112 protein-coding genes and 2 tRNA genes (2 of these 114 running past the window's edge) are annotated in these 115,343 nt (G+C 44.3%); 39 read left to right on the top strand and 75 right to left on the bottom strand.

Annotation, left to right across the window (positions count from 1 at the left end; genetic code table 11):
• Positions 1 to 25, top strand: the 3' end of a protein-coding gene (locus ON006_RS22860; RefSeq protein ID WP_244822351.1) for an AAA family ATPase. It extends 3,074 nt beyond the left edge of the window; 25 of the gene's 3,099 nt are visible here — the last part of the coding sequence; its start codon lies off the left edge, out of view; its stop codon occupies positions 23 to 25.
• 46 nt (positions 26 to 71) lie between these two features.
• Here ON006_RS22860 and ON006_RS22855 read toward each other — a convergent pair whose 3' ends face one another.
• Together ON006_RS22855 and ON006_RS22850 are read right to left on the bottom strand one after the other, a co-directional pair.
• Entirely contained in the window at positions 72 to 1,190 is a 1,119-nt protein-coding gene (locus ON006_RS22855) for a hypothetical protein (RefSeq protein ID WP_244822350.1), read from the bottom strand.
• 91 nt (positions 1,191 to 1,281) lie between these two features.
• Positions 1,282 to 1,827 (bottom strand): hypothetical protein, encoded by a 546-nt coding sequence (locus ON006_RS22850; protein WP_244822349.1) that lies wholly within the window; start codon positions 1,825 to 1,827, stop codon positions 1,282 to 1,284.
• A gap of 148 nt (positions 1,828 to 1,975) precedes the next feature.
• Here ON006_RS22850 and ON006_RS22845 point away from each other — a divergent pair, with 148 nt between their 5' ends.
• The 5 genes from ON006_RS22845 (at position 1,976) to ON006_RS22825 (ending at position 6,543) form a co-directional block, all read left to right on the top strand.
• Positions 1,976 to 3,175, top strand: a complete 1,200-nt coding sequence (locus tag ON006_RS22845) for a hypothetical protein (protein ID WP_244822348.1) — start codon at positions 1,976 to 1,978, stop codon at positions 3,173 to 3,175.
• Between the two features lie 206 nt (positions 3,176 to 3,381).
• Positions 3,382 to 3,768 carry a sugar 3,4-ketoisomerase gene (locus ON006_RS22840; protein ID WP_244822347.1) on the top strand — a complete coding sequence of 129 codons (387 nt, stop codon included), beginning with the start codon at positions 3,382 to 3,384 and terminating at the stop codon, positions 3,766 to 3,768.
• Complete coding sequence (locus tag ON006_RS22835) at positions 3,765 to 4,862, top strand: DegT/DnrJ/EryC1/StrS family aminotransferase (RefSeq protein ID WP_244822346.1); 1,098 nt, start codon at positions 3,765 to 3,767, stop codon at positions 4,860 to 4,862. The genes ON006_RS22840 and ON006_RS22835 overlap by 4 nt, the downstream gene beginning before the upstream one ends.
• The gene (locus tag ON006_RS22830; protein ID WP_244822345.1) at positions 4,859 to 5,779 is read left to right on the top strand and encodes a glycosyltransferase family 2 protein; all 921 of its coding nucleotides are present in this window, start codon (positions 4,859 to 4,861) and stop codon (positions 5,777 to 5,779) included. Before ON006_RS22835 ends, ON006_RS22830 begins: the two co-directional genes overlap by 4 nt.
• Positions 5,776 to 6,543 carry a class I SAM-dependent methyltransferase gene (locus tag ON006_RS22825; protein WP_244822344.1) on the top strand — a complete coding sequence of 256 codons (768 nt, stop codon included), beginning with the start codon at positions 5,776 to 5,778 and terminating at the stop codon, positions 6,541 to 6,543. Before ON006_RS22830 ends, ON006_RS22825 begins: the two co-directional genes overlap by 4 nt.
• 24 nt (positions 6,544 to 6,567) lie before the next feature.
• Here the strand turns inward: ON006_RS22825 and ON006_RS22820 are convergent, their stop codons facing one another.
• A complete protein-coding gene (locus ON006_RS22820; protein WP_244822343.1) occupies positions 6,568 to 7,446 on the bottom strand; it encodes a PIG-L family deacetylase in 879 nt (292 codons plus the stop codon).
• A 114-nt stretch (positions 7,447 to 7,560) separates the two neighbouring features.
• Here ON006_RS22820 and ON006_RS22815 point away from each other — a divergent pair, with 114 nt between their 5' ends.
• From ON006_RS22815 to ON006_RS22795, 5 genes are all read left to right on the top strand, one after another.
• Positions 7,561 to 8,355 carry an SDR family NAD(P)-dependent oxidoreductase gene (locus ON006_RS22815; RefSeq protein ID WP_244822342.1) on the top strand — a complete coding sequence of 265 codons (795 nt, stop codon included), beginning with the start codon at positions 7,561 to 7,563 and terminating at the stop codon, positions 8,353 to 8,355.
• Between the two features lie 78 nt (positions 8,356 to 8,433).
• Positions 8,434 to 9,012 carry a TetR/AcrR family transcriptional regulator gene (locus ON006_RS22810; RefSeq protein ID WP_244822341.1) on the top strand — a complete coding sequence of 193 codons (579 nt, stop codon included), beginning with the start codon at positions 8,434 to 8,436 and terminating at the stop codon, positions 9,010 to 9,012.
• Positions 9,013 to 9,062: 50 nt separating this feature from the next.
• The gene (locus tag ON006_RS22805) at positions 9,063 to 10,064 is read left to right on the top strand and encodes a quinone oxidoreductase family protein (RefSeq protein ID WP_244822340.1); all 1,002 of its coding nucleotides are present in this window, start codon (positions 9,063 to 9,065) and stop codon (positions 10,062 to 10,064) included.
• Between the two features lie 26 nt (positions 10,065 to 10,090).
• Complete coding sequence (locus ON006_RS22800) at positions 10,091 to 10,678, top strand: NAD(P)H-dependent oxidoreductase (RefSeq protein WP_244822339.1); 588 nt, start codon at positions 10,091 to 10,093, stop codon at positions 10,676 to 10,678.
• A 15-nt stretch (positions 10,679 to 10,693) separates the two neighbouring features.
• The gene (locus ON006_RS22795; protein WP_244822338.1) at positions 10,694 to 12,571 is read left to right on the top strand and encodes a monovalent cation:proton antiporter-2 (CPA2) family protein; all 1,878 of its coding nucleotides are present in this window, start codon (positions 10,694 to 10,696) and stop codon (positions 12,569 to 12,571) included.
• Here ON006_RS22795 and ON006_RS22790 read toward each other — a convergent pair.
• The 11 genes from ON006_RS22790 to ON006_RS22740 form a co-directional block, all read right to left on the bottom strand.
• The gene (locus tag ON006_RS22790; protein WP_244822337.1) at positions 12,512 to 13,894 is read right to left on the bottom strand and encodes a high affinity choline transporter 1; all 1,383 of its coding nucleotides are present in this window, start codon (positions 13,892 to 13,894) and stop codon (positions 12,512 to 12,514) included. The two genes, ON006_RS22795 and ON006_RS22790, sit on opposite strands and share 60 nt — an antisense overlap.
• A gap of 12 nt (positions 13,895 to 13,906) precedes the next feature.
• A complete protein-coding gene (locus ON006_RS22785; RefSeq protein ID WP_244822336.1) occupies positions 13,907 to 14,878 on the bottom strand; it encodes a hypothetical protein in 972 nt (323 codons plus the stop codon).
• Positions 14,879 to 14,887: 9 nt separating this feature from the next.
• The gene (locus ON006_RS22780) at positions 14,888 to 16,300 is read right to left on the bottom strand and encodes an MBOAT family O-acyltransferase (RefSeq protein ID WP_244822335.1); all 1,413 of its coding nucleotides are present in this window, start codon (positions 16,298 to 16,300) and stop codon (positions 14,888 to 14,890) included.
• A gap of 3 nt (positions 16,301 to 16,303) precedes the next feature.
• The gene (locus ON006_RS22775; RefSeq protein ID WP_244822334.1) at positions 16,304 to 17,497 is read right to left on the bottom strand and encodes a cytochrome P450; all 1,194 of its coding nucleotides are present in this window, start codon (positions 17,495 to 17,497) and stop codon (positions 16,304 to 16,306) included.
• 50 nt (positions 17,498 to 17,547) lie between these two features.
• Complete coding sequence (locus ON006_RS22770) at positions 17,548 to 17,796, bottom strand: acyl carrier protein (protein WP_244822333.1); 249 nt, start codon at positions 17,794 to 17,796, stop codon at positions 17,548 to 17,550.
• A 110-nt stretch (positions 17,797 to 17,906) separates the two neighbouring features.
• Positions 17,907 to 19,550: a fatty acyl-AMP ligase gene (locus ON006_RS22765; protein WP_244822332.1), complete on the bottom strand. Its 1,644-nt coding sequence runs from the start codon at positions 19,548 to 19,550 to the stop codon at positions 17,907 to 17,909.
• Between the two features lie 607 nt (positions 19,551 to 20,157).
• Positions 20,158 to 20,457: a Dabb family protein gene (locus ON006_RS22760; RefSeq protein ID WP_244822331.1), complete on the bottom strand. Its 300-nt coding sequence runs from the start codon at positions 20,455 to 20,457 to the stop codon at positions 20,158 to 20,160.
• A gap of 29 nt (positions 20,458 to 20,486) precedes the next feature.
• Positions 20,487 to 21,578, bottom strand: coding sequence for a sensor histidine kinase (locus ON006_RS22755; protein WP_244822330.1), 1,092 nt, complete (start codon positions 21,576 to 21,578; stop codon positions 20,487 to 20,489).
• A 241-nt stretch (positions 21,579 to 21,819) separates the two neighbouring features.
• The gene (locus ON006_RS22750) at positions 21,820 to 23,094 is read right to left on the bottom strand and encodes a Glu/Leu/Phe/Val family dehydrogenase (protein ID WP_244822329.1); all 1,275 of its coding nucleotides are present in this window, start codon (positions 23,092 to 23,094) and stop codon (positions 21,820 to 21,822) included.
• Between the two features lie 290 nt (positions 23,095 to 23,384).
• Complete coding sequence (typA, locus tag ON006_RS22745; RefSeq protein WP_244822328.1) at positions 23,385 to 25,199, bottom strand: translational GTPase TypA; 1,815 nt, start codon at positions 25,197 to 25,199, stop codon at positions 23,385 to 23,387.
• A gap of 208 nt (positions 25,200 to 25,407) precedes the next feature.
• A complete protein-coding gene (locus ON006_RS22740) occupies positions 25,408 to 25,701 on the bottom strand; it encodes a DUF2442 domain-containing protein (protein WP_244822327.1) in 294 nt (97 codons plus the stop codon).
• 109 nt (positions 25,702 to 25,810) lie between these two features.
• Here ON006_RS22740 and ON006_RS22735 point away from each other — a divergent pair, with 109 nt between their 5' ends.
• The 3 genes from ON006_RS22735 (at position 25,811) to ON006_RS22725 (ending at position 28,509) form a co-directional block, all read left to right on the top strand.
• On the top strand, positions 25,811 to 27,403 hold the full coding sequence (locus ON006_RS22735) for a M28 family peptidase (RefSeq protein WP_244822326.1): 1,593 nt from the start codon (positions 25,811 to 25,813) through the stop codon (positions 27,401 to 27,403).
• 21 nt (positions 27,404 to 27,424) lie between these two features.
• On the top strand, positions 27,425 to 28,285 hold the full coding sequence (locus ON006_RS22730) for a TraB/GumN family protein (RefSeq protein ID WP_244822325.1): 861 nt from the start codon (positions 27,425 to 27,427) through the stop codon (positions 28,283 to 28,285).
• A gap of 62 nt (positions 28,286 to 28,347) precedes the next feature.
• Positions 28,348 to 28,509: a hypothetical protein gene (locus ON006_RS22725; RefSeq protein WP_244822324.1), complete on the top strand. Its 162-nt coding sequence runs from the start codon at positions 28,348 to 28,350 to the stop codon at positions 28,507 to 28,509.
• Between the two features lie 13 nt (positions 28,510 to 28,522).
• Here the strand turns inward: ON006_RS22725 and ON006_RS22720 are convergent, their stop codons facing one another.
• Complete coding sequence (locus ON006_RS22720; protein ID WP_244822323.1) at positions 28,523 to 29,980, bottom strand: NADH-quinone oxidoreductase subunit N; 1,458 nt, start codon at positions 29,978 to 29,980, stop codon at positions 28,523 to 28,525.
• A 103-nt stretch (positions 29,981 to 30,083) separates the two neighbouring features.
• Here ON006_RS22720 and ON006_RS22715 point away from each other — a divergent pair, with 103 nt between their 5' ends.
• Positions 30,084 to 30,749: a hypothetical protein gene (locus ON006_RS22715; RefSeq protein WP_244822322.1), complete on the top strand. Its 666-nt coding sequence runs from the start codon at positions 30,084 to 30,086 to the stop codon at positions 30,747 to 30,749.
• On the opposite strand, the gene ON006_RS22710 is transcribed toward ON006_RS22715, so the two are convergent.
• The 11 genes from ON006_RS22710 to ON006_RS22660 form a co-directional block, all read right to left on the bottom strand.
• A complete protein-coding gene (locus ON006_RS22710) occupies positions 30,750 to 31,991 on the bottom strand; it encodes an alkaline phosphatase family protein (RefSeq protein ID WP_244822321.1) in 1,242 nt (413 codons plus the stop codon).
• Positions 31,992 to 32,087: 96 nt separating this feature from the next.
• The gene (locus ON006_RS22705; protein ID WP_244822320.1) at positions 32,088 to 32,588 is read right to left on the bottom strand and encodes a hypothetical protein; all 501 of its coding nucleotides are present in this window, start codon (positions 32,586 to 32,588) and stop codon (positions 32,088 to 32,090) included.
• 11 nt (positions 32,589 to 32,599) lie between these two features.
• Positions 32,600 to 33,922 (bottom strand): signal recognition particle protein, encoded by a 1,323-nt coding sequence (ffh, locus tag ON006_RS22700; RefSeq protein WP_244822319.1) that lies wholly within the window; start codon positions 33,920 to 33,922, stop codon positions 32,600 to 32,602.
• A 45-nt stretch (positions 33,923 to 33,967) separates the two neighbouring features.
• Entirely contained in the window at positions 33,968 to 34,780 is an 813-nt protein-coding gene (locus tag ON006_RS22695) for a mechanosensitive ion channel family protein (RefSeq protein ID WP_244822318.1), read from the bottom strand.
• Between the two features lie 206 nt (positions 34,781 to 34,986).
• Positions 34,987 to 35,316, bottom strand: coding sequence for a DUF6787 family protein (locus ON006_RS22690; protein ID WP_244822317.1), 330 nt, complete (start codon positions 35,314 to 35,316; stop codon positions 34,987 to 34,989).
• A gap of 106 nt (positions 35,317 to 35,422) precedes the next feature.
• The gene (locus ON006_RS22685; RefSeq protein WP_244822316.1) at positions 35,423 to 36,955 is read right to left on the bottom strand and encodes a PepSY-associated TM helix domain-containing protein; all 1,533 of its coding nucleotides are present in this window, start codon (positions 36,953 to 36,955) and stop codon (positions 35,423 to 35,425) included.
• Entirely contained in the window at positions 36,952 to 39,306 is a 2,355-nt protein-coding gene (locus ON006_RS22680) for a TonB-dependent receptor (protein WP_244822315.1), read from the bottom strand. The genes ON006_RS22685 and ON006_RS22680 overlap by 4 nt, the downstream gene beginning before the upstream one ends.
• Before the next feature lie 52 nt (positions 39,307 to 39,358).
• On the bottom strand, positions 39,359 to 39,736 hold the full coding sequence (locus ON006_RS22675; RefSeq protein WP_244822314.1) for a hypothetical protein: 378 nt from the start codon (positions 39,734 to 39,736) through the stop codon (positions 39,359 to 39,361).
• A 68-nt stretch (positions 39,737 to 39,804) separates the two neighbouring features.
• Complete coding sequence (locus ON006_RS22670; protein ID WP_244822313.1) at positions 39,805 to 40,935, bottom strand: cytochrome-c peroxidase; 1,131 nt, start codon at positions 40,933 to 40,935, stop codon at positions 39,805 to 39,807.
• 9 nt (positions 40,936 to 40,944) lie between these two features.
• Positions 40,945 to 41,769, bottom strand: a complete 825-nt coding sequence (locus ON006_RS22665) for an MbnP family protein (RefSeq protein WP_244822312.1) — start codon at positions 41,767 to 41,769, stop codon at positions 40,945 to 40,947.
• Between the two features lie 82 nt (positions 41,770 to 41,851).
• Positions 41,852 to 42,247 (bottom strand): hypothetical protein, encoded by a 396-nt coding sequence (locus ON006_RS22660; RefSeq protein WP_244822311.1) that lies wholly within the window; start codon positions 42,245 to 42,247, stop codon positions 41,852 to 41,854.
• Between the two features lie 326 nt (positions 42,248 to 42,573).
• Between ON006_RS22660 and ON006_RS22655 the strand changes: the two genes are divergently transcribed.
• Together ON006_RS22655 and ON006_RS22650 are read left to right on the top strand one after the other, a co-directional pair.
• Complete coding sequence (locus ON006_RS22655; RefSeq protein WP_244822310.1) at positions 42,574 to 43,254, top strand: MotA/TolQ/ExbB proton channel family protein; 681 nt, start codon at positions 42,574 to 42,576, stop codon at positions 43,252 to 43,254.
• Positions 43,255 to 43,319: 65 nt separating this feature from the next.
• On the top strand, positions 43,320 to 43,712 hold the full coding sequence (locus ON006_RS22650) for an ExbD/TolR family protein (RefSeq protein WP_244822309.1): 393 nt from the start codon (positions 43,320 to 43,322) through the stop codon (positions 43,710 to 43,712).
• A gap of 72 nt (positions 43,713 to 43,784) precedes the next feature.
• On the opposite strand, the gene ON006_RS22645 is transcribed toward ON006_RS22650, so the two are convergent.
• The 10 genes from ON006_RS22645 to ON006_RS22600 all read right to left on the bottom strand — a co-directional run bounded on the left by ON006_RS22645 (position 43,785) and on the right by ON006_RS22600 (position 53,932).
• Positions 43,785 to 44,810, bottom strand: a complete 1,026-nt coding sequence (locus tag ON006_RS22645; protein WP_244822308.1) for a Gfo/Idh/MocA family protein — start codon at positions 44,808 to 44,810, stop codon at positions 43,785 to 43,787.
• Positions 44,811 to 44,923: 113 nt separating this feature from the next.
• Positions 44,924 to 46,420: a M56 family metallopeptidase gene (locus tag ON006_RS22640; RefSeq protein WP_244822307.1), complete on the bottom strand. Its 1,497-nt coding sequence runs from the start codon at positions 46,418 to 46,420 to the stop codon at positions 44,924 to 44,926.
• A 15-nt stretch (positions 46,421 to 46,435) separates the two neighbouring features.
• Positions 46,436 to 46,810, bottom strand: coding sequence for a BlaI/MecI/CopY family transcriptional regulator (locus ON006_RS22635; protein WP_244822749.1), 375 nt, complete (start codon positions 46,808 to 46,810; stop codon positions 46,436 to 46,438).
• A gap of 150 nt (positions 46,811 to 46,960) precedes the next feature.
• Entirely contained in the window at positions 46,961 to 47,584 is a 624-nt protein-coding gene (locus tag ON006_RS22630) for a Uma2 family endonuclease (protein WP_244822306.1), read from the bottom strand.
• Between the two features lie 156 nt (positions 47,585 to 47,740).
• Positions 47,741 to 49,180: a pyruvate kinase gene (pyk, locus tag ON006_RS22625; RefSeq protein ID WP_244822305.1), complete on the bottom strand. Its 1,440-nt coding sequence runs from the start codon at positions 49,178 to 49,180 to the stop codon at positions 47,741 to 47,743.
• A gap of 27 nt (positions 49,181 to 49,207) precedes the next feature.
• A complete protein-coding gene (gene priA / locus ON006_RS22620; protein WP_244822304.1) occupies positions 49,208 to 51,703 on the bottom strand; it encodes a replication restart helicase PriA in 2,496 nt (831 codons plus the stop codon).
• Between the two features lie 80 nt (positions 51,704 to 51,783).
• Complete coding sequence (locus ON006_RS22615) at positions 51,784 to 52,083, bottom strand: type II toxin-antitoxin system RelE/ParE family toxin (RefSeq protein WP_244822303.1); 300 nt, start codon at positions 52,081 to 52,083, stop codon at positions 51,784 to 51,786.
• Positions 52,074 to 52,304, bottom strand: coding sequence for a hypothetical protein (locus ON006_RS22610; RefSeq protein ID WP_244822302.1), 231 nt, complete (start codon positions 52,302 to 52,304; stop codon positions 52,074 to 52,076). The genes ON006_RS22615 and ON006_RS22610 overlap by 10 nt, the downstream gene beginning before the upstream one ends.
• 43 nt (positions 52,305 to 52,347) lie before the next feature.
• Positions 52,348 to 52,950, bottom strand: coding sequence for an aminotransferase class IV (locus ON006_RS22605; RefSeq protein WP_244822301.1), 603 nt, complete (start codon positions 52,948 to 52,950; stop codon positions 52,348 to 52,350).
• Positions 52,928 to 53,932 carry an aminodeoxychorismate synthase component I gene (locus ON006_RS22600; protein ID WP_244822300.1) on the bottom strand — a complete coding sequence of 335 codons (1,005 nt, stop codon included), beginning with the start codon at positions 53,930 to 53,932 and terminating at the stop codon, positions 52,928 to 52,930. The genes ON006_RS22605 and ON006_RS22600 overlap by 23 nt, the downstream gene beginning before the upstream one ends.
• A 140-nt stretch (positions 53,933 to 54,072) precedes the next feature.
• Here ON006_RS22600 and ON006_RS22595 point away from each other — a divergent pair, with 140 nt between their 5' ends.
• Positions 54,073 to 55,080 (top strand): YpdA family putative bacillithiol disulfide reductase, encoded by a 1,008-nt coding sequence (locus tag ON006_RS22595; protein WP_244822299.1) that lies wholly within the window; start codon positions 54,073 to 54,075, stop codon positions 55,078 to 55,080.
• A gap of 31 nt (positions 55,081 to 55,111) precedes the next feature.
• On the opposite strand, the gene ON006_RS22590 is transcribed toward ON006_RS22595, so the two are convergent.
• Positions 55,112 to 56,263 (bottom strand): WD40/YVTN/BNR-like repeat-containing protein, encoded by a 1,152-nt coding sequence (locus ON006_RS22590; protein WP_244822298.1) that lies wholly within the window; start codon positions 56,261 to 56,263, stop codon positions 55,112 to 55,114.
• Between the two features lie 57 nt (positions 56,264 to 56,320).
• Between ON006_RS22590 and ON006_RS22585 the strand changes: the two genes are divergently transcribed.
• On the top strand, positions 56,321 to 56,623 hold the full coding sequence (locus tag ON006_RS22585) for a YtxH domain-containing protein (RefSeq protein WP_244822297.1): 303 nt from the start codon (positions 56,321 to 56,323) through the stop codon (positions 56,621 to 56,623).
• A 65-nt stretch (positions 56,624 to 56,688) separates the two neighbouring features.
• Here ON006_RS22585 and ON006_RS22580 read toward each other — a convergent pair whose 3' ends face one another.
• The 13 genes from ON006_RS22580 to tgt all read right to left on the bottom strand — a co-directional run bounded on the left by ON006_RS22580 (position 56,689) and on the right by tgt (position 73,510).
• A complete protein-coding gene (locus ON006_RS22580; protein ID WP_244822296.1) occupies positions 56,689 to 57,237 on the bottom strand; it encodes a DUF4136 domain-containing protein in 549 nt (182 codons plus the stop codon).
• Between the two features lie 24 nt (positions 57,238 to 57,261).
• Positions 57,262 to 59,274, bottom strand: coding sequence for a DNA primase (gene dnaG, locus ON006_RS22575; protein ID WP_244822295.1), 2,013 nt, complete (start codon positions 59,272 to 59,274; stop codon positions 57,262 to 57,264).
• An 18-nt stretch (positions 59,275 to 59,292) separates the two neighbouring features.
• Positions 59,293 to 60,045 (bottom strand): TerC family protein, encoded by a 753-nt coding sequence (locus ON006_RS22570; RefSeq protein WP_244822294.1) that lies wholly within the window; start codon positions 60,043 to 60,045, stop codon positions 59,293 to 59,295.
• A gap of 344 nt (positions 60,046 to 60,389) precedes the next feature.
• On the bottom strand, positions 60,390 to 61,364 hold the full coding sequence (locus tag ON006_RS22565; protein WP_244822293.1) for a glycosyltransferase family protein: 975 nt from the start codon (positions 61,362 to 61,364) through the stop codon (positions 60,390 to 60,392).
• Positions 61,357 to 62,763, bottom strand: a complete 1,407-nt coding sequence (locus tag ON006_RS22560; RefSeq protein ID WP_244822292.1) for an O-antigen ligase family protein — start codon at positions 62,761 to 62,763, stop codon at positions 61,357 to 61,359. Before ON006_RS22560 ends, ON006_RS22565 begins: the two co-directional genes overlap by 8 nt.
• Positions 62,751 to 63,812, bottom strand: a complete 1,062-nt coding sequence (locus ON006_RS22555) for a CDP-glycerol glycerophosphotransferase family protein (RefSeq protein WP_244822291.1) — start codon at positions 63,810 to 63,812, stop codon at positions 62,751 to 62,753. Before ON006_RS22555 ends, ON006_RS22560 begins: the two co-directional genes overlap by 13 nt.
• Before the next feature lie 307 nt (positions 63,813 to 64,119).
• Complete coding sequence (locus ON006_RS22550) at positions 64,120 to 64,833, bottom strand: acylneuraminate cytidylyltransferase family protein (protein ID WP_244822290.1); 714 nt, start codon at positions 64,831 to 64,833, stop codon at positions 64,120 to 64,122.
• A complete protein-coding gene (neuC, locus tag ON006_RS22545) occupies positions 64,833 to 65,987 on the bottom strand; it encodes a UDP-N-acetylglucosamine 2-epimerase (protein WP_244822289.1) in 1,155 nt (384 codons plus the stop codon). The genes ON006_RS22550 and neuC overlap by 1 nt, the downstream gene beginning before the upstream one ends.
• The gene (locus ON006_RS22540; RefSeq protein ID WP_244822288.1) at positions 65,984 to 66,991 is read right to left on the bottom strand and encodes an N-acetylneuraminate synthase family protein; all 1,008 of its coding nucleotides are present in this window, start codon (positions 66,989 to 66,991) and stop codon (positions 65,984 to 65,986) included. Before ON006_RS22540 ends, neuC begins: the two co-directional genes overlap by 4 nt.
• 12 nt (positions 66,992 to 67,003) lie before the next feature.
• A complete protein-coding gene (locus ON006_RS22535) occupies positions 67,004 to 69,325 on the bottom strand; it encodes a GumC family protein (RefSeq protein ID WP_244822287.1) in 2,322 nt (773 codons plus the stop codon).
• Positions 69,326 to 69,474: 149 nt separating this feature from the next.
• Entirely contained in the window at positions 69,475 to 70,578 is a 1,104-nt protein-coding gene (gene glf, locus ON006_RS22530; protein ID WP_244822286.1) for a UDP-galactopyranose mutase, read from the bottom strand.
• 117 nt (positions 70,579 to 70,695) lie between these two features.
• A complete protein-coding gene (locus tag ON006_RS22525; RefSeq protein WP_244822285.1) occupies positions 70,696 to 72,153 on the bottom strand; it encodes an OmpA family protein in 1,458 nt (485 codons plus the stop codon).
• A 223-nt stretch (positions 72,154 to 72,376) separates the two neighbouring features.
• A complete protein-coding gene (tgt, locus tag ON006_RS22520) occupies positions 72,377 to 73,510 on the bottom strand; it encodes a tRNA guanosine(34) transglycosylase Tgt (RefSeq protein WP_244822284.1) in 1,134 nt (377 codons plus the stop codon).
• A gap of 112 nt (positions 73,511 to 73,622) precedes the next feature.
• Here tgt and ON006_RS22515 point away from each other — a divergent pair, with 112 nt between their 5' ends.
• From ON006_RS22515 to ON006_RS22490, 6 genes are all read left to right on the top strand, one after another.
• Positions 73,623 to 74,753: a glycosyltransferase gene (locus ON006_RS22515; RefSeq protein ID WP_244822283.1), complete on the top strand. Its 1,131-nt coding sequence runs from the start codon at positions 73,623 to 73,625 to the stop codon at positions 74,751 to 74,753.
• A complete protein-coding gene (gene rsmG / locus ON006_RS22510) occupies positions 74,744 to 75,364 on the top strand; it encodes a 16S rRNA (guanine(527)-N(7))-methyltransferase RsmG (protein WP_244822282.1) in 621 nt (206 codons plus the stop codon). The genes ON006_RS22515 and rsmG overlap by 10 nt, the downstream gene beginning before the upstream one ends.
• Before the next feature lie 30 nt (positions 75,365 to 75,394).
• On the top strand, positions 75,395 to 75,676 hold the full coding sequence (locus ON006_RS22505; protein ID WP_244822281.1) for a hypothetical protein: 282 nt from the start codon (positions 75,395 to 75,397) through the stop codon (positions 75,674 to 75,676).
• Between the two features lie 85 nt (positions 75,677 to 75,761).
• Positions 75,762 to 75,835: transfer RNA gene (locus ON006_RS22500), tRNA-Asn, on the top strand.
• Between the two features lie 166 nt (positions 75,836 to 76,001).
• On the top strand, positions 76,002 to 76,352 hold the full coding sequence (locus tag ON006_RS22495) for an ISAon1 family transposase N-terminal region protein (protein ID WP_267609907.1): 351 nt from the start codon (positions 76,002 to 76,004) through the stop codon (positions 76,350 to 76,352).
• The gene (locus tag ON006_RS22490; protein ID WP_445440921.1) at positions 76,348 to 77,331 is read left to right on the top strand and encodes an ISAon1 family transposase; all 984 of its coding nucleotides are present in this window, start codon (positions 76,348 to 76,350) and stop codon (positions 77,329 to 77,331) included. Before ON006_RS22495 ends, ON006_RS22490 begins: the two co-directional genes overlap by 5 nt.
• A 135-nt stretch (positions 77,332 to 77,466) precedes the next feature.
• Here the strand turns inward: ON006_RS22490 and ON006_RS22485 are convergent.
• The 10 genes from ON006_RS22485 to ON006_RS22440 all read right to left on the bottom strand — a co-directional run bounded on the left by ON006_RS22485 (position 77,467) and on the right by ON006_RS22440 (position 87,321).
• Positions 77,467 to 77,540, bottom strand: a tRNA-Asp gene (locus ON006_RS22485).
• Positions 77,541 to 77,788: 248 nt separating this feature from the next.
• Positions 77,789 to 79,219, bottom strand: coding sequence for a T9SS type A sorting domain-containing protein (locus ON006_RS22480; protein ID WP_244824466.1), 1,431 nt, complete (start codon positions 79,217 to 79,219; stop codon positions 77,789 to 77,791).
• Between the two features lie 413 nt (positions 79,220 to 79,632).
• The gene (locus ON006_RS22475) at positions 79,633 to 80,535 is read right to left on the bottom strand and encodes a carbon-nitrogen hydrolase family protein (protein WP_244824467.1); all 903 of its coding nucleotides are present in this window, start codon (positions 80,533 to 80,535) and stop codon (positions 79,633 to 79,635) included.
• A gap of 14 nt (positions 80,536 to 80,549) precedes the next feature.
• Positions 80,550 to 81,146: a GNAT family N-acetyltransferase gene (locus tag ON006_RS22470; RefSeq protein ID WP_244824468.1), complete on the bottom strand. Its 597-nt coding sequence runs from the start codon at positions 81,144 to 81,146 to the stop codon at positions 80,550 to 80,552.
• Positions 81,139 to 81,552, bottom strand: coding sequence for a nuclear transport factor 2 family protein (locus ON006_RS22465; RefSeq protein WP_244824469.1), 414 nt, complete (start codon positions 81,550 to 81,552; stop codon positions 81,139 to 81,141). The genes ON006_RS22470 and ON006_RS22465 overlap by 8 nt, the downstream gene beginning before the upstream one ends.
• Positions 81,553 to 81,599: 47 nt before the next feature.
• Positions 81,600 to 83,585, bottom strand: a complete 1,986-nt coding sequence (locus ON006_RS22460) for an ArnT family glycosyltransferase (RefSeq protein ID WP_244824470.1) — start codon at positions 83,583 to 83,585, stop codon at positions 81,600 to 81,602.
• Positions 83,582 to 84,619 (bottom strand): ABC transporter ATP-binding protein, encoded by a 1,038-nt coding sequence (locus ON006_RS22455; RefSeq protein ID WP_244824471.1) that lies wholly within the window; start codon positions 84,617 to 84,619, stop codon positions 83,582 to 83,584. Before ON006_RS22455 ends, ON006_RS22460 begins: the two co-directional genes overlap by 4 nt.
• Complete coding sequence (locus tag ON006_RS22450; RefSeq protein ID WP_244824472.1) at positions 84,616 to 85,710, bottom strand: FecCD family ABC transporter permease; 1,095 nt, start codon at positions 85,708 to 85,710, stop codon at positions 84,616 to 84,618. Before ON006_RS22450 ends, ON006_RS22455 begins: the two co-directional genes overlap by 4 nt.
• Positions 85,707 to 86,873, bottom strand: coding sequence for an ABC transporter substrate-binding protein (locus tag ON006_RS22445; RefSeq protein ID WP_244824473.1), 1,167 nt, complete (start codon positions 86,871 to 86,873; stop codon positions 85,707 to 85,709). The genes ON006_RS22450 and ON006_RS22445 overlap by 4 nt, the downstream gene beginning before the upstream one ends.
• Positions 86,874 to 86,925: 52 nt before the next feature.
• Positions 86,926 to 87,321, bottom strand: coding sequence for a DUF5618 family protein (locus tag ON006_RS22440; protein ID WP_244824474.1), 396 nt, complete (start codon positions 87,319 to 87,321; stop codon positions 86,926 to 86,928).
• A gap of 134 nt (positions 87,322 to 87,455) precedes the next feature.
• Between ON006_RS22440 and ON006_RS22435 the strand changes: the two genes are divergently transcribed.
• From ON006_RS22435 to pdeM, 6 genes are all read left to right on the top strand, one after another.
• The gene (locus ON006_RS22435; RefSeq protein WP_244824475.1) at positions 87,456 to 88,568 is read left to right on the top strand and encodes a ligase-associated DNA damage response exonuclease; all 1,113 of its coding nucleotides are present in this window, start codon (positions 87,456 to 87,458) and stop codon (positions 88,566 to 88,568) included.
• On the top strand, positions 88,565 to 90,163 hold the full coding sequence (locus ON006_RS22430) for an ATP-dependent DNA ligase (protein WP_244824476.1): 1,599 nt from the start codon (positions 88,565 to 88,567) through the stop codon (positions 90,161 to 90,163). The genes ON006_RS22435 and ON006_RS22430 overlap by 4 nt, the downstream gene beginning before the upstream one ends.
• 101 nt (positions 90,164 to 90,264) lie before the next feature.
• On the top strand, positions 90,265 to 90,498 hold the full coding sequence (locus tag ON006_RS22425; RefSeq protein WP_244824477.1) for a DUF433 domain-containing protein: 234 nt from the start codon (positions 90,265 to 90,267) through the stop codon (positions 90,496 to 90,498).
• On the top strand, positions 90,498 to 90,848 hold the full coding sequence (locus ON006_RS22420; RefSeq protein ID WP_244824478.1) for a DUF5615 family PIN-like protein: 351 nt from the start codon (positions 90,498 to 90,500) through the stop codon (positions 90,846 to 90,848). Before ON006_RS22425 ends, ON006_RS22420 begins: the two co-directional genes overlap by 1 nt.
• A gap of 58 nt (positions 90,849 to 90,906) precedes the next feature.
• Positions 90,907 to 93,369, top strand: a complete 2,463-nt coding sequence (locus tag ON006_RS22415; protein WP_244824479.1) for a ligase-associated DNA damage response DEXH box helicase — start codon at positions 90,907 to 90,909, stop codon at positions 93,367 to 93,369.
• Complete coding sequence (pdeM, locus tag ON006_RS22410) at positions 93,359 to 94,000, top strand: ligase-associated DNA damage response endonuclease PdeM (RefSeq protein ID WP_244824480.1); 642 nt, start codon at positions 93,359 to 93,361, stop codon at positions 93,998 to 94,000. Before ON006_RS22415 ends, pdeM begins: the two co-directional genes overlap by 11 nt.
• 102 nt (positions 94,001 to 94,102) lie before the next feature.
• On the opposite strand, the gene ON006_RS22405 is transcribed toward pdeM, so the two are convergent.
• From ON006_RS22405 to ON006_RS22345, 13 genes are all read right to left on the bottom strand, one after another.
• Positions 94,103 to 94,393 (bottom strand): hypothetical protein, encoded by a 291-nt coding sequence (locus ON006_RS22405; RefSeq protein WP_244824481.1) that lies wholly within the window; start codon positions 94,391 to 94,393, stop codon positions 94,103 to 94,105.
• Between the two features lie 110 nt (positions 94,394 to 94,503).
• Positions 94,504 to 94,713: a hypothetical protein gene (locus tag ON006_RS22400; RefSeq protein ID WP_244824482.1), complete on the bottom strand. Its 210-nt coding sequence runs from the start codon at positions 94,711 to 94,713 to the stop codon at positions 94,504 to 94,506.
• A gap of 51 nt (positions 94,714 to 94,764) precedes the next feature.
• Positions 94,765 to 95,685: an Abi family protein gene (locus ON006_RS22395; RefSeq protein ID WP_244824483.1), complete on the bottom strand. Its 921-nt coding sequence runs from the start codon at positions 95,683 to 95,685 to the stop codon at positions 94,765 to 94,767.
• Positions 95,686 to 95,892: 207 nt separating this feature from the next.
• Entirely contained in the window at positions 95,893 to 96,183 is a 291-nt protein-coding gene (locus tag ON006_RS22390) for a hypothetical protein (RefSeq protein ID WP_244824484.1), read from the bottom strand.
• A 126-nt stretch (positions 96,184 to 96,309) separates the two neighbouring features.
• Positions 96,310 to 96,522, bottom strand: coding sequence for a hypothetical protein (locus tag ON006_RS22385; RefSeq protein ID WP_244824485.1), 213 nt, complete (start codon positions 96,520 to 96,522; stop codon positions 96,310 to 96,312).
• Positions 96,523 to 97,078: 556 nt separating this feature from the next.
• A complete protein-coding gene (locus ON006_RS22380) occupies positions 97,079 to 97,651 on the bottom strand; it encodes a Panacea domain-containing protein (RefSeq protein ID WP_244824486.1) in 573 nt (190 codons plus the stop codon).
• Positions 97,652 to 97,686: 35 nt separating this feature from the next.
• Positions 97,687 to 98,808: a Fic family protein gene (locus tag ON006_RS22375; RefSeq protein WP_244824487.1), complete on the bottom strand. Its 1,122-nt coding sequence runs from the start codon at positions 98,806 to 98,808 to the stop codon at positions 97,687 to 97,689.
• Positions 98,809 to 98,986: 178 nt separating this feature from the next.
• On the bottom strand, positions 98,987 to 99,904 hold the full coding sequence (locus tag ON006_RS22370) for an alpha/beta hydrolase (RefSeq protein ID WP_244824488.1): 918 nt from the start codon (positions 99,902 to 99,904) through the stop codon (positions 98,987 to 98,989).
• 59 nt (positions 99,905 to 99,963) lie between these two features.
• Positions 99,964 to 101,970 (bottom strand): hybrid sensor histidine kinase/response regulator, encoded by a 2,007-nt coding sequence (locus ON006_RS22365; protein WP_244824489.1) that lies wholly within the window; start codon positions 101,968 to 101,970, stop codon positions 99,964 to 99,966.
• Positions 101,971 to 101,991: 21 nt separating this feature from the next.
• Entirely contained in the window at positions 101,992 to 102,399 is a 408-nt protein-coding gene (locus tag ON006_RS22360) for a response regulator (protein WP_244824490.1), read from the bottom strand.
• 67 nt (positions 102,400 to 102,466) lie between these two features.
• The gene (locus tag ON006_RS22355) at positions 102,467 to 103,807 is read right to left on the bottom strand and encodes a sensor histidine kinase (protein WP_244824491.1); all 1,341 of its coding nucleotides are present in this window, start codon (positions 103,805 to 103,807) and stop codon (positions 102,467 to 102,469) included.
• A 1-nt stretch (position 103,808) separates the two neighbouring features.
• A complete protein-coding gene (locus ON006_RS22350) occupies positions 103,809 to 104,933 on the bottom strand; it encodes an FIST signal transduction protein (protein WP_244824492.1) in 1,125 nt (374 codons plus the stop codon).
• 108 nt (positions 104,934 to 105,041) lie between these two features.
• Positions 105,042 to 106,385 (bottom strand): deoxyguanosinetriphosphate triphosphohydrolase, encoded by a 1,344-nt coding sequence (locus ON006_RS22345; protein WP_244824493.1) that lies wholly within the window; start codon positions 106,383 to 106,385, stop codon positions 105,042 to 105,044.
• 156 nt (positions 106,386 to 106,541) lie between these two features.
• Between ON006_RS22345 and ON006_RS22340 the strand changes: the two genes are divergently transcribed.
• From ON006_RS22340 to ON006_RS22315, 6 genes are all read left to right on the top strand, one after another.
• Positions 106,542 to 107,591: a DUF3500 domain-containing protein gene (locus tag ON006_RS22340; RefSeq protein ID WP_244824494.1), complete on the top strand. Its 1,050-nt coding sequence runs from the start codon at positions 106,542 to 106,544 to the stop codon at positions 107,589 to 107,591.
• A gap of 49 nt (positions 107,592 to 107,640) precedes the next feature.
• Positions 107,641 to 107,889 carry a hypothetical protein gene (locus ON006_RS22335; protein ID WP_244824495.1) on the top strand — a complete coding sequence of 83 codons (249 nt, stop codon included), beginning with the start codon at positions 107,641 to 107,643 and terminating at the stop codon, positions 107,887 to 107,889.
• Positions 107,890 to 107,893: 4 nt separating this feature from the next.
• A complete protein-coding gene (locus ON006_RS22330; protein ID WP_255773057.1) occupies positions 107,894 to 108,160 on the top strand; it encodes a type II toxin-antitoxin system RelE/ParE family toxin in 267 nt (88 codons plus the stop codon).
• A gap of 8 nt (positions 108,161 to 108,168) precedes the next feature.
• Entirely contained in the window at positions 108,169 to 108,831 is a 663-nt protein-coding gene (locus ON006_RS22325) for a pseudouridine synthase (RefSeq protein WP_244824496.1), read from the top strand.
• Positions 108,832 to 108,897: 66 nt separating this feature from the next.
• Entirely contained in the window at positions 108,898 to 109,266 is a 369-nt protein-coding gene (locus tag ON006_RS22320; protein WP_244824497.1) for a YccF domain-containing protein, read from the top strand.
• A 23-nt stretch (positions 109,267 to 109,289) separates the two neighbouring features.
• Positions 109,290 to 110,267, top strand: a complete 978-nt coding sequence (locus tag ON006_RS22315) for an NAD(P)H-quinone oxidoreductase (RefSeq protein ID WP_244824498.1) — start codon at positions 109,290 to 109,292, stop codon at positions 110,265 to 110,267.
• 9 nt (positions 110,268 to 110,276) lie between these two features.
• Here the strand turns inward: ON006_RS22315 and ON006_RS22310 are convergent, their stop codons facing one another.
• A complete protein-coding gene (locus ON006_RS22310; RefSeq protein WP_244824499.1) occupies positions 110,277 to 110,933 on the bottom strand; it encodes an alpha/beta fold hydrolase in 657 nt (218 codons plus the stop codon).
• 178 nt (positions 110,934 to 111,111) lie between these two features.
• Positions 111,112 to 113,073, bottom strand: coding sequence for a TonB-dependent receptor plug domain-containing protein (locus ON006_RS22305; protein WP_244824500.1), 1,962 nt, complete (start codon positions 113,071 to 113,073; stop codon positions 111,112 to 111,114).
• Positions 113,074 to 113,150: 77 nt separating this feature from the next.
• Between ON006_RS22305 and pdxR the strand changes: the two genes are divergently transcribed.
• The gene (gene pdxR / locus ON006_RS22300) at positions 113,151 to 114,641 is read left to right on the top strand and encodes a MocR-like pyridoxine biosynthesis transcription factor PdxR (RefSeq protein WP_244824501.1); all 1,491 of its coding nucleotides are present in this window, start codon (positions 113,151 to 113,153) and stop codon (positions 114,639 to 114,641) included.
• A gap of 34 nt (positions 114,642 to 114,675) precedes the next feature.
• Positions 114,676 to 115,343: the beginning of a D-arabinono-1,4-lactone oxidase gene (locus ON006_RS22295; RefSeq protein WP_445438771.1), read on the top strand. It continues 688 nt past the right edge of the window; only the first 668 of its 1,356 coding nucleotides appear in the window; the start codon lies at positions 114,676 to 114,678; its stop codon lies off the right edge, out of view.

Here is a 115,343-nt window from a genome sequence, read left to right as displayed (position 1 = left end):
CCGTATTGTGGCTAGCTGGAAGTAGGGAAATAAGACTTGGCAAGTCTTCAAGACTTGCCAAGTCTCGCTTGTTAAAACCAGCGGCTCACACTTAATGAAATCAGGTAGTCAGCAAAAGCTGCGTCGCCCTGCGTCTTGCCGGTAACATCCAGTTTATCAGCATAGCTTTTAGTACGGTTACGGTATAATGCAACCGGAACGCTAGCCGAAGCTGAAAATTTGTTCTTAATGTAAGAAATCCCAGGTTCTCCCGAAATCACGTACCCCGGACGACGGAAACCTTTGCTGCCGCCAATCAGGTCATCAGAAGGTACACCTTCTGCACGGCCACCCAGCATCACGGATATTCCGCTGTGTCCCAATGCGTAACTAACGCCGAGCCTGCCTGCAAACTGATCTGCCACACTGAAATAACCTGTGTTTGGATCGATGGTAGTAGCTTGTGGATTACGGTTCACCTTGTTAGTCTCCCGTGGATTGGAAAGGTAAAATCCATTGAAATACAATGCTACTTTGTGGCTGAAAGAAAGATAGCCCTGTGTTTCCAGGAATGCGCCGACGCCGCCATCACCGAGCTGAATGGACTGATCTACCGGTTTTACAACAGTGTAATCGTTGCCTTCTTTATCCAGCTTGTGAAAATTACCTTCCACGCTACGATCTCCGGTAGGCAGCTTAATTCCGCCACCGATTGAAATATTGAACTTTGGCATTTTCAAAGGATCGCGCAGCCAGTAGCTGGTCGATATTCTCAGATCACCAATTCCTTTTGACTTTGTGTGGAAGCGTTTCTGCTCAGGATTTGCAGTAATCCCATTACCGTAATGCTCGTATAGAGATGAACGGTCATTGTGCTGAATAGGCAGATTGACCGAAATAGACCAGCGCATGTTGGGCTGATAAGTTGCACCCAAGTCCAATGCGTGTGAAACGTTGATTACCTCCGTACCATTCTCAACGCGCTCGCTTTCTTCATGGTCGCCACGGAAATGGCGGAATGACCGGAAAAAACGATAGCCTGCATTGACCTGAAATTTACCGTTTTGTTGTTTGAAAAAATCGGCAGAAGTCGCGCCGGGGCTGCATGCGCTCATACCTCGGATAGCTACGCATCCCTGAGCGAACAGGTTGGTTGTCGGTTGAGCACTTAGCAGGCAAAGAACCAGTAAGAGTGTATATATTTTTTTCATTGGGATCTTAATATTTTCAGTTATAAATAAATACAATGGTCTGATCTATAATGAAATAGATTTCCATTGGAAAGGGGATTAACAGAAAAAATTAAGCAAGATCCGGTGGCGGTACAATCGTAGAGAGGGGAGGTGCGCTGGCAAAACCGGCACAATATGGAAAGTCGATAGAAAGTTCGGTAATGTAAATGTCGGGATGTAGCTCTGCCTTCGGAGAAAAAGGTAGGTAAGATTTGAGTAGCTCGCTCAGTAGTTTTACTGCCCTGTCCGATGCAGATTGGCTTTTCTGCTTCTGATCGGTGAGATGGTTCATGTTTTGCGCCAGCTCAAAGAATCGTTCTCTTGCAGAGGCATTGGGCTGTAATGTTACATACAGCGTATCATTTTCAATCTTCTGGTGGGTCACATTATAAAACTCGCCATTTTTCCTGATCAGACCGGGAGCACCTTGTTCATTTTCCCATGAACTGGTGTAGGGTAAGGAAGGTACAGCGACAGCTAAGATTTCCGGAACGGGGTTATAATGGGTAACCGAAGCACTCTCGAATTGCCTGTCAAAGCATAAAACAGCCACGGCTAGTCCAAACGTGTTGTACAGCAGTAAACCGAGAAGCGCTATGGGTATAAGTCTTTTCAAATAGTGTAAAATTTTCCAAAAATAATATAATTTATGTAAATGTTGTTCACTATAAATTAATTTTTGAGTGAATATCGGTTACATATAAGATATTTTGAATACTCCTTAAAACCGTATATTTGGGTCGGAATTCGCCCTCTTTCGCTTTATGCTTTTAGAAAACTTCTACAAGTTATTTTTTTCCTGGATTGATGCCAAATTAACGGATAAAAACTGGATCTGGAAACTCACATTTGTTTCTGTTTTCGTTTCCCTATTCCTCGCTTTTCCTCCCTATTCGCTTCTGGTGGATCATTTGAGCGTTTATGGAAGCAAATTGGACGCCTGGGTTTTTGTACAAAATCAGGCTCAGGACCTTTTCCATCCCAAAGATATGGCGTATGACGTTCGGCGCGAAAATATGATTTTTCGCTGGACACTTCCGCTACTCTCATTGCTGACGAACCACAATGTAGTTCTGATCCTGGTGTTGCAGGGTATACTAGGTATTTTATTCCTCAAAAAGGCTGGCGATTACATTTTTGCAGTTTCCGGCGACAAGGTTCTGACGGCTTTATTTGTCATGTCGCTCGCGAATATATTTGTAAGCGTATGGGCATTCGCGGACGTGCATGGCTATGGCGACGAATTTGCCTATTTCTTTTTACTCATCGCATTGCTGAGCCGCAATCCTGTTGTCATATTTCTTTCGGTGCAATTTGCATTTTTTACGGATGAGCGTGCGGTTGTGGCCGGAGGTTATTTATTGCTTTGGTGGATTGTGACGAAAGCCTATGAAAAGGACGATTTCAGCCTTGCAGGTATGTTTAAGGCGGCATTTACAGGAGAAAGCGCGGTGGTCTGGGCGGCTTGGATCGTTTATTTTGGTATCCGCGAATACGTGCAGCAGAAGTACTTTCCGGACCACAGTTACTCCACCATAGGAACACCGGTGTTGCTCGCCGATGCACATCGTAACGGTCTGGGTAGCAGCATTTGGGGTGCTTTTGAAGGAACCTGGCTCATCATGGGGGCGGCATTGCTGAGCCTGTGGCTTACCAAACGTTACCTCCTTATTCTGGCATTGGCAATTGGTTTTGCCGTCCTGCTCGCCACAGGAATCTTCGTGCATGACATTGACCGCGCGCTGTCTTATGGCTTTCCGTTCATTTTATTAGGAGCATTCATTTTGTTAAAAACGGCCTCATGTCGCTCTGTCAGGCTTATTTTCTTCTTTTCAACGATCATTTGCGTTTGTCATCCGCAGGTCTTTTACATGGGATATAACAAAATTTTATGGCTTGAACCGCTGCCTGTAAAAGGGCTGATGTATCTCGACAAAGTGATGTCCTGGAATTTTTTCAATTAAATACTAAAATGAAAACTTTCATTTTTTCTTGAAAATTCAATATTATATTTAGCGGTTACATTATATATTTATAGTCTTTCCTTTTCAAGTGATTGATGAAAGATAATTGATAGCCACCTGAGGATAATCGGTTTTTTTATGTAAATGGTATTTTTGTATTTTCAAGAAAAAATCGCTGAACTTGGCCCTAACATTGAAATTTTCTTATGCCACTATTAGTTGAACTAGATACTTTCAACACTGATTCCGGTAATCTTACAGTTTTTGAAAAGATTATCCCCGGTACTATAAAACGTGTTTTTTATATCTATGGAGCTGGTGAAACGCAGCGCGGCGGGCATAGACATCACAAAACCTGGAACGCTTTAATTTGTATCCACGGAAGCTGCCGTATATACTCCAATGATGGGGAAAAAGAAGAGTACTTCATGCTGGATAATCCGGTTTCCTGCCTGATACTTGAACCAAAAGACTGGCATGTGATGGACTCTTTTTCAGAAGATGCTATTCTCCTTGTACTTTCAAATGAATATTACGACAGAGCCGACTATATCGACGAACCTTACCTTTTGAACCAGATTTTATCCCAATGATCCCTTTCCTGGATTTAAATCAGGTCAACGCTCCTTATCTCAAAGCCGTTGAGGAAGCCTGTACGCGTGTAATCCGGTCGGGCTGGTATATTCTGGGGAATGAATTAAAAGCTTTTGAAAATGCATTTGCAGCATATTGTGGCGCCGAACATTGCGTAGGCGTAGCCAATGGGCTTGATGCGATCACACTGATATTGAAGGCTTATGAATTTGAGGGAGGAAGTGAAGTGATCGTTCCCGCCAATACTTATATTGCATCAGTATTGCCCGTCAGTTACCTTCATTTGAAGCCTGTATTCGTCGAGCCTGACCCGTATACAATGCTGATTGACCCGGATTTGATCGAAGAAAGTATCACTGAAAGAACAAAGGCGATCACTGCGGTGGACCTTTACGGCAGAAGTTGCGAAATGGATGCCATCATGCAACTCGCGTCAAAATATGATTTGAAGGTAATAACAGACGCAGCACAAGGACACGGGGCTATTTATAATAGCAAAAAAGCAGGGAGCATCGCCGATGCAACCGCATTCAGTTTTTATCCTACCAAAAATCTGGGTGCCTTCGGTGACGCTGGTGCCGTGACGACCAACGACGCGGAATTGGCCGAAAAGATCAGAAATTTGAGAAATTATGGCTCTGTCGTGCGTTATAAGAATGACTATCAGGGTGTCAATAGTCGTTTGGACGAAATGCAGGCGGCGATATTGAATGTAAAGCTGCCGTTTCTCGACATGGAGAACAAACGGAGAAGGGAAATTGCAAACCGATATTTAACCGAAATAAAAGTAAAGGAGTTGGTATTGCCACCGAATGACAGGATTAACGAAGACGCGTGGCATTTGTTTGTAATCCGCCACCCCCGACGCGCTGACCTGACCACATACCTCGAATCAAAAGGCGTGCAAACGAATGTTCATTATCCTTTGCCCATTCATAAACAGCAGGCTTACCAGGAATTTGGCCATCTGGAATTGCCAATTACTGAGCAAATACACCGGGAAGTGGTTAGCTTACCACTGAATCCTGTCCTGAGCGACGACGAAATTTCCTACATCATCCATACGGTTAATCAATTCGATTATCAGACATGAAGTTATCTGTAATTATCCCGGTCTACAACAGTGAAAAGACCATCACGCCTCTGGTTGAAAAGTTACAGACAACTTTATCTGCGATTGAATTTGAAATTGTAATGGTCAATGATGCCAGCCGGGATGATTCGGAACAGGTTTGCAGGCATTTGGCGCAGATGTATGCCAATGTCCGGTTTATCTCATTGCGGAGGAATTACGGAGAGTTTAATGCAGTTATGTGCGGGCTGAACTGGTCTTATGGTGAGTATTGTGTCATGATCGATGATGATTTCCAAAATCCGCCGGAAGAAATTCTTAAACTGATCGACACAGCAGAAAAAGGAGATTTTGATGTTGTGTACACATATTATGCGAAGAAACAGCATTCAGTTGGCCGGAATTTGGGCAGCCGCTTCGTCAATTGGCTGACAAGTTACCTGCTGAATAAACCCAAAGACCTTTACCTGTCCAGCTTCAAGCTGATCAGAAAGGAAGTGGTACAGGAGGTAATTAAATACCAGGGGCCTTACCCATACATTGACGGGCTTATTTTCAGGATTACACGTAACATCGGGACGGTTCAGGTGGAGCATTTGAAAAGAGAAGAAGGAATTTCGAACTATACCTGGCAAAAACTGATCTCTTTGTTTCTGAATATATTATTTTGCTACTCCTCATTACCGATCCGGCTATTTATGCCAATTGGTCTCGGCTTGTTCGGCTTGGGTTTTTTATTACTTCTGTTCCTGACGATCCAATGGGTAACAGGGCCAGATCCAAAGGGCTGGCAGGTTGTAACGGCGACAATTATCTTTATCGGAGGTATTCAATGTACACTTTTGAGTGTTTTAGGCGAGTATATTGGTAAAAGTTTCATGGCGCAAAGTGGGCAGCCGCAATATGTGATCAAGTTTAACAGTGGGAAGGTTCTATGATCGCAAACAGGATGGAGTACCAGCGGATGTACGAAACAGAGCAGAAACTCTGGTGGTACCTGGTGCTTCATGACAAGGTTTTGAAACAGATCAGGAGACATTTCAATGCGGATAACCGGGAGGTAAGGATACTGGATGCGGCCTGCGGGACTGGCGGACTTTTGTCCTTTTTGAATGGACACGGTTATGGAAATCTCTTCGGTTTTGATTATTCACAGCATGCCATTGATTTTTCGGCTGAGCGGGGATTGCTGGTTGGGTTTGGTGATTTAAAAAATGTAGCAGCATTCCGGCCCGGTGAGACATTTGACATCATATGCTGTAATGATGCATTGTATTTTTTGACAGACGAAGAAATTATAAGAGCGCTGAATACTTTCAGGCAAAGACTTAACCCGAATGGTTTGCTGATCATCAATATTCATGCGTTTGAAGCTTTTTCGGGCACACATGATCTGGCAGTTGGCAGTTCGAGAAGATTTGAATTGAGGCAATTTGTAGACTTTTCCAGGGCTGCGGGGCTGAAAATCAGTTATAGCACCTATTGGCCTTTCGCGCTGTCGCTGCCGATATTATTAGTGCGGCAATGGCAGAAATATCAGATCCGGCACCAGAAAGTACAGGCTCACGAGGTGGATTCTGATGTGAAATTCCCCGGCGAGACCATTAATAGAATCCTGAAAGGAATTACCAAGGCAGAATCGTGGCTCTTTCGCAAAGCTCCCTTCGGAAGTTCATTGTTTATGACAATGAAACAGGTCTAGCGTCTGAAATTCAATGCCTTTATTTCATTTTTTGGAAAATCCGGAGCTGTTGACCTGGTCAAATAGTTCTTTCGCCTTACTAATCCCGCTTTCACCATTAATCGCAAAGTACCAGAATGCTTCGAGGTCGCCGCGATGCATTGATTGATTCATATCTCCACTTTGCGACTTGTGAGCTGCTTTTACCCAGTCGGCCACGATCATGTAGCTGTGTTTTTTGTCTTCTCCAAAACCATAAGTACGATCAAATTCAAACACCGGTGCATTGGGAAGGATTGCGGTCTCGGGGTAACCGTCCAGTTGTGAAAATTTGAATGTATAACCCTTGGCCTGTGATTGTCCACCTAAAACGACCGGTTTTTTGGTACCTTTAAAACGCTGAACTGCACGAATGGCGCTGATTGACGCAGTTTTATGATGTGCGTGCTGACCTTCGCCCGGTACCAGACAGAACACAAAATCGTAGTTTCCTTTCGCCAGTATCTGATCCAGGCGACGCTCCACATAGTTGATATCCCAGTTTTTGCCTAGCAAATAGGGCTTTTCGTCCCGGTTGTAGTAGTCGTCCAGTTGGTCAAAGAAAAAGAAATTACCAATTCCCAGGATTTCGCCGGAAGCCATCAATTCCTTCTTCCGTATCAAAGGCAAATGCTTTCTTCCGGTAACGGAATCGACAAGGTTCATGCCGTAATAACTTGATGCTACCAGTCCATTGTACCCGCCTGATGCGTCGGTAATGAGTGCAAGATCGGCTGAGCCTTTCAATTCGTGCGTGATTTTGAAAATAGTCACGGGGAACATGGTTTCGTCGTCGGGATGCGCCGTCACGATCAGTACTCTGGGGCTTTGGGCAAATGCGCCGAATGTAAGCAGCGAAAAAAATAGCAGATAAAATTTCTTCATGCGGACGATTTCTGGAAGTAAGGTGTTATAAAGTTACTAAATCCTGCTGCCAAATCAAGGCACGGGAATTTCGGTCAGGTAAACATCAACAAATTGTATTTCAATCATATTAATATGGATTTACAGCTTAAAGGAAAGTCAGCGTTTATTAGCGGTTCAACTCAGGGCATCGGATTTGCGATTGCTGAGAGTTTATTGAAGGAAGGTGCGAAAGTGGTTGTCAACGGAAGATCGGATGACAGAGTAGCCGAAGCAGTCGCAAAACTGAGTGAGTCATTTCCCGATGGCGATATATCAGGGGTTGCAGCTGATTTTTCAAAGGCAGATGAAGTGAATGCTTTGCTGAAAAAACTGCCACAGGTGGATATCCTTGTCAATAATGCAGGAATATTTGAACCTAAACCATTTACAGAAATTACAGATGAAGATTGGTTCAGGTTTTTTGAAGTGAATGTAATGAGCGGCGTGCGTTTGTCGCGGCACTATTTTCCGGGAATGATTGAAAGAAACTGGGGCCGCATTATTTTTATTTCCAGCGAATCGGCGGTGAATATTCCTGAGGAAATGATCCATTATGGAACCACCAAAACGGCCCAGCTGGCCGTTAGCAGAGGTTTGTCGGAGTTGACCAAAGGGACTCATGTGACTGTAAATTCGGTTTTGCCCGGACCTACAAAGTCAGAGGGCGTTCAGGAATTCGTGCGTCAGTTGGGTGAAGCTACGCAGGTAAGTGCCGAAGAAGCGGAAAAGGATTTCTTTAAAACTGCCAGACCGACGTCACTTCTTCAACGTTTTGCGTCGGTGGAAGAAATTGCGAACCTGGTCACTTACGTTGCCAGCCCGCTTTCATCAGGTACCAATGGTTCGGCGCTCAAAGTGGATGGCGGCGTTGCGAAATTCATTTTGTAGTTAGAATCGAATGGTGTAGCAAGTGAAATTTAATATCCGATTCTGGAACAATCGTTCTGAAATAATTGTCTGATAATCATGGCACGTAACAAAGCATTTGAACCAGAAGAAAAGTTGGAGAAGGCAAGAGACCTTTTCTGGCAGAAAGGGTATAACGCTACTTCCATGCAGGATCTCGTCGAAACGATGGAGCTGAACAGGGGCAGCATTTACGATACCTATGGAGATAAGCACACTTTGTTTTTGCAATGTCTGAGAAGTTATACGGATAGTACTTTTGAGGATTATCAAAGGACGGTAGAGGAGGCAAAGTCGCCGATCAAGGCTGTGGAAAAAATTATCAAAAGGGCTGCGCTACGGACCATTGCAGAAGGGAAAACATGCATGGGAGTCAAATCCGCGTTTGAACTGGCTTCGGTTGATGAAGAGGTACATGCCATATTAAAAGAAAATACCACAAACATGGTAGCTGTCCTGAAAGAGCTGCTAAAAAAAGCGCAGAAGGCAGGAGAGATCAATAGCAAGCGCGATCCGGCAATGTTGGCTAATTTTATCGTTTCCAATTTTACGGGTTTCTGGCAGTCTTACCTGGTTTATGGTGACCCGGAACTGTTGCAGCAACAAGCCGAGTTTTTGGTTAAATCAATAAAAAAATAAGTTTATTCAATTATAGAATGATCATTCTGTAGTTGGTAATGATCACGGATATGTCAGGGTTAATTAGAGAAAATATAAAAACATCGGGTATAGTAAAAATCTACAAACAAGGAACTCCGTCGGTACTCGGTTATGAAAAAGAGACGATCAGCGAGCCAGGCCCGGGGCAGGTAAAAATACGGCAAGAGGCTGTGGGGCTGAATTTTGTAGATACATATTTCAGAGACGGTAAATTTCCCGTCAAGTCATTTCCATATGTGCCTGGGGTAGAGGCTGCTGGTGTTATTGAGGAGGTAGGGCCGTGGGTGACGGAATTTAGGACCGGCGACCGTGTAGGGTACCATTTTATTCCGGGAGCTTATGCGGAGGAACGGATCGTGTCGACCAATCAATTGATCCACATACCGGACGATGTGACGCTGGAAGAGGCTGCGGCTGTTATGGTAAAAGGCTTCACGGCAAGAATGCTGATTAAATCCATTCATTCTGTTTCCGAAGGAGATATAATCCTCGTACATGCGGCCGCAGGCGGCGTAGGCTCGCTCGTTACCAAATGGGCGAAGGCGCTGGGTGCAACCGTGATCGGTACGGTAGGCTCGGAGGAGAAAAAGGAGATAGCGATTGAAAATGGCGTTGATCACGTATTTCTGGCGGAGTGTGACGGATTTGTAAACTCAGTCAATGACATTACCGGAGGGAGAGGCGTGGACGTGGTTTACGACGGTGTAGGCAGAGACACATTCACACATTCGATCGACCTGATCCGCAAAGGCGGGAAGATTGTGCTTTATGGCTCATCCTCAGGCCAGCCCGAAAACATTGACCATACCGCATTAAGAAGGAAGTCCATAACCCTGGTAACTCCGGCATTAAGTGCTTATATTCCGGATTACGAAACACTGCAACTCTTCGCGGAAGATACTTTTGCTGCCGTTCGGGAAGGAATTTTTGGAAAGCTGGCGATTACCCGTTATCCATTGTCACGGGCAAATCAAGCACAGGCAGATTTGGAAGCGAGAAAAACGACAGGTTCCGTAATTTTGATCCCTTAGCATTTCTGAGCGCCAAATTTCCTATTATGTCCAAAATACTGATCCAGTTTGCACATCCCACATTAAGCAGATCCAATGTTCAGAGAACTTTGGAAACGCATTGCCGGAATGTCAAAGGAGTCACTTTTAATGATCTGTACGAGCATTATCCTGATCTTTATATAGATGTAAAACGTGAGCAACAGCTTCTTTTACAGCATGATGTCATTATTTTTCAGCATCCGTTTTACTGGTACAGCAGTCCGCCTATTTTGAAACAATGGCAGGACCTGGTACTGGAATACAACTGGGCTTATGGCCCTGAAGGCGATGCATTGGCCGGAAAGAAGATCTTCAATGCATTGTCGTGTGGTGGTGGAAAAGAGGCATACAAAGAGACGGGCTATAACCGTTTTCCGGTGAACCAGTTTCTGCTTCCTTTTAACCAGACGGCCCATTTGTGCAAAATGGAGTATCTGCCCCCGTTTGTCGTCCACGAGACTTATACCGTCAGCGAGGCAGAACTTGAATCTTACGGACAGCAATATGCTTCGATCCTGAATGCGTTTGTAAAAGATGAAATCGGCTCGCATCATTACCAGCACGTTGAATATCTGAACGAACTTTATAAATAATTCCCTGCCTTTCTGATGCAACAAACTGTATTTTTTCAAGCCATGATCTATCTGGCTGCGGCCGTAATCATGGTTCCCATTGCCAAACGATTGGGATTGGGTTCTGTACTGGGGTACCTCGTCGCAGGAATTGCTATTGGCCCCGCCGGTCTTAAATTCATAGGGCTGGAAGGGCAGGACATTATGCATTTCGCTGAATTTGGGGTGGTAATGATGCTTTTTGTCATCGGGCTCGAACTGGAACCTTCCCGCTTGTGGCGCATGCGCAAAAGTATTGCCGGATTGGGCGGCTTGCAGGTGAGTGTTACCAGTGTGGTTGTAGCTGGCTTGGCCATGGCTTTTCAGTTAGGCTGGAAAGAATCATTGGCGCTCGGAATGATCACGGCCATGTCTTCCACGGCCATTGTCATGCAGACATTGAATGAAAAAGGCTGGCTGAAAACGGTCGCCGGGCAAAGCTCCTTTGCGGTACTGCTGTTTCAAGACCTTGCTATTATCCCAATGCTCGCATTGTTCCCGCTACTGGCCGATCATCCGGCCGTACAGGAAACCCATGGAACCGGCTCAGTTGTGAGTGCATTTCCTGCGTGGCAACAGGCAATTATTGTTCTTTTATCGGTTGCCATCGTGGTAATTACCGGTAAATATCTGCTGCGTCCAGTATTCAGGCTGATGGCGCGGACGGGAATGCGCGAAATGTTCACGGCTACCGCATTGCTCTTGGTTGTCGGTATCGCTGTTTTGATGACTTCCGTGGGGTTAAGCCCGGCATTGGGGGCGTTTGTTGCAGGAGTTGTTTTAGCGAACAGCGAGTACCGTCATGAGCTGGAAAGTTCCATTGATCCATTCAAAGGCCTGCTGCTCGGACTGTTTTTCATATCAGTAGGTTCGTCTATCGATTTTCAACTCATTGTTTCAAAGCCATTTTTAATCATTGGTTTGGTAGTCGGAGTGATGAGTTTTAAGATGGTAATCCTTTTTGTTTTAGGTAAAATATTCAAAGTCAGGAATGCGCAAAATTTTATATTTAGCATAGGTCTGAGCCAGATTGGGGAATTTGCTTTTGTACTGCTCAGTTTCTCAGCGCAGCAAGGCGTATTGACCAAAGACATTACCGATACCATGATGGCCGTGGTCGCTATCAGTATGGCACTGACGCCGCTGGTCATGATGATCAACGAAAAGCTGATCCTTCCCAGATTGTGCACCGTTGGTTCGAATATTGAAGTTCATAAGGCGAGTGACATTGAAGAGCAAGATAATCCGGTCATTATTGCCGGTTACGGACACTTTGGGAATACCATTGGCAGGTTTTTGAGGGCTAATAATGTGGAGGCTACGGTACTCGACAACGATAGTGACAATGTTGACTTCCTGAGGCGTATGGGTTTGAAAGTCTATTACGGTGACGCGACCCGCTACGAGTTGCTGGACATTGCCGGAGCAGGTAAGGCGCAAATGATCATCATTGCGATCAGTGACGAAGAAAAGCGTCTTGAATTGATTGAAACGGTCAAAAAGCATTTTCCAAACCTGCATATGCTGGTGCGCTCCACGAACCGTAATGATGCTTACGACCTGATGAATGCGGGTATGATGCACATTTACCGTGAGACATTTGATACCAGTTTACGAGTTGGCACTGATGCTCTGAAACTACTAGGCTACCGTGCACATGAGGCTACCCGATCTGCAAAGACGTTCTTTATTCATGATGAAAGAACATTGAAACACCTTTCCAGCATTCGGAATGATGAAGAATATGTCAATGCGGCGAGACAGCACATTGAAGAATTGGAAATGATCATGCGTGCCGACCAGCAGGCTGTTAATTTACAATCGCTTGGCGGCTGGGACCGGAAAGCAGAGAACTCCGATTATCATACCACCTAGGCTGGCGAGGAGGCCGTAAATGAGTGGCGGGTATTCGGTTTTAATGGATACGCAAATCAGCCAGACGACGAGCCCTAGTACCATGGATATAATGCAGCCCTGCTCATTGGTTTGCTTCCAGTAAATTCCCGCAGCCAGCGGTACAAAAAGTGAAACAAGGCTAAATGCAGAGGATTCGGCCACGAGATCGAAGATGCTTTCGCGGGTGACTGCCAGGGTAATGCATACCACAGTGATGACGACAATACCAATGCGAATGATTTTTAATAGTTGTTCATCATTCAATTTCGGATTAAAGAACTTGAAGATATTCTCTCCCAAAACTACCGACGGCGCCATGATCGCGCTGCTGGTAGTACTCAGAATAGCAGAGACCAGGGCTCCGAAAAATATGATCTGAAGCGGCAGGTTCATATGCTGCAGCACCATGTTAGGAATGATCATCTGGCCATCTTTGTCCGACTCCGGGTAGAGGTGATGGCCGCATAACCCGATAAAAAGCGGAAGCAATGCCACGGTCAGGTACATGAGGGAGGAAAGTAAAGTCGCTTTTACCGATACCTCCGCTGATTTCGCAGACATAACCCTCTGAAAAACATCCTGCTGAGGAATGGAGCCGAGGCCTATGGTAATCCAGGCTGCGAAATATTCCACGGAGGCTTTGAAAGTAAAATCAGGGTAAAATCGGAAAAAGCCTTTGGGGGCGGCCTCAATAAGTGGTGTAAAACCGCCAACTTTTTCATACAAAACCGCCGATACCACGAGCAGGCCGATAATGATCATAACGGTTTGCACAAAATCGGTAATGGAAATAGACCACATACCGCCCCAGATAGTGTAAAAGATCACTACCAACGAACTCGACAGAATGCAATAGGTTAAAGACCAGCCTAGTACCACTTTTAAAACGATACCCATCGCCATTAGCTGAGCGGCGATCCAGCTGAAATAGGAAGGGATAATGAGAATGGCGGATATCAGTTCTGCATAGCGTCCGTAACGTATCCTGAAAAAATCGCAGAACGTAATGATATTCATTTTGTAAAACCGGCGGGCGAAGAAAAGCCCAACAAGCAAAAGACAAAGGGAAGCGCCAAAAGGGTCCTCTATGACGCCCAATAAGCCATTTTCGACAAATTCCGTCGGTGCGCCCATAATGGTTTCGGAGCCAAACCAGGTTGCAAAAGTAGCGGATGCAGCCAAAAGCAATGGGAGCCGTCTGCCGGCTAATACGAAGTCCTGGGTCGTGGAGATTCTTTTGGAGGCCCAAAGTCCTATCCCAAGATTGGCCAGCAAATAGGCGAAAATGGAAAATGCTAGCATCAGTAACTGGCTTTATATATTGTCAAGTCGTTTTTTTGATTCCTTTTGTAAAAAGCGGGTATAGATAGTGGCTCCTTTTTGATTCAAATGATGCGGATCAAATAAATGCTCCGGTTTGAAAAGGGCATTCAATTGTTGATCCTCCGGTAAGCGGATCAGATTTTGTTCCGGTAAGTAAGGCGCTACCTGTGACAGAATTAAAGATTCGGTTTTTGTCAGATTGTTCGGATAAAAGAGAATGACCTTTTTCCCAGCCTGGTTTGCCCGCGCGATCAATTCGTTAATTCTGGAAATATAATAAGTATTTGGCATCACAGGCTGATGTTTTGCCAACATTTGTTGCGTAGCGGCCTTATTATTTAGAATGCGGTCATTGATTTGAGAAAGTGCCAATGCAACTGGCTGATGACCATTATCGCTCAATTCAGGCTGGCCTTCAATGGGGTCGGAGACAGGGCTGATCATTTTTTTGATAGTTGTGATCTGCGGAACGATGGAAAACATCTGGAACAAAGTGGTATTGAGGCCTAGTAAAAAGCCACTCAACTTATCATGTGTGTCAATGTGAGAACTACGGGCCATCACATTCGCCCTGAAAGCCGCGTCCTGAAAGACCTGATCGGGCTTTAAAGCTACGGTGTTGTAATCCAATGCGCTTAATTCAATGTAAATTGTTTTGACCTCGGGATCATTTGAAATAAACTGATCCGCAATTTGAAACGAAACTTGTGGGGACAGGCTGAATATCCCAAAGTTGTAACTGCGCGTTTGCTGATGATTTAATGAATCAAAAATCGCGGGGTCAACCCCGTATAGCGTGCGGCTCGTTCCGATGAATACCACATTGGGTCTGAATGCTTTGCAAAGCTTTTTCCGGGCGTCAACATCTTGCCTGGGATCTGTATAAAATTGCGCAATGATCATGACTATCATCGTCTTGAAGACAATGATCAGCACGAGCCATTTTGTAATTTTCAGAATCATTTTCACCTGTCAGAATTGGATATAGTAAAAGTTGGCTACCGTAATCCTCCCGAATATCAGTACCAGCTGAACCAGCAGCAACATGGAAAGTCTTCGGCGGATCGTAGGCTTTTTTAGCAGATAGGATGCGATATCTTCCTTTTCGCCCATTTTGTAATTGAAAATATCCATGATTATAAATAACGCAATGGCTAAAAAAAAGCTGGGGGTAATCAATGAGGTTGCGCCGGATGTAAAACCAAACATACTGCTGTACAATTTCACCCCGCTGCTCAATTCCGCGGCACGGAACCAGCCCATGATCAATGTACCGGTGAGGAGCCTGATCACAACCCGCCAAACATAATGTACCTGTGAACCGATCGTGAAGCCGAGCGAAGAATAGAATTTTTGCCAGAATTGCTTCGTGCGCATTTCGAAATTAATGTAAGCCCATTGCAGAGAACCCCAGATCACAAATGACCAGCTGGGTCCGTGCCATAGTCCGGTGATAATGAAAGTGAGCAGCCGGTTAAATTCGAGGCGTTTGGTGTTGGTAACACCTTTGCTGATGTTGAAAAATATGTAATCACGGAACCAGGATGTGACCGTGATATTCCATGAAGTCCACGACTCTGTGCGCGACGGAGTGAAATAGTACCGATTTGAAAAGTTTTTGCTCAGCTTGATCCCCAGTAATCTGGCGGATCCCATTGCGATGTCGCAATACCCCGAAAAGTCGCAATACAGCTGTACCGAAAAAAGCAGAATGGCCAGTGTTACCGAAATACCCGTGTACTTTCCAGGCTCGTCAAATACCGGATTAGTGATGTCCGCGAACCTTGCTGCCAGCACTATTTTTTTGAACAATCCCCAGATGATGAAATAAATACCTGCTTTGATATTTTCCTCCTGATAGGCAGCCGGATTGCGGAGCTGAGGGATAAGTTGTCGTGCGCGTTCGAGCGGGCCTGCCAGCAATGTGGGGAAAAACCCAAGATACAGCGCCAGGTAGCCCAAGTGATTTTCTGGTTTGATATATCGCCGATGAACATCGGTGAGGTACCCGATGATCAGGAAAGTATAGTAAGAGATACCAATGGGGGCCAGCCAGTTGAGTGATACCGGCGACATTGAATTATTGATCGGGACCAGATATTTGAAAAAAAGAAGAGGAAGCAGGCAAATGACGATTGAAATGACGAGCAATGTCTTTCGCTGTTTTTTGGAATATGCCTGATTGCCCAGATACTTACCTGCCACATAACAAATCCCCACCAGGATAAGCCATACCGGCAGGTATTTACCGCTCCATCCAGCATTAAACAGTGTGCTGAGTATCAGTAGAAAGACCCATTTTTTTGCATCCGGGACTTTGTAATAAACCGGGACGATCAGGAATAGTAGAAGGAAGTACGAAAAATCGGTGAATTTGATCATCATGCTTTATTTTAAAAGCACGGGCAGACTTTTGTAGCCCCTGAAAAACACCTTGGTATCCCATTGACCTGGTTTGTCGGGATGGAGACGGATATCAGGAAATGCAGTCATAAACCGGGGAAGAAATTTTTGCATCTCGAAGCGGGATAGTCGGGCGCCCAGGCAATGGTGAATGCCAAAGCCGAAACCGATGTGCGGATTGGGTTTACGGGTAGGTATAAACGCTTCGGGATCGTCAAAAACCGTAGGGTCTCTGTTGGCCGACGCAATGCCAAGCAGCACCGTTTTTCCCTTCTTCAATTCGAACCCTTCAAACTCCATGTCATGATGGATTTGGCGGGGTATCCAGTTGACGGGGCTGACGTAACGGATCAATTCTTCTATGGCGATGGCGCAATCATGATGTGTATTCCAATCGATTTGCTGGTCCCGGTTCATCATTAATGTCGCGATACTCCTTGTCAATAGTAATGTAGTAGTCTCCGTGGCGGCATTGACCAGAAACTCCCAGGTACCGATGAGCCTAAGCGCCCGCTCACCACCCATTATATCCCTCATTTCCAGTAACAGGCTGTTAGTGAGCTCGGTTTCCTGACGACTGAATGTTTCTGAAAGGTAGCTGTGAAACTGACCCGACATATTCGCACATTCCAGCAGATCCTTGACGCCCAGTGTTTTCTCGAAAATCAATGTGATCACGTAGGAGAATTTCTGAATAAAATCAAAGTCGGAGCTTTTCAGGCCAATGATTTTACTAATCATCAAAAAGCTGAATTGCCGCGCCATTTCTACCAGGTCAGCCTCTCCACGGCTTTTTAATGTATTGAGAACTTCGTCTATTGCCTCATATGTAATTTGTTCATAATTGGCCTGATAAAACTTTTGGTTCACAAATCGTCTGTGTTCCGCATGTTTTTCACCGTTCATGAACAAAAGCCAGTGACTAAGGCTTTCACCAAATTGCAGCAATCCAGGGTCATTGTTGGCAATGGCTGATACTATTCTGAATCTTTCAGTAAAGTCAAAATTTCTAAAATTCTCCGAATCTGAGAAAATCTTCTTGACATTTCGGTAATCCATGACTACCAAATCACCGAACATATTGAAGTGAACCGGATCTGATTTTCTTACATGACCGATCAGTTCAGAATAGTTTTGATTAATCTCGCTTTGAGATGACCAGATGGCCGCTACAGACATAAAGGGAATTTGAGTAAACCTTTATATCATCCAAGAAAAAAAAGGACAATTTATACTTCCTGATTTTCAAGAATCCAGTTGGTGGTAGCGGCAATGGTACCCATTTCCCAGAAAAGAGACGGGTTAAGTTCCATCCCAAGCCACTCTTCCAGCTCCGATGTAATGCTGACAAGTAGCAAAGAGTCAAGGCGGAAATTGACGATATCAGTGTCCAGAGCCACTTCTGAGGGATCAATTTCAGCATGTTCGGAAATCCGTTCGACTATCCAGCCGGAAATTTCATTAAAGTTTTTAGTCATCAATTTGTTAATTCAATGGAGAGGTAAAATATTTAATATCGTGAAATTAACATCAAACTTTTTGCTTTAAAAGCGGGATGAAATTTATGTAACTGTCTGGTAACTATAAATTACCATTCGGCGAAGACTTCCCGTGCTTTCAGTCTCTGGATTTTACCGCTGGAAGTTTTGGGAAGTTTGCCTGGTTGTATCAAAATTACTTTGTGTGGTATCAAACCAAAAGCCAGTCCTACACTATGGGCAACACGGGTTTTAATGGACTCCATGTCCTCATCCTGCTGTACCACACGCCTTACTTCGGTTACAATCATTAGCGCCTCGCCCTGTGCCGTTTCTACTGAAAATGCTGCTGTCGCATTGGGCTGAATATCCTCATGACATTCGCTTACAATTTCTTCAATATCCTGTGGATAATAATTGACTCCCCGGATGATAATGAGTTCTTTGGTACGCCCGGTGATAAAGAGTTGGCCATTTTCCATAAAACCGAGATCGCCTGTTCTCAGGAAAGGTCCTTTTCCACAACTCGTAAACGCTTTGAAAATCCTGTTAGTTTCATTCTCGTTTTTCCAGTAGCCCAGCGCCACAGCATGATTCTTTACCCATATCTCACCGACTTGGGTGTCGTCCACAATCGTTTTTTGTTCGGGTTCCACAATGAGTACCTCCGTAAATTCGACAGGCGGGCCGCAGGCTACCACGTCTTTGGTGCCGGAACCTGGGATTTTTTGGTAAATCATAGGTGTCCCGTTCAGATGCAGGCTTACAGCCAATGTGGCTTCGGCCAGTCCGTATGCAGGAACAAGGCTGTTGCGCCTAAAACCGGTAACCCGTGCAGCTTCTGCAAATCTTTCCAAAGTCGAAATCCGGATCGGTTCGGCACCGACGTACAGCACACGCATACTGCTCAGATCTAATGTAGCCAGTTGTTCGGCAGGTATTCGGGCAATGCAATGGTCCAGGCCGAACCCGGGCCCGCCGCAGAAGCCTGCCCGGTACTGACTGATCGCCTGAAGAAGTAAAAAGGGTTTTGTAATAAATAAAAGTGGCGAGATCGCTATTCCTGTGCCACCAGTATAAATGGGCGATAAAAGACCGTCGACCAGGCCCATGTCGTGATAATGCGGCAGCCAGGTAACGGACACATCGCTGGCCGTACGCCCAAAGCAGTTGTTAATCGCGCTGAGGTTGGCAACCAGGTTGGAATGGCTCACCATCACGCCTTTCGGGCGGTTCGTTGAGCCCGAGGTGTATTGAAGATAGGCTGGCTGGCTGTTGTCCGTTTTTCTTTCTGTTATTTCAAAGGGAATCATTTCCGGTAAAAAGTCATCGGTGAAAAACCAGTCGATACTTTCTTCCTGTAATGCTTTGGAAGCGTCGTTCTGTCGCTGAAAAAGCATTTTGTGTGTTTTTTTATTGGTAATAATGCCCGACGCGGCACAATCACTGATAATGTTGAGGATACGGGTAATACCGGACTCGGAGTACCCGATGGGGCAAGGTACGGCGATAAGCTCAGCCTGCAGGGACGCCAGAAAAAACCTGATAAATGAAGCTTCCGTGGGCAGCAGTATAATAACCCGCGAATGTGCCTCATACCTGGCTTTCAATTGCCTTGATGCCGCCCATACTTGTTGATGTAATTGCTGATAATGCAGCTGTTCAGTTAGTTCTCCTTCTTTGCCGATGAATCCGTATGCTAGCTTATCAGGATATAAATTTGCATTCGATTCCAGTATTTCAAGTATATCCATAAAAGCAAAAATAAAAGAAAAGGTGACAAGCAAAGATTTATCTCTCTGCTTATCACCTTTTTTATTCTTAAATGATGCTCTGTTTATCTCCTGGGGCCTCTGCTACGTCCGTTGTTACCGTAGTGGTTTCCGCTTCTGTACTGCTTTCTGTAGACCTTATCGTTGTGCCGGCTCGATCTGTAACGGTCGGCGTGGATTACTCTCGGATGCGCAGGTCTTACCACCACTACTCTCGGAGGTGGAGGCGGTACGTGATAGTACCTGTATCCGTGCCGGTAACCGTAGTCGTATCCGGGACTGTAAGATCTGTATGTACAGGATGAAATGCTTATGACTGCAATGACCGTAACGATAATTGACAGCATGATTCTATTTGTTTTCACGGTGTTAGTGCGTTTTGTACTAATTATAAAACGAATATACCGGAGTAAAAGTGCCTGAGGCCAGAGCGGAAGAAGTGCTAATCAACACGCGTGACAAAGTTATCCACACTGTTGCTTAGTTGTAAATGTTCTTTAATTGATTGAAAATGGCTGTTTTAGAAGGTTGTTAACAAGTTATCAACAAGTAGTGTGTGGATAACTTGTTAACAAACATTTGCTTTTGGCTATGCCTCTACATCGTAGATCAGCACACGCTCCCAAAGGTGGGCGCAATCTGCCACAAACTTCGTGTGAAGTGGGTGTACCTGATATACATCATGAGCAGCTTCGTCAGCAAATACCAGAATTTCTGCAAAATCGTAGGTAGCATCGATCACCGGGCGACGGGTCGCAGCAGGAGGGCCAATATATACGGATTCAATGGATTCTATCGCTTCAAGTGATTTGATTCCTGCTAGCAGCGCTTGTCTCGCTTCTTCGTTATCTTTTTCTTTTAGCCAAAAAAATACGTTATGTACAAACATGAATAATGGTTTATGGAGTTAAAAATGTATTATGGATTCAATTGTGATACCGGATCTTGCGCACTATTATCTGTTACAAGGCTGATATATGCCTTTTCTAACTTAAATGAGAACGTTGTTCCTTTTTCAGGCTTCGACATGACAGCAATTTTGGTATCATGTGCATTCAGAATGTGCTTCACAATCGCCAGGCCTAGCCCGGTACCGCCGATGTCTTTGCTCCGGCTTTTATCGACCCGGTAAAAACGCTCGAAGATACGGTTCAAATGCTCATATGGGATGCCCGGGCCATTATCCCGCACCGCGATCTCCACATATTTTTTGCCTTCATTGAAATGGACGATCACTTTTCCTCCTTCGTTTCCGTACTTAATTGCGTTTTCGATCAGGTTAAGCATTACCTGTTCCAGTCGGTCAGCGTCCGCTTTCACCCACACCTCTGGAAGGTCGTCTGGTTTAACCCTTAATGTGACATTCCGGTCTGTCGCGATGTTTTCCAATCTGCTGAAAATATTCGTGGTAAGCAGCCGGATATCCATCGGCACAATGTTCATTTTAATATCGCCGGTCTCCATTTGTGACAGCACCAGCAGATCTTTTACCAGCACATCCAGGCTGTCCAGGTTTTTGGCGGCTTTAACGAGGAAGCGCTCTCTCACGTTTTCATCATCCATAGCTCCATCGAGCAATGTGTGGATAAAGCCTTGTGCCGCGAAAATGGGTGTTTTGAATTCGTGGGAAACATCCGCCAGAAATTCACGACGGAAGAGTTCAAGCTTTTTCAGCTCATCGATCTCCTTTTGTTTCTTGGTAACATACACAAAGATCTCATCATTGATCGTCTTCAAAGGATTAGACTCGCGGATCAGCTTTTTGCGCGGCGCGAGGTTAAAATCCTTCATTTTGAGCTTGTGAATGGTCCTGTACATTTTGTTAACCTCGCGGAAAACCAGTATGTCAACGGTGTAAAGAACCAGAAAGAAGGAAGATATGAAAGACGAAATGGCCGAGACGAAGAGCATACCTTTGGAAACGCCCTCCACAAAAGCCAGAAATGTAGTGGTGATCAACGATATCAGGAATGCCAATATGATGGCAATGAAACGCGGGCTTAGTGACATGATTGCATTAGGAAAGGCTTTGGGCTGAGCAGCAAACGGTTAACCAGCAAATTTTGATATGAAAAAGGGACTGCACTTTATAGCCTCAAAGTTAATAATTCTGTTTTTAACAAAACCCTATTTCCCCCTCAGGCCTCCATTTATTAATTAATTGTTAATGTTGCGCCTACTTCAAACCGGATAAAATTAAAAGCAGCCTCCCTTTCGAAAAGCTGCCCTCTATGACTTGCTGTTTTTGTAATCAGAACCCGCCGCGATATTTGTAGGTGCTGGATACCTTATCAATCGCCACGATATAAGCTGCTATCCGCAACGATACTTTGTATTTTAATGAAGTCTCGTACACTTTGTCGAAAGAATCCTTCATAATACGGTCGGTGCGGCGGTTGATGCGTTCCAGCGTCCATTTGTAACCGATCCGGTTCTGTACCCATTCGAAATACGAAACCGTAACACCGCCGGCATTGGCAAGAATGTCGGGAACGACCATAATTCCTTTTTCATTGATAATGTCATCGGCTTTGGAAGAGGTAGGGCCGTTGGCTCCTTCGACAATCATCTTTGCCTGAATCCCTGATACATTTTTGCGGGTAATGACGTCTTCTTTCGCGGCCGGTACGAGCACATCAACCGGCAATGTAAGTAAGTCGTCGCCCGGGATCATTTCTGCGCCACCGTAACCTTCCAGTGAACCTCTGTTACGGTCGCGATAAGCCACTGCATCGGCCACATCAATTCCTTTGCCGTTGTAGTAAGCTCCCGAAATATCGCTGATCGCATGAATAGATACGCCACGTTCGCGCAGGAGCAATGCGGCGTGAGAACCTACATTGCCAAACCCCTGCACCACCGCAGTAGCGCGGTATGGGTTGATCCGTAATTTCTCCATACCTGCGAGTGCCGATACCATTACCCCGCGACCGGTCGCTTCTGTACGTCCAAGCGAGCCTCCCAGTACCAGTGGTTTGCCTGTAACAACGGCCGGTATCGTCATTCCTTTGGATTTGGAATACTCATCCATCAGCCAGGCCATTTCTCTGGGTCCGGTACCCATGTCCGGCGCGGGAATATCCTGATCGGGGCCGAAAACATCCAGTAATGCGGTGGTGTACGCACGCATTAAGCGCTCCATTTCTCCGGCAGACATTTCTCTGGGGTTACAGGCTACGCCACCTTTGGCACCGCCGTAAGGAATGTCAACCACGGCACATTTCCAGGTCATCCAGGCAGCAAGAGCCCTTACCTCGTCCAGGTTCACATCCGGATCAAAACGAATGCCTCCTTTACTGGGGCCGAGAATGGTGGAATGTATAACCCGGTAACCTTCAAAAGTCCTGATCTGGCCAGAGTCCATTGTAACAGGCAGTCCGACAATCACTTGCTTACGCGGCACTTTTAATATGTGGTACATTTCTTCCGAAATCCCGAGGAGGTCTACTGCCTTATCAAATCTTTGCATCATTGACTCCAGAGGATTTTCTTTGTCCTTGATCGGAGCCGGCTCTATATATGACATTTTTAATTTATTAAACGATTGATAATAAGTTAGTTAATGAATGTAACTTGAATTCCCATACAAACATACAGTATTTGTTTAAATAAAAGCAAATAACTAGTTTTTCTTGAAAAAGTATAAAAAATAGTGAAACGTAGAATGTTTCAGGGTTGGCATAAATCTTAAAATTATGGTGCTGCTTTAAGGAGTTAATCCAAATTATTTAAAGGATTTCCGTAGAAAACTGAAATGGCAAAAAATAAAAAAAGGAGACATAATTTATGTCTCCTTTTTGCAATGTTGAACGGATGTTACACCATTTCAAGTTTCGAAGCGTAACGTTTGCGATCGTTTTCTTCGAGATATATTTTCCGCATACGCATGCTTTGCGGTGTTACTTCAAGGTATTCGTCTTTCTGGATATACTCCATAGATTCTTCCAGAGAGAAATTGATTTTCGGGGCGATCCTCAAACCGTCATCTGTACCTGAGGCACGCATGTTGGTCAATTTTTTCGCTTCCTGCAAGTTTACAACGATATCGTTCGGGCGGTTATGCTCTCCGATAACTTGTCCACCGTAAATCTCGTCACCCGGCTCTACGAAGAAACGGCCGCGATCCTGCAATTTATCAATGGTGTAACCTGTCGCAGGTCCCGTATTTTTAGAAATGATAGAACCGCTGATACGTCCTGGGATTGGTCCGCGGAATGTACCGAATTCTTTGAAACGGTGCGTCATTACTGCTTCTCCCTGAGTGGAAGTCAATACGTTCGAACGAAGACCGATCAAACCTCTTGAAGGAATCAGGAATTCAAGGTGTTGCAAATCTCCTTTTGGCTCCATCACCAGCAATTCGCCTTTACGCTGCGTTGCCAATTCGATTACCTTACCAGCAGTTGCTTCCGGTACATCCACTACCAATGTTTCGATTGGTTCAAGACGTTCGCCGTTTTCATCCTCTTTGAAAAGTACTTGTGGCTGACCCAATTGCAATTCGTAGCCTTCGCGACGCATTGTTTCGATCAATACTGACAAGTGAAGGATACCACGTCCGAAAACGAGGAATTTATCTTCCGTATCAGTAGCTTCCACACGAAGTGCAAGGTTCTTTTCAGTTTCTTTCATCAAACGGTCACGAAGGTGACGTGATGTTACAAACTTGCCTTCTTTACCAAAGAATGGTGAATTGTTGATCGTGAAGAGCATGTTCATAGTAGGCTCATCCACGGCAATACGAGCGATTGGCTCAGGGTTTTCAAGGTCAGCAAGTGTATCACCGATTTCGAAATCTTCAATTCCTGTTACTGCGCAGATATCTCCGGCTGTAACTTCGGCCACTTTCACACGTCCAAGCCCTTCAAACGTTTGAAGTTCTTTTACTTTCACTTTCTTGATCACGCCGTCAGCTTTGCAAAGAGAAAGAGTAGATCCTTCTTTAATCGTTCCTCTTTTTACACGACCGATGGCGATACGGCCAACGAATGCATTGTAGTCAAGAGAAGTGATCTGCATTTGCAAAGTACCTTCGTCGATAACCGGTGCAGGAATAGATTCAATGATCGTATCCAGCAAATAAGTAATGTTATCAGTTGGTTTTTGCCAATCCGGGCCCATCCATCCTTGTTTTGATGAACCATAAACGGTAACGAAATCCAATTGGTCTTCGGTAGCGCCAAGGTTAAACATCAGGTCAAAGACATTTTCCTGAACTTCTTCCGGGCGGCAGTTTTCTTTATCAACTTTATTTACAACCACGATTGGTTTCAAACCCAAATCGATGGCTTTACCCAATACGAAACGAGTTTGAGGCATAGGTCCTTCAAATGCATCGACCAGCAACAATACGCCATCCGCCATTTTAAGTACGCGTTCCACTTCACCACCAAAGTCTGCGTGACCTGGTGTATCAATTACATTGATTTTGACATCTTTGTAACGCACCGATACGTTCTTAGAAACAATTGTAATTCCACGTTCGCGTTCCAGGTCGTTGTTGTCAAGAATAAGGTCGTCGAATTCCTGGTTGTCACGAAATAGTTTCGAAGCGTGAATGATTTTGTCGACCAATGTAGTTTTACCGTGGTCAACGTGCGCAATAATTGCGATGTTACGAATGGCTTGCATTGTTTTATAGATCAATTGTTTACGGATCTCAATAAGCAGAATGGTTTTACCTGACTGATCACCGCTGTGCTTTGTTTCGACTTAACTTTAGTCAAATAGGGTGCAAATGTACGACTTTTTCGCTGAATAACAGTATTTTACAATTAATTTATTGTTAATATGCGAAAAACGCGCTTTGAGCTAGGAGAAGTGCAAAAAGTGAAGAAAATTATTGGATAGTTGCAATTTTTGATTTCGCCAATTTATAAAGGTTGTCCGGATCAAAATCGACCCCATTATCCCAGGTCGGCGTGCCATATGAGTCAAGCTGGACGGATTTGAAATAGTCTTTATCGGCAAGACGGCTGATTAATCCGTCATTTATGTTTTTGTACTTTTCAACAATAGCCCCCAGATCCACTAATTTCACCTCGTCTGTGTTAAACAAACAGGAAACAGTGTAATCCTCTACTGCGATAATCTTTTTAATGTAATGTAACATAGCACAATCCTTTTTTGCCATCGGCTAAGGATCAAATATACAAAGTTTTGAGGCAAGTAACAGACAGAGTTGGCATTAGCGACATCCTTTGCTTTCTTTGTAAGAACTGAAATATCATTACGACTTCATTATGAACAAAAATTTGCTGACCGGATTGTTCCTGTCCATTACGACTTTGTCTTTTGCGCAGGACGAGGTGACCAAATATGCCGAGAGCATTACCCCCGAGGATCTGAAAAAACACCTGGTCATTATCGCGTCGGACAGCCTGGAAGGGAGAGATACCGGTTCGCCGGGGCAGAAGAAAGCGGCTGAATATGTTTCCAAATACTACAAGGAATACGGCTTGCAGCCCATTGCTGCGGGTACCAATGGCGCCAAGAGTTTTTTACAAAAATATAGCCTGTATAAGCGTGGCTGGGGAGATGTGTACGTGAAAGCTGGCAATAAGAAATATGAATTCAACAAAGATTTTTACGTTACAGGGCTGCTGAGTGTGCCCGAAGAAATTACTTCGGACGTGATTTCTGCCGGGTATGGCATTGAGGAAGCGTCTTATAGTGATTACGCAAATCTGGATGTGAAAGATAAGACTGTCGTAATTTTTGAAGGGGAGCCGGTGGACGCAAATGGCAAATATTTGTTGAGCGGTAGCACCGAAAAAACCAAATGGAGCGGTTCTGTTTCATGGCAGGTTAAGGCTAAACTGGCGCAGGAAAAAGGTGCGAAGTATGTGTTTATTATTACTGAAAAAACGGGGGAGGATTTGGACAAGGAAATCCGCCAGCGTGCTGTTATGGCAAGAAGGTTTAGCGCACCAACATTAAAACCGGTTCAGGAAAGTCCCACTAACGTGGCTGCTTTTGTAGTATCGGCCGACCTGGCAGCGAAGATCCTGAACACGTCTGCCTCGAAGCTGACTAAAAGCAAAACAGCTATTGATCAATCAGGCAAGCCACTTTCGAAGGGTTTCACAGGAAAGGTCGCTTTGAAAGCGGAACGAATCAGTGAAACGATTGAAACGGAAAATGTGGCTGCTTTTATGGAAGGAACGGATAAGAAAGATGAAGTACTGGTTATCAGCGCTCACCTCGACCATATCGGTATTTCGGCCAATGGGGAAATCAATAACGGGGCTGATGATGACGGCTCGGGAACGGTTTCTCTGCTTGAACTGGCGCAAGCATTCAGTAAGGCAAAAGCAGAAGGTAAAGGTCCTAGAAGAAGCATTCTATTTTTGAATGTGACTGGCGAGGAAAAAGGGTTGTTTGGGTCAGAATATTATTCTGAGAATCCGTTGTTGCCGCTTAAAAAAACCATTGCTGACCTCAATATTGACATGATTGGCCGGGTAGACGAGGCACATAAGAACGATCCAAAATACGTGTACCTGATCGGTTCCGACAAACTTTCCTCAAAGTTGCACGCGATTAGCGAGGAGGCGAATAAGAAGTACGTGAATTTCAAGCTGGATTATACATTCAATGATCCCAAAGATCCGAACCGTTTTTACTATCGCTCGGACCATTACAATTTTGCCAAAATGGGCGTGCCCGTTATTTTTTACTTCACCGGGGTTCACGAAGACTATCATAAGCCGGGCGACGACGTGGAGAAGATTTTGTTCGACAAGCAGTCGCAGATCGTAAAACTGGTTTTTTATACGGCCTGGGAACTGGTCAACCGTGACGAGCGCATTGAAGTCGATAGTCACAAAGAGTAATCGCGGCACTGCCGGAAAGCCATGAAAAGAATCTTTTTATCAATGTTGCTGTGCGCTGTGAGCGTGCTCTCGCATGCACAGGTACCTACGGAAAACTCGTTGCTTTGGGAAATAACAGCTCCCAATAGTGCAAATCCATCTTACCTTTTCGGAACGATACATTTGATCTGTCCGGCCGACTTTTCTTTAAGCGATTCCCTCAAAGCGGCAGTGGCACGTACACAGCAGATTGCTTTGGAGGTAGACATGGATGATCCGGGTATGATGGCGGAGATGATGAAGACGATGAATATGCGGGAAGGGAATGAACTGAAAAATCTGGTTTCGGAACAGGATTATGCCAAAATCAGCCAGTTTTATAAAGACTCGGTTGGGATGGGTATTGCGATGTTTGAAAAAGCGAAGCCATTTGTTTTAATGGGGCCATTGTTCAGTTCTATTCTCGATTGCCAGCCTCAATCCTACGAAATGGCACTGGTGGAGCTGGCAGGGAAACAAAAATCAGAAGTGATCGGTATCGAGACGCTGAGCGAGCAAATGGCGATTTTTGATACGATCCCTTACAAAGATCAGATCAAAATGGTCCTTAGCCTGATCGACAGCCTGCCTCAGGCGCGGAAAGAGTTTAAAAATCTGGTAGCTCTGTATAAATCTCAGAATATTAATGATTTGTATAGCATGACATTAAAGAGCGACTTCGGGCTGGATGGTAATGAGGAAGTGATGTTGTTTGAAAGAAACCAAAAATGGATCTCACGCATTCAAAAAACAATGTCCGAAAAATCCACATTCTTCGCCGTGGGAGCAGCCCATTTAGGTGGCGAAAGGGGCGTGATCGCGCTTTTGCGGAAAGAGGGATATAAGTTGAGGGCGATAAAATAGTTATGCTTAGTTAATGAGAGTTTTTAAGTCAACACACTTTATTCTAATAAACCCATACCGATATGGAAACGCAAAAAAGGCAACGTGAGGGAATTGAGATAGTCAACAATATGCCTGATTTATCTAACGATCCGTTTGTTTTGACTAAAAAACAAAGAGCGATCGATTTTTTAAAAGCGCACCCGATTCCGGAGGAGCTTTTTCAAAAAGTCGAAGAAAGTTGAGGTACATTGAATCCTAAAACGCAGAAATCCACTTCGTCAGCCACTCCGGATTGAAGAATAGCATTAATAATGTCACAATCAGCAAACCGGCGATGACTTTGCCGGGTATGCCATTGTTTGTTTTGACTGATTTAGTATTGATGCTTTTGAAGAAAAGCAAATAAGGCAACCGCATATAGTATGCCAAAGAGATAGCTGCATTCAAAATCCCGCCGATCAGTAGCCAGAGCATCCACGGAAATTGTTGCTGATGATAGCTTTCCCAAAGAGCCGAGAAAACCAGCAATTTAGAGGTAAATCCTGCGGTGGGAGGTAACCCTGCCAATGCCACCATTACCACGGTGACAGCCACCGAAATCCAGATATTTTTCCGGCCTAACCCTTCGTAGTGAGCCAGTTCTGTTTCTCTTTTGGGTTGAAGCAAATCTATCATGAAAAAGGCTGAGAGATTGATCACCAGATAAGCCGCCGTATAAAATACCGCCGCTTCAAACCCGAAACGACTGTACGCTGCTATCCCTACCAGTAAATAACCGGCCTGTGCAATGGAGGAGTAAGCCAATAGCCGACGTGCATTGGTTTGCCATAATGCAGCCGCATTGCCAATCGTCATACTGATCAGGGCAATTCCGCCGAGTATAGGGAAGTACTGAGCAGGCAGGATTCCAGCCAAACGCATTAATACCAAAACTACTGCTGCTTTTGGCGCAACTGATAAAAATGAAACCAGTGGGGTAGGCGCAGCCTCGTACACATCAGGCGTCCATACGTGAAAAGGTACCAATGACAGCTTAAAAAGAAGCCCTGCAAGTGTAAGTACAATGGTGACCGTTACTACCAGATCGGGATTGTTGCTCAACCCAATCGTAAGCGCCTCGCTGGTGATATCCATGGTACCAGTGAGTCCGTAAATCAGGGAAATTCCATATAACATGACCGCCGAGCTGGCTGCGCCGAAAAGCAAATATTTGATCCCGCCTTCCGCGGCTTTTTTATTCGGAGATAATGCGACCAGTAAATAAGAACTGATTGATATGAGTTCGAGAGAAAGGTATATTGACAATAAATGTGTAGACATACTCAACAGATTCATTCCCGCTACTGCCGCAATGAGCAATGCGTTATATTCAGGAGGAAAATCATATTTAAGAATGCGGACGTGGATCAATGTGAAAATCCATGAAATCGTGATCAGGATCTTGAAGAATACGGCTTGCCGGTCGAGGAACAGTAATGGTTGGAAACGGAACGCAGGTTCTGAATTCCATTGACCAATGATAAGCAAAAGTGTTATCAGGCCGCCTGCAAGGGCAATATTTTGTAAATAAGAAGAAACTTTTTCTTTGTCAAACCGCCTCGAAAGCATTAACTCGGCCAGGAGAAAGAAGCAAAAAAGAAACGCCAGAAATATTTCAGGAGCTATTCCGGCCAGACTTTGGCGTATATGTATTAGCTGATCGTTGATATCCAATGGAGCGGGTACAATTTTTTTGGCAAAAGTACAGAAAGATGGCAGGGAATCTAACCCCTCCGGTTTCCAGACTTCGAACTTATCAAATTAACCAACTTAAATCATGAAATGTTTACGAAGAATTTTTTTGTTGTCACCGCTGCTGCTTTGCCAGGCGGTAATGGCGCAGGATTCAACAGGTCTTTCGGGAACGCCGTACCAGGAGACCGCATTGGCTGCCGGCGAACATTCTCCATATCTATTTAAGGAATGGTACTCAGGTACTGTAAGGACCAGCGACGACCGCGTGCACGACGGTGTGCATATTCGCTATGATCTTACCAAAGACGAAATTGAGTACAAAAATGCCTCCGGTTTGTATCGTATTTCCTCGGGAGTTACCGAGTTTTCAATTCCTACCGGTACCGATCTATATATCTTTAAAAATGGTTACCCAGCAGTTTCAGGGCAGACTGAAAAAAGCTTTTACCGGGTTCTATACGATGGGAATACCAAACTTTTGAAAAAATATACAGCCCCCATCAAGGTGGAAAAAGCGAGCGCAACCCGGACTATGGATCCAAGTGCGAAGCTTTACATTTTGAAAGACGGCAAAATGAATCCTGTTCAATTGAGCAACAGAAACAGTTTTCTCAAATTATTGACAGACGAGAAAAACAAAATGGGATACGTGATCAGGGAGCAGCAACTGGATTTTGCCGGGGATGATGACCTGAGAGCCCTGCTGGAAGAATACGATTCTTACAAGGCGGGCCGGGGCGGAAACTGATCATTGTTTGTCCACAATCCAGCTATTTAAGTTGTTATACTTGGCTTCCAATACGATCTTAAAAAAGCCGGACGGGTACTTCGAAATATCCAGTTCGGTTTTTTCATTGGCTACATTCACCTCATCCATCAGAAAGTACAGGTCGTGCCCGCCTTTGTTGAAATGATTGGTAGTAGTGAGCCAGATCTTTACTTTTCCTTCATTGTTTAATGACTTCCAGCTGACATTGACTTTCCCTGATTCTTTGACAAGAGAGGGGTTAATGATGGAGATCTTCCCCGTGAACGAGACACCGTCTACTTCAAATGCCTGCTCTTTTGGTATCGAAACATTCATATGTCTGGCGACGGTTGGCATAATGCTCACGATTCCGGGGTTCTCTTTAAAGCTAGCATTCAGCTCTTTCGCATTGGTAACGATCCAGGTTCCCCGCTCACGATCGGACTGACCTCCATGGCCTTTTCCGGTTTTGCTGTCTCTTCCATGGTCGGTTGTGATGACTACCAGCCAATCCTCATTGAAGTTCTTTTCGCGAAGCTGCACTGCTTTCCACAGCCTGCCCATTTGTTCGTCCATTGTTTGAATGGCTTTATGAAACTGTTCACTATCGCCGTACCGATGGCCCATATCGTCGGTAAATTCCAGGTACACCCACGACATATCGGGTGCTTTGTCCTGAATGTAGGAAGCTGCCTCGTCTACTACCTTTTCATCGATTTTGTGAATGTACTGAGCTTCCTTATCGTGCTTGAAGTGAATGGTATCGAGCTCAAAACCATCGAATGAATAGTCTAGCTGTAATTTGTCAGTTTGAGGTAAGCCCTCCCCAACCAGCTTGGTACGGTTGTCGAGCCAGGTTGAGAAAACCGCTGTTCTTTTTTGCGGATATTGTTCTTCCAAAAACCGGAAAATGGTCCAGTAATGATAGTTTGGATCTTTAATATCATTGTCCCAAACATTGTGCTTATTCACCCAGGTACCTGTCAGGAGGCTGTTGTAGCCGACGGCGGATATCGTGGGTGTTTGAGAGTAAGTACCTTTGTCTCCACCTACATGAGCGCGGGTGTACCCCCCTACTTTCGCAATCGCGTCGAGGTTAGGCGTGGGGATTTTCTCCTTAGTGTCACTCGAAATGCCATCCACAATCACAAAAAGCGTCTTTTTAGCTTTGGTTTGACAAAAAGCATTGTTTTCGAAATTGAGCAATGCAAGCAGGGCAAAGAGGATAACACGGGTTTTCATACTGAAACGACAGGTTCGGAGGAAATAAAAATGCTCCCAAATTAACGGCAATTTCGCCGGATTAGGGAGCATTTCAAGACTAAGAAATTATTAAAATTATGGATTCGCAGGTGTTTCTGTCACCGGCGCCTCTTTTTTCTTTTTACCAAAAACGTAAGCGAGACCAAAATGGCTTTTCAAAACCCCGCTCGCAAAATCATCCTTCACGTACGGATTCAGCTCTAATACCAGCTTGATTCTCCTGTTTTGAGGAAGTGGCGCGATCCTTACACCGACATTGACCGAGTAACCATCGATAGTGATCAAATCTGCATCCGCGTCGGCAATTCTGTATAATGGATTGATCCGCAAACCGCCTCCCAGATACCATTGAACCACTTCTCCTCTTTTCAGATTGACCATCGGGAGAATGTCCACACTCAGACTGCTGAAAAGCGAATTGGTCTGAAAACGTGCATCCAGCCACACAGCTTTCTCAGGATTGGTGCTTATCGAAAGCAGGCTGCTCCACGGATAGTAACCTACCGACGCTTGCGCTTTCACTTTTTCGGGACTAAAAAAAAGCAGTAACGTCAGAACAAGAATGATCCTTTTCATCGAGGGGGTGATTAGCGACGGATTGCTTTGCCCAGCTTGCCGGCCGCCTGCATGGTATTCATTTTCTTCATCATTTTGCGCATCTCGTCGAATTGCTTGATCAGATTGTTTACCTGCAGAATGGACGTACCGCTACCGGTCGCAATTCGCTTTTTTCTGCTTCCGTCGATAATATCCGGGTTTTCTCGTTCTTTTTTGGTCATGGATTGGATAATGGCCTCAATCGGTTTGAAGGACTCATTGTCGATATCCAGATCTTTCATAGCACTACCCATTCCAGGGATCATACCGATCAGATCTTTCACATTACCCATCTTTTTGATCTGCTGTAGCTGGCCTAAAAAGTCGTCAAAATCGAATTTATTCTGACGCATTTTAGCATTAATGCGTTTGGCTTCATCTTCATCAAATGCCTGCTGGGCGCGCTCCACAAGAGATATCACATCACCCATACCGAGGATCCTGCTCGCCATCCTGTCTGGATAGAAAGAATCCAGGGCTTCCATTTTTTCGCCGGTACTGATGTATTTGATAGGCTTATCAACGATCTGACGAATGGAAAGCGCCGCTCCACCACGTGCATCACCGTCGAGTTTGGTCAATACCACACCATCGAAATTCAGCCTTTCATTGAAAGTTTTCGCAGTATTCACAGCATCTTGTCCGGTCATGGAATCCACGACGAACAAAATTTCAGAAGGCTTTAAAGCGGATTTAATGTCTGCAACTTCTTGCATCATGACCTCATCCACGGCCAGACGTCCGGCCGTATCGACGATCACGATCTTTTTCCCGACCTTCCGGGCGTAGGCCACAGCGTTTTGGGCAATGCTGACGGGATTTTTATTTTCAGGCTCCGAGTACACTTCCACACCTACCTGCTCGCCCAATACTTTCAACTGGTCAATCGCAGCGGGACGGTACACGTCGCAGGCTGTTAGCAATACCTGGCGGCCTTGTTTTTTTAATAAAGTAGCAAGCTTACCTGAAAAAGTGGTCTTACCCGAACCTTGCAAACCGGCGATCAAAATCACCGCAGGGTCGCCTTTAATGTTGATCCCCTCAGCCTGGCCACCCATCAGTTCAGTCAATTCTTCCTGAACGATCTTTACAAACATCTGCCCCGGCTCAACAGAGATCAATATTTTTCTGTCGAGTGCTTTTTCTCTGATCCGGTCTGTAATTTCCTTGGCAACCTTGAAGTTAACATCGGCGTCGACTAGTGCTTTGCGGACTTCTTTGGTAGTTGCGGCAACATTTATATCTGAAATCCTATCCTTTCCTTTTAGTGTGCGAAAGGCATTATTAAGCTTGTCCTGTAAGTTTTCAAACATGGAATGTTATGTATGATTTTATTCGAATTCACAAATGTACTGCTTTTACTGTTTTAATGCGACGCTAACCTCTGCTGGTTTAGGGGCCTGTATGCCATCCAATGCAAATTGCCGACTGATTCCTTCGTGCACATCGTAGTAAGTTTCCCAATAAGTAACGCTCGGGGTCCAGACACGTACATCAAAGAAAATCGCATTCTCGGTCAGTTTGGTAACCAAAATGTCATGTGAAATTTCTTTCAATGCAGTCGGACAGGCGTCTATCGCTTTTTGTACTGATGCCCGTATTTTATCCACACCATTCTGGCTGCCGGCCGCAAAAACCATATCTACCCGAATTTTACCTTTGCCCGAAATATTCGTGATCGGAGAGGTGGAAAGTGGGCCGTTTGGCAAAATGATCGTCTTGTTATCGGGAGTGACGAGAACCGTATTGAAAATCTGCACGCCCTCAACCGTGCCCGTAAATCCCTGCGCATTGATGAGGTCACCGACGCGATAAGGTTTGAAAATTAATATCAGAACCCCACCTGCAAAATTGGCAAGACTACCTTGCAACGCCAGACCTACCGCCAGACCTGCGGCCCCGAGTACGGCAACGAACGAGGAGGTTTCAATGCCAATGATTCCCGCAATGCTCAAAAGCAGCATCACATTCAGTAGTACTACAAGCAGCGAGCTTAGGAAAGGTTGTACATCAACGTCTACTTTCCTTCTGCTCATCACATTGGAGACAAGAGAACTTATTTTTCCAATAATGAGCCTTCCAATGATGAAGGCAACTAACGCAAGGGCGATTTTAGCTCCATACAAAGTAATTGCGGCACTTAGCTGTGCCCTGACAAGATCGTAGTTCATGTTGGTAGAAGTTTTGAGATTAGTGAACTTGGTTGAGTAAATGGTAAGGTTTTACAATGCAAAATCCGTCAATATTAACAGATTACCTAATACTATACGCAATTCCTCGACTCGAAATTATTCGACACCAAATGGGTCAATACGAAGAAAGGGTGAACCTGCAGATTGCCTGCCCGATTCACCCTCTTTCAAAATAATGATATTGTTTATTTGCTGAATTTCGCCTTTACCCAGCGGAACATTTTCTTTTCTTTTTCCCAAAAGAATGAGAATTGACCCAATAGGAAGCCGTAAAGCAATAAAAGACTCTGATATGTCGGGAAAATAAAGAGAATATAAGTGATGGTTTTCAGCCACATTGGTGTTGTTTCGTCATAGCCCAAAAGGTAAAAAAGCCCTTTTCTGAGCCAGACCACTGACGAGCCTGAAAGACTAAAAACGGCCAATACCAAAAGAACTTGCCTGGTTGTTTCCAATCCCCATTTTTCCTGCATTTTACCCAACCAGGGCTGTGCGTTTTTTTCTCCGCTTTGCATATTTATATTAATTGCCTGCTTTCAATTTTCTGCAAAGAAACAATGCGTCTCTCAATTTTCCTCGATTTTAATGAATGTTTAATCATGACTTTCGTCATCGGTAGTCTCATCTTTTTAAAAACACCAGCAAGCCTAATATGCTCACCAGCAAAACACAGGCGGCCGCGAAGGTCATGATACCGTCACGGGCGTTTTTACCTAAAAAATCAAATGCATTGTATTTATGTAAGAATGCAAAACTTAACCCCTCCCGCCGGTTGTGATCTTCCACTTTGGTGGACAATCGGCTTGTTGTCGTTTCAATGTAGTAGGTAGTATGCTCCGGCGTGTCGTAAGCCAGTTTTACAACCGGTAGTCGCTTGTTTACGAAACCGTACTCACCCGCGAAGCTCGTAACCATGGACGCTTTTTCTATCCCGGCATCAGAAATCGGCGATGAGATCTGCGCTTCCATCAGGTCGCAGCAGCTCGCGGCGTTACGTTCTTCCTGGGCTGCAAACTTCCGGGAAAGGTATTTGGCAAACCTAATATTACCGTCTTCCAGCTTTTTCCCGTCTTTAATGTTGGTGTAATCCACAACGGTTTCGTCGGTTTCCCAATCTTTTTTGACAGTTTGCCAAAAGATATTTTCTCCCCATTTGATCAGTCCAATGTTAGAAACGCCAGTCAGATCGATCATGGAAGCCTGGGCGACCGATTCGGTTTTGATCACCGGATCGTAAACATATTTCAACCGTTCATCGGGATCGAGCTTTTGCAAGACGTGATAAGCGCCCGAAAAGGCGAATGTGAATGTGACAATACTAGTCCAGATGCCAATGGAGCGATGGTACTTGCGCAACAGTCCGCGCTGGTTACCTGGCCTCGCGGGCTTGAATTTTTTCCACATTAAACCATAAATTACCACACCTGCCACCGCGGAGAAAACGATGAGGCTCAGGAATAGTACCATGATTGTAATCCTGAGCGTGTTATTGACTATCAGGTCCATAAATCCCCAGTTGTGAAATGTGCCGAATATCCAAATGAATGCTTTCCTGCCGCTATCATTAAACGTTGCAAAGCGGCTCTGACCGGTTTCCACGTAAACATCCATTTTGCGGTCATCGTCAAAACTGACTTTCCAGACCGGCAGAAAACGGTTCACGTATTTGTATTGATCGGTAAATTCAGTCAGGCGGGTGCTGGAAATAATTTTAGATTTCTGGTCGCCCAGCATGAAGCGGGCCATGTGTTGCGCGTATTGTTCATCGCCGTTTTTAAGCTCGGTGCCGGTCGCGGAATTGAAGTAATGTAATTGATCTTCAATGTCTTTCACCTGGAAATAACTGCTCCCTGCAAACTTCACAAGCCGGAAGTTCTTAAACTCAGTCACCTTGTTTTGTTTTAAAACATCTCCCAGCGACAGCTTTACGTCGGCTGGAAGTACAGTTTCCGCTTTGTAAAACTCATTGGGGATACTGGTTTTAAACCAATGCGACATAAACGGGTGCATCAGGCCGGACATCGTCCAGAACAGGGTAGGGACAATGGCGAATAAGCCCAGCGTTTTGTGCCAGCGATATATGTTCTTCCGGATCTTACTTTCAATTTTCTTTTTGAAAGAATCTTTCGGTTTTACATTGATTTCGTCGATCATAGCAATTCTTTTTTACCGGTGAATGTGTACTGGATTCCAAAAACAAATGTTCTTGGCGCCGCGGCGTTGTAGGTTGTGCGGTCGGTAGCGTTGTTTCCGCGTGTCGCATTGGTTGCATAAAGCACATCCGTGAGGTTTAGAATGTTAGAAAACACTTCTACACCTTTCCATTGATAACCTACCCGGAAATTGAGGATGTCGTAACCTTCATACTTCACCGAATTGATCTGATTTTGGTAGTAGGAAGCCACATGCTGCCATTCCACCGAGCTCCGGAAATTCTTGAACCATTTGGGATAATAACTGAATTCCGAGTTCCACATCCAGCGGGGCGACGACGGCATATCTTTTCCATTCACGTTTTTCAATGCGTCGGATTCTCGGCTGCTCAGGATAAATTCTTCGTACCGGTGAATGGCGCTGGTACCTCCAAAACGGAAGAAAAACTCTTTGGAGGGCTTGTAAGTCACACCAAATTCCACGCCACGATGCAGCGTTTTTCCTGCGGACTGATAGTCGTAAGAATTGTCAGGAAGCCTTACATTCAGCAATTCATTACGGCCATTCATTTGATAAAACGCCAGATCGAGATAGATTTTGTTATTCAAAACAGAAGCCCAGCCACCGATCTCCGCATTGTTGAACTGAGCTGGTTGTAAATTGTAGTAAAACAGATCACCATTTGGCAGCGGAACCGTACGTTTCCTGAAAACCGAAGTCAGGCCGGGAGGTGAAAAGCCTCTGGAATAATTGGCATAAATACCTTTTCCTTTGCCCAAATCATAGGTAGCGCCGATTTTCGGAGTGACTTTGCTGTACGATTTGCTCCCTGATGTGCTATCCAGAAAATTGGTATAACTGAACGACATCCGGTCGTAACGTACACCCGCAGAAACCCGTAACTTCGGCAAAATTTCAAAGTCATACTGCGCATAAGCCGCCGTGTTTTTGATATCAGCATCATAATCCGAATTCCTGATTTCAGGGCGTTCCTTAACAATGGTGTATTTCTCAACCGATTTTTTGTCTGGCCTCAACTGGGCAGCCAGATCCACTTGATATGACCAGTAACTCGACGGAGAAAAATCGAAAACGGCGCCTGTGATCAGTTTGGAATTCAGAAAATTGAAGCGCTGACTATGTTGCGCGATCAGGCCCAGGCTTTTGAAATCGTTGGAATTGATCTCTCCGCGGGCGGTTGTTTGTCCGGTTGTCCATCTGATACCGTAGTTGGGGTTTTGTCCGTGCTCATTTTTTCTGGCAAAAGCAGTAATGAATGATTGAGAACCATTTTTCCAGTCTTTTTCAAAAGTCAATCTGCTTCGTAGAGAGTTGGATTTGCGGTAAGTGAAATCCGTAGTACTCACATATTGTCTTGAATAAAACGCTACACTATCCACGCTTCCGCTGGTTTGCGAGTCGTATTTGCTGTAAGCCAGCGTATAAATGAGCCGCGTTGATGGCGAGAAATGATATTCGAGCCTCGCATTGATTGAGTTCTTGTCGTAGTCGGAGCTTTTCATCCAGGCATCCCGCTGCCGTGCCGTGAAGCCGCCCACGTACACTCCGAACTTGCCCATCATCGCCCCTGCGCCATATTGTAGCCGTTTGTAACCCCATTGATCGGCCTGAATACCGATTTTGGCAGTCGGTAAAATGGTAGGACGCTGGGTGATAAAGTTAATCGCCCCACCAACGGCTTCCGGGCCATAAATGGAAGAAACCGGTCCCTTCACTACTTCCACCGAGCTGATTGCAAACTGGTTAAATTCGAGAATGGAGTTATGATTAAAAACGCCCATCGGCCGGATCGGCACACCGTCTTCCATATATAGGAAGTAGGAATTGGTCGTGAAAGGCTGACGAATGGCCATAGAATGCTGCTCATTACCCAGATTCACCATCATCACGCCTGGGACTTTGTTGACGATCTCGTACATGGCGGTAGGTTTCGCCTCGTCGATCATTCTCGGGGTCAGTTTGGAGATCGCTATCGGGCTCTCGGTTCGCAATGCAGCCTCCCGGTTGCCAGTTACCACCACGGATTGCAGATTTTCGGAGGCAGCTTCGAGGCCAATCGTGATCGGTTTGGAGTCACTGACGATGATTTCTCGGGCAGAAAAACCAATGCTTGAAATTTTAATCGTCACATTGGTCTGGTCGCTATTGAGCAGGAAATGACCGTTGTTGTCAGTCGTAGTACCGACTTTGGAGTCGCTTAACTGGACTGTTGCGCCGGGTACTGGTTCTTTGGTCTGCGAGTCGAACACTTTGCCTTCAATGGTTTGGGCATGCGTTGTCAACGCGCAGATATACAGGATTATAGCCTGTAAAAATATTTTCAGGTTCATTGAGATTAATATAAAGATAAAAATTCAGCTAGGTATTATTTGACCTTTGAACTTATCTTTTGGGAGGACGCAGGAGTTTCGCTGCCGGAGCGGTATAACATTGCAGCTGATGGAAAAACCGGACTTTTTCCAGAAAAACAGCCGGTGAGGTTTCAAAACTGTAAGAATGAAAAGGCGAAGTGAATAGCTGAATAACGGGTGTATTCTGCACTTTTTCCGATGTTTCCTTATCCTGCTTTTCCTGCTGCTGTTTTAGTTTTTTGGCAAGATAACATTTCCCATTGCAATGCATTTGTGGCCGTGCGCGGTTCTCGCACAGAACTCTCGCAATGTAATCCCGGTTCAACTTGAAATACGCGATCGTCCCCCACGGGCTGAGCGTGGGCAGCATAATTGAGAAGAGCAATATGTAGGATATGACGGATCGCATTTTGGCATTCGGCTGTCGGCTGTCGGCTGTCGGCCTTTTTTGAAAGCCGATTGCCGAGTGCCGACAGCCTAAAAAGATGTCCCTACTCCTGGGTCTGAAAAACGTTTATCATTCATTAACTGATCATCATTGAGTGTTCTCAGAAAAGCAATGATCGATTGCTTTTCTGCATTGGAGAGCGCTATGCCACGTTTTTGACCCGCTACATTCAGCAAAGGATCAAGTGTTGGTGAAATGTAAATACTGTCTTTTCCACTGTTCTGATCATTGGCATAATGGTCGAGCACTTCCTGCAAAGTCGTGAAACGTCCGTCATGCATGTAAGGCGCAGTCAGGCCCACATTGCGCAGGCTCGGTACTTTGAATTTCAGCCGGTCGGCCTCATTCAATGTGATCGCATACCTTCCCTGGTCATTGATTTTGTTTGGTATCAAACCATTATTCCGAAAACTGAAATCCGTAAAAAGCTCGCTACTGTGGCAAGAGGCACATTTTTGCTTGAAAAGTGTCATTCCTGCCTTTTCCTGGGCGGTTAATGCGGAAGCATCGCCTTTCAGGAAGTAGTCGTATTTGGAAGTGGCTGAAACAATCGTCATCATAAACTGTGACAATGCTTTCATCATTCTGTCCGCATTGATTTCATCGGTTCCAAATGCTGCTTTGAACATTTTGGGATAATTAACCTGCTTGGCCGCACCTGCTACCGGGGTTTTACGGAGTTTTTCAATCACATTACCGACGCGCTCGCCCATTTCCACTTCGTTCTGAATCGGTACCGGCGGAACCATGTCCATATCATGCACGCCTCCATCCCAAAAGAATGATGTATTCCAGGCCATGTTCTGGACAGAGGGCGCATTTCTGGTTCCGAGCTGATCATCGACGCCGTGGCTAACGTCGTGTCCGTGATGTGTGAATGCGGCCACCTGCTGATGACAGGTACCACATCCGATTTTGTCTGTCCGGGAGAGGATACCATCGTAAAACAGAAAGCGGCCCAGCTCTACACCTTCAACGGTTAACGGATTTTTGGAAAGGTCGTAAACAGGATCTGGAAAATAGGCAGGCTTGGTCCATTGCAATGGCGTGGGTGTATTTCCGGAAGGCCCTGGTTCGGGATTGTCAGATTTACCGCCACAGGAATTCATGACCTGTGAGAGGAAAATCATCAAACCGAAAAGAAATACAACTTTTTTCATGCAATGACCTTAATTGGCGTCTATCTGGTCCAGACTGAACATACTCACATAATTGTCGGCAATGTTCTTTGAGATTGGGCTATACATAACGCTGGTATTAGCCTTGATGCTCAGCGTAGTGGGGCCATTGAAAACCCTCAAAATGTCAGCATTCAGATGAATTTCGGGAACAGCAGTATCCGTCACCTTCGCTTTTTGGCTTCCAAAATCGATTTTTGTGGTACGAATGTTGTTCAGCGTTTTTTCAGTCAATCCTCCAAAACCGCCTATATGGTAGTAAAACTTGCCGTTAGCAGAAGTTGCGGAGTCAGAATTACCTTCCAGTTTCAGGAAAATATATCCCGGGTTCCAGTCCCAGTACATAGCCTCCTCATTAGTAGGGCCCGAATCTTTATCCAGAATACCCTTGCGTTTCGATATATCCGAAACACTCCTGAGGCTGTCGACCCCGATTGTGAATTCGATCCCGGAATATTCGCCGGCCGGCACATTGTTAATGGTGACCAATTGAGAGGCTTCATTTGCCTCCCTGATCAGAAAATAACTTGAATCCTGCGGCACAACGAAATTACTGCCATCGGTTTTGATCAGCTTGATATTGGAGATAAAGTAGTTGAGCTTACTAACGGTAAACGGCTCTCCTGCCTGATTTACATAGGTTTCTGTACCTAATTTCAAGTCTTTGGAACCCATTTTGTTACTAAATGCGATCCTAAGCTTTCCATTTTCGGTCGGCGTCGTTGTGCCCGGATCGTCGTCGTCACAGGACAATACAAAAAGACTAACCACCGCTGCCAATGAGAGCGGCAATAGAAATGAAAATGTTCTTTTCATGATTCTATGGTTTATAAAAAAGAAGAGAAACAGAGGCCTACTCAATTCATAGAACTGAAAAAGGGCAGGATTTATGCGAAAATCAGCTCAGTGGCGGATGAAAAATATCATCGACCGCGACCTGCGGAGCAAAAGGAGAGGAATAATTGAAACTCAGACCAGGGAGATCTTTAAATGTGACAACTTGGGAGGCAAAACTGTAATACGTACGCTGATCCATCACATTGTCCAGCAGCTGGGACATGTAATTTTTTTCAGCCTGGCGCTTTTCCTGCTCGTCTAATGCCGCTATACGCTTGGCGAGGTAACATTTGCCATCGCAATTGAGCTGCGGACGATTGCGGTTTTCGCAGAGATTGGCGACAATGTAATCGCGGCGGATCTCGAAGTCGAGGTATAACAATGGTATCACCCACACTTTTACAAGCATGAGGCTCAGCAGGCTGAGGGAGATCCACGTTTTTTTCGAACTTCTCACAATAGCATTAACGAATCATTGGTGGAATTTTGCATACGAATTCCATTCATACTTCAAATGTAATCAAGAACCGTCAGGATAACTTTTCTGATTGTATTTTTTTATGAGATGAAATAATCGGCCTGCCAGGCGGATGGGTAATTTATGTTCTGATAAAGATAATATCGCGCGGATTATGGTCGGTGCGGGACAGCTCTCAAAGAGTAATTTTTCTATATTTGCCCTTTAAACAATAAGGGGGCACTTGTTCCGTTTATGTTCGTAGTTGTTTTTATGCAGAACGGACCTCTGTTTCATTAGCTTAACTTTCACTTTTTATATTTAATATGATGCTTCTACAAGCACTTACAGACTCTACTGCGGCCGCGCCGGTTGCTGCTCAGGGGCTCTCAATTATTGATCTTCTTGCAAAAGGGGGATGGGTAATGTTACCGCTGGGTTTGTTATTTCTGGCAACTCTTTTCTTAATAATTGAGCGTTTTCTCGGAATTGGTGCCAACGGTAAAATAGAGCCGCAATTTGTAGACAATGTGAAGGATTTTATTCAACAGGGAAATTTGAAATCCGCCGAATCTTCTTGCCGCAATCAGCGCAATGCGGCGGGCCGGATCCTGGAACGTGCCATCGGGCGTATCGGATATCCTATTAAGGACATTGAAACGACTATTGAAAACGCCAGCCAGATCGAAATCCAGAGAATGGAAGGAAACTTGCCATATCTTGGTGTGATCGCGGGTATTGCGCCTATGCTCGGGTTTGTAGGTACAATTTCGGGGATTATCCGTATTTTCTATGATATTTCGATTTCTAATGATTTCAATATCAGTACCATTGCAGGAGGTATGTATGAAAAAATGATTACCTCAGGATCTGGTCTGATCATTGGTTTGATTGCTTACGCAGGCTACCACTTGCTGAACATGAAAATCGACCGTTTTGCGTTGAGATTGCAAATGGCAGCCTCTGACTTCCTGGATGTACTGCAAAAACCAGTTGCTGCTAAATAGATTTGCTGAGACTTGGCAAGTCTTTAAGACTTACCAAGTCTAAACACTAAATATTCCCCCCAATTATGAAAATACGTCGAAAGAGCCGGTTTGCACCTGAGGTGTTCACGCACTCACTCAACGACATTATGTTTTTTCTTCTGCTGTTCTTTTTGATCATTTCTACCATGTCAAATCCGAACGTAATTAAGTTGATGCTACCAAAAGCATCGGCCACGCAGCAGATGTACAAGAAGCAAATCACTTTATCGGTGGATGAACATAAGGCTTATTTTATTGATAAAGAGCCTATTCCGTTTGATCGGCTGGATGCGGAGCTGCAAAGCATTTTTGCCAATGTTGAAGAAAAGACCATTGTGCTGAGAGTTGACAAAAACCTTGCCGTTCAAGATCTGGTAGACGTTTTGGAACTTGGTGCGAAGAACGATATCAAAATGGTGATGGCTACGGCTAAATAATTCTATATATAAAGCATTAGCAGCAATGCCCTGGAAATTCAGTTTTCAGGGCATTGCCGTTTTTAGAAGAAGCTACATTTCAGCGCTTTGGTATATTTTTTCAATAATTTCCTGTAAAATGGCACCCTGTTCAGCTGTACAAATGTTACTTTCTTGCCCATTGCAGGCATTCAGGAATGCTTTTGTATTTTGAAGCTGAATGTCGATTTCTTCCAAATACGGGAATTCGGTATCAGTCAGTTCACCGGCTAACTCGCCGTACAGCGAAAACGGGTTTAAAACTGCACCGGCATTGGTTCCGAATACTTCCAGATTTACATTTTTTTGTTCCTTGGTATTTAATGCAAATGACGTGGAAAGCTCGATACTGGCATTATTGGGAAATGATAAATGTGCGAAACAGGCATCTTCCACTTCGAATTTTGAAGCATCCCAGCTTCCCATTAATCCTTTTCCGCCAGCCTTACCTATAAAATCGTAGGTATTGGCGAGGATCTTGTCGGGCATGCGGTAGTCGAGCAAACCCAGTGCCAGGTCAAGAATGTGAACGCCCAGGTCCATGAGCGCTCCTCCACCTTGAATGGTTTTGTTGGTAAAGTTACCCCAGCCTGGAATCCCTCTCCGACGTAAAAAGCGAGCTTTAATGTGGTAAATGTCGCCCAGCTGGCCGCTAGCGAGGCATTTATTCATTAATGTATACTCGGGAGTTTGGCGTAGCTGGAAATTATAAGCGAGCACTTTTTCTTTACTTGCAGCAAGTTCGGCCATTTCACGAGCTTCCCTCGAACTGATAGCAGGTGGTTTCTCACACAACACGTGGCAGTTATTTTCCAGCGCCCGCATCGTGAAAGGGTAGTGAAGATTGTTGGCCGTGCAATTGATGATCAGGTCAGGCTTACTATCGCTTCGATACATTTCATCGGCATTATCAAAGGCAAGTGCAATGCTATGTTTGTCGGCCAATGCACGGGCTTTGTGAATATCCCGGCTGCATATAGCGACAACTTCCACTTGTTCTGATAGTTCTTTTAATGCAGGGATATGGTTTTTGTCGGCAATATTTCCTCCTCCGATGATGGCTGCTTTTAGACGTGGCATTTGGGTCAGGGTTAATGATTCGTTGCCGGTAAATGTATAGAAAGATGTATAAACAAAAAATGCCCGACTCGGGGTAGAGTGGGCATTTGGTTCAATTTAATGAAAATCGGATACTAGATCTTTTTAGTTATGATATTGATCACACCGTTTTTACCTTTATCGCCGTAGACATTAGTCGCTATCTTGTCTTTAAGTACCGAAAGAGACTTAATACTATTTGGATTCATCTTTTTTAGAATGTCCTCGTCGGTTGCAACTACACCATCTACAATTATTAGCGGTTTGTCCGACGAGTTGACGCCACGCAATTCTATTTGGGCATCTGGCTCTGCGGCCGACGCCTTATCGTCTTCTTCCAGATAAAACATAATTGGTAAATTGTATCTGACATTAACCGGAATTCCGTCTTGTTTCCCTGGCTGCCATTTCGGAAAAGACTTCAGAACCCTTACAGCTTCGGCATCACATCCAAAACCAATTCCCTTTAACACCTGTACGTCATTGATCTCGCCTGTCTCAGTTACCACAAATGAAAGAAATACTCGGCCTGAAACATTCGCCTTTGATGCGGCTTCCGGATATTTTATATTTTCCCCTAAGAATTTATACATGGATTTGATTCCTCCCGGGAACATCGGTTGCTCTTCAACCACGGAGTAAATTTTCTTATCCTGTTTGTTTGTGACGACTACCTCATCAAGAGCATTAGCTTTTTCCGCAGCTTTTGTTTTGGGACCAGTTTCAGTTAGAAGGGGGTTCTCTTCATGTTCACAGCCAGCCACGATCAGTGCGGTGGTCCCGATAAGCATGACGGACATTACATAAGTACTGAGTAACCATTTCGAAGTTCTGTTTTTGTAAATCATCTGAATGCGGCTTTTGATTTGTGACGGATTGAAAAAATGATTAGTGACTGATACTCTTGGGGCATTCAATGCGTAGGCCACCAGGAATTTGGCATAATATTCGCGGTTAGGAGCTTGTGCATCGGCAAGGTATTCATGCACCTCCTGCAACGAGTATTTGTAAAGCAGAAGCACAGGGTTAAACCAGAAAACCGTTTTCAACAATTCGATCACCAGAATATCAATGCTATGCAATTGTTTGGTATGCACCATTTCGTGTCTTAAAATAGCATCGAAGTGGTTTTCATAATCATTTCGATTGATCACAATCCATTGCAAAAAGGAGAAGGATCCGATGTGGTTGGAGTCCATGACGACCACTTTGCAGTCGTCGAGTTCAATGAGTTCTCCCGCAGACAAGTAACTTTTGAGCTGAATAAAATTGAGTAGCAGCTTGTAAGTAGCAATGATCAGCCCTATTCCATAAATAATCCCAAGTGCCTGAACCCAGCTGAGCATCGCACTTTGTTCCGGCTCGGAGGTTGAAACTGTAAAGGCCGAAGCATTTACAGAATACACAACGGGAAGTTGCGGCGCTGTGTCAGGATAAATGACAAATGGCAAAGCAAAGGCCGCAAACAGGGAGCCAATCAGGTAATACCTGTTCCATTTGAAGAAAGTGTGGTGACGAAGCATAAGCCAATAGCAGGCATACAGCAAGATCCAATATAAGCTTACCTCTCCGGCGTATAGAAGCATTTTCATGGCTAACGGATGTTTTTATTGTTCGTTTTTGTGATCGTTAATCAGTTTCATGATCTCGTCCAGGTCTTTGGTTTTGAGATCGTTATCTTTTACAAAAAAGGAAACCAGGTTAGGTAGTGAATTATCAAAGTAATTGACCATCAGCTGTTTCATTTCAAAACGCTTATATTCTTCCTCGCTGATCAGCGGGAAATATTCATGCGTTTTGCCATAAGCATTGTAGCCTACTACCTCCTTTTTTTCTAAAATCCGGATAATGGTTGAAACTGTATTGTATGCCGGTTTTGGTTCAGGCATTTCTGCCAATATGTCTTTTACGAATGCTTTTTTCAATTGCCAGAGAATCCTCATGATCTCTTCCTCAGCACGTGTCAACGTTCGAATCTCCATCATTGTGTCTACTTTATGAATGTTAGTATTACGGGTATTCAAAGTTAAGACTATTTAATTAGTTTCAAAACTATTTTATTAGTTATGTGTAAAAATAAAAAACAGCGACAAGTAAAATCGCTGTTTGGAGTAAGTGTGTGCTATAATATGTCAGGCAAACTCAGAACCTTTTTCTTTAAGGTATTTTCCAATGTTGCAGCTGATACCGTCCAGGATCTCAACATCTTTGTCCCAGTCCCGCATTTGCCAATCACCATTTGGCGTAGCGATCATTACTTTTTTGGAGTCTGTCAAAAACCACAGTACTTTCTCCGTACCAAAATCGAGCAACTTTTTGGTTTTGATTGTCATGTAGCTGTATTCAGAAATCTCTTCCCTAGCAATGTCGATATCCACCTCAATTGAAATCTTAGGAGCAACATCTGCGTAGTTTTTGTTTATTTTATCGATAGTCAACTTTTGACTGTCAAAAATAAACAGGTCTCCCGCGAGATTATTCTTTCGATCTAAGTGTAAACCTGCTTCATTAGTCAATATGTGATACTTATCATCATCAATTTGTTTCCCTATCCTAATAGTCAAATAAGTAATTATAAATGCCTGCAATGAACTGGTACCGGTAATTTCTTGCAACGTTTTCGTTTTACCCAATACATCACGGTAGCCTTTACGGTAAAATGGTTTACCATCGATTATTTCATGGATTAGAAAGGTGGGTATTTTTCCAGCATGGATTTTTGGTAAAACCTTGCGTGGAGCGGATGAAGCTATCATAGTGCCGGTCGATTTGCTGATGAGTAAACATAAGCAATAGGGCTTTTCGAAATTAAATAATTTTGCTACCGGCTAGGTTCAAATTTTCAAACGGTCATAAAAAGAATAAAGGCCGCAGGAAATTTCCCTGCGGCCTTTATTCAAATAATTGAGTTCTTATTCTACTACGCTCAACTTCACTGTATTGGTCTTACGTTGTCTTGAAACCGGGATACTCAGGGTGTTGATGAAAACATCTCCCTTTTGTAATTCCCCTTTTTCAACCAGAATTTGTTTGATGTCTTCAATCAGATCATCAGTCGAAACATCCTGGTCACGGTCGTAATAAAATACTTTCGTACCCCAATACAATGCTAATTGATTCATCAACACTCTGTTAGAAGTGAAGATCAGCAAGCTAGCTTTTGGGCGGTGATGTGAGAGACGGAAAGATGTATATCCCGAACGTGTGATACCAATAATAGCAGTAGCATGGGTATCGCGGGCCAAACGGCAGGCGCTCATTACCACATTGTCGTTCAGTTTGTTAACACTTACATTTTCATTTACAGCAGCGTGGTGTTTGAAGTAAACACTATTGGTTGACGATTCCACTTTTTCAATGGTACGCGTCATGCTCTCAACAGCCAGTAAAGGATATTTACCAGAGGCAGTCTCGGCACTTAGCATTACCGCGTCAGCACCATCCAAAACTGAGTTCGCTACGTCATTAAGCTCAGCACGGGTTGCACGTGGGGCGTCGATCATGCTTTCCAGCATTTGAGTAGCTACAATAACAGGCTTGCCGGCTTTGTTACATTTCTCAACGATCATTTTCTGGATCATCGGTACTTCTTCATCAGGAAGCTCAACCCCAAGGTCACCGCGGGCAACCATGATAGCATCAGTGGCCTCGATAATCTCATCAATATTCAGGATAGCTTCCGGCTTCTCAATTTTGGCAACAAGACGGGCAGTTTTACCTTTATTAGCGATGTATTCTTTTACTTTAATAACCTCAGCAGCGGTACGAACGAATGACAATGCAACCCATTCAACATTGTGTTCAAGGCCAAAATCAAGATCTTCGTAGTCCTTCGCAGTTACCGATGGCATCGAAACCTTCGTATTTGGAAGGTTAACACCTTTTTTCGATTTCAGATAACCTCCGTAAATAACTTCGGTGATGACGTCAGTACCGTCCATTCCGGTTACAAGTACTTCCAGTTTACCGTCATCCATCAAAATACGGTCTCCGATTTTCACATCGTTGTACATACCATCGTAAGGCGTGCTTACTTTTTCGGCAGTACCAAGTACTTCGGTATTGGAAAGGATCAGTTTTTTACCAGTTTCAAGAAGAACTCCATCTTTCTCGGCAACCAATCCGATACGGATCTTAGGACCTTGCAAATCCTGTAAAATGGCAAGGTTCAGACCGTATTCTTCATTGATTTCCCGAATGGTATTTAATCTTAAAAGGTGATCAGCGTGAGTTCCATGTGAGAAGTTTAGGCGAAAAACGTTAACTCCGGCTTTTGCCAATGCGTATAAAGTTTCTTTTGATTCTGAGGCTGGACCTACGGTAGCAACAATTCTGGTTTTTTTGGAAGACATAGATGAATATGCAGTAAGAATGATTTTTTATAAACAGTCCACGTCTATCACGACCTGGATGCTTTTTAGCGTCTTATCGGTTAAAGTGTCAATAACTTTTTCCTGTATAAATGACTTTGCCGCCTTAAAATTAATCTTTTCTCGTTCAAGTTTAATGAGAATATCGAACAAAAACTGATTTCTTACTCTTTCCACCAGCGGCGGCTGCGGACCGAGAACCCGGCTCGCCCCCAAATTGGCAGTCAGTTTTTCAGCAAGAATTTTAGCGGCACGGTTTGAAACAGCCTCGTCTATATGCTTCACCGTCACTTTAATGAGCCTCGTGAATGGCGGATAACTGAATTTTTCCCTCTCAATGATCTCCGATTCGTACATTCCGTGGTAATCATTGGTAACGATCCGTTCCAAAAGCTTTTGTGATGGATTGGCAGTCTGGATCAGGACTTTGCCTGGTTTATCCGCCCGTCGCCCTGCGCGTCCGCTTACCTGTGTAAGCATTTGGAATGCACGCTCCGAAGCTCTGAATTCGGGAAAATGAATAATTCGGTCGGCATCAAATATCCCTACCATACTCACATTATCGAAATCCAGCCCTTTGCTGACCATCTGCGTCCCGACCAGAATGTCGATCCCGCCATCTTCAAATTCCTGAATGATCTGCTGATAAGCGTTTTTCGCCCTCGTGGTATCCAGGTCCATTCTCTGCACCCTCGCTTCGGGAAACATCAGGTTAATTTCATCCTCAATTTTCTCGGTACCGTAGCCCATCGTCTTCACTTTGGAAGAGCCGCAATTCGGACAGGTCCTCGGTACTTCCTCTTTATGTCCGCAATAATGGCAACGTAATTCACTTACTTTCATGTGGTAAGTCAGGCTGACATCGCAATTGGCACATTCCGAAATCCAGTTGCATTCTTCACATTGAAGATAGGGCGAGTAGCCGCGCCGGTTCTGAAACAGAATGGTCTGCTCTTTATTTTTAAGGTTCAGTTGTAAATGATCTACGAGAACAGAAGAGAACTCATTTTTCATCTTCTTCTGTTTTTTCTCCTTTTTGGTATCAATTAATTCAAAAGTTGGCAAAGCAGCATTACCGAATCGCTGGGTCATTTCCACCAGGCCATAGCGACCGCTTTTGGCGTGATAGTAGCTTTCCAATGAAGGTGTTGCCGAGCCGAGAAGTGTTTTGCCCTTATGCATATAGGACATGATGACCGCCACGTCGCGGGCATTATAACGCGGCGCCGGGTCGTGTTGCTTGTATGAAGTTTCATGCTCCTCATCCACGATGATCAGCCCAAGATTGTCGAATGGCAGGAAAATCGCAGAGCGAACGCCGACTACGAATTGGAATTTACCATCCAAAATCCCTTTCCACACTTCAACGCGTTCATTATCCGAGAATTTGGAATGATAGATACCCATCACGTCCCCAAAAACTTTCCTTAATCTAACCACAATCTGGGTAGTGAGGGCGATCTCCGGTAACAGGAACAAAACCTGTGAACCGCTTTCCAAAACCTGTTTGATCAGTTCAATGTAGACCTCCGTTTTACCGCTTCCGGTTATTCCATGCAGTAATACTACTTCCTTGTCTTTAAAATGATCATGGATTTCACGGGAAGCCTGTATTTGCGAGTCCGTCAGCGTAATAGCGCCCATATTACCGGTTGGAATATCATCAAAGCGGGATATGAAGATCTCGAATTGTTCGAAAATCCCTTTTTTGATCAGGGTATTCAATGAGGCGTCCGAAACTCCGTCGTCCTGGGTGAAAATGGATTTATCCAATCCTTTCTGATTCAGATCGGGATTGTTGTAGACCGGAATATAGCTGAGGTATTTGAGCAGAATTTCCTGCTGCTTGGGGGTTTTGTCAAGGGATGTCGCAAGTTTTCCGAGCGAATCATTTGTTAGATATGTTGACGTCAGACGTATTTTTCTGGCTACTTTGGGTTTGTACCTTTCCTTTACTTCCTCATACAAAATCACGGCCCGCTTGCCCACCAAAGACTTGATAATGGCGGTAATATTAGACTTTTGGAGAAGACGCTCCACTTCTTCATAGCTCAGCGTCTGATGCTTTTTGATATCATCGACAACCAGTTTCTCCTGCTCCGTTAGTAACTCCTCGTACTGGAATTCCGGGTTGAGCTGTATGCGTGACTGGCTTGTGATTTTAAGGCCTGCAGGAAGCGCAACATTCAATACTTCGCCAATGTTGCATAGGTAATATTCTGAAACCCAATTGAACAATTCCAATTGGCGGGTGGTTACAATGGGCTGCTCATCCAGCAGTTCCAGAATGTATTTCGCCTGATATTTAACAGGAGGATTTGAATGCAGCCTGGCAACAACGGCGGTGATAACCCTCTTCTGTCCAAACTGTACGATGACTCTTGCGCCAACCTTGATCAATGCGGTCATTTCCCTTGGTACCCGGTATGTGAATAGGGAAGGAATGGGGACCGGCAGTATTAAATCGGCAAATAAGGTAGTTTCTTCCTCAAAAAAAGAGGTCATTGGTTGTGGGGAAAGTGTCTGAAAATGCGACAAGTTACGATTAATTGATGCTATAATTTCGCGCAGGAAGTGCGTGCATATTAAAACATTCTCTTCTTTTTTGGATGTTGGCGCGTATCAAACATGGCTAAAAGAACAATCTGGTCGGGGTAAATTTTATAGATCAGCAGATTGTGTTTGGTCACCACAGCTTCACGAATAGCACTATTTTCTGAAATTTTCCGAAATATCTGGGGATGGTCTGCAATCAGTGCTAAAACATTTTCAGTTCTTTTTACAAAATCTTTTATGATCTGTTCCGGCCAGTTTTCTTCAAGATAGGCAATGACGTCATGAAAATTTTCTAATGCCCGCGGCGTCCATACAATCTCTAAAGCCATTTTTTATATGTTTCTCGGGCTTTATGATGCGGTATGCCCATTCCTGCGTCAATTTGCCTTAGAGATTCTTCAACATCAGATATTACCTTTTCCGGCAAATCACCCCATTTATTATCGGCGTCAAAATTTTTAAAAATGGATTTGACGGCGTCAATAATGGTTTGATCTTCTGTGTCTAGCAGCCTTTTGGCTAATTCTATTTTTTCTGTCTGAATGTCCATAGTATCAAATTTACAATTTTGAACCGAGAAACATAAATTACAATCACGCTATGGTATCAATGGCCAACTCAGGCGCATTCTCCCAACTTACCATCGCATTAAAAAGCTTAATCCAACGAAATTTTGGAAGGTCAGCTTCGGAAATCTCAGCTTCCTGAATAATTCCCGAATCCAGTAAAAAGGCTCGTTGGGTACCTGGTAGCAGGGGAGTAGATGGCGTAAACCATTGTTCTCCGTCTGAAAAAGCTACATTGCAGTACAGTGAATCGGTAACCATCCCTTTTTTAATGATCAGGATCTCGTCTGCGTCGTTGCGCTGGGCGAAGAGCGTGTTCAGCTCAGTTCTGTCTTCGTATTTGAAAGAGTAGTCGATACTTTCGTGATAAACCCGCTGGATTTCACGGATCGTTCTTCTGTTGTAAGGCTCCCATTTAATGTTGTCGATCTCTTCATTGAAGGCGAGCCGACATTTGTACATTTCGTTCTCGATACTGTCCGGAATTTCAATCAGTTCCGCCAAGCTCCAATGATCCTGATAGCCCCAAAGTTCTCTGCGCGTTCTGTTAAGCCTTGCCTCGTGATACGAAAGGTTTTTCAACTGACGATTTTCAACACAAATCGTTTCAAAACATAATGTGTGGGACATGGCTAAACGGAAGGTAAACTTTATCTATTAACTCCTGATATTCATTTTGTGCATTGCTGAGTGCCGTAATCCCGCCACCACTTTTGAAAATGTAGTACCCGTTTTGATTTTCAATAAACCTGATCATCACGGCGCTCTCAAAATTCTGGCCGTCGAAATAACCCATTACACCTGTATAGTAGCCGCGGTCATAACCTTCGGCATCCTTGATAATCTGTAAAGTACTTGGCTTTGGCGCGCCGGTAATGGAGCCAGCGGGAAGCAATTTTAACAGTATATCGCCGTACCGGCCATCAAAATCATCGGGAAGCAGGCCTGCGATTTCGGAACTCACCTGTAACAATGTCTTATCATTGGTTTGAAGGCGATCAATGTAACGGTATCGTTCCACCCAAACCTTTTTGGCGACCATACTCAGGTCATTACGGATCAGGTCAACAATGGTAGCATGCTCGGCCGCTTCTTTGTGATCGGCAAGGATCACGTTTTCAGCATCCGGAATGGAAGCATCAATGGTACCTTTCATCGGAAAGGAAGAAATGCGGTTTCCATTGATCCTGACAAATATTTCTGGTGAAAAACAGACAAATTCATTTTTATACCAAAATCGATAAGGCGCTTCGCTGTTCCTGAAAATTTCAAAAAGACTTAAATTGGTTTCTATTCTCGTAGGAACAGAAAGATTGACCAAAAATGAATTACCCGCTTTTAAATTATGGACTACATGATCAAATCGAGCCTGATAATGCGTAAAGGGAATCGGGAATTTGTGAAAATACAGATCAGCGGGAAGCTCGACTTTCTCCGGGGACAGCTGATTTGAAAATCCATTGAAATCAAAAAGGATCTCCGTGGGATCGACATCTGCCAACTTCCAGGCTTTGGGCTTTTGGGCTTGATAATCAACAAGAAACACAAAAGGAGTTTTGGATTTTCCCCATGCATTGAGATTCTCAGCAAAAGTCCGGATATCGTCTGTCAAACCGTGAATTGAATGGATTTAAACATTTTGAACAGTAACGTAATTTACAAAGTTCAGAAACCAATATCTAAATTAGGGGGTTAAAAGAGGTATAAAGAAGCTAACAGCCGACGGTCGAAAGCCGATGGTCAGACAAAGAAATGCATATATACGACGTAATTGTTATCGGAGGAGGGCCGTGCGGCCTTGCAATGGGTGTGGAACTTGCCAAAAGCGGGCAGGATTATCTGATTTTGGAAAAAGGGAACCTCACCGAGTCCATCCGACGGTACCCGAGACGTATGAAGTTCTTTTCGACAGCTGAAAATATTGAGATAGGAGGCATTCCTTTCGCGATTTCTGAGGTGAAGGCGAATCGTACCGAAGCCTTACAATATTATCGGAAGGTTGCGGGCTACTTTCATTTGAATTTCAAACTTTTTATAGATGTGGACCGCACGGAAAAGCAGCCTGACGGCACTTTTTTAACGTATTCTAATGACGGGCAGGTTTTTCAATCTAAAAATGTAGTGCTGGCAACCGGCTATTTTGATGTCCCGAGAATGCTGAATGTGCCGGGCGAAAGCTTGGCCCACGTTTCGCATTACTACGACGAACCTTTCAAGTATTCTTTCACCAATGTAGTGCTGGTAGGTGGTTCCAATTCTTCGGTAGAGGCTGCATTGGAATTGTACCGCCACGATGCGCACGTCACTATTGTTCACAAAGAAGCCGATTTCCGTACAAAAGTTAAATATTGGCTGGTACCTGATGTCAAAAACAGGGTGAAGGAGGGTAAGATCCATACCCGGTTCAACAGCATTACAAAAGCCATTGAACCTGGAAGAATACAAATTGAGAATATTGAAACCGGTGAAACAGAGTGGCTGCCTGCGGATTTTGTATTTCTGCTGGTAGGCTATCTGCCCGACGAGCATTTACTGGCACGTTGCGGTGTATTTTTAGACCCGGTTACCAAGGTTCCAACATTTGATTCCGAAACTTTTGAAACCAATGTTCCCGGCCTGTATCTCTGCGGTACCGTCATGGCTGGCGTATTTACGGAAAAGGTTTTTATCGAAAACGGCCGGGATCATGCTGCCGCCATTGCCGATCATCTTGCCGGACGCGAAGTCAGAAAAGTGAAGGAATTGATTGACAGGATCTGATTCTAGGACGTTAATGCGATAGAAAGAATGCTTACTGATCAACAAACGCCAGTTTTCGTTTGCGCTTTTTGGTAGGGATCTTTTCTATTTTGCCAATTAATCCGTTACCACCGACTGCATAGCCAACGTTCCCGACGAAGCTGGCGGCGTGGAAGCCGTCGGTTCCCAGTACGCTCCACGTTTTACCGCGATCGAGAGAAAAGCTGCTGCCTGACGGCCCTGTCGATATTAATGCATAGTTGTCTGATCGTATTTGTGTGTCACCATTCCAGGTCGCATTGGTTTTGTGGTAAATATCGACACATTCTTTGAGACCGGTTGGTTTTGTCATGCTAACCAGTTTCCAGGTTATGCCGCCATCTTCGGTCGTCAGCACATTTTGTGTGGAGTCGGTAGTCCTTTTGTAGTCGCCACCCACAGCGATCCCATTTTTTTTTGACCAAAATCTTAGCCCGAAAATACCGCTGGTCGGGCCAGCAGGTAGTGGTGTCGCCGATACGTCCCACGTCTGCCCAAAATCTTCGGAGCGGAATACCCGCGCTTTTTTCCCACCACCAGTACCTACATATACACTGCTTTTTCCAGTTGCGAGGATAGAAGTTCCGCTGGCAGCAAATGAAGCCTCACCGGGCTCAGTGGCCGGACGCTTTTCCAGGGCGAGTTCCTGCCAGCTTTTTCCGCCGTCATCAGTGGTAAGTATAAACAGTTTTCCCTCCACAGGGTCACCCATACATATTCCTTTGTTTGTATCCCAAAAGTCGATTCCATCCAGAAAAACCCCATTTTGTGTAGATTGGTACACAAGCACCCAGGACTCTCCGCCGTCCGCTGTACGATAAATCTTCGCCTTGTCGGCCTGCGCTAGTCCGGCACTCATCGCAATCGCAGTTTGTTTGTCGAAAGCATGAATGTCACGGAAATCCAGTGAATCTGCACCCGGGACTTTAAAGGTTGTCCAGCTTTTTCCGCCATTGACAGTTTTTAGTACCGTTCCGCGTGTCCCGCCGATCCAGCATATAGTCGGTGAAACAGCGTGTACCGCACGCATATTGATCTTGGTATTAATGTCAAGAATCTTCCATTGTGCTGACGTCTTTTCAGGGATTGACAGCAGGATAGCGACCAGGATAATCCAAAAGTTGCCGTTGGATCGAAAAGGAGTAACAAATGGGTAAGGTGGCACAGTATTTTTATTAATTTACAGTTCTAATCTTTTATTATCACAAAATAGGAAATTCATATGAACAAGAACCAAAAATTTTTGATAGGCTCAATAGGCGCATTGTTGACTGGTATTGCTATCGGTCTTTTGGTTGCTCCTAAAAATGGAAAGGAAACGCGCAAGCTGATTAAGCACAAAGCGAATGACCTGGGTGGAAGCGCCAAAGACAAATACGAAAAAAGCCTCGAAGAATTATCTGTTTTGGCTGATAAACTGAAAGATGGCTTTTTGAAAAATGTAAGTACAGTCAAAGAAAAAGCAGGCTCAGTCGCAGACAATGTGAACGAGAGAGTACGCAGCACAGTTAACAATAATGCATAAACTCCAATATCCAAGACATTGAAAGGGTTGTTTCTTCACAGAAGCGACCCTTTTTGATTTCAATACTACCTTGGAATTTTGTCTATAATCTCTTTAACGACCTGGTTGACTTGTGCCTCGAAATTACTGCTCTTTTCAGGAATGATGCCGGTGCTTCCTCCTTGCCACACCATTTTGTTGTTCACTGCATCCACGAGGTCGATCATCAATGTGCCTTCGCGGTATTTGCCGACCACTACTTCTTCGCTTTTCCATGAGTAACGCCGCTGGCCCATGTATCTTGGTAAGCCGTCGGTCCTGAAATCAGTTTGCCTGGTTTGAAGCTGTTCTTTCACCGATAGTGCGATGTTAATTTTCAAATTAGCATCCCTGGCTTCGTCCAAGCCTCTGGCTAGCAAATTTTTAGCAATAGCTTCTTTGATGATGGTGGTATTTTTCTCAAAATTCTGAGGGATTGTGTCGCCACTTGCTTCCAAATCATAAAATCCAAAAGTAGCGTAATCCGAAAGCTTGAAATTATCCTCCTGCTTCGGTTTAAGAATTTTGTAGGAAGAGTTGCAGCCAGCCATCAATAGGACTGTCACGACAAAAAGTAAAGGCAGGCGGTTTTTCATATTCTGTGACAAACTAAATGTGAATTATCCGATAACGCTGCCCAGTTCTTTCGCGGCAGCCATGCTAACACCTTTATAGAACATAAATTCGCTCATGATCTTCGTCTGCTCCTCCTCTGATTTTGCATGAACTGCTTCTTGCAGGCAGCGTTTCATTTTTTCTTCAACAAACGCTTTTTTTAGTCTGAGAATGTAGCTGAATGATGTCTTGTCGAGTACGTCTGTTTCAGTAGGAACAATGATCTCATGTTTATCTTTCCATAACTCGCTTAGCTCGTATTTTACTGTAAGCCAATCAATTGTCATGTTTCTTATTTCAGATTCATGATGATTTTTGAAATAATCCGTCGGCAGGACATAGCCTCTGCTGAAATTTTCCCGAAACAATGTCAGCAAATGATGTAAAATGGTGTCATTGAAATCTATACCCTCAATCTGGCCGAGTACATACTGACATACCGTTATAGTTGGCTCCAATTCCCTGGTTCCATAAGTCACGAGCAACCTGATAAAAGCCTCTTCCTGATAGTATAGCTTGCTCCGCTGGGGTGTTTCCGGTTCTTCGGATTCAGGGGCGAACAAATCGGGCGGCATGTCGTGGCTATCCTGACGGAAGCCGCTGAGCATTGCGTCCAGGTCATTGGAGGCCTCTGATGCCGCTGTTTGCCGGGTACCTCGTTCCTGAGGTTTCTGAGTATGTAATTTCCGGAGTAGCTTGTTGCCTTCGGTGATAAGCATTTGCTCATCCACCTTCATCATTTCTGATGTGCGGTGAAAGAAAACCTGCCTCTTTATCGCATCAGGTATCTTGACAATGCTTTGTACAACTTCGCCTATCACCGCCGCGAGCCTGAATGGATCATTGCCCGCGTCCTGTAAAAGAATCTCAGTTTTAAAAGTGATAAAGTCCTTTGACGCCTTTTTTAAATGGGCCTTGAAGGCCTCAGCACCTACCTTGCGAACGTAACTATCCGGATCATCTCCATCAGGGAAAAGAACGACGTTTACATTCAAGCCTTCCTCCAACACCAGGTCGAGTCCCCGCAATGCAGCTTTTATCCCCGCAATGTCGCCGTCATAAAGAATTGTGATATTGGGTGTAAATCGTCCGATCAGTCGTATCTGCTCAACGGTGAGCGAAGTTCCCGAGGACGCTACTACGTTTTCGATGCCAGCCTGATGCAGGGAAATAACGTCGGTATAACCTTCTACCAGATAGCAATGCTCCTGCTGGCGTATCGCATTTTTGGCTTGAAATATTCCATAAAGTACTTCACTTTTATGGTAAACATCGGTTTCCGGCGAATTGAGATACTTTGGCTGGTTCGCTTTTTGGTTCTGCCCCCCGCCTTTCTCGGATTTCAGAATGCGTGCCCCGAAAGCGATTACTTTTCCTGCAACATTATGGATCGGAAAAATGACACGACCTCTGAAACGGTCGTAACCAGCCGTCTGACTACCTTCTTTATGAATAAGCAGCCCGGCTTTTTCAAGTATTTGTGATGAGTAACCTTTTTCTAATGCTTCCTTGGAAAAAGAGTCCCAGGTATCCAGACTATAACCAAGTTCGAACTTCTTCCTGATTTCGTTTGTAAAACCTCGTTCACGAAAATAACTTAATCCAATTGCTTGCCCTTCCTCGCTTTCGTGCAGCTGTTGCTGATAAAAGTTTTTAGCAAAGTTTAGGATGATATAAAGGCTTTCCCGCTCATTTTGGCGTACAGCCTCCTCGTCGGTAAGCTCCTCTTCTTCTATTTCAATGTTATATTTATTGGCCAGGTAGCGCAATGCTTCTCCGTAACCAATGCCGTCGACGTCCATTACAAACTTGATCGAGTCTCCTGCGGCACCACATCCGAAGCATTTGTAAATCTGCCTGGAAGGGTTGACGTTAAACGACGGCGTTTTCTCGTTATGAAAAGGACAGCAGGCTGAATAATTAGCGCCCTTTTTTTTAAGAGACACAAAATCCCCCACAACCTCCACAATGTCGGCTGTTTGTTTGATCCGTTCAACGGTTTCGGGATTAATGCGCATTTCTCTTAATTAAATTGATCAATTGATACGGTCACGCAGTTTAACAGGCCCTTTTGCGTTTTTATCCAATCGCATATTCAGTAATTCCACGAGAAACGAGAATGCCATGGCAAAATAGGCGTATCCCTTCGGAATTTCGTAGTGGAACGCTTCTGCTACCAACAAGGTACCGATCATTAACAAAAATGATAGCGCTAAAATTTTAATGGAAGGGTGATTATTTACAAAATCACCGATTTTGGCGGCAAATGCGATCATGATAAATGTAGACGCTACTACCGCCGCGATCATAATCGGAACTTCTTTCACTAACCCCACGGCAGTCAGAACAGAGTCAAAAGAGAAAATGATGTTCAAAAGAGCGATTTGGACCAGTGCATTCCCAAAGGTCAATGCACCTTTTTTTGGCGTATTATCGGAAGGTAACTCCTCTGTTTCGCCTTCCAGTTTGTGGTGAATTTCTTTGGTAGTACTATATAAAAGAAAAAGTCCGCCGCCTAACAGTATTAAATCGCGTCCGCTGAAGCCGTGGCCAAAAAGTGTCAAAAGATCCTCTTTCAGGCCAATAACCCACGAAATGGCAAATAATAATGCGACCCGCAGCAACAATGCAATGAGCAATCCCTGGTTTTGCGCTTTTTTTCGTTGGTCAGCAGGGAGCTTTCCTGAAACAATAGTGATAAAAATTACGTTATCAATGCCCAGTACTACTTCCAAAAGTGTAAGGGTCAATAAACTGATCAGAGCGTCAGTCGTAAGCAAGGCCTCCATGAAGAAATGTTAAGATGAGTATTGGTTGTACGAAAGTAATCAGGTATACTAGTTTGAACAATAATTAAGCAATATTTCCGTAATTTTGATGTGTCAGTATTTTTTTAGGATAGCACTTTTATAGAATTGTCCATTATTTTCTGATTAGAATTTAGAAATTCACAATCGAAAGTTTTTTTCTGATTACTTTAGTTTGTTATTTTGCGGTATTGAAACGAGATTTGGAATTTACCATATAGATTTTAAGATATTCAAAATATAGTGTGTGTATAGTGTGAAACAGGGCATGGAAATTTTTCTATGCCTTTGTTTTTTTAGCACGTTTCCCGTCACAAATTTCATTCCTAACCCCTCAGACATTCACTGTAAATCGCTGTTATTTCGCTCACAGCATCAGGTAGTACTGAATTTCTTGCATGTAAATACAGGTTTATTCTCGCCAATGCCAGTTCTTCGGGCCAATCGATCTCCGAAATATCATTGAAAACCTTACAAAATGAAGGACGCGATACCGCTGCGGATGCCAGTATCGGCACGTTGTATTCGAGTGCTTCGTAGATGGAAAGAGAAACGCCGTCTGTGGTGGTATTCCGGATAAAGGCATCGGATAACTTGAGAACATTCCTGAAATCGTGGGGTTCGGAGATAAAGTACACGTGATCAGGTATTTCGCCATTCAAATCTTTGATGTAGCCGCGATAGCTACCGGAGGGGTCGGAGACAATTAGAGCAAGTCCTGGTACCCTGCCGATGTGCCGGATTATCCCGGAGATGCCATAAGTTTCATTTCCATATTTGTCAAAAGCCAGGTTCCACGCATTGGTACATAATATGGTTTGATGTTTTTTTATGAACCCGTTGATTCTCAGGCGCATTTGCGGACACAAGATACTGGTGCTGCAACCCGGCACATAAGTAGAAATAAGCCGGGCGTTTCGATTCCATTGCCCGGCACTTTCAAAACTCTCTTCGTTTTGCACAATGGGTATAAAGGAAAGCCATGCAGAGAGGTTAACTGCCCAATTGCCGGTACAATTGTATCTTCCCCAATTGCCATGATATGTGATCAGTAATCTTTTGAAAAGTAATTTACAACATAGAGCCAGGAGCAATTGATAAAATGGATTAGAGATATGTAGATGTATTGTTTTGTGCCTCAATAGTTTGAGGAGTACCGTGAGAGCGTTATCCCTACCCGGATCGCATAGTGCAAAATTTTCAAAGCCTCGTTTTCGCAATTGATAAATAAGCCTGCTGACGTGAATGGTAACTCCGCCGATGGGTAGTGGTATCTTTCCAATAATGAGGACCTTACCCATCTTGACGAACAGAATTTGAATGGATGTTTAAACTTTTAGCATAGAAGTACAGAGATAGCAGCAGGATGGGAGCAATGCAGTTAATGGTGACACTTTTGCCTGGAATGATCACGAACACGCTGCCGACTGTGTGATTGAATAGCAGATAAAAAATGAAGCTGGTCACTAGCAATGCGTATTTTCTGCCTTTTTTGTAAACTGAAAACAGGGAAACTCCCAGTCCGGCAAACGTCATGTACATATATAGTACTCCGATCATTCCTTGTTCTGCTAAGAGCGTATAAAATAGTGAATGTGCTTCACGGTATCCAGGTCCCAGGATTTCGAAACTTCCAATACCATGTCCTAAAAGAGGGCTTTTAAGAAATAACTGATAAGCTATGGCGTGGATTTCGGCCCGGCCGCTGGTTTCCTGCAGCTTTGCCAGGGCAGAAGAAGCTGACATTATATTGCCAAAACGTAACTGCCAGAAATAGGCGAGATCCTCATTTTCAAGAAAATGGAAAAGGTCAGGAGCGAACAGCGCGATGAGTGTTGCAGTCGAAATGACCCACCTAAGTCTGGTGAGATTGCTAACTAAAACCATTGAAATGAGAAGGTAGGGTACTATAATAAGCACCGCCCCACGTGAAAATGAAAAAATAACCACACCTGCGAAAATTCCGAAGAGAAGCAATAGCGGCAGTACAGCCAAACGGTTTCGATCCGAATACAACAGGGCAAATGGCCAGAGTAATATAAAATAGGCCATAGTTACATTGGTATCCGAAATGTTCCTGGTAGCTAACAGGTTATCGGAACCTTTGTAGCCCGACCCTGCAACGACTAGTCCGAATGTGCCGAGTCCGAGGGTTATGTAGAGCAGGCAGAGGTAAAGCTCGATGGCTGGCCTGAAATCCAGGGCTTCCATAGTAATTTTCAAATAGAGAAAATACATCGGTAAGGTGAGTAAGAACAGCACGAAACCACCCAAAATAATCCTGTCGAGATTTGGCGATATAGTGAGGAAAAACGCATGGAAAGTTATCCAGGAGACTAGAAACAGCTTTTGAGAGACACTCAACGATATATTTTTTGTAAAAAAATAGTTGATAAAGTATAAGTCCAGAATCATAAAAGGCAGCAGACGCCAGATGGAGTTAGCTCCCGCCGGAAAATTATATTTTTGAAAAAGATGTATGAACTGTGTGAAAATGGGGAGGCTTAATACATGAAATAATTTGTGCTCCGAGTAAACGAACAGGGAAATGGCACAATAGGTATAAAATGCAAATACAATTACACTTTGGAAAGCGCTTTCACCAACAATGAGCGTGTCGGAAAACAGGCTTACGACTAGTAGGACAAGCAAGAGCGAAATGATCATTTTTACACCGATTTCCAGAATTAACCTAGCCATGCCTGAACATTTTGTATTACAGAGTCAACTGATTTTGGCTCGGAGTAATGAATGAATGGTCTTGCAAGCGATTTGTAGTCAGTATGACAGTTCCCGTTCAGGGTTTTATCCAGGGAAGCAAAAAGTTGTGACTTGTTGTAAACCATTTGATCCATTTTCAGACGGTTCAGGGGAACCTGGTGGGAATAATCGTAAAGTCGTTTTACAGATTGAGAATAGGGGAGAAGCCTCGGGCCATCGTATGCTATGCTGATCACGGGTTTGTCACAGGCAGCAGCATCGAGGCGTATTGTGGATGCCACCTGGACGCACACGTCAGAGATCTTTATCATGGAGGACAAGGTTTCCAGAAAATCGATACGAGGGATCCAACGAGAAAATATGTCAGGCGTGGAGCAACGTAAATTTTCGGGTTGCCAAACGATAATCGATTTTTCAAAATGGAATGGCCGGTAGTGTTCAAACCGATCGGCAGGATGACACCTTACGATCACTTTTACATTTGCCCTACGACGTGTGTATTCTATCAAATCATTGACTATCAGTATTTGATTTGGGAAATGCTTGCTTGCGCTGGTGGCAAACAGTATCACTTTATCCAACGGCTCAATTTTAAATTTCAGCCTGAAATCGCTTGTCGACCTTTGACATTGATTCCGAAAGTAGATGTCAAACCTTGGTATGCCTGTAATGCATACTTTTGATTTTTGAGGCCTGAAAATAGAATAAAATCGCTCGTACTCGTCGGCCATGAATTGATTCCAGACCAGAATGTAGTCGTGATCGGCATTGATAACTCCTTTGGATGTGAGATTGTCCCAGCTAATGATCATTGCCATTGAACCAATTCCCCGGGTTTTAAGGAAATTGACAACTTTGTTCTCCCTGATGTCAAGAGGAGATGTTGAAATAACGCCTCCAAAATGATAGTGATCAAGTTTTCTAAGTTGATCGGAGTGTCTGGTGAAGTAAAGGATGATCTTTCTGAGATAGACTAAAATGATTCTGGTCAGTCCCGAAACGCCCAACAGGAGAACGATTGGCCGCATTAAATTTTTACGGAAATTTTGTCGGGCAGTGCTTTTGATCTTTTGAGTTTCAATTTGAAAGAAATTGAAGAATAACCATTTCTCAAATTGCCGCAGAAAGCGTAAAAAGGTACTTTCGGCTTGAATTCCGAGGTTTAACAGATGAATACGAATACTGAAGTGCCTGTTGATCTGCTCAGCTTCGTGCTGACTGATAAGACTTGAACAAAGGAATATTTCATACTTTTCCGCCAGGGATTTGATTAGCCCGCTGTGTACCATATTGATAGCGGCGAAGCTATTAGTGACCAATATCAAAATTCGCTTTTTAGATCCATTCACCATTTGCAAGTAGTTTTTCGGCAGCATTCCAATCTGCTTGTGTGTCAATGTTAATGTATGGAGAGTTAGTATTTTCGAACGCGGCAACCTTCCCGCCGAGAAGCAGCCCTTGCTGGACCAATGATGTTTTGGCCACGTAAATGCAGCCATCTCTATGATAAATGGCGGGCAAATCCTGTCGTCTTGAAATGATATCCTTTTGTGGTACTACCAGTGATAGTTGTGCTTGCCTGTCCTGGTTAAAGGCCCAGTATGGATGATACTGATCCGGTATTCTTCGGACTGTGATCAAACTGTCTGAATCCGTTTCAATGGTATGCTCTATGCACTGATCGATCAGGTTTTTGCTGCGAAATGGCGACGTCGGTTGTAGGAGGCAGATGTAGTCGAAGTAGATACCTTGTTTCAAATAATGATCGAGGGCATGATTTACTACATCGAAAGTAGAGGCACAGTCATTCGCAAGATGCTCTGGCCGGAGAAATGGAATCTCTATTTCCGGAAATAAGCCTGTAAAATTCAATGTATCAAGATCGTCACTCGACACCATAACCGTGTCCAGCAAGCATGAAGCAAGCGAGGAAGCAATCGTATACCATATCAGCGGTCTGCCGCCCAGCAGTTTGAGATTCTTGTGAGGAATCCCTTTTGAGCCGCCGCGGGCGGGAATAATGCCAAGAACTTTCGGAGTTTCTACCATTAATAACTTAGTTGCTTATGAAAAGTCAGTGGGACAGTGGCGAGCAGCGCGGCAATCTTTCGTCCGGCATTTCCGTCTCCATACATATGATTTTGGGCATAATTCCCTTTGGCAAGTTGTTGATGCACCGCATTTAAAATACTGTCCTTTTCGGGAGTAGCATCCATTACATTGCTCCCTCTTTCCCTCCCTAGCTGCCGAGAACCGATATTGACCACGGGAGTTCCGAGGCAGCCTCCTTCCCTTATTCCGGCACTGGAGTTACCGATGAGGCAGGCGGTGTTTTTTAATAATTTGAGAAAATGAATGGGTTCTGTGTTCTTGAAGAAATGAATGGGCAGATTTTCGTGATGCTCTCGAAAAGTACGGATCCCACCCGCGATTTCGCTGGTACCTGGGTCTGCATTGGGCCAAAACCATAGAGTGGGAATGTTCAGGGCATGAATAGCGTCGAACGTTTGCTTGATCTGCTGCCTTGCATTTTCGGGCTCAGTAGTGACGGGATGTTGCATGACCATCAGATAGGGTTTGGACAGATCGAATGTGCGGCCCACGCCGCCGTACAAATGAAAAGGATCGAAATCTATCCTGGGATCGACGAATACTTCAAAAACCTGGTCAATGGACGGGCAGCCGGTATGGTATACTGTTTCTGGCTGCTGGCCCATTTTAATAATTCGCGCGGTAGCCATTCGGGTGGCCGCAAAATGAATGTCTGCCAGTTGGGTGACGGCATGGCGTACTTTGTCATCGATGTTGCCGGTCATTTCACCACCCTGTATATGTGCGAGAGGGATATTCATGAAGGCTGCGGCAATCGCTGTTGACATCGTTTCAAACCTGTCTGCAATGGTCACGACTATGTCCGGTCTGATATTTTCAAAAACGGAGGCAAGCTCAATAGTGCCTAATCCGGTGGTTTTGGCAGCGGCAGTTGCATTTTCTGAATCCAGGGCATTGCTTACCTTAGCAGTGATTGCAAAGGCGTCTTTCCTGATCGATTGCGAAAGCGAGCCGTATTTTTCCAACAAAGCGCTTGCGGCAATGACTAGCTGTAATTCCAGGCACGGATGCTGGGCAATGGCTTGCAAAAGTGTTCGCACGCGGCTATAACTCGCTCTGGCCGTTACGACGACGCATATTTTTCGTATCATATCAAATCATCTTCATTTAGAAATTCCCATTTTTCCATGTTACGCGCTAGTTTTTTACCAATAATGCCTAAATAACATTTGACTGGAATGCCATATCCGGCTGGCTTCTTGCTTTCCAGATCGTCAAATGAAACCGCTTGTCCTTTTTGTAGTGACTTGTTCAATGAAAGTGAACGGCCGAAATTTGTTTTTGAAGTTTCAAAGGCAGAGTCATCATTTTTGTCGACCGGATTTTTCAATGCAGCTTCTATCTGGCGAACGCCTTTCACCATTGTGATGGCATTATCCACCGTAAGCGATGAGGACGCGTCGGGGCCGAACATTTTTTGATCAAAAACAATGTGAAATTCAAGTAACCGGGCACCCATACTAGCAGCGGCCAGGCAAGCATAGATGTTTCCCGAATGATCGGAGAAACCTATTGGAATGTGATAACGATCTCTCAGATCTGCAATCATATTAAGTCCCCATTGGTGAGGACTGGTTGGATATGCAGTTGTGCATTGCAGCAATGCGAGATTGCAGTTTTTATCTTTCAAATACGCAATTGAGTCATCAAGTTCAGCGATTTGACTCATACCAGATGAAATGATAATGTCCTTATTTTTCTTCGATATTTTATTGATAATAAGCAGGTTAATCGCCTCTGCTGACCCGATCTTTACTTTGTCCGCACCAATTTCCTGCAAAAGGTCGACGGCCTCATTGGAAAATGGGCTTACTATGAAATCCAGCTTTTTTTCCTTGCAATGTTTTTTCAGTGACACCCATTCCAGTTTTGTAAATTCCATTCGGCGCCAATAATCCATTCTTGAATGATCGTAGAAATAAGTGTCGTTTCGGAAAGGTTCGTAGATACTGCTTTCCGCATCGGCAATGTGCATTTGGAACTTCGCTGCATCCACACCGGCAAGTGCAAGCGCATCAATGTAGGCATGGGCCATTCCAATGCTTCCGTCGTGTGCCTGTCCAATTTCACCTATGATATAAATGTTATCCTGCATAAGTCGGTTGTGTCAAGTCAAAAATTTAAATCCTGGTATCTTGCTTAAAACCTTCGAGAGAGGCTTACTTTGGTCATAGTAACCATATCCGTAACCTGGCAACGCTTTGACGTCGTTGATCACGAGGTGTAAACCGGGCAATTGTTTGTTGTCGGACATTTCCTGAATGTATCCGAGCTGATGTTTATGTGTAAACCGCTGCCTGACGATAAACAGGGACAAGTCTGCATAACCACTCAGCAGGCGTGCGTCGGTAACCAGGCTAATGGGGGGCGTGTCCATGATAATGATGTCATAATTTTCTTTAAGCCAGATCATCATTTCCTGCACTTTGGGAAATGAAAGCATTTCAGCCGGATTTGGTGGAGAAGGACCGGAAGTAAGGACAGCGAATGGCTTCTCTGTCTCCGACGTCTGAATATAGTGACTCAGTGGTTCGTCGGATATTATCCAATTGGTGAATCCACCGTTACTCAATTTCATGTTGGCGGCCAATCGCGGTTTTCGCAAATCAAGTTCAAGGAGTATTACCTTTTTACCTGTCAATGCAAACGAATGGGACAAATGCGTGGCAGTAAACGACTTTCCTTCGCCCCCTACAGCGGATGTTAACAGGATGGTGCGGCTCTTTTCAGCTAGTGATAAAAACTGGATGTTGGTCCGTAACACTCTGAACTGCTCGGCGATGATGTTGTCGTGCAAAAGGCTTTTTACTGACTCGTGACCAATTTCCGCTAATACCGGAATATTACAATGCAGCAACACCTCAGACTTGCCCGTAATCCGTCCATTCAGAACGTCTTTGAGGTGCAATGTGGCTAATGGAACACCGAGTCCAATGAACCCGGAAATCAGTAATACGAGTTGCCGATTAGGTGTTACGGGGGATGCATCCGATTTTGGAGCGTCGATAATGCGGGCATTGGGGATGGTCGAGGACTTTGAAATGGAGGTTTCTACCCGCTTTTTGAGCAGGAACAGATATAATTCCTGCTTGATTTGATGTTGTCGTGAATAGTCCAGAAATATTCGCTGGCGGTACGGAATTTGATCTATTTGGGATGAATAGGTTGCGTTATACCGGTTTAACGAGTTAATGTTGACCTCTAATTCTCTTTTTTGAGAAGCGATAATGGTCATAAGATCAGCTCTCAGACTGCTCAACTCAACTTGCAATGTTTTGACAAGAGGGTGCTTCTCCGTAGCTGCAACCAGGGTTTTTTCTTTCAAAAGTTGAATTTCATTGTATTTCTGAGCTAGGGATGTGAATTGAGGGTCATTTAAATACAGAGAGGATGGGACAATGTGGTCTGGATTTTCATTTAGATATTTCAAAAGAGAGGCGACAATTTCCAACCTCGTCACCTGATTTTGTTCCTCGCGATTGTATTGACCGGCGTCCTGAAGTAACAACCGAACATTTTCTTCAACGTCAGTGAGCCGGTTGACCTGCCTGTAATTTTCGATTTGCTTCTCAATATCGGTTAGCTCTTGGGATACCGTTATCAGGGTTTCATCAATGAATGAAAGGGTACTGTCTGCAATGCGATTTTTATCGGCTATGCTAGCTTTCAGGTAGTTATCAATTAATTGCTTAACAATTACTTCTCCCTTTGCAGGAATCGTTTCATTCAATGTCAGATCAACTACACTGACCATTTTGTTTGTGGCCGCGATGGTTAGTGCTGCACTGTATTTTTTTACCGGGGCATCTTTCGCGGATATAGCAATGTAATATTTGTCCTCGTGAGCAGGCTGATAGCTAGTCTTTGTCAGAACTGCGGGGCCGTGCGGAAGTAGAATGGTATCTCCAAAATTCGCTGAAATGCTCTTTGAATTTACTCTGAGCTGATACCGGTTGTTTCCTATTTGAGTGAGATAATATATGAATGATTTTTCACCACTGTATTCAGGTTTCAGGAGCGTTAAACGGAATGGCGACTTATCGTAGATTTCAGTTGTTTTGACCTGACCCACAGCATAGTACTGAACATTCAGCTGTAAGTCGCTGACTACTTTCTCGATTAGCGTCCGGCTTTTTAGCACCTGAACTTCATTATCGACGCTGCTTTCCACGGTAGACAGCCCAAGACTTTCAAGTAACGCAGCATCCCCGAAATCAGCACCCCGAGAATCGTCCCGGATCAGTAGCGAGGCTGTAACCTTATATTCGGGAGAAGCGTAACGCAGGAAAATGAGTGCGCCGCCAATGCAAAGCGCGAGTGACATTGCAAACCAATACCAGTTCCGTAAGGCCTCGTGAACCAGAGTTAGGTTCAGCGAAACATGGTTGGTTCCGTTCCTTGTTATGCTACTCAGCTGTTTTTCGCGCATTCCATATTAGTAAGAGATAATATGGTTTAGACGGGCATTAGCAATTTAGGTAACGATGATATCGGAAAATTTTTCAAAAAATATTTAAATAAAAAATCCTTGCTCTTTTTGAGATAAGAACAAGGATTTCTAAATAGGTTTTCCGACGATTATCCGAAGTGTACTTTCACTTTTTTGAGAGCGGAAGCGACCACCTGGTGCATGTCGTAATATCTATATTCAGCCAGCCTGCCACCAAAAATCACATTTTCCTCCTGCGAGGCCAAACTTTTGTATTGGTTAAAAACGGCTGTGTTTTTGTCGTCGTTTACAGGATAGTAGGGTTCGGCGCCTTTTACCCATTCCTGCGGATATTCGTGCGTGATCACAGTTTTAGGCTGTGTCCCGAATTCGAAATGTTTGTGCTCAATGATGCGGGTATAGGGAGTTTCACCGTCAGTATAATTCACCACAGCATTTCCCTGATAATTTTCCTGATCAAGCAACTGATTATCGAAGCGAAGGCTGCGGTATTCCAATTGGCCAAATTGAAAATCGAAATACTCATCTATTGGGCCGGTATAAACGACTGTCTCTGCCAAATTGGTCAGTTCTTCACGTTCCTTGAAAAAGTCAACATCCAGGCGGATTTCGACATCTTTCAACAATCCTTCGGTCAGTTTGTTATAGCCGCCAATAGGTATTCCCTGATACTTATCGTTGAAGTAGTTATTGTCAAAAGTGAAACGAACAGGTAGACGCTTGATAATGAATGCAGGTAATTCGGTGGCTTTCCGTCCCCATTGCTTCTCGGTGTAAGCTTTAATGAGCTTATGGTATATATCGGTTCCAACCAACGAAATGGCCTGTTCTTCTAAATTCAGAGGGTCCGTTATGCCAGCTTCTTCCACTTGTTCGCGGATCTTGGCTTTCGCTTCTTCCGGGGTCCGCACCTTCCACAGCTGGTAAAAGGTGTTCATATTGAATGGAAGATTGTAAAGTTCACCATTGTAATTGGCCACCGGAGAATTGGTGTACCGGTTGAACTCAACAAATGAATTGACATAGTCCCAAACGTCCTTGTCGTTGGTGTGAAAGATGTGCGCTCCGTATTTGTGGACGTTGATACCTTCTACATTTTCACAATATACATTGCCGCCAGTGTGTTTCCTGCGATCAATAACGAGGCATTTTTTTCCTCTTTTAGTTGCTTCATGCGCAAAAACCGATCCCCACAAACCTGCACCTACTATCAGATAATCATATTGTTTCATTAATTCGCTGTTTCCTGTTTATAATGATCATGGCCCATCAGGGAGCTGCAAAGTTATATATAAAAGAGAAAGGCCCCCATTGGGAGCCTTTCTCTTTTAATTTATTTTAAACTTTTCTTATGGAAGAAGTTTAAGTTCTACACGACGGTTCTTCTGAAGACCTTCACGTTTCGCGCTGTCTGCGATTGGTTTGAATGATCCGAAGTAGTCTACGATTACTTTGCTCGGGTCAGTCAATCCAGCTTCGTTGATCAGGTAATTTTTAACTGCGTCAACGCGGCGGCGTGAAAGTGCGATGTTGTAACGGTCAGTTGCACGACGGTCAGTGTGACCTGCAAGTTGCAGACGGCATCCGTTTAGGTTCATCAACTTCGCAACATTTTTAAGCATTTCCTGAGCCTCAGGCCTAATTGTGTTTTTGTCGGTGTCGAACATTACGTTGGCAAAGATCTCGCTGCAAGCTGCGCCATTTTTAAGTGCGTTTTTCACGTAAGAATCGAAGTCAAGAACGCGACCGCTACCGTCAACAATGCTTCCTGCTGGTGAATTAGGCTCTTTATCGAAGAAGTCAGAAACACCATCACCGTCAGTATCAAGCAACAATCTTGGATCTATATCTTTTGGACGGTTTGCTTTGGCAACTGAATCCATTTCTTCAAGTGTAAGGATTTTCGGTGGTTTGATCAACACTTTAGGATCTGTGTAACGCAGGTGATAGTATCCGCCTTCGTCAGGTTTGTAATCCCATTTGCCGTCAACTTTCGCAACTTTAAGTGGTTTCTTACCCAATTTGTAAGTCACCTGAATGGAGCCGTATCCGTAGCTATCCAATTCAGAATTTCCTTTATGAGATGTTTTGTACTGATCTTTGATTTCCATGTTGTTAGGCGTTCTGTCATAGTCGCCTCCGTAAGTAGCATCAAGGAAGTCAGAGTTAGTATGGTTCAAACGGAAGTCAAGACCGATATCGATTCTTGGCGTTACTTCATAGTTTACGTTCAGTCCCGTTGGAACGATCCAGTCACTCATTTTGCCTGTTTCGCGAAGTTTAACACCACCTGTCAGATCATAAGCAGTCGAGTTGTAAAACACCTGCCCTATACCAACATACGCATCAACTTTCCAGCGTTTCATTTTATTAGGCCCCATCAAAAGTCCTTTCAGATTGACGGTACCAGCCACCGATAAGTCGAAATAATTACCTTCAAAGTAGCGGTTATAGTTACGACGTTTCATACCTCTTAGGTTACCCAACGAAGCATCAAGACGCGCTCCGAACAGATATGAAAGTTGTTTGTTTAAAGTCAAACCTCCTTGAATAGTCCCGGATTCTTTGTGGCTGTCGGAAGTAGTTTTCGTAACTGGCCAAAAATCATACTCTCTCAAATCTCCAAAGAACATGGATGGTCCGATGTGTGCGGAAATTGACCAAGTGTTCAATTTGTAAGGGCCATCGTAGGTTGCTTTGGGATTGTAGTCCGGAGAATTCGGTTGCTCTAGCGGTTGTGCCAATGAAGGCAGCGCCATCATTGCCCCCAAGGCAAACGAACAAATCAACTGGGATACTTTTTTCATACTATTCAAGTTAGCGTTATTAAGATTAACTAGGATTGATCTATAGTCAATTATGAGTAAAATTATATATTTAATTCATGGCTAAACGAACATTAACCAATAGCCTAGTGCGCACAAAAATAGGTTAACAATATCATTTAATCAACCGATGTCGATATAAATGGAAAACTTTCCTATTATTTAATTCAAAATTTACCCGAAAGAAACGCCCTTTTTTGAACTTTCAAAGTCGTTGAATTAATTTTTTTTCCATTTCTTGCTTCCAGGAGAGAAAAGTACCATCTATAATTTTCTCTCTGGCGGTGTTAACCAGCCACAAATAAAAGGTCAGATTATGGATGCTTGCAATTTGTGCTCCAAGCATCTCTCCCGATTTTACCAAATGCCTCAAATAGGCCTTACTATAAAATGTACTAACGTACCCTCCCAGTCCGGCGTCAATCGGTGACATATCGTCCTTCCACTTTTCATTGCGGATATTGATTATGCCTTCAGTAGTAAAAATCATGCCATTGCGTGCATTACGTGTAGGCATTACGCAGTCAAACATGTCTACACCCAGCGCAATGCATTCCAGAATGTTCGCAGGCGTACCTACGCCCATCAGGTATCGTGGCTTGCTTTTTGGTAATATGTCACAAACCACCTCGGTAAGTTCGTACATGATCTCCGCAGGCTCACCGACAGACAATCCGCCGATCGCATTTCCTTCGCGGTCGCAGGAGGCGATAAATTCGGCCGACTGCTTCCTAAGATCTTTATACACACTTCCTTGAACGATAGGAAAAAGCGTCTGGCTGTGTCCGTAAAGCGGGGTGGTATTGTCAAATCTTTCGCAGCATCGGAGCAGCCAGCGGTGAGTCATTTCCATTGATTTCCTGGCGTAGGTGAAGTCGCAGGGATATGGTGTACATTCATCGAAAGCCATAATGATATCGGCCCCGATCGTGCGCTGAATGTCCATTACGTTTTCTGGGGTAAATGTGTGTACCCCGCCGTCAATGTGTGACTTAAATACCACACCTTCCTCGTTGATTTTCCTCCCCGTGCCCGCCAGCGAGTACACCTGATAACCGCCGCTATCGGTCAAAATTGGCCTGTCCCAGCCATTAAAAGCATGCAGGCCACCGGCTTTCTCAATAATATCAAGCCCTGGCCTCAGGTAAAGATGATATGTATTTCCTAGTATGATCTGCGCTTTTACATCTTCTTTCAGCTCGCGCTGATGCACTGCTTTTACCGTTCCTGCGGTACCGACAGGCATAAAGATGGGTGTTTGAATTACCCCGTGATCGGTCTCAATATAACCGGCCCTCGCTTTTGTGTGGGGATCCTCAACTTGTAATGTAAACTTCATTAAAAGGTTTTAAATTGCTGATGTGCAAAAATAGGGTTAAGGTCTCGAACATTGCTGACAATGACAGTATATTTGCATTGAATATGGAAAAATTTTACATCTCTCTTCTATTGTGGCCGATTATCTACTCTATGCGCTAGGAGCGTTTGTGTCTGTTCAGTTATTCTATTATCTCTTCTTTTTTACCAGACTGGCATTTTACGGGAAAGGCGCTAATTACGGCAATTCGATGCCCGGCGTGACCGTGCTGGTCTGTGCATGGAATGAAAAGGATAATCTGCATGAACTGATCCCTCTGCTGGATGCCCAGGAGTACCCGGAATTTGAAGTGATACTGCTCGACGACCGCTCTGACGACGGAAGCGAGGAGTTTATCCGCGAAAATATCAACCATTGGAGGAACATCAGATATATACGTATCAATGATCAGTTTGACCACGTTACGCCCAAAAAGTATGCGCTAACGGTGGGAATGAAGCAGGCAAAGTATCCAATCGCGTTGATGACCGACGCGGACTGCAGGCCTTCGTCCAATCACTGGATCACGGCTATGACTTCCCGGGTAAGTGAAGAAAAAGACATTGTTCTGGGGTTTTCTCCCTATATGCGGGAGGGTGGTTTGCTCAACTGGTTTATCCGCTGCGAGACATTCTACACGGCTGTCCAGTACCTTTCATTTGCATTGGCCGGTCTTACCTATATGGGCGTCGGGCGCAACATTCTTTATAAGAGGTCAGTTTTTTTTGCCAATAAGGGGTTTTACACGCACCGGCACATTTTTGGGGGGGATGATGACATTTTCCTCAATGAAGTTTCCACCAGTTCCAATACGACGATTTCGATCGAGGAAGATTCGTTTGTTTATTCAAAACCCAAAACGACCTGGGCTGACTGGTATCGGCAGAAACGGCGTCACCTGTCCGTCAGTCGGTATTATAAAGTTCGTAACAAGATTTTTCTGGCCCTGTTATCAGGCGCACATATCGCCGTTTGGGCGCTAGGCATTGCTGTTTTGGTTTTTGGACTTCTAACTAAAAACATATTGCTTCTCCAATCGCTCGCTGTAGCTTTTGGGGTGAGGTGGATCATTCAATGGTTCCTGTTGATGATTATCAACATCAAGCTTGGTAAGACCGTAGAATGGTTCAGCTTTTTATTGATGGATTTTGCACTTTTTATTTATTACCTCGTCTTCGGTTTTATCACCATGACGAAAAGAAAACCCCGTAAATCATGGAATTGATTGATAAATATTTTCCGGACCTCACCGCAACCCAGCGAGATAAATTCGGGCAAATGGAGGAATTATATCAATTCTGGAATGCTCGTGTGAATGTAATTTCCCGGCAGGATATTGATACATTATATGAAAGACATGTGTTGCATTCGCTGGGAATTGCCAAGGTACAGCCCTTCAAATCAGGAACCAGTGTTTTGGATGTCGGTACAGGAGGAGGCTTTCCCGGTATACCGCTTGCGATTATGTTCCCTGACGCACAGTTTCATCTGGTAGACAGCATTGGCAAGAAGATCCGCGTGGTACAGGAGATTGCGCAGGCGCTTGGCCTGGATAATGTGAGGGCAGAGCAGACCCGGGCAGAGAAGCTTGACGATTCCTATGAATTCGTTGTCAGCCGCGCTGTGACCAGGATGGCGCCATTTGTTGGGTGGGTCAAAAAGAACATCAGCCGGAATTCATTTCACGAGCTGAGGAACGGCATTTTATATTTAAAAGGAGGTGATCTCAAAGAAGAACTGTCAGAGTTAAGAGAAAAGGCCCGTATTTACGAGCTTTCAGGCTTTTTTAATGAAGAATTCTTTGAAACCAAGAAGGTCGTCTATGTACCTTTGTAATCTCAAATTTTTAATAATAACCTAAATAACATGAACGAAAGATTTAGCGCCAGCGGGTTAATGAACCCATTTTTTCCTGATGAAGTAGCTTTTGGGGATAAAGGCGTGACTTTTAAAGTGAAAAAGCTGTTCAGAAGTACAGATAACTTCGTTTTTTATACAGATATATCCGGCGTCGAAATAGAAAGCGGGATATTTTTCTCAACGATCAGAGTGATTCCAAGAATGCGTCCGGAAATAATTATTAATAATTTTACGAAGGGTGATGCCAAGAAAGTCAAGGAGTTAATCCTTCAACAAGTGCAGGGCTGAGAAATTTTTAGGGTTTATGCTTGCGCTGTATAAGTTGTATTCGTAGATTTGCACCAGAATTCAGATAAACAATCGGATTTGAAATTCCTGAATAGCTCAGCCGGTTAGAGCATCTGACTGTTAATCAGAGGGTCGTTGGTTCGAGCCCAACTTCGGGAGCCTGAAAATGAAGCACTTAGCATTAATTTGCTAGGTGCTTTTTGCTTTAGTTGTCCACATTTGATCCGTTTGAAATTGTGTGAGGATCCGGGATCAGGGATCAGTCCGAAAAGTTGGGGGGAAGGAAAATAATTGTTTGTTTTGCGATGAATCAATTTAAAGAGCATTGCAAGAGTCTTACCAAGCCCTAGTCCGTTTCCTGTTGCCCGAGGGCATCCTCGATTATTTCGAGCTTTCCAAAATAGTTGAAGGCCTCACTGGCCTGAATATCTATCTGGAAGAAAAGAATCTTCCTCCTGCCGAATACAAGGATCAAAAATTAGAGTCCAAAGGCTTTTTACCCGAGATATACATTCAGGATTTTCCGATTCGTAACCAACGTGTCACACTCTGTATCAAGCGCCGCCGGTGGGAAGTCAAGGACACCGGCGACATTGTTAGCAGGGATTGGAATGTAGTGCAACAGGGAACTCGGATGACCAAGGAGTTCGCTGATTTTTTAAAAACAATGTATTGATAATAATCCCGTCAGTTGTTCACAGCTAGGCAAATACTTTCATCTCGACGGCAAACAGCTTCAACAGCAATACAAGGACCACATCAGTGATTACAAAGACTGGGGTCAGCGCGAGCATGCTGCTGAATGGCTTTTGTATCCAGAAAACACCGGTCCATATTTAAGTATTGACGAAACTTCACTATCCAATGGCGAACTTTACACGATTGTAACTAATAAGGCTGCAAAAGGTAGAAAAGGCTCTTTGCTGGCAATGATAAAGGGTACGCAAGCAGCATCAGTGATTGAGGTTTTGCGAAAAATTCCCAAGCGTATTCGCAGCAAAGTGCGGGAAGTAACACTGGATATGGCTGCCAATATGGGAATGATAGTCAGTCGGTGTTTCTCCAAAGCAGCAAAGGTTATAGACCGGTTTCACGTTCAAAAACTTGCTTATGATGCTGTCCAGGAAATCAGGATCAAACATCGTTGGCAAGCTCTGGATCAAGAGAATCAGGCTATTGAAGCTGCAAAGCAGGCAGGTGTGCCATACGAACCTGAAATTCTTGCAAACGGTGATACAATCAAGCAGCTATTGGTCAGAAGCCGTTATTTGTTATTTAAGCACTGCGACAAATGGACTGCTTCGCAAATCCAGCGTTCCAGATTGCTCTTTGAGCGTTATCCGCTCATAAACCAAGCCTACAAGCTGGCGACAGGATTAGGGACAATTTTTAGGACTTGTAAATCAAAAGAACATGCCTTCAAAAAGCTTGCGCTCTGGTACAATCAAGTGGAAGATTGCGGCCTTGATTCTTTCAAAACCGTTGCCAAATCTATTCAAACCCACTATCTGGACATTCTGAACTTCTTCAATAACAGAAGCACGAATGCTTCGGCTGAGTCCTTCAATGCGAAGATCAAGGCTTTTAGGTCGTCATCCAGAGGAGTGAGAGATATTCCATTTTTCCTATTCAGGCTTACCAAACTCTATGCTTAATATTCCCCAAGAATTCAGCTTGATCCGGATCCGGGATCAGTCCGAAAACTTGAATAAATTGACTATGGGAGCAAATAAAAAAGCCTGCAAATGTTTGATTTGCAGGCTTTTAACTAATTTTGATTTACTTATCGGCGGTCTGGACGGGACTCGAACCCGCGACCCCATGCGTGACAGGCATGTATTCTAACCAACTGAACTACCAAACCATTTCATTTTTACAGCACGTTTCTGTAAAACGTCTGCAAAACTACGATTTTTATCGTTTTGAGCAATAAATGAGGCCTTAATTTTAATAGTTATTTTTTGAATAAATGCGGAATAAAGCAGAAGATTCTGAAAATGAAATAGTTGAATATGCGTTTCCCGTGTTAAAATTGCTAAACCGAACTAATGAGGAAGCGCCGAGGAAGTATTTCCCCGGCGCTTTGTATGTATATAGTGGTAGGCTGACCTACTATGGAACAAGGACTTTTTTCGTTTGAACCCCCTTATCGGAACCTAATGAGAGGATGTAAAGTCCTGTAGGAATATTGCTGTAAGGCTTTAACGTAAAAGTGTTTCCTGACTGGTTCAATTTGAAATGGATCTGTTTTCCGTTCAAATCATATAAGCGGGCGTTTTTAACACTTTCATTTTTCAGGACGAACCTGATCTCGCGGTTGACCACCGGGTTTCCTAACAACTCAAATGAGACGCTGTTGCTGTTGTTTGCAACGGAAATGATCCGCGAATGCTCAGAACTACCATTCAGGTCTACCATTTTGAGACGATAATAATTATTGCCTTTCAGCGGGGACTTATCCATGAAATTGTAATGCTGGGTGACACTGGTAGTACCCTGCGACTGAATACGCCCTAATTTGATGAATTCTGAAAGGTCGGCGCTGCGTTCTACGTCGAAATAGCTGCTTCCTGATTCTTCTGTCGTAGTCCACGAAAGCGTTATCGCGTCGTCGAGTAAGTCGCCGCTAAACCTTGCAAGCGTGACAGGAAGTGTAGTAGTACAATTGTTTTTTAGCTCTGCGACAATCGCATTAGGCAGGCTTGGTGCGGTCACAACTACCCAAATGGATCTTTTGTCTTCCAAATTTCCGTAAGTATAAGGCTCGTTTTTACTATTTAGAGGTGTAGACGCAGAAAGGTTAAAAGGAGGGCTGGTGTAGATAAGTTGATCGTCAGAAGTAAAAGTCGCATTACCTCCTGTTAGCACACCGTCGTCAAGGTATAGTTTATACTCGATCGGGAATTGAATAGGATTGGTCGAAGTAATGTCAAGATCGTACGTTCTTGGGCCGTCCGGATCATTACAATTAATTATCCCTGCAACCAATGGATCATTGATAGAGAGATTGAATCCTTTGGAAAAGCAATGTACAGGAGGATTTTTGCTTTGCGCTTGCGTCGACCAGACGTCACCTTTCAGGATGGGTAGTGTTTCGCAGGCACCCGGCACCACAAACTGAATGTTGTCGATAGTAATTCTGGAAATGTTACTCCCCAGATCTTCTTCTGTAATTGTCAGTCCTGTAAGCGGGAATACGTTGTCCGGATCAGCGCTGTAAGTGGAAAGCAGAGAAGCTACGCCGTCCGTATTGATCGCCAATGTTGCTAAAAGCGAACTCGTAAGCTCGGCTGCAGTCGGGGCTTTTTTGTAATCAATGTTTGGGTAGCTTAATGGTGACCATAAGTGCACGTAAGTATACTTGTTCCCGTTGTTCCTATCTATTGTAAACGAGAGGTTTAAGTTGACGGTACAATTGCCTCCGTTACCTGAAACATAGTTTAGTTCAACTGCGGGTTCTGTAAGTGTACATTGGGCACTTACAGATAAGCTTGCCGCAAAAATGATCAGTAGTGCATAGACGAATTGATAAATTGTTTTCATGAAAGAGGAAGTTTAGTAGAGTAAAGATGCTACATGAATATAACATCATTTTCTTGGAATAATTAAATCTTCTCTCTTTTTTGATTCAAAGTATTAAACCTGTTACATTATAATTTTATAACATAAAAGTACTTTTGTTTTGTACAAAACTAATGCGGTTAATGCGTAGAAATACGAGTGTATTTAGCCGTAAATATATATCTAAATATCTGACTATAAGTATTATTACTGGATAATACATGTATATCTTGGTTCTTGATGGTGACAAATTTGTAGTACTAGATATAGTTCGAAATGTCCTAAATTCACTTCTTTGGGCTGAATTCATTGACTTAAAAAAATTATATTTTTAGAAAATAATTGAAATTGGAAGAGTACTATTTTCTGGCAATTTGCGGACTTAAAACACGACTTTACAATAGCTTTTTGATGACTATACCAATGTTCTCTTCTTTGATGGTGGTATGAAGTCTTTCGTGATCCTTAAAATTAAAAACAGCACCGTCTTCACGTACTGCATTGATTTTCGAGAAATCGAGTTGCTGGATGAGCCAGCCTTCTTTCTGTGGCGTCATCGAGGAGATGATGCCCTGCTCGGGGAGGTCTTTGTCGGGAGTGGAGTAAAATGCAGCGTACCCATAATTAATGTCGACGGCGGGAGACCAGAGGGCTTGCCCAACGGTTTGTGAAACGACGGAGTAAGCCTGATTTTCGAGTGCACGGGCCCGTGCTCCCACGTGTACACGTGTAGCACCTCGGATCGTTTCCGTACAGCTTGGCGCTAACAGGAGGGATGCTCCGGCAGCGCATAGCAACTGTGAACCTATCGCAAATTCGACATCGTAGCATATCTGAATGCCAAATTTGCCCCAGGTAGTTTCAAAAATTGTCAAAGTTTTCGGAGCGCTTTCGATACCCCATTGCTCATTCTCAAAGCGCGTCATGAAAAACTTGTCCTGGTAACCCGCCAGCCCGGCCGGAGAAAAGACGTAGGCACGGTTCAGATTTTTGCCGGAGTCAATGACGGGAATGCTCGGAGCGACGATAATGACATTGTATTTCCTTGCCAGTTTTTCGAAAACCTGACAAAAATCACTCCCGATCGCATTCAGTTCCTTTACTTGGCGCCGGATATCATTTCGGATTGCCTCGGAGAAAATACTGACGAGTTCCATCGCGCCATATTCCGGGAAAAGCAGCAGATCTGCGCCCTTTCCCGCAGCGTCAGCCACCCAAGATTCGATATGTTTTGCCCAACTGCCAAAATCAGCATGTTCGGTGATCGGATATTGAGCCGAAGCAATGGTAACGCTCATGGGATCTTGATATGTTAAATGGATTTGATCCAGAAGATCATTCTTTTGAGAGTAGGTTCTGTTTCTCCCAGGTCCGGCCACTCCATCATGCTTTGCAATGTCGCTTCTTTCTTGTAGCCTCGCTTGATCCAGAATGCGTCATTGGGGCGGTAATTGACTGGTTTCAATGGGTGATCGTCCCCACGGTTGACAGAACAAAAGCAGCACAATGTATAGTTTCCCATATTCCGGACATGATTTTCGCGCTCGTCGAAAAAACGGTGGCCCAGTCCCAGCCCACGGTACTGGGGAAGTAAAATGCTTTCTCCAAAATAGAAAATAGCATTCACGTCGAAACCTGCGTCTTCAAGTGGTTTCTGCACCTCGGAAGTCTCATCTTTCAAAGGAATGCAGGTAGTAGCGCCGACCATTTTTGACCCATCATAAACTGCGAACAAAAACGATTGCTCTGCTTGAATGTAAGTTTTCAGATAGATTTTTTCATAGGCCAATGTTCCTTCGTACAGATAAGGATAGTCGTGAAAGACGGTTATCCTCAGCTGTGCCAGGTCATCAACGACCGATTCAATTTCAGCGCCTTTCTTCTGAATGTAGGTGAGTTGGTCAATCATTTTTGGGTTTTGAAACCAGTTCTATCCAAAGTGGGAGGTTATAATAGGTAGTCACCCTGCTGATTTTTCCTTCTTTTAATTCCAGAAATGCGGCCGCAGGAAGTGCATAAGATTGTCCGTAAGCCTCAGGAAGGCCTTCTTCGCCTTTTTTATAAATCCCATTGACAACAAATTCCACAGCGACCCGGGAGTCCGTCGGTTCGGAGAAGAAAACCATGTCGGACAGGGTTTCTTGGTAGGACTCATCCATTTTCGCAAGGAATTCAGCGAATTTTTCGATTCCTATCCGTACATCACCCTGGTTTGCCTCATGCCTGATCTCCGTATGCAGCAATACGAGCATTCCGTCCCAGTTCTGTTGGTTAAAGCTTTGATAGTATTGTTTTACAGTTTCCAGAGCAGACATTTTATTGAAGGATTAATTTGTTTTTCGTTATTTCAATGATCGCAAATCTAAGGCAGGGGAACATAAATCCATTTATCAGTCGCTCTCCATTTTATCAGGTAAGTTTTTCCGTGATAAATGAACTGCTCTCCCTCATATTTCTCCGCAATGATCAGATCGGGCTGAAATGCAGGGCTTTCAAGCACTTTGGAAGGGTTTTTGACGGCAATGTGCCCAAATGTCCTGCCGGGCTCTCTTAGTGAAAACTGATAGGCATAGTCATAGCTTGCTTCGGTGATATCCAGTCCTATTTTCATGGGATTGACTGAATTAACAAAGTTTTTAAGCTCTTGAATCTCAGTCCAATGGTCTCCCCACATGATTTTTTCCGGACTGGCGAATAAAATGCTTTCCTGTTTCAGGTTTTGCATATTATTGGAATCAATCTGAATGTTCAAATGCAGCCCGGAATTGATTGGGGGAAATACTTTTTCAAAAAACCATTTCGTGGAAAGCAGCGGATGGGTGACGCTCAGTAAAGCAAAAGGTAATGCGCTCAGCCAGAGTACTACAATAAATATTTTTGAAAAAATAATGGAAAAAACAGAGCCATAAACCAGGCCGATAACAGGAGAAATCAACAAAAAAAACGGAATATGCAGACGCGAGCCATAGATCTGGTAACCGATAAAAAAACAGAAAATTAAAAAACTGGCAAACGACAATCCGGTGTACCATTTCCCTTTTGCATTGAGTTTTGCAAAAAATAATAATGGGATGGAAAAAAGCACGAGCCACATTCCAAAAAAGTTGTGGGCGAAGTCCTCATTGAAATTCAGTTTGTTCATTTTGAAATCCATACCAGTTTCCGGCGCATTGATCGGTACGCCTATCGCCTCGTGCAAACCTTTCAGGTTATTTTCCATCATGATATTGTAGCTGTTGCCCGGCGAGACAAAGCCCAGGTGCAGGAAAATATGCTTGGAAGCGGATGATAAATAGTACGCCGGATTTTTAATGTTCGTCTTATTTCCATTACTCATGTTGCCAATCGGAGATTCAAAAACCTGGTACGTCCGGTACCAAAAAGGGGTATTGAGCAGCAGCACAATAACGACTGTCCCCCCGATAAGTCCGGCTAGCGGTTTCCAAAGCAATGGTTGCCTAACCATTGAAATGAAGAGATAAATGCCAAATGGAAGTGCGTAGAAAACAAATGTCCCTTTCGTCATCATGCCCAATGCAGCGCTTAGCACGATCAAAAAAAGTGTGCTGCGGTGGTGGTCGCTGATATAATCGAAAACGTAAAATGCGGTGGCCAGAATGAAAAACGATACGACCAGGTCATTTTGGGTCGTCATCGATTCGAGAATGATGATCGGTAATGTCGCGGCAAAACAAAGCGCGATGCGCATGGCTTGCTTGGAGCCGGAAAATGTTTCTATCAACATTGAAATGTAAGCCAGAATGCCTGCCAGACAAGACCATTGCAGCAGCTGAAAGGCATGTTCGCTGCCTAGCAACAAAAATGTGTGCAGGTGAACGTACTCGGAGAATGGGCTGAATGAAATGGATCGTTCAATATGCGTCGCGTAATGTTCCACATTCCCGTTCTGTATCCAGTATCCGAGCCTGCTTAGATGATAGCTCAGAGAATCGAGGTTATTGGGCGTGGCAACGACGGCGACGATTAACGTAATGGTGAAAAGCGAAGCCAGAATGATGGTCGTCAGGCCACCCAGTTCTTTAAAAAACACACGCGAAGATGATATCCATCTACTGCTGACCTGTCGGATCGTCAATCCGGTTTTGGCGGCCAGGTTGCGATAGAGCAGAACGAGTATGATGTCAAAAATGGCCCAGCTCGCAGAAACGGCCATGTTATTGATCAGATTTACGACACTAAGCAGCTCTGTAATGATCGCTATGAAAAAGAAAACAACGACACCTGCGCTTAACCAGGAACGACGGAATGACTGGATTGAATCTTTGTAAAAAGCCAGGTAGCAATTAGCTGCACAGAGCCATAATGCTATTGGAATAAGCAGTATCATGTGGTCGAGTATTTGTTTATGGCCGACTTGACAGAATCAATCAGCGTTTCAATGGTAGTAAATTTTGAGGCGAATTCTCCATTTGAAAATTCCCAAACGGCGGTCCCGTTGTCTGGATTGGCGACGATTTGGAACTGAAAATCTTCGTGTTGATTGCTTCGAAAACCTTCTCTTTGTAATGCTCTTCTAGTCCAGAAAACCATTTTTGGATCCCCGGAGAGCGCAATATTCAGGGAGCCGGGATCGTGATGGATCGTGAAAGTACCGGTTGCATTGTCAAAAAAGAAACCTGTTTTAGCAAACGCAGATTCGAAAGCACCGCTCAGTACCAGATCTTCGGGTACTCCTGTGACCAGTTTGCCATCGGGTTGCATCAGCCAGAGGTTGTCGGCTGCCTGCAAAGCCAAATCCAGTTCGTGCGTACTTAGTAAAATAGCCTTGTTGGTTTGTCTGGCCAATGTATGCAACAAACGCATCATTTCGACACGGTTTGGCAAATCCAAATGGGCTGTGGGCTCGTCGAGTAAAATCAGTCCGGTATCCTGCGCCAGCGCACGAGCCAGCATTATCTTTTGCCGCTCTCCGTCGCTCAACTGGTGCATTCGCTGGTTTAGCAAAGGAATCACATCGGCAGAAACAATGGCCTGCTGTATTTTTTGTTGATCCAATTCAGTTAATTTTCCCAGCCAACCGGTATACGGGGTCCTGCCAAGTTCGATTACCTCTTTGGCCGTCAGGTTGCCCGCTTCGATCCTTTCGGTGAGAACGAGGCTTAATTTTTTTGCAAGCTCCCCTGCTTTTAATGCAGAAAGCAAATGTTGGTTAATGATCACTTCGCCGACCAGAACATGCTGCAAGCCGGCCAACGTCCTCATAAGGGTAGATTTTCCGGCACCATTCGAGCCAAGAAGACACACCAGCTGTCCCGGCCACAATTTCAGATTCAATTTTTCGGCAATAACCCTGGTCGATTTTTTGGTGCTGTAGCCGATCGTCAGGTTCCGGGTTTCAAGAAGAGGAAAAGCGCCACTCATGAGAAAGAAGAACGAAGGTTATTACGACTGATAATGATCCAGATAACTACCGGAGCGCCCAGTAATGAAGTAACTACATTGATTGGGATGACCGTTTGGGTGCCGGGCAACTGAGCGATAATGTCACATACGAGCATTAAAACGGTTCCCATCAGGCAGGTGCCGGGGATGAGGACCCGGTGATTGGCAGTTCCCAACAAAGACCGGGTAATGTGCGGAATGGCGATGCCGATAAAGCCAATAGGCCCACAGAAAGCGGTTATGCTTCCCGTTAGCAGACTGGTACTGGCCATGATAATCAGCCTTGTCCTGCCGATCGATAGGCCCATGCTTCTTGCGTAATTTTCGCCAAGTAGCAGTGCATTCAAAGACTTGGATGCGCTGTAAGCAAGGAGAAGTCCGAAAATGACCACGGCGCTGAGCACATATAAATGATAACGGGTTACCCCGCCCAGCGACCCGAATGTCCACATAATGTATTCCTGCAATTGTTCCGGTTGGCTGAAATATTGCCAAATACTGATAATTGAAAGGGTAATGGTGCCTATCATGACGCCAACGATGAGCAATATTACATTATCCCTGATCCTGGCCGCGATTAGCAATATTAGCGATAGCACCAATGCTGAACCAAGTGAAGCCATAGCAATGATGAGCCAGCTTCCCGGAATGCCTAGTTGGCTGATCGCGTAAATGCTAGCACTACTGCCTCCCGCGAGCATCACTGCCGCTACGCCCAGCCCCGCTCCGGCGGTAATGCCGAGTTCGGAAGGTCCAGCCAATGGGTTTCGGAACAATGTCTGCATTTGTAAGCCACTTACGGACAGCCCGCAGCCTACCAAGACGGCGGTTAGTGCCTTAGGAACGCGAATTTTTTCAATGATAAAAAGCCAGGCCTGATTATCGGATTCATGAAGGAAAATGATTTTGAAAACCTCACGAAATGGAATTGCAACCGATCCGAGCATAATGTCCAGAATAAAGAAAATAACCGCCAGGACTGCGAGAAGCGTCAGAAGCGCGCTGCGGTTTTTCTCCGATCCGGATAATGGCGGTGATACCAATGTCGGCTTTTCTGATAGCGCCATCATTTCAGCTGTTTGTAATAAACCAGTTCGTGATCGGGCAGCAGTTCAGGATGGAATATTTTGACCAGGTCGGAAAGGACTACGTGCGGATTTACATTGCCCGACTCGAAAAAATCATTGGAGCCCTGTTCATTCACCATGTTGTTGTAGCTGAACATTTTGCCGGTTTTATATGCATTGAAATCAGCGTATCGGGAATCCTGAGCCAGAATGTCCTTACGAGTATCGTTTTTTCCAAAACCAACATTGACCCAATAATCTGCTTTTAAAGCAATCGGGTATACGGATTCAAAACTGAGTGACAAGCTACCTGACGACTTGGCGTTGCTCCAATGATAATCCGCCCCGGCATCTCTGAAAAATTGAGCCATATAGCCGTCTCCGCTGGGCAAAAACCATGCGTCTTTGGTATTCAGGCCGGAAATGACGGAAGGTTTTGTGTCGGTACCAGCAGCAAGTTTGCTAAGCCGGTTATATTCTGATTCAATTTCCCCAAATTTCTCGTTGACCAGCTTTTCCTGGTTGAGCAACGCTGCCATCAGTTTGACCCATTCTGCACGTGCCAGCGGTGTTTTTTCTATCCATTCGGAGTTAACCAACACTGGGATCTCTGCCTGCTTCAGTATCTGATAGTGATCGGTTTTGCCGCCCGGACTGCCGATGGTCATGACCACATCGGGATGCATTTCTACTAATTTCTCTTCATTCAATCCCTGGTCACGACCTATTTCCGCCACTTTACCAGCCTTGATCATCGCAATAACTTTGGGGGAATAAACATACTGCAAAGTGCCAAGGCCCGTAAGAATGTCCGTCGCACCGAGAAAATCAAGCAGCCCCACATGCATCGACGACATGGCCACCAGGCTGCGGACCGGAATGTGGATCAGCTGTGCATTTGGATATTCGTCAGGTCGCGGGGTATCTTTTTCCAGTAAAACATATTGTAAAGTATCAGCCGATTTTTCAAAGGAGCTGACGATGTTTAGTATTTTGTAATTGGAGAAATATTCGATTGTAAAACCTTTTGCATGCTTTACCTCGATTTTATCAATGTATCTGCTGCTGCCATCGGTTAATTGTTTGCCTTTCTCGGATGATTTTTCGGTATTGCAACCGAGAATAATGAATAGGAAAAATGGAAGCAGAAAGGACTTTTTTATCATCAGAAATGGTATGGAACGTTGGGTAAGGAGTCAAAATGGCAATGTGGCCGGATTAAATGTAAGTGAGCATTTGTGTTACATTCGCTAGTCCGGTTTGAATGATTTCAACCGATCGGGTTCCGTGATAATAACCTACGATATGTAATTCGTCATAAACATTGACCAGCAGCCTGAGAAGTTTTTTGTCATGTTTCCGAAGCCGGTTCGTGTAATCTTCGATACTTTTCGGCTTGGTGAAATTTATGCCCTCTTTTTGTTTTAAATATTCGTCAAGAATCAGTAATGCAGCCGAGTAGGCGGTTCCAGCGGCCATTTTAACGTATTTAACATCAGCATACAAGCCGTCCTTTTTGCCTGCTTTTTCGGTCAGGATCTGGCGCGCATTTTCGAGATACCTCGCAGCTTCGGCAGCAGGAGGAAGGACATGTTCATTGCTTTTCTTTGACATAATAGTGTGATAAAAATGGTTTGTATTGAGACGAAGGTTTACTTAAAAAGTAATTTCAAATTTAAGACAAATTTCCGGAAGGCATTCATTGCCCAAAACATAACATTGGCACACTTTTAATGTTTCTCCCCGTTATGCCAGCACAGCCGCTTTTACAATTTACAGGAAAAAGTATATACTGCACCGTTGCAGACGCCCATATAGATCCGTGGATACCCGTGGACCGCGCGATCATCACACACGCACATAGTGACCATGCACGCTGGGGCAGCAGGCATTACCTGGCGCATAAGGATAGCGAACCCATTTTACGGCTGCGACTGGGGCAGGATATTTCATTGCAAACGGTGGGATATGGTGAGAAATTTGTGATCAACGGGGTCACTTTTTCACTGCATCCGGCCGGGCACATCATTGGTTCGGCGCAGGTACGGGTTGAATATAAAGGAGAGGTTTGGGTGGCGAGTGGGGACTATAAGCTGGAAGACGATCATTTTGCAACACCTTTTGAACCGGTGAAATGCAATGTATTTATAACGGAATCTACTTTCGGCTTACCTATTTATAAATGGCAGCCCCAGCAGGAAGTTTATACTGAGATTGATAACTGGTGGGCGCTGAATAAGTCGGAAGACAAAGCGAGTATTTTAATGGGCTATTCTTTGGGTAAAATGCAGCGGATCTTGAAAAATATTCAATTGCAAGACAAGATCATTTATGCACATGGAGCTATATATTCATTGAATGAGAGACTGAGGCAAGCCGGTTTCGATTTGCCGGAATTGACATTGGTAACAAAGGAAACAGACCGGAAATTATTTAAAGGTTCACTCATTTTGGCACCTCCGTCGGTGGATAGCAGTACGTGGATCAAGAAATTTAATCCTTATTCCCTAGGTTACTGCTCAGGCTGGATGGCTTTGCGTGGGGCGAAAAACCGTCGTGCAGTGGATCAGGGATTTGTGATGAGCGATCACGTGGATTGGCCGGATCTCAATCGGGCCGTAAAAGAATCAGAGGCGGAAAAGGTTTACGTAACGCACGGATATACCAGTATTTTTTCAAGATGGCTGAATGAGAACGGCATTGAGGCTGGTGAAGTGAATACGATGTACGGAAACGAGGATGAAAATGAAGAAGAGGAAACCGTCCAGGATGCGGTAGTAGGGCAAGAGGGTTATCAACAGCACAAAGATTCGCTGGGCGGTACAGAATCTACAAATGATCAAACCGAAACCGGCGCATGAAACAATTCGCGGAACTTTTCATGAACCTGGACCGTACCAACAAGACCAATGCAAAGGTGGAGTTGATGAAAAACTATTTCCTCACTGCGTCGGACGAGGATAAGCTTTGGGCGTTAACACTTTTTACTGGCAGAAGGCCGTCGTTTAAAGTAAACCGAACGATGGTCAAAGAATGGGCCGCACAGGAGGCTGCGATCCCAATGTGGCTATTTCAGGAAAGCTACCAAAGTGTGGGGGATTTGGGAGAAACAATTTCATTGCTTTTGCCACGAAATCAGAATTTCGCTTCCGATAGATCATTAACTGAATGGTTTCGCTATCTCGGGCTTTTGCCCGGCATGACGGACGGTGAAAAGCACGACCACATTGTGCAGGCCTGGATGCAATTGTCGCAGCACGAGACTTTTGTATTCAACAAACTTTTAATGGGCAGTTTCCGTATCGGGGTGTCGCAAACGCTGGTCGTAAGAGCATTGGCCGAAGCTACCGAGACGGATTCCAATGTGATCGCTCACCGGGTAATGGGGCAATGGGACCCGCGGGACACGACTTTTGAAAAGCTCATTTTAGACAAAGGAGAAAACGACAATGCGTCAAGACCTTATCCATTCTTTTTGGCCTACCCCATTGAAGGCGAAGTTTCGGATTTGGGAGAGCCTGACGACTGGTTTGCGGAATGGAAATGGGACGGTATCCGTTCGCAGATCATTTACAGGAACAATGAGTTATTTATCTGGACGAGGGGAGAGGAGTTGTCAACTGAGAAGTTTCCGGAACTACATTTCCTAAGTGAAGTGCTGCCGAATGGAACCGTGCTCGACGGCGAAATCGTGAGTTATATGGACGATAAGCCAATGCCATTCAATGTATTACAAACAAGGATTGGCCGAAAGAATCTGTCCAAAAAAGTGTTGGAAGAGGCACCGGTTGCTTTTCTGGCCTATGATATTTTGGAAGCGAATGGTATTGACATCAGAGGTTTGACGCAGGAACAGCGCCGTGCAGAACTGGAATTAGTCCATCAGAACGTACCAAAACAGTTTGTATTCAATTTGTCGCCGCTTATTGATTTCAGGGAATGGCCGGTGCTGCGCGAGCTACATGGACTTTCTCGGCAGAATATCGCGGAAGGCTTCATGATCAAGAGAAAAAACAGTACATATCAAGTTGGTCGCAAAAAGGGAGATTGGTGGAAGTGGAAGATCAATCCGCTAAGCGTGGATGCGGTACTTATTTATGCTCAGAAGGGTTCAGGGCGAAGGGCGGAGCTTTTTACAGATTATACTTTTGCAGTTTGGGGCGATGACGGGAAGCTAGTTCCGTTTGCAAAAGCATATTCGGGCCTCACCGATGTTGAAATCGGCCAGGTTGATTATTTTATCAAAAGAAATATATTAGAAAAATTCGGGCCGGTACGAACGGTGAAACCAGAGCTGGTCTTTGAAATTGGCTTTGAAGGAATCAATGAATCTTCCAGGCACAAGTCGGGCATCGCAGTACGGTTTCCGAGGATATTGCGGTGGAGGAAAGATAAAAAGGCCGAGGAAGCAGATACTTTGGAGGGTTTGAAGGGGATTTTGGAAATGTATAAGTGAGGAGAAGTCTGCAAATTTAATATTGCATGTTAAATTTACTTAGTTTAGATGAAGTGGAAGATTTGTTATGTTTGTGTTAGGCTTAAAGGGAAATCATGACTATGGGAAACTATCTTGAAAGAATCAACATCGATGAAGCAGTTTGTAATGGCAAACCGACGATAAGGGGCTACCGCATTACTGTGAAGACGATTCTGGAATATCTCGCAGCTGGTGAAAGTTATGGCAACATTTTAGAGGCATATCCTTTTCTGGAAGAAGCGGATATTAGAGCATGCATTCAGTTTGCAGCAAAAACCATGGATACAGAGCATCACTCCATGATCGCAGCTTAATGACATCTTCTCGCTTTCTTATCGATGTGAATCTTCCTAAATTCTTTGGATTCTTTAACTCGGATGCGTTTGAATTTGTAATCGATATTAATGGTAAATGGCCTGACAAAGATATTTGGGAATACGCCAAAGAGCATAAACTAGTAATTGTCACAAAGGACACAGATTTCTATTATCGATGCCTGCTGGACGAGGAGCCGGCCAAAGTAATTTATCTGAAACTCGGTAATCTCCTCATTCGTGATTTACATTTATTCTTTCAACAGAATTGGGAAACGATCGTGACCCACATTCCCAATGCGAAGATGATTATTGCAACTCCTACTGGAATGGATGTAATTGGCATCTAGGAATATCTTTACGGTATAGTATTTTAAGCAGTAAGAATAAATATAATCACTTCATCCTTTGACCAAATCCCGCGGACATATTCTTGCTGAGCAATGGTTTAAAGCCAAGAAATGGAAGTGGGCGACATTTCAGAAGGAAGCGGCGGAGGCGTATCTGGCTGGGAAGAGTGGCCTGGTGAATGCTCCGACGGGGAGTGGGAAGACTTATTCTCTCTGGGTTCCTATCCTCATCCGGCATATTAATGAAAAAACCAATAAGGAACTGAAAGCTAAAAGAGGATTGCAGGTGCTCTGGATCACGCCATTGCGTGCGCTTTCCAAGGATTTGTTCCGTAATATGGAAACGGCTGCATTAGAAATGAACCTGACCTGGCGAGTGGGAATTCGCACCGGGGATACCAATACCAAAGATAAAAACGATCAGAAAAAGCAGATGCCGGATGCATTGATCATTACGCCGGAAAGTCTGCACATTCTTTTTGCTCAAAAAAATAGCTCTGAAACGTTCAAAAACCTGCATACCGTTGTCGTCGACGAATGGCATGAACTCATGGGGAGCAAACGTGGAACGCAGACTGAACTTGCGCTGGCAAGGCTAAGAAGCATTAAACCGGATCTGCAAACCTGGGGTATCTCAGCGACCATTGGAAATCTGGATGAAGCAAAACACACACTGCTGGGTATGAAATTTCCGACGGGCAATTCGGTTGTTATCAAGGCTAATACTGATAAAAAGATTCTCGTCGAAAGTATCATTCCTGAAAGAGTTCAGACATTGCCCTGGTCAGGCTACATGGGTACACGACTTGTGGACCAGGTTGTTGAAGTTGTAAATCAGAGCAAAACCACATTATTGTTTACCAATACCCGCTCCGGAACGGAGATTTGGTACCGGACGATTATTGACAAATATCCCGAGTTTGCCGGCATTATGGCACTGCACCATGCCTCGCTGGATCGCGAAATTCGCGATTGGGTGGAGGAGGCCTTGCATGATGAAAGATTGAAACTGGTAATATGCACGGCGAGCCTCGATCTGGGTGTCGATTTCAGGCCTGTGGATACGGTTATCCAGGTAGGTAGTCCTAAAAGCATTGCGCGGTTTATCCAGCGTGCCGGTCGTAGCGGGCATCGGCCGGGCGTAGATAGTAAAATCTATTTTTGCCCAACCAACGCTTTGGAACTGATTGAAGCGGTATCATTGCGGGAGGGTGTGCGGAAAAATATCCTGGAAGATCGTCCGCCGGTAGCCCACGCATTCGATGTTTTGGCGCAATGGATGATGACTTTGGCAGTCGGCGAGGGGTTTGATGAGGCGCAATTATTTGAGGAAGTTTGTGACGCTTACGGTTACCAATACCTGAACCGACAGGAATGGGAGTGGCTTTTGGGGTACATTACTACGGGAAGTTCGTCACTTCATGTATATGATGAATACAAAAAAGTGGAGCGGATCGATGGACTGTATAAAGTTACCAGCAGGCGAGTAGCACTTCGCCACCGGCTGAGTATGGGGACGATTGTATCGGAAACAGGCATTAAGGTGAAGTTACAATCGGGAAGATATCTTGGAACTGTTGAAGAGTCCTTTGTGACCTGGATGAAGCCGGGTGACGTATTTACCTTCGCTGGAATGACCGTCGAGTTTGTCAGGATTCATGAAATGACGGTTACCGTTAAAAAAGCCGAGGGTAAAAAAGGTTATCTGGTACGCTGGGCGGGCGGGCGTATGCCGCTATCGTCCCAGTTGTCTGCTTTTATCCGTGAGCGACTGGCTGATGCGATTGAAAACCCTCATAAGGAGCTGGAACTGGCCAAAATGCAGCCTTTGTTAGAATTGCAAAGAGACCGGTCGATGATCCCGAAAACCGACGAGCTCCTCATTGAACAATGCGAAACGCGGGAAGGCTATCACATTTTCATCTTTCCTTTTGAAGGCCGTTTGGTACACGAGGGAATGTCGATCATTCTGGCCTACCGGATCAGTAAGCTGACGCCCATTACATTTTCGGTCGCGATGAATGATTATGGTTTTGAACTGCTGAGTGACCAATATGTTGATTTTGAAAAGATTATGAAAGAAGTCGATCTTTTCTCAACCAAACATCTGGTCGACGATATATACCAAAGTGTGAATGCGACGGAAATGGCGAAGCGGAAATTCAGGGAAATTGCGGCGATTTCGGGATTGATGTTTCAAGGGTATCCGGGTAAAAATATGAAAACGCGCCAGTTGCAGGCTTCCAGCTCGCTGCTTTTTACGGTTATGAGCAAGTACGAGGATAATAATCTGCTGATTAAGCAGGCCTATCAGGAGGTTTTGACTTATCAATTGGAAGAAGTGAGGATGCGCCAAGCGCTGGATAGGATCGCAAATCAGAAAATTATTGTTAAACAAACCAGTAAACCCACGCCTTTCTCGTTCCCTATTATGGTCGACCGGCTGCGGGAACAATTAACGTCGGAAAAGCTGGATGACCGGATCCAGAAAATGATCAAACAGTACAGTAATGCAGATTGAAATCAAAGCAAACCACTTTACACTACTCACACAAAGAGCCATTTTTTGGGAAGAAACGCAGACATTATTGATCGGGGACCTGCATTTAGGCAAGATTACGCATTTCAGAAAAGAGGGAATCGCAGTACCACCGAATGCCATTGAAAACAACTTTAAAAGACTGAACGAGCTCGTCCAAAACACCGGAGCGACCCGCATTATCTTTTTGGGCGACCTATTTCACGCCCAATACAATGCAGAATGGGAGCTTTTTAAAAATTGGCGCACGGAGCACCATTACATTGAAATGCTGATCGTGATCGGAAACCATGATATTTTGCCAGTAAGTCTTTTTCTCGAAGCAGATCTTGAAGTACATTTAAATGACTTCGAAGAGGCAGATTTTATCTTCACCCATCATCCGAAAGTAGAAGCTATTTTAAACAAATTCATCTTCGCAGGCCACGTTCATCCGGTTTTTACAACTCATGGAAAAGGTCGTCAGAGTGTGAGATTGCCATGTTTTGTGGTCGATCATCACCAGGCCATTGTGCCGAGTTTCGGTGTTTTTACAGGAGGTTTTCAAATGGATCTCATGAAGGACAGGAAGATTTACATTACGACGGAGACGAAGGTTTTTTCTGTTTGTTAGGGGTTGATAACCAGTTATTTATAATAAAACCGGAAAAATATGGAATCAGATTCCATATTTTTCCGGTTTTGATGTAATTGGCTGGTTATCATATCATTAAAATCAATATTTGTTCAATTCATTGTAACTCCTTTCCAGCTCAGCAACAAAAGTAGCCACACGCAACTGACTCACAATACGTTCCCGCATGATCGGCGTCACGTTCGCGAGATTTTCTGTAAACAGAAAGTTTTCAACCATTGCATGAAGTGATGCTATGATCTCACATCCGTCGTCGGTTTGAAAAAACTGTCTGATGATCTCAAACTGACGTATCAATGCTTGTTCATTTCCGATAATACTCCGATTCTCTCCGTTGGCTTCTTTGTTTGCTGGATTTTGCAGTGTGTTCATTTCTTGTTCTGTTTAAATGAAAAATTTTAAGCCTAAATATCGAAGAGTGAAGAATTGAGTATGTAATTCTGTTGAATTTCCAACAAATACTAGTCAAATAAAAAGCCCTTTTAAGGCTTGTAAATTATTGAAGTTTTGATTTCAAAACTACCAAATTCTATAAGAATGTCTCTCATCCTTGTTTCAGAAATACCCAATTTATGCGTATAATCCCGCCAGGCAGTTACTGGTTTCCCTTTTTTCAATTCAGGAGGTAGTGTTGGGTAAATGTTCTTAATCCACCAGTCAAACGCTTCTCTTATAGTTTCAAAAGATTTCATGCAAATGTATCGATATGTGTTGGATTTCCAACATGAATTTTGATAATTATTCTAAGATGGCCCGATATCCTCAAATTTCCAAAGAGATTCCTGTTCCCAATTGTCAGTAAATCCCATTGCGTAAGTATCAACATTAGGAAACTTTAAAAATAGAGATTTAAGTTTGAACGCAAATCTTGATTTCGGATTTACCGTTTTAAGCAAATATTTAATCATGCAGAGCACATAGTAGGTACGGTCGCTTCTAACATTGACATTCTTCAACCATAACTTTCTCGGCGATTGAGGAATTTGTGGCTTTATACTTAATGTTCTGTTCCACAGCCGTGAATGATGCGCACATATGTTACGCAGGTAAACGATGCTATGAAGCCAGTTTTCAAATACACCATCGGCCAATCCAAAATAATGAGCAATATCCCTTTTTTGTCTACTGGGTTTCAATTGGGAAAATAGCTTTGACAACGTACCGAATGAAATAATTTCCATGATCATCCATGATGGAGGAAGCGGGTCAGAATATTTCTGCCCGAAAGCTCTGATGAATTCCTCGTCGCTTCTGTCATATTCCTCTTTCAATTTCACAGACAACTGCGTCTGAAATTTTTGAGGATCTTTGAATAGCGATAAATCTTGAAACCAAAACCCACCAAATTTTTGTGACAATACATAAATTATTTTAGCTCTGACTGCAACCTCAATTTTTTCTAATTCTGAGATAATTAGAGATCTGAGTTCTCTATCAAAACAATATAATTTAAAGGCCGTTTCAAATTGAGCACCAGGTTTAAAAACATGCTTTTGCTTATCCGCCAAGAACGGATACCAATACCCGCTAATTCGATAGTAACTTATGCTTTCAAGAATGTGAAGTGCCTTATTCGGATCTTCAACAGTCATTCCTCGATCAATTAACTGTTGCCGCTGTTGTTGAAATGTAAGCGAGGGCTTGGTATAACGTGTTTTACCCATTTGTTATAAAATGCAAAAAGTTCACCCTAAGCGCCCTGTTCTGATGGGAAGGGGGGTGAACATGTTGCTGTAAAGTTAGTTCAAAAATTGAGATTTAGGAATACTAGCCATTTTCAATGATCGAAGGTCTAGTTCTGTTTATCCAATGGTAGGCGCGACGGCTAGCAATGAGCCGATTACATGATCACAAGTATCTGGAAACCCAAATCACATACCTTTCAAGCCATTATAACTCCTCTCCAGCTCAGCAATAAAGGTCGCCACGCGCAGGTGACTCACAATACGTTCACGCATAATAGGTGGCACGTTCGGGAGATTTTCCGTAAACAAAAAATCTTCGACCATGGCATGAAGTGATGCTATAATCTCACATCCGTCGTCAGTTTGAAAAAACTTTTTGACAATCTCAAATTGATGTATCAATGCCTGTTCATTTCCGATAATACTCCTATTCCCGCCGTTGGCTTCTTTGTTTGCTGAATTTTGCAGTGTGTTCATAGTTTTGTGAAAGTTTGATTGTTGATTGATTGAACTGAACCCGGATGTTGTTGTTGGTGGACGCGACTCCGGGTTTTTATATGAAGTTATTTGTGCATTTTTCCAACAAAAGCAATTCAAAAAAAATTACTTCGGAGTATATTTGATTAGAGTCTGTACCTCTATCTCTCCAAATTCAGAAAGGATTTCCTTCATTCTAGCTTCCGAGATTCCTCTTTTGTGAGTAAAATCCCGCCAGGCATTTGTAAGTCTTCCCTTCTTCATTTCGGCTGGCAACGATGGATAGACGTTTGTCAGCCACCATTTGAAAGCCTCCTCCATGGAAGCAAAAGTTTTCATTAAGACAAAGATAATATCTTGTGCAGTATTCCAACAAATTTTTTCTGATTATTATTTGAATTAGGAAACAAGTTGGGCGATGTGAGACTACGCCCGGCGCGAATTTTATTTCAGTCTACTAAAAGCACTCGAACTTCATCCTTAAACTCCTCGTCAATGCGCCTGCTGATCAAAAGACCTTTAATGATCTTCTGAAATTCGAATACTGTAACGGTTCCACAAATTGGAATATGGCACTTCGCATGCAGTGATAACAATTCAGCCTCTGTATAAGAAAAGTGACCATTGCAATTGACATAAGTAAAATCATGCAACCGATTATCTGTGGTTTCATGGTCAATACTGACCAAGGTATCCAGACTTTCCCTGACCCGGGCTATATGTTTCAGATTCTTTTCTAACTGCGAAGTGCAACAAACGGTTGTCAAATAGCCGCCATCAATTTTCTTAATGAAAATGTGGGATGCCGTTTGCGATTTGTGGGTCTGAAATGTAAAGTATGTTGCCTGAAACGAGTGCGCGTCTTAATTCATCTGCCGTCATGTTATCCGGCAGGTTAAGCGTTTGCAGTTTCGAAAAATAGCTCCTTAGCTATTTCCAAATCTTCTTTTTCGTCGTTGAATAGGCCTTTTTCATCAATGTAGTTTTCGAAAAAGTCATTAATATCCATTTTGTAGCTGGATCCTGATTTTTCGATTTTTTCCTGAAATCGCTTCCATTCAGGAAAATAATGAGAGTAGTTGGCTAGCTCGAATTGATCTAAACCGTTGTAGCTTCTTAATATTTCATCGGCGACCTCTAAATCGGTTTCTGAAAAAACTTTGGCATTTACTTCTTGAACCGACATAATCATATGCCCCTCCAAAGATAAATACTGATCAAAATATTGCTTTTCGCTGGACTGAATGTCAACCTTGCCTTCAATAAAATTCTTGGTATTGGAAGGAACAGCACCCCATTCCATCGCATAATGAGTGTCGCCCGTCACAGTTCTCGCGTATTTTCTAAGATGCAGCCTGTTAACCAGCCAAATCAGTTTGAATGCTTTCATTTTATTGATAGCACCCTGATTGTAAGTAGCAAAATAGTTGATTAGCTGAGCCGCTTTCTTATGATTATAACCCTTCATGATTTGTGCGTGAATTTGAACTACAAATATAAAACTTACGCCGACAAGATCCGATGTAATTCCAGATTCAAATAATAGTGGTTCCCCCCAATGCTCTTCCTTTCCAAAATACCCATTTCTACAAGCTTGTTCAGGTAATTTCTGGCCGTTTTTTCTGCAAAAAAGCCTTTATCTACCAAATGTTTCACCTTCGTAAATGGTTGTGTAAAGATCATTTCAATTAAGAGTTCTGGTCTGCTTAGACCTGGTTCAACCCGCAAGGCATCAAGGATAGCGTCTTTGGTGCCAATAATATCGGTGATTTTATAGTAGGTGTCATTTGCAGTGGCTTCAACGGCACGAAGCATATACTTGATCCAGCTTTCCCAATCACCACGCTGGGTAACGCCTGAGAGGAAAGCGTAATAATCATTTTTATGCTCCATGATATACCGGCTCAAAAACAGGATAGGATAATCCAGCAAACCTTTTTGCACCAGATAATGGATATTGAAAATTCTCCCGGTGCGCCCATTACCATCACGAAATGGATGTATAGCCTCAAATTGCAAGTGCCCCATGGCCATTTTTAACAACGGATCTATCGGATAGCGCTTGTCATCATTCATGAAATCGAACAGATTTTCGAGCTTTTCTTCTAGAATTCCATTTCCTCTCGGCGGCGTGTATGCGATCTTTCCCGCATTGGGGCCACTGCCTCCTTGTCGAATAAATATTTGGGCGATAGGCTTCCGTATCCCATCACCGGCTCCGGTAGTTTTCCGATAAACGAGTTCCAGATAGTCTATATTAAATGTATCCTTTTCTTTCATGAAATAGAATCCTTCCCATAGCGACTCGCGATAGTGTAAAATCTCTTTGGGCGCGCCTTGTAATTCGCTGCCCGTCTTATCACTAAATGCCTTATAAAGCTCGTCGTCGGTGGTGAAAATGTTCTCAATAGCACTTGAAGCCTTCGCCTCCTGCAGGCTTATTGTGTTAATTAATAAACCTTGATTGGGAATTGCCGCGCTTCGTCCTTGTAGTCGGGAAATGGCAGCCTTGGCTTCTACGAGTTGTTCGAGAATGTCAAGCGTCCGGTAATAACGTTCTTCAATCGGTAATGCCGGTAGGCCATTCCAAGGAATAGTACGATCAGGGTTGATTTGGTAAGGCATCGCTTTTTTATCTAACGGTAAAAATACTATAATTTACCGTTAGATAGATGATTCACGATAAAATAAAAGTCAAAAATGGCACTAACGGTAAAATTTTTCAATTTTACCGTTAGTGCCATTTTTGACAGTAAAGCGATTGGACTTTCGATACACTAACTGTATCTCCAATCTTTAAAACTCAATTCTCAATCGAAGCATTGCGATCATCACCAGACGATTGTTTCCGACGTTCCACCCCCGCCATCCACTTCAAAATCTCACCATACCTCCCATTCCACGGATTAAAAAACTGCGTGATCATTGGTACATGCTTTTTCTTTTCCTGAACGCGATAAGGTGTGCTTGGTGCGTAATCTTGTAATGCTTTGATGAATTTTTCATTGCTGGTCATGATCGAAGGATAACTTCTGCCACCACGGTAAATGATCATGGGCGCCATGTTTTTATGCAAATGATAAAGTGGCGTTGCTTTTTTCCAGATCTCAGGATCGTTGGTGAAAGTATTCAGGTAAGTGTCTCCCGCACGCGGCTTCTCCTCCATTAAATAGCCGTACATATCCAGCCCGGCCGCATCGATCAGTATCGTCCCGGCAATTGGATTTTCAATACTCAGCTTTTTGAAATAATGATCATCTATCGAAACTAATGCGGCTAAATGCCCACCGGCGGAATGCCCGGATAAGAATATACGGTCTGGATTTCCCCCATATTGAACAATATGTTCTTTCACCCATTTCACGGACATCACAGTAGATTCTGCCATCGCATCGTACTTAGCCGACGGACTAAGCGGGTAGTCAATGATTACGTAAACCACTCCCTTTTTTGACCAATGTTTTCCGATAATATTATATTGTGATTTTCTGCCCGAGTTCCAGTTTCCACCATGAACAAAAATGATCACGTCGCGTAGTTCCCGGATTTTCCTGGGAGCGAAAATATTCAGATGCTGTTCAGGAATGGACTTTTCGCTAGGCTGATATACAATGTCTTTTGACCTCGTGATCCTTTTGAACGAGCAGCCGGAGAGTGTCAGCAAAAAAGCTCCCAGAATAATGGTCAGGACTATTAATGTCACTCTTGCTTCACTTTTCATGTATTGATGTCTTAATAATGATACAAGACATACGTCCAAGCGCATGCGAAAAGATTAGCTCAGCCAATTGTGAGTGGCCGGGAGCCGCTATTATTGACGACCAGATACTGGGTTATGGCTTTGATTAGCTCCTCGGCTTTGAACGGTTTCGTGACAAAGCCATTGAAGTTGCAGGCGATAATTTCCGGTGTTTTTTCTGCGAATGTATCGGCAGTAAACGCTATTACCGGAACGTGCGCGTGTTGCGGGAAAAAGTTCTGGATTTTCTTCATTGCCGTGATTCCATCCATTACAGGCATTTGAATATCCATCAGTATCAGATCAAATTCACCTTCCTCCAATGCTCCGAGCACTTCTTTGCCGTTATTACAGATCACAAATTTTGCTTCCCATTTGGTCAAAAGATGTCGCAGCAAAATCTGATTGGCTAGCACATCTTCAGCGGCGAGAATGCGGTAGCCCAGTAGCGACAGACTGACAGGATCGTCTACCTTCTCTTCTTCATACGACGTACTGCCTTTGCCAAAATTCAATATTACGCTGAAAGTAGTACCTTCTCCCAGTTTGCTTTTTGCGGTTATTGAGCCTTTCATCAGCTCAGTTATCTTACGGGTAATGGTCAAACCCAGCCCTGTTCCGCCAAAATAATGCGTGGAGTTATTGCTGTGGGCCTGGGCAAAACTTTCAAAAATAATGTTGAGCTTATCTTCGGAAATTCCAATTCCGGAATCTGATACTTCGAGCCGCAGATCGACGCTCTGTCCGTGATCCTTGTGCAAATGGACCGAAACGGTAATAAATCCACCGTCTTCGGTGAATTTCATAGAGTTGCCGATCAGGTTAACCAGTATCTGGTTAAGTCGATATGCGTCTCCCATGATGATCTGGGGTACGTCGTCGTCAAAGTGGAAAGTAAGGTCGATGGATTTTTCATTCGCCCGTACTTGAAAAGTTTTGAGCAGGTAACTAAGCTTTTCTCTAAGATCAAATTCGAAGTTTTCGAGTACAAACTTGCCTGCCTCGATCTTGGAGAAATCAAGGATGTCATTCAGGATCACCATCAGGTTGTCGGCAGAGTACTTGATGGTTTTGAGATGTTCCCGGTCTTGTTCCGAAAAATTACTGGTCAGCAGCAAATCTGTAAACCCAATGATCGCATTCATCGGTGTCCGGATCTCGTGACTCATCGTTGAAAGGAAATCAGACTTGATCCGCGTAGCCTCTTCGGCGTCTTTTTTGGCTTGTATCAGCTCCTTTTCTACGAGTTTCCGGCTGGTAATGTCGATTGCCGTACCCAAAACCTCCTGAACCGTCCCTTTTTCGTTACGTTTAAAAGGCACCTCACGCGTAATGATCCAGATTTCCGCCCCATTTTTATGTTTAAGCCGAAATTCCTTTTCAACAATTTCCCCGTCCTTTACCCATCGCCTCATATAATGATAATGCTTGTGAAAAATCAGCTGGTCCTGGGTGTTAATGATCTTGGAAAAACCATTGTTGGCGTCTACGATCAGGTCATCTTCGGTGTAACCCAGTATTTTCCTGATTTGCTTATTGTGAAAAATATTGGTCCATTTTTCAATATCGATCACGTAAATGATGTTGGGAGAGAGTAATGCAATCTTGTTGATAAACTCTTCTTTTTCGGCAAGTTCATGCTGTGCAGCTTCCCGGCCCTTTTCCACTTCCAGCATGTGGAACATCGTATGAAAAGCTTTGGTAAGCTTCTCAGTGGTTATTTCCGATTTTGGAAAGTAATCGAGGGCTCCGGCTTTCATCATATCCACAGCAATCCGCTCGTCTCCCTGCGATGTGAGAACGATGACGGGCAGGTGCGGTGCAATTTTTTTGATCCTTTTCAGTAATTCCAGCCCGTTGGTTTTGGGGAGCTGGTAGTCGAGAAAAATACAGTCTGGAGTCCAGCTTTCCAGTGTTACGAGAGCATCCTCGGCATACTTACAGAGTTTTATTTCCTGCACTTCCACCTGCGATTTATTGATTGCCCGGCTGAGTTCCATGGCATCAAAGTCATCGTCTTCTACAAGCAGAATGTTAAGAGGGGGCATATAGGCTGTAAGTTGGGTTAATTATTCAGGATATTCGCAAAGCGTCCAGTAGCTGTTCAGGGTCGACACAGCCGCGATGAAACGGTCCATTGACAATGGTTTCAATATATAGCCCGCTACATTCAGGTTAAAAGCATCGATTTTATCACTATCCTCATTGGAAGTAGTCATTACAAATACCGACAATGAGCTGAGTTCAGGATCCTGACGGATCTCTTTCAGAAACTCTATTCCTCCCATTTTTGGCATATTAAGATCAAGTAAGACGATCCTCGGACGTGGATTTTCCGCGTTGCTCGAACGGAGCAAAGCCAGCGCCTCAAGGCCGTTTTGGGCTACGACGAGTTTATTCGAGATGTTGTTTTTCTTGAACGCACGTTTGACGTTCATTACATCTACTTCATCATCTTCTACCAGGAGTATGGTCATGGGAACCGGGTTTGAAAAGGATATCATTTGGTTTTCTAATCTAGTATGATCGGTTATTAAATATGGGTTATGCAGCGGTTTCGATATTTTTCAATTCATTTTTTGGCCAGGTAAAAAAGAACGTAGTCCCTTCATTCATCACGGTTTCAATCCGGATGCTTCCGCCTTTCTCGTCAATGATCTTCTTTACAATCGCAAGTCCGACTCCGGTGCTTTCCACAACATCCCTCGCCTGTAAAGTCTGAAAAATAACAAAGATTTTTTCGTGATATTCAGGACTGATTCCCGGCCCATTGTCGCCCACAAAAAATTCATATTCCGACTCACGTTCCATCCAGCCGATAGTCAATTCCACCTCTGGCTTATCATTGTATTTGATACCATTGGAGATAAAGTTCTGCAAGATCTGAGTGAGGGTGATCTTTTCGGTTTCAATTTCAAGGTCCTGGTTGCCCTCAATATTAAATGTCACCGGCTTCTTAGTCGCAAACGTCTCGCAGAGATCATCCACAACGTTTTTAACCAGGAATTTTTCTTTGACTGTTTTAATGCGCCCTGCCCGTGAGTAGGACAATATTCCATTGATCAGGTTTTCCATCCTGTGAACCCGTGCTCGTAATAATCTGAATTGATCCCTGTTCTCCTGGTTCAGCAGATCAGTGATGTCCTCCTCAATCCATTCTGACAAATTGTGGATCGCCCTCAACGGCGCCTTTAAGTCATGACTTACCACGTAGGCAAACTGATCGAGCTCGGCATTGATCTTTTCCAGATCGCGCATGTAGGATTTTAATGTCTTTTCTGCATTAATCCTTGCCGTTACGTCGGAAAAGGTACCATTGTAGCCAGCATGCGCATCATCGACAAAATGTGGGCTTAATGATACGCCAAGCCATTTTTCCTCACCCAACGGCGTAATGATCTGGATGGTGTCATTGACTGTCTGAATTTCAGAATTTAAAATTTCAGCCACTTTTTGCTTTGAATCCTGACTCGAAAAGAACTCCATCCAGTTGCGGCCAAGACTTTCATGTACCGGATAGCCGGTGATTGTTTTCCAGGCTTCATTGAGGTAAATAATGTTCCCCTGACCATCCAGCTGCACCAGTACTTCTGAAATGCTGCCGACCACTTCTTCCAGTCTTTTGCTCGTCAGCGCGGCTTCCTCTGTTTTTTCCTGGGCAATACGGCTAAGCTCACGGTTGGCTTTGAACAATTCGCTGGAACTTTGCTCCAATATTAGTTCTACACGCCCCAGGTCATCCTGATACTCGGTATAGGCCTGGTTTACTGACAAAAGAAAGTCGTGCATGCCCGGATGTTCAGCCAGCTCCGGTGGCAGTGATTTTCTGATTTGTCTCTTTAATAACCTGTGATAGTTCGTGTCTGTTATCTCAATCGTTGACATTCTACTGTTCCCTGAAAGTGGTAATGGTCATAGTTTGGTTATGAAGCTCACACAATGAGTCCCTGTTGAAAGGTGCCAGCTCTCCGTATGAGTAAAAGCCGGTCATCACAGGGCCCCCCAATACTTCTGAAACACTTTCCACTTCTTCTTCCACCATTTGCTTGAGTACCAGCTTACGACCCACACAACTTACAAGAATGGCGAGCTCAGGACTGTTGGTAAGCCCTTTTGAGGCAGCATGCGCAGCTTCTTCGGCGCCGGTGATCAGCCTGTCGTTATTGGCTTTCATCAGTCTGACAAACGATCCCTGCGGAATATCGCCTGCAAATGTGAGGCTTTTATCTTCTTCATTGATACCCAAAATCGTTCTCACTACCGGTGCGCGTTCTTCGCTGTCCCGCATACTGAGCGGAAAAAGTAGTCCCGATGAGGGAAGATCTTTGGCTTTGTCGCCAAGAAAAGACTTATAAAGGTCAAGCGCGGGTTGTCCGTCTATCTCAAAAAGCACGTTTTCAGTGGATTTTGTGACCATTCTGTCAAGCCCGAAACTATCCCAGCCGCCCCGTGAGCCAAAGCCAATCGAGAGTGAATCTCCGTAAAAGCCAATCGCTGCCACGGATTCACTGGCGATATTACCGTCGGGCTCAACGATCAGGGTTTTGGAGAACTGTGACCCGTCTCCTGCCAGTCCACCAGTAAGTGTTACCTCTGTAGCCAGGCCTTCAGTCATTCCCTTTACCAAATCAGTCCCATTAACACGCAGGCCATCGGAAACTACAAATACATGTTTCAAACCCTCGCCAGGAAAGAGAGCAACCAGCTTTCTACCGGCATCGACGCTGCTGTACAGCACGCTGTTTAAGGCTATTTTTGAACTCTTGACGACTGTATTTTTAAAAAGAATCCCCGTTATAATAATGCTATGGTCCCGTACCGATTCGTTTGCAATTTCCCCCGCGGTGGAGCATCCGGAGAAAATTGCGTCCGGATATTTTTCGGCTAACTGGCTTGTAATGTCGCTTTTTTCAAGCAGTTCTCGATTTCCAAAAATAAAGAGCAATTGTGGGGTAAAGGAGAATCGGATCGGGGTGGCGCCGTCTGTGTAAACGAACTGCTCAATTTGCATAAAGGGGGATGGTTTACGGCTAAAAATTCGAATTACAATTTAAGCAAAACTTTTGACAGACGAATTACTTTTATAGCTAACCCTATGTAAATCTAGTAAATACGCCATTTACGCTATGGAAGGGAAAGAAATTCCTTTGATTTTTCTGAACAATTCCACGGCGTATAAATCGGTCATCCCCGACACAAAATCCAACACCGTCTGGATCTTTGAATATTCGTCTGTTTTGGATGTGATGAACTGCTTGGGAATCAGGTCAACCAGCTTTCTAGTGTAATGTGAATTGTTGTTGAGATAGGCCGGGATAAATTCTTCCAGCAGACCGCCCATTACTTTGTAACCCGCCACTTCTATCTGTACGACCGAGGAATAATTATAAATTTTACTGACTGAGATTTTGGCAATATCCTTCATCACCGTCCGGTAAGGTTCGGCAATGCCGTCGATCAGACTGAGGTTGAAATCCCCGTCCAGTACTGCTTTTTGTTCACTATAAAATAAATCTGAACAAGTGCCGATCAGGTTATTGATGGACTTTGCCCTGAGCAGACTGATCTTGGCGTCATCATCGTCAATATCAGCCAGTCGGGCTGGCATTTTAGGGTCATTACACAGCCTCAATAATAGGGTTTCCACTTCGTGGTATGACAGGATTTTGAGACGGTGGGCGTCTTCAAGATCGATAATGTTGTAGCAAATGTCGTCCGCGGCCTCTACCAGGTAAACTAGTGGGTGTCGCTTGAAAACCAATGGCGAGCCGGTGACCATTTCCAGTTCAAGGTCATCCGCTATTTTCTGAAACCCCGATTGCTCCGACTGGAAGAAGCCGTATTTCTTGGTATGGATTTGTGACTTGTTATGTCCTGCCAGCGACTCGCAGGGGTACTTGGCAATGGAAGCCAGTGTCGAGTACGTGAGCGCGAAACTGCCGTAACCTTTTCCTGCATAGGGATGCGTGAGAATGCGAAATGCATTGGCGTTTCCCTCAAAATGGATCAGGTCGGTCCATTGCGCGTCGGTGACTGTGTTCTTGTATTTAAGCCCCGCATCGTCGGTGAAGTAATGTGAGATAGCAGCCTCCCCCGAATGCCCGAACGCCGGGTTACCCAGGTCATGCGCGAGGCAGGCAGCCGAAACAATGTTCCCGATCTCACTGATAAGCGGCAATTTGTTGTCGATATCCGGGTCATCATTTTTAAGCTTATTATAAAAAATCCGTCCCAGCGATTTCCCTACGCTGGCTACTTCGAGGCTGTGTGTAAGGCGGTTATGGACAAAAACGCTGCCTGGTAGCGGGAAAACCTGTGTTTTATTCTGCAACCGGCGAAACGGAGAGGAAAATATCAGCCGGTCGTAATCACGCTGAAATTCAGACCTGGCCTCGGCCGGATCAGGATTGTACTTGTCTTCACTTCCCCAGCGCTTTGCAGAAAGTAATTTTTCCCACTTCATAATGTTAAAATTTGTGCAGGGCAAAGCTAACTGCTTTCGGCAATTACTGAAAATTACAGACTAGTAATCAGGCTGCCTCGCCTAATGGTAGTTTCAAACAGTTTGCCCCTTTTACTTTTATCAGAATGAATTGTAGAATTCCTAAATAGCCTGTATATGAAAAAGATATCGATACTAGCCTGCCTGATCACACTGATGATCATTTCCGGGGCTTTTGTGTTTGAAAATAAAGAAGAAAGACTGGCGACGCGAATGGCCGATGCGGCCAATACTTTCTTGAAAACGCTTTCGCCCGAACAGAAGAAAGAAACCATGCTTTCCTACACCGATCCGGCTCGGTTTGACTGGAACTTTACACCCCGGGCGAGAAAAGGGTTGACATTTAAAGGTATGGACGCCAACCAGCGAAAAGCCGCCATGGCGATAGTCAGCCTGGTTTTGAGTCAGGAAGGGTACAGTAAGACGGAGCAGATCATTGATCTTGAAAATGTGCTGAGAGTTGTGGAAACCCGCCCGGCGAATGATACTTACCGCGATCCGGAAAATTATGCATTCCTCGTTTTTGGAACACCGGGTACCGATCCCTGGGGCTGGCGCATGGAAGGGCATCATTTGTCCCTGCATTTTTCTTCAATGAATGGGCAGGTTAGTTACACACCGAGTTTTATGGGCAGCAACCCAGGTCAGGTCCTTGCCGAGGTACCTCAGAAAGGCAAACGCATATTAAAAGCAGAGCAGGATCTGGCATTTGCGCTGCTGAATAGTCTTGATGAATCTCAGGCAAAAAAGGCGTTGCTAGGCTCACAGGCTCCTAATGAAATGTTTACATCCAATTCCAGGAAGGCTTCACTGGAAAAAATGGAGGGTATTCCAATGGGCGAAATGACGGTTGGACAAAAGGTGCTGTTCAAAGACCTGATCATGGCATATCTGCTCCGGTATCACGTCACTTTGAAAGCCCAGCAGTGGCGCCAGCTTGAAAAAGGGGACCTGAACCAAATACATTTTGCCTGGATGGGGGATCAAAAACCAGAGATAGGATCAGGGCACGGACATTACTACCGCATTCACGGCCCCACTTTCCTCATTGAATTCGACAATACCCAAAACGGTGGCAACCACATCCATTCAGTCGTGAGGGATTTGACCAATGATTTTGGAGAAGATATGTTGAAGGCGCATTATGAAAAGGGGCACGGGAAGTAGCCAACAGACTGAAAAGTTTTGTATTTTCGGATAATCAAACAACAGCATTATGTCCACAGTCGATTTGAAAGAACGGTTGATTAGCAAAATTCAGGAGATTGAAAATGAAGATCTTCTCGCTGAGGCGTATCGTTTGCTGGGTATGGAAACTGGAATTGACGAGCCTTTTAAATTAACCGCTGATCAAAGATCTGCTATCAACACCGGACGGGAACAAATTAAAAGCGGAGAATTTTTAACTGATCAGGAGGCAAATGATAATATTGAGGAATGGCTAAAATGTAAAATGGTCGCTTAAAGCTCTGGATGATCGTAAACATATTTTAAGCTATTGGATCAGAAGAAATAAGTCAAAAACCTACGCGCAAAAGCTCAATCAGCAATTCAAAGAGGCGTCGAGATTGATAGCCGCCTTTCCCAAAATAGGTAAACTTACGGATGAGGAAAATGTGCGGATAAAAATCGTCCGTGACTACTTCATGGTTTATGAAGAGACCGAAACCGAGGTTCATATTTTAACTATTTGGAATACTCACCAAGATCCCGAAAATTTGGGGTGGGAATTTTAAACACATTAATGACCCCAACTACATTACGCTACTTTATAATTAACAAGCCCGCGAACATGGTTTCGCAGTTTGTCAGCTCCGACGATGTTTGCTTGCTGGGTGACCTGGATTATGATTTTCCGGAGGGGACGCATGCGATCGGGCGGCTGGACAGCCATTCCGAGGGGTTATTGATCCTTACTACCAACAAAAAAGTGACCAGCCTGCTGTTTCAGGGCGAAGTACCTCACAAACGTACTTATTGGGTCAATGTGGGTTACCACGTCAGTCAGGAAACATTGGAAATTCTGCGCACGGGCATTGCTATCCGGGTCAAAGGAGGAGGAGACTATGTTACATCTCCCTGCGAGGTGGACATCATTGCGCGTCCGCCGATGTTATCAAAACTTAAAAATGAGGCCAACGAAAATGTGCCGAATACCTGGCTGAGCATTACATTAACTGAAGGGAAATATCACCAGGTCAGGAAAATGGTGCGCACTGCCGGCCATCGCTGTAAAAGGCTGGTCAGGGCGAGCATTGAAAACCTGGAACTGGGAGACCTTGCACCGGGAGCCGTAAAGGAACTGGAAGAAGTAGAATTTTTCCGATTATTAAAGATCGATAACTGGAATTCAGCGATATCTTCCGATCGTTTGTCGCTTGTACCGCCTGTCAAAAACATTGGCTAGCCAGGTTCGCAGGCACTAGATTTACCTCAAATCTTACTCATTGTTTCGCATTAAACCCATTTCAAAATGAATCTGATCGGAAATATAATTTGGCTGGTTTTTGGTGGCTTTATCGTTTTCCTCGAATATATGATCTCCGGCCTGATTCTCTGCGCTACCATCATTGGTATCCCTTTTGGTCTTCAATGCTTCAAAATTGGTATTCTGGCCCTGTTCCCTTTCGGGCAGCAGGTGCGGGAAGTGCCTGCAAGCACAGGCTGCCTGTCTACATTGTTTAATATTGCATGGATATTTCTCGGCGGAATCTGGATTGCGCTGACGCACCTGTTTTTTGGAATAATTCTTGCCATTACCATCATTGGCCTTCCATTTGCGAAACAGCATTTCAAATTGATGAGCCTGTCTTTCACTCCTTTTGGTAAAGAGGTTTATTAATTTATTTTCTCAAATAACCTGTAATGAAAGCCGTAGTTATCACCCAGCCCGGCGCTCCTGACGTTTTGCAGATCAGGGAAACGGACATTCCGAAACCCGGTGCAAATGAGGTATTGATCAAAGTGTATGCAGCGGGTATCAACCGCCCTGATGTTTTTCAGCGGAAAGGGAACTATCCGCCACCGCCCGGAGCGCCGAAAGACATTCCAGGCCTCGAAGTAGCCGGAACTATTGAGCAAACTGGTGATTTTGTAACGGATTGGAAAGTCGGTGACCAGGTTTGTGCATTGCTTACAGGAGGCGGCTACGCGGAATATGCGCTGGCTCACGCGGGACATTGTCTTCCATTACCTCACGGTTTTGACTTTGCAGAAGCGGCTTCTTTGCCAGAGACCGTGTTTACGGTTTGGCATAATGTGTTTCAGAGAGGCGCATTGCAGAAAGGTGAAAATTTTCTGGTACATGGCGGAAGCAGCGGCATTGGTATTACAGCCATTCAACTTGCGAAAGCATTTGGTGCACAGGTTTTTACGACTGCGGGCTCTGACGAGAAATGTCAAGCATGTGACGAGCTGGGAGCTGATCTCAGTATTAATTATAAAAAAGAAGACTTCGAAGAAATACTGAAAACCAGAGGAATGGACGTGATCCTCGACATGGTGGGCGGTAGCTACATTCCCAAAAATATGCGGCTGCTCCATGCTGACGGGCGACTTGTCTTTATTAATACTATGAATGGGAACAAAGTGGATAGTATTGATTTTGGGCTGGTCATGAAAAACCGGCTCACGATTACCGGCAGCACCCTGCGGAATCGCGACCCCGAATTTAAGTCAAAACTGGCGGCAGAAATAAAGCAGCATGTCTGGCCGATTTTGGAAAATGGTAAGTTCAAATCAGTTATATCGCGTCAGTTCCAGCTTTCCGAAGCAGCCCAGGCGCACACATTGATGGAAAGTAGCGGGCATATCGGAAAAATTGTCCTGGTCAATAACTGGTAGTGAGACAGGCTAGTATTCCTCACTTTTCAGTTTTTTGTTCAAAATAGCAGATATCTGTTTGGCCTGGGCATACACCATCAAATGCCCTCCGCCTTCAATGACTACATCGGGCTTCACCAGTTTAATGGAAATCAACCGGTCGGCTGACCCGTGAATGTGATACAGATTTTCGGCCCTGGTTTTCCGCTCCCAACTACTCATGCGTATGAGCGCCCACTTCAAAAATTTACTGTCGGTATCGTGTAAAATGTCTTTCAGCAGTGTTTTTAGCTCCGGCGTATCCGCGCCGAAAAATTTGTAGGTCAAAGAATTCGTTGATTTCAAAAGCGGTGCTGCGAAAGGAGAAAGTAGCAAAAATTTAACCAAACCTCTGTAAAATTTCGAAATAGGAACCCCGGTCGGCGTACTTGAAATGATGACGATCTGTTCGGGATGGACAATGTTGGAAAGTTCGGAAGCGATAATTCCCCCGAATGAGAGCCCCACGAGCTGGAAAGCCTGCGTGGTATCGATTTGTGCGACAAGCCGTCCGGCGTAATGTGACAACAGTTCTTTTTTGAGCGGCTTAATCCATTCGATATGATGAATGATAAATTGGTCGTCGAGTGTTAGCTGGCTGAAAACCCGTTTATCTGCGCCGAGACCGCTTAAAAAGTATACATTCATTTTTGCTCTGTTTACTGGATGAAGGGAATCTTTCACTTCACTTTGGCCAAAATTGTGGTAACTGTAAAGCAATAGACAGATAAACAGAAATGTACAAGAAATCCGGATATTCGAAGGCATAAATTAGAAACTCGCTGGCTTTCGAATATACGAACTCCTGTACAATTAAGATTAGTAACTACCTGGTTAAATTATATCTCAAACCTCCCATGAGCCATCTTCCAGGCATTTTGGAGCCGAGTAAGTCGCTATATTGGACATCAAAAGCATTGTCGGCCTGGACGAAAACCGCCAGTGTACGATTGATAAACGCATACTCAGCTTTTGCATTGAGCAGAAAATAATTCTTGGTAATCGATGCCTCAATCGCTGTTGCTTCCCGGGCTGCACGTTTTTTGTACAAACCATTCAGACTCAATGAAAATCCTGAAACCTGGTACACCGCCGAGAAATTGGCGAGGAACTTGGCATGTGACGAAACGTAGAATGATTGTACCGCACTGCTGTTTTTGCTATCAAGCCACGTCAGACCTGCATTCAGGAGCAGTTTCTGTTTTTCGCTGATCGTATTCACGGATTGTAAATCAATTTCAAACCCTGTCGTGTTAACCTCGGCAATGTTGAGCGCCAGTCCGAAGTTGCCGGTTGGGGAAAGATTATCTTTTCTAGGCATGTTGGCGTAAGGCGTAGTGACATAGTCGATCAGGTCGTTTTGAAGACGCTGGAAAAATGTAGCGGAAATTTTGAGCTGAGAAGTACCGCTATTTCCTGCAAACCAGTCCGCTCCCGCTTCGTAGCTGAATGAGCTTTCGGCTTTCAGGTTTGGGTTGCCGACATTGCCACCGGTAACCAGTTTTTTATTGTAGTTATTAAAACGCTCGGTGAAATCCGCATCCCTGATCGATTTACCCGCGCTTCCGCGAAGTTGCCAACTGTCTTTTTTGAAAGAAATATTGATCTGCGGAACCGCTTCGGTGCCGATACTCTCACGCCAGTCAACCCGAATGGATGGGGTTACAGTAAAGTACTGGCCAAAGCTTTGAACCAATGAAACGAAAGGTGCAAACTGGTTCAATGAATGGTCGCCGCGGTCATTGGACGCTATATTTCTGTTCTGATAATTCAATCCGGAGATCAGGTTGCTATTTTGGGTCAATGCTTGCTGCCAAACCAGCAAACCTTGCCAAAGCTGCGATTTGCTGCTGTTTGCAATGGAATGCGGGTTGAAAAGATATTGATCGCGCACGAATTTGTACCCAGCGTCGAACGTAACAGTGGTTTTGTTCTTTTTGTATCCAAGCCTCAGCTGGTTCCAGGACGTTTTTACAGTTTCGCTGGCCGTGTCAGACTTGATAACGGTATAAAAATTCTGCGCTGCAAAATCGCGGTGGTCGTAGGCGCTTCTTACACCCAATGTCCAGTTTGGGGACAATGCGTAATTCAGGGAAAGTGAGGCGGTATTGTTGTGAAAATACCCCTTGATACCTCTCTGCTGCACACCAGAAGCATTATTGGACAACAATCCTCCTGATACCGACAGTTTATTACGCTGAATGAAACCACCGACATTAGCAGAAAATAGTCCGTTTTCGCCACCGGTAACCGCTGCATTCAGGTTCGACTTTTTACTGAATGACCCACTTGTTTCGCCATCGCCGTTCTGCAATTTAGCTGCGAATGTTTTGGAAATCACGTGGATTACGCCACCCACGGCATCGGAACCGTAAATGGCAGAAGAAGCTCCTTTCAAAACCTCGATCCGCTCGATTTCTGATGGAGAAATGGGTATGTAACTATTAAAATGCCCGGTATTGGGATCGTTGAGACGTAAACCGTCCAGTATCACCAATACTTGCTGGAACGTGCCTCCGCGAAGAACAATGTCACTTTGCGAACCCATAGGGCCACGCGCCTGGATTTCTACGCCTGGTACGTATCGTAAAAGGTCGTCAATACTGTGTACGGGCAGATTTTGAAAATATTCGCCTTTGATAACAGCAATGTTACGTCCGGTTTGTGATGCCCTTTTTTCAGCGAGTGAGGAGGTTACCGTCACCGGGTCCAGTGAAATTTCCTGGGCTGAGGCAAGCGATGCTGAAAAGAGGAAAGCGAGGGCAATTTGAATGTAATGTCTATTCATGATGGGTGATTCGAAAAATATTACTGCGACAAAATTACTATCTTGCCGGACTGTTAACATGCTCCGGTTTTAATATAATGAGTAGTCCGGTTGAAATACCATTCAAAAATGTAGTACTGCTGGACCGATTTTCTGGTACCCCGGTATACCTCCAAATAGCACGCCAGATGATCAATGCGATCCAGCGCGGTTTGCTCACCAAAGGCGTAAAGCTGCCAGGTACCAGATCGCTGGCAGAAACACTGGAAGTACACCGGAAGACCGTCGTCGCTGCCTATGATGAATTGGATGCACAGGGTTGGATCGAAATGCTGCCTAACAAAGGTACTTTTGTTACTAAAAAATCCCCTGTTTCGGATGCTAGTCCGCTGGAATTCAATGCAAATGACCTGGTTAGTTATCCGAAACAAACCGGTTTTGCTTTTGACCGGAGTATGCTGCTGGACCGCCCGGTTTCCGTTTCCAAAGTTGATCTTGAATTTACCGACGGCCTGCCCGATGTGAGGCTTGCGCCGATGGACAAGCTGGCAAAAACCTATTCCAGTGTTTTAAAACGAAATAATAACCGTAAGTACCTGAGCTATTCTCATGTTGAAGGCAATGCGTTTTTCAGGGAAAAGCTGGCGGGATACCTCAACAACACCCGCGGTTTGCACGTCAGCAAGGAAAATATCATTACTACCCGCGGCATTCAAATGGGTATTTACCTGGCTTCGATGCTCCTCATCAAAAAGGGCGACAATGTAGTGGTTGGTAACCTAAGCTATTATGTGGCCAACATGATTTTTCAGCAGGCCGGTGCTAATATCCTTTCGGTACCGGTTGACGATCAGGGAATTTCGGTGGAAGCGATCAGGCAACTTTGTGAATCGACGCGGATCAGAATGCTCTACATTACGCCACACCATCATTATCCTACCACGGTCACATTAAGTGCTGAAAGGCGGGTGGAGTTGCTGAATTTGTCGGTCCGGTATGGATTTATCATTCTGGAAGACGACCATGATTATGATTTTCACTACAACAGTAGTCCGGTTTTGCCGCTTGCCAGTGCCGACAGCGCGGGAATGGTGGTATATGTCGGTTCATTTTGCAAAGCTTTGGCGCCGGGGCTTCGGTCTGGCTACATTGTTGCGCCGGAGAACCTGATCACTGAGCTGGGTAAATTCAGGCGCATTATCGACCGCCAGGGGGATTTGATGATGGAACAAGCTTTGGGCGAACTTTTGGATGAGGGAGAAATTCAGCGGCACATTAAAAAAGCACAGAAGGTTTACCACCAGCGTCGTGATCAGCTCAGCGAACTACTGGCCAATCATCTCAGCGAATTTTTGTCTTTCAAATCACCGCCGGGTGGCCTGGCGATTTGGACGGAGTGGCGCAGGGACATCAATCTAATGCGTGTTAGCAAAGCTTGCCTGAAACACAACCTGCATTTACCGCAAACTCTGTTGTTTCAGACCGGGCAGCTCAGCGCAATGCGGCTTGGATTTGGGAATATGGATACCGGTGAGCTGAGCGAGTCGATTCACATTTTACAAAAGGTATTAGAAACGGATGGTTCTTAGCTTATTGCTGTATCACATTTCCATGCACATATTCATGAAGAAACGAACTTTTATCAAACTATCATCTGCCTTAATGACTGCTCCTTTATTTTCACCGCTGGAAGGCTGGGCCGCCAATGCCGATAAACTAAAAAACTGGGCAGGTAACCTCGAATACAGTACCGAGCGTCTGGATAATGCAAAGTCCGTGAAGCAGGTGCAGGAAATTGTGAAGAAATACGACAAGCTGAAAGTGCTTGGAACACGGCATTGCTTCAACAACATTGCCGATACCAAAGATCAGTTCATTTCCCTGGTCGGTGCCGAGGAACAGATTGTAATTGATGAAAAAAACAAAACGGTAACGGTTAATTCAGGCCTGAAATATGGTCAGCTAAGCCCTTACCTTCATAAAAAGGGTTTTGCATTGCATAATCTGGCCTCGCTGCCACACATATCTATCGCTGGTGCGTGCGCTACAGCCACACACGGGTCGGGCGAGAAGAAAGGTAACCTTTCTACGGCTGTTTCGGCGATGGAATTGGTGACTGCGAATGGCGATGTGGTACAACTGAGCCGGAAAAAAGATGGTGACCAATTTAATGGGGCGGTAGTGAACCTGGGTGCATTGGGCGTGGTGACGAAAGTTACGCTCGACATTCAGCCCACATTCTTTATGGCGCAGCATGTATATGAAAATGTACCTTTGGATCAATTAAGCGA

Origin of the sequence: Dyadobacter pollutisoli, from assembly GCF_026625565.1 — a bacterium.
In the GTDB taxonomy this organism is placed as follows: Bacteria; Bacteroidota; Bacteroidia; order Cytophagales; family Spirosomataceae; genus Dyadobacter; species Dyadobacter pollutisoli.
The sequence above is the reverse complement of the archived record's forward strand: the minus strand, read 5'-3'. Positions and strand labels throughout refer to the sequence as shown.

Excerpts from the sequence above, each read along its gene's own strand:
- ON006_RS22655 (WP_244822310.1), top strand. The coding sequence starts at position 42,574 with ATGATGCTTCTACAAGCACTTACAGACTCTACTGCGGCCGCGCCGGTT.
- pdeM (WP_244824480.1), top strand. The coding sequence starts at position 93,359 with ATGCAGATTGAAATCAAAGCAAACCACTTTACACTACTCACACAAAGA.
- ON006_RS22775 (WP_244822334.1), bottom strand. The coding sequence starts at position 17,497 with ATGTCTGTAGCGGCCATCTGGTCATCTCAAAGCGAGATTAATCAAAAC.
- ON006_RS22325 (WP_244824496.1), top strand. The coding sequence starts at position 108,169 with ATGACCCCAACTACATTACGCTACTTTATAATTAACAAGCCCGCGAAC.
- ON006_RS22565 (WP_244822293.1), bottom strand. The coding sequence starts at position 61,364 with ATGGGTAAGGTCCTCATTATTGGAAAGATACCACTACCCATCGGCGGA.
- ON006_RS22560 (WP_244822292.1), bottom strand. The coding sequence starts at position 62,763 with ATGGCTAGGTTAATTCTGGAAATCGGTGTAAAAATGATCATTTCGCTC.
- ON006_RS22770 (WP_244822333.1), bottom strand. The coding sequence starts at position 17,796 with ATGACTAAAAACTTTAATGAAATTTCCGGCTGGATAGTCGAACGGATT.
- typA (WP_244822328.1), bottom strand. The coding sequence starts at position 25,199 with ATGCAAGCCATTCGTAACATCGCAATTATTGCGCACGTTGACCACGGT.
- ON006_RS22780 (WP_244822335.1), bottom strand. The coding sequence starts at position 16,300 with ATGATGATCAAATTCACCGATTTTTCGTACTTCCTTCTACTATTCCTG.
- ON006_RS22350 (WP_244824492.1), bottom strand. The coding sequence starts at position 104,933 with ATGCAAATTGAGCAGTTCGTTTACACAGACGGCGCCACCCCGATCCGA.
- ON006_RS22685 (WP_244822316.1), bottom strand. The coding sequence starts at position 36,955 with ATGATCGACGAAATCAATGTAAAACCGAAAGATTCTTTCAAAAAGAAA.
- ON006_RS22470 (WP_244824468.1), bottom strand. The coding sequence starts at position 81,146 with ATGATTGACCAACTCACCTACATTCAGAAGAAAGGCGCTGAAATTGAA.
- ON006_RS22755 (WP_244822330.1), bottom strand. The coding sequence starts at position 21,578 with ATGTCACTAAGCCCGCGTTTCATTGCCATCATATTGGCATTCCTGATA.
- ON006_RS22715 (WP_244822322.1), top strand. The coding sequence starts at position 30,084 with ATGAAATGTTTACGAAGAATTTTTTTGTTGTCACCGCTGCTGCTTTGC.
- ON006_RS22430 (WP_244824476.1), top strand. The coding sequence starts at position 88,565 with ATGAAACAATTCGCGGAACTTTTCATGAACCTGGACCGTACCAACAAG.
- ON006_RS22785 (WP_244822336.1), bottom strand. The coding sequence starts at position 14,878 with ATGATTCTGAAAATTACAAAATGGCTCGTGCTGATCATTGTCTTCAAG.
- ON006_RS22835 (WP_244822346.1), top strand. The coding sequence starts at position 3,765 with ATGATCCCTTTCCTGGATTTAAATCAGGTCAACGCTCCTTATCTCAAA.
- ON006_RS22380 (WP_244824486.1), bottom strand. The coding sequence starts at position 97,651 with ATGAAGGGTTATAATCATAAGAAAGCGGCTCAGCTAATCAACTATTTT.
- ON006_RS22345 (WP_244824493.1), bottom strand. The coding sequence starts at position 106,385 with ATGAAGTGGGAAAAATTACTTTCTGCAAAGCGCTGGGGAAGTGAAGAC.
- ON006_RS22730 (WP_244822325.1), top strand. The coding sequence starts at position 27,425 with ATGAAAAGAATCTTTTTATCAATGTTGCTGTGCGCTGTGAGCGTGCTC.
- ON006_RS22670 (WP_244822313.1), bottom strand. The coding sequence starts at position 40,935 with ATGAAAAAAGTTGTATTTCTTTTCGGTTTGATGATTTTCCTCTCACAG.
- ON006_RS22420 (WP_244824478.1), top strand. The coding sequence starts at position 90,498 with ATGACATCTTCTCGCTTTCTTATCGATGTGAATCTTCCTAAATTCTTT.
- ON006_RS22810 (WP_244822341.1), top strand. The coding sequence starts at position 8,434 with ATGGCACGTAACAAAGCATTTGAACCAGAAGAAAAGTTGGAGAAGGCA.
- ON006_RS22815 (WP_244822342.1), top strand. The coding sequence starts at position 7,561 with ATGGATTTACAGCTTAAAGGAAAGTCAGCGTTTATTAGCGGTTCAACT.
- ON006_RS22445 (WP_244824473.1), bottom strand. The coding sequence starts at position 86,873 with ATGATAAAAAAGTCCTTTCTGCTTCCATTTTTCCTATTCATTATTCTC.
- ON006_RS22535 (WP_244822287.1), bottom strand. The coding sequence starts at position 69,325 with ATGCGCGAAAAACAGCTGAGTAGCATAACAAGGAACGGAACCAACCAT.
- ON006_RS22610 (WP_244822302.1), bottom strand. The coding sequence starts at position 52,304 with ATGGACATTCAGACAGAAAAAATAGAATTAGCCAAAAGGCTGCTAGAC.
- ON006_RS22365 (WP_244824489.1), bottom strand. The coding sequence starts at position 101,970 with ATGCCCCCTCTTAACATTCTGCTTGTAGAAGACGATGACTTTGATGCC.
- ON006_RS22305 (WP_244824500.1), bottom strand. The coding sequence starts at position 113,073 with ATGAATAGACATTACATTCAAATTGCCCTCGCTTTCCTCTTTTCAGCA.
- ON006_RS22540 (WP_244822288.1), bottom strand. The coding sequence starts at position 66,991 with ATGCAGGATAACATTTATATCATAGGTGAAATTGGACAGGCACACGAC.
- ON006_RS22805 (WP_244822340.1), top strand. The coding sequence starts at position 9,063 with ATGTCAGGGTTAATTAGAGAAAATATAAAAACATCGGGTATAGTAAAA.
- neuC (WP_244822289.1), bottom strand. The coding sequence starts at position 65,987 with ATGATACGAAAAATATGCGTCGTCGTAACGGCCAGAGCGAGTTATAGC.
- pdxR (WP_244824501.1), top strand. The coding sequence starts at position 113,151 with ATGAGTAGTCCGGTTGAAATACCATTCAAAAATGTAGTACTGCTGGAC.
- ON006_RS22830 (WP_244822345.1), top strand. The coding sequence starts at position 4,859 with ATGAAGTTATCTGTAATTATCCCGGTCTACAACAGTGAAAAGACCATC.
- ON006_RS22795 (WP_244822338.1), top strand. The coding sequence starts at position 10,694 with ATGCAACAAACTGTATTTTTTCAAGCCATGATCTATCTGGCTGCGGCC.
- ON006_RS22855 (WP_244822350.1), bottom strand. The coding sequence starts at position 1,190 with ATGAAAAAAATATATACACTCTTACTGGTTCTTTGCCTGCTAAGTGCT.
- ON006_RS22695 (WP_244822318.1), bottom strand. The coding sequence starts at position 34,780 with ATGAACTACGATCTTGTCAGGGCACAGCTAAGTGCCGCAATTACTTTG.
- glf (WP_244822286.1), bottom strand. The coding sequence starts at position 70,578 with ATGAAACAATATGATTATCTGATAGTAGGTGCAGGTTTGTGGGGATCG.
- tgt (WP_244822284.1), bottom strand. The coding sequence starts at position 73,510 with ATGAAGTTTACATTACAAGTTGAGGATCCCCACACAAAAGCGAGGGCC.
- ON006_RS22315 (WP_244824498.1), top strand. The coding sequence starts at position 109,290 with ATGAAAGCCGTAGTTATCACCCAGCCCGGCGCTCCTGACGTTTTGCAG.
- ON006_RS22310 (WP_244824499.1), bottom strand. The coding sequence starts at position 110,933 with ATGAATGTATACTTTTTAAGCGGTCTCGGCGCAGATAAACGGGTTTTC.
- ON006_RS22395 (WP_244824483.1), bottom strand. The coding sequence starts at position 95,685 with ATGGGTAAAACACGTTATACCAAGCCCTCGCTTACATTTCAACAACAG.
- ON006_RS22375 (WP_244824487.1), bottom strand. The coding sequence starts at position 98,808 with ATGCCTTACCAAATCAACCCTGATCGTACTATTCCTTGGAATGGCCTA.
- ON006_RS22680 (WP_244822315.1), bottom strand. The coding sequence starts at position 39,306 with ATGAACCTGAAAATATTTTTACAGGCTATAATCCTGTATATCTGCGCG.
- ON006_RS22640 (WP_244822307.1), bottom strand. The coding sequence starts at position 46,420 with ATGAAAATGCTTCTATACGCCGGAGAGGTAAGCTTATATTGGATCTTG.
- ON006_RS22405 (WP_244824481.1), bottom strand. The coding sequence starts at position 94,393 with ATGAACACACTGCAAAATCCAGCAAACAAAGAAGCCAACGGAGAGAAT.
- ON006_RS22690 (WP_244822317.1), bottom strand. The coding sequence starts at position 35,316 with ATGCAAAGCGGAGAAAAAAACGCACAGCCCTGGTTGGGTAAAATGCAG.
- ON006_RS22665 (WP_244822312.1), bottom strand. The coding sequence starts at position 41,769 with ATGAAAAGAACATTTTCATTTCTATTGCCGCTCTCATTGGCAGCGGTG.
- ON006_RS22475 (WP_244824467.1), bottom strand. The coding sequence starts at position 80,535 with ATGAGCGTTACCATTGCTTCGGCTCAATATCCGATCACCGAACATGCT.
- pyk (WP_244822305.1), bottom strand. The coding sequence starts at position 49,180 with ATGTCTTCCAAAAAAACCAGAATTGTTGCTACCGTAGGTCCAGCCTCA.
- ON006_RS22340 (WP_244824494.1), top strand. The coding sequence starts at position 106,542 with ATGAAAAAGATATCGATACTAGCCTGCCTGATCACACTGATGATCATT.
- ON006_RS22635 (WP_244822749.1), bottom strand. The coding sequence starts at position 46,810 with ATGGAGATTCGAACGTTGACACGTGCTGAGGAAGAGATCATGAGGATT.
- ON006_RS22605 (WP_244822301.1), bottom strand. The coding sequence starts at position 52,950 with ATGTCCCACACATTATGTTTTGAAACGATTTGTGTTGAAAATCGTCAG.
- ON006_RS22735 (WP_244822326.1), top strand. The coding sequence starts at position 25,811 with ATGAACAAAAATTTGCTGACCGGATTGTTCCTGTCCATTACGACTTTG.
- ON006_RS22705 (WP_244822320.1), bottom strand. The coding sequence starts at position 32,588 with ATGAAAAGGATCATTCTTGTTCTGACGTTACTGCTTTTTTTTAGTCCC.
- ON006_RS22725 (WP_244822324.1), top strand. The coding sequence starts at position 28,348 with ATGGAAACGCAAAAAAGGCAACGTGAGGGAATTGAGATAGTCAACAAT.
- ON006_RS22750 (WP_244822329.1), bottom strand. The coding sequence starts at position 23,094 with ATGTCATATATAGAGCCGGCTCCGATCAAGGACAAAGAAAATCCTCTG.
- ON006_RS22675 (WP_244822314.1), bottom strand. The coding sequence starts at position 39,736 with ATGCGATCCGTCATATCCTACATATTGCTCTTCTCAATTATGCTGCCC.
- ON006_RS22650 (WP_244822309.1), top strand. The coding sequence starts at position 43,320 with ATGAAAATACGTCGAAAGAGCCGGTTTGCACCTGAGGTGTTCACGCAC.
- ON006_RS22440 (WP_244824474.1), bottom strand. The coding sequence starts at position 87,321 with ATGTCAAAGAAAAGCAATGAACATGTCCTTCCTCCTGCTGCCGAAGCT.
- ON006_RS22555 (WP_244822291.1), bottom strand. The coding sequence starts at position 63,812 with ATGCGGCCAATCGTTCTCCTGTTGGGCGTTTCGGGACTGACCAGAATC.
- ON006_RS22450 (WP_244824472.1), bottom strand. The coding sequence starts at position 85,710 with ATGATGGCGCTATCAGAAAAGCCGACATTGGTATCACCGCCATTATCC.
- ON006_RS22615 (WP_244822303.1), bottom strand. The coding sequence starts at position 52,083 with ATGGCTTTAGAGATTGTATGGACGCCGCGGGCATTAGAAAATTTTCAT.
- ON006_RS22385 (WP_244824485.1), bottom strand. The coding sequence starts at position 96,522 with ATGAAAACTTTTGCTTCCATGGAGGAGGCTTTCAAATGGTGGCTGACA.
- ON006_RS22360 (WP_244824490.1), bottom strand. The coding sequence starts at position 102,399 with ATGACCATACTCCTGGTAGAAGATGATGAAGTAGATGTAATGAACGTC.
- ON006_RS22595 (WP_244822299.1), top strand. The coding sequence starts at position 54,073 with ATGCATATATACGACGTAATTGTTATCGGAGGAGGGCCGTGCGGCCTT.
- ON006_RS22550 (WP_244822290.1), bottom strand. The coding sequence starts at position 64,833 with ATGGTAGAAACTCCGAAAGTTCTTGGCATTATTCCCGCCCGCGGCGGC.
- ON006_RS22390 (WP_244824484.1), bottom strand. The coding sequence starts at position 96,183 with ATGAACACACTGCAAAATTCAGCAAACAAAGAAGCCAACGGCGGGAAT.
- ON006_RS22465 (WP_244824469.1), bottom strand. The coding sequence starts at position 81,552 with ATGTCTGCTCTGGAAACTGTAAAACAATACTATCAAAGCTTTAACCAA.
- ON006_RS22585 (WP_244822297.1), top strand. The coding sequence starts at position 56,321 with ATGAACAAGAACCAAAAATTTTTGATAGGCTCAATAGGCGCATTGTTG.
- ON006_RS22800 (WP_244822339.1), top strand. The coding sequence starts at position 10,091 with ATGTCCAAAATACTGATCCAGTTTGCACATCCCACATTAAGCAGATCC.
- ON006_RS22845 (WP_244822348.1), top strand. The coding sequence starts at position 1,976 with ATGCTTTTAGAAAACTTCTACAAGTTATTTTTTTCCTGGATTGATGCC.
- ON006_RS22320 (WP_244824497.1), top strand. The coding sequence starts at position 108,898 with ATGAATCTGATCGGAAATATAATTTGGCTGGTTTTTGGTGGCTTTATC.
- ON006_RS22710 (WP_244822321.1), bottom strand. The coding sequence starts at position 31,991 with ATGAAAACCCGTGTTATCCTCTTTGCCCTGCTTGCATTGCTCAATTTC.
- ON006_RS22505 (WP_244822281.1), top strand. The coding sequence starts at position 75,395 with ATGAACGAAAGATTTAGCGCCAGCGGGTTAATGAACCCATTTTTTCCT.
- ON006_RS22630 (WP_244822306.1), bottom strand. The coding sequence starts at position 47,584 with ATGATAGCTTCATCCGCTCCACGCAAGGTTTTACCAAAAATCCATGCT.
- ON006_RS22435 (WP_244824475.1), top strand. The coding sequence starts at position 87,456 with ATGCCAGCACAGCCGCTTTTACAATTTACAGGAAAAAGTATATACTGC.
- ON006_RS22400 (WP_244824482.1), bottom strand. The coding sequence starts at position 94,713 with ATGAAATCTTTTGAAACTATAAGAGAAGCGTTTGACTGGTGGATTAAG.
- rsmG (WP_244822282.1), top strand. The coding sequence starts at position 74,744 with ATGGAATTGATTGATAAATATTTTCCGGACCTCACCGCAACCCAGCGA.
- ON006_RS22760 (WP_244822331.1), bottom strand. The coding sequence starts at position 20,457 with ATGTTTGTACATAACGTATTTTTTTGGCTAAAAGAAAAAGATAACGAA.
- ON006_RS22570 (WP_244822294.1), bottom strand. The coding sequence starts at position 60,045 with ATGGAGGCCTTGCTTACGACTGACGCTCTGATCAGTTTATTGACCCTT.
- ON006_RS22580 (WP_244822296.1), bottom strand. The coding sequence starts at position 57,237 with ATGAAAAACCGCCTGCCTTTACTTTTTGTCGTGACAGTCCTATTGATG.
- ON006_RS22480 (WP_244824466.1), bottom strand. The coding sequence starts at position 79,219 with ATGAAAACAATTTATCAATTCGTCTATGCACTACTGATCATTTTTGCG.
- ON006_RS22335 (WP_244824495.1), top strand. The coding sequence starts at position 107,641 with ATGTCCACAGTCGATTTGAAAGAACGGTTGATTAGCAAAATTCAGGAG.
- ON006_RS22740 (WP_244822327.1), bottom strand. The coding sequence starts at position 25,701 with ATGGCAAAAAAGGATTGTGCTATGTTACATTACATTAAAAAGATTATC.
- ON006_RS22525 (WP_244822285.1), bottom strand. The coding sequence starts at position 72,153 with ATGAAAAAAGTATCCCAGTTGATTTGTTCGTTTGCCTTGGGGGCAATG.
- ffh (WP_244822319.1), bottom strand. The coding sequence starts at position 33,922 with ATGTTTGAAAACTTACAGGACAAGCTTAATAATGCCTTTCGCACACTA.
- ON006_RS22765 (WP_244822332.1), bottom strand. The coding sequence starts at position 19,550 with ATGGATATACTTGAAATACTGGAATCGAATGCAAATTTATATCCTGAT.
- ON006_RS22790 (WP_244822337.1), bottom strand. The coding sequence starts at position 13,894 with ATGCTAGCATTTTCCATTTTCGCCTATTTGCTGGCCAATCTTGGGATA.
- ON006_RS22820 (WP_244822343.1), bottom strand. The coding sequence starts at position 7,446 with ATGAAGAAATTTTATCTGCTATTTTTTTCGCTGCTTACATTCGGCGCA.
- ON006_RS22645 (WP_244822308.1), bottom strand. The coding sequence starts at position 44,810 with ATGCCACGTCTAAAAGCAGCCATCATCGGAGGAGGAAATATTGCCGAC.
- ON006_RS22840 (WP_244822347.1), top strand. The coding sequence starts at position 3,382 with ATGCCACTATTAGTTGAACTAGATACTTTCAACACTGATTCCGGTAAT.
- ON006_RS22460 (WP_244824470.1), bottom strand. The coding sequence starts at position 83,585 with ATGATACTGCTTATTCCAATAGCATTATGGCTCTGTGCAGCTAATTGC.
- ON006_RS22455 (WP_244824471.1), bottom strand. The coding sequence starts at position 84,619 with ATGAGTGGCGCTTTTCCTCTTCTTGAAACCCGGAACCTGACGATCGGC.
- ON006_RS22425 (WP_244824477.1), top strand. The coding sequence starts at position 90,265 with ATGGGAAACTATCTTGAAAGAATCAACATCGATGAAGCAGTTTGTAAT.
- ON006_RS22370 (WP_244824488.1), bottom strand. The coding sequence starts at position 99,904 with ATGAAAAGTGAAGCAAGAGTGACATTAATAGTCCTGACCATTATTCTG.
- ON006_RS22825 (WP_244822344.1), top strand. The coding sequence starts at position 5,776 with ATGATCGCAAACAGGATGGAGTACCAGCGGATGTACGAAACAGAGCAG.
- priA (WP_244822304.1), bottom strand. The coding sequence starts at position 51,703 with ATGACCTCTTTTTTTGAGGAAGAAACTACCTTATTTGCCGATTTAATA.
- dnaG (WP_244822295.1), bottom strand. The coding sequence starts at position 59,274 with ATGCGCATTAATCCCGAAACCGTTGAACGGATCAAACAAACAGCCGAC.
- ON006_RS22355 (WP_244824491.1), bottom strand. The coding sequence starts at position 103,807 with ATGTCAACGATTGAGATAACAGACACGAACTATCACAGGTTATTAAAG.